The following is a 115,343-nucleotide window of genomic DNA, read 5'->3' as shown; positions in this document are numbered from 1 at the left end:
AAGGCGTTTGACGCAGATCCAGCGCTTTTGAGTCAAAACCATCAGGTGCTTCGCTTTGATGGCGTCGATACCATCTCGGACATCTACCTGAACGGGATGTGGATCGGGTCAACGATGGATATGCACACAGCTTACGAGTTCGATGTGAGAGGTCTGCTCCTAGAGAGCGGAAATGAACTGAAGGTATGTATCAAGTCTCCGACGAGGTGGATTGCACAGAGGGACAAGGAACATCACCTTGGCGGCTCGATCGAAGCAATGAAGGGTTTCTCGTATCTCCGGAAGGCTCACTGCATGTTTGGCTGGGACTGGGGCCCGAGACTGCCTGATGAAGGTATCTGGAAGGATGTCACCCTCCTTGGCTGGAATGATGAGAGAATCACGGATGTGCGCATTCACCAGAATCATCTGCTGGAGGATGGCAGTGCGGCGATGGGCGCTTCGGAGCATGCTGCGCAGGCAAAGGCGGGCAGGGTGCGTGTGCAGCTGACGGTGAAAGCAGAGACATCAGCATCCAGTACTGATGGTGCGGACAGCTGCGCAGCTGCATTACACAGTGTTGGTGCCGCGAGGAGCAGCAAAGCTGTATCACACGGTATTGATAGCGCTGGAAGTGGTGAAGCCGCAGGGCAGACCGGCAGCAATCAGATATGCGGCAGGGACGACGCTAAATCGATCAGAATCGAACTGACAGCCCCGGACGGACAAGTCTTCTGCATGAAAAACGGTGAGCCGTTCGAGGTAGAGCGTCCACAGCTCTGGTGGCCGAACGGGCTCGGAGATCAGCCCCTTTACACAGTGACGGTCAGTCTCCTTGGAAGAGAGGGAGAGGTCATCGAACGGCAGACCAGGAGAATCGGCCTTCGCACGATGACGATGAGAAGGAAGAAGGATCAGTGGGGTGAGACATTTGCCACAGAGGCAAACGGTCAGACATTCTTCGCCATGGGGGCAGATTATATCCCGGAGGACAACATTCTTTCGAGGAGATCGCCGGAGCGGACGAAGCGCATGCTCGGATACTGCAGAGAGTCTCACTTCAATGCGATCCGGGTCTGGGGCGGCGGCTTCTATCCGGATGACTGGTTCTTCGACTACTGTGATGAATACGGCCTGGTTGTGTGGGAAGATCTGATGTTCGCCTGCGCGTTCTATCCGTCCGATGAGGCATTCTATGACGAGATCCGGGAGGAAATCCGACAGAATGTCAGACGGATCCGCCATCATGCGAGCCTGGGACTCTGGTGCTGCAACAACGAGATGGAAGGATTCACCTTTGACGGTGGCTACGAGTGCAATGCCATCACGAAGGCAGATTATCTGATTCAGAATGAATATGTGATTCCGCAGATTCTGAAAGAGGAAGACCCGGACACCTTCTGGTGGCCGTCCTCTCCGTCATCAGGCGGAAAGCTGGACAATCCGAGCGATCCCAGCCGCGGAGACGTCCATTACTGGAATGTCTGGCACGGCGGCGTTCCGTTTACGGAATACCGGAAGTTCCGGTTCCGCTATCTGTCAGAGTTTGGATTTCAGTCTTTCCCGTGTCTGACAACGGTGAAAAGCTTTACGGAGCCTCAGGACCGCAACATTTTCTCTTATGTAATGGAGATGCATCAGAGAAATGCAGGTGCGAACGGGAAGATCATGATGTACCTGTCACAGAATTACCGCTACCCGGAGACTTTTGAAAACCTGCTCTATGCATCACAGCTGCTTCAGGCTGAGGGCATCAAGTATGGTGTTGAGCATTTCAGACGAAACAGAAACGATGACAGATGCATGGGTGCAATTTACTGGCAGCTGAATGACATCTGGCCGGTCGCGTCCTGGGCGTCTTTAGACTACTATTATCGCTGGAAGGCACTCCAGTACTATGCAAAGCGTTTCTTTACGCCGGTCATGCTGAGCTGCGAGGAAAACGGCATGGCATCCCAGGGACTGACCTGCATCAGTGAACCGGAACCGCATACCTATTCAGCGCGGCTTTGCCTGACAAATGAGACCTGGGATGTGCAGAAGAGGACGGTTGTATGGGAACTGCGGGATGAGTCGAGCTGCATTCTCAAAAGCGGACGTATTGAGGCGGAAGTGAAACCATTCTCAAGCGAGTGGTTCGACACCATCGATGTTTCAGATGCTGATATCCGCTCCACGCATCTGCACTATGCACTGTTGAAAGAAGAGGAGACGCAAGGCGCAGCGGACGGAGCCGATCTGGCTGAGGATGATACGGCACAGGGAAGCGTTCTGTTTGTGCCGGCGAAGCATTATCGTTTTGCTGATCCGCACCTGGAGCTTGATGTCAACAGGAAGGACCGCACGGTCACAGTGACAGCTGAAGCGTACGCAAAGTCGGTGGAGATCTATAGTGCAGGCGGTTACGTACGGCTGGACGACAACTTCTTCGACATGGAGAAAGGCAGCCGCACCCTTCAGATTCTTGAGGGAGATATGGACGATCTGAAGGTGAGAAGCGTATTTGATATTTGATGAATCACAGAGAGGACGATTCTGCATGGCATCTGGGATGCTGTGGAATCGTCCTCTTTTTTTATACGGCAGAAGGATGACGATGCAGTCTGACTGGTTCTGCGCAGGTTCCGCCATCATAGTATGACACTGGCAGAACAATATCCTGGCGGGCTGCAGCGGGGTGCTCGATCCGGTTCATAAGCGCCTTCACTGCATACTCCGCGATGCTGTATCCCTTGGTATGGGCAATGCTGGACAGTCTTGGCAGAAAGCGGATATCACTCCCGATGCTATCAAACCCGCAGATGGAGAGATCCTGGGGAATCTGGTATCCTTCTTCCTGGAGTGCCTGCATACAATCGTACGCAACTTCGTCATTGAAGCAGACGAGCGCGGAATAGCTGAGCGGAGTCAGAAGACGGGTGATCCGCCCTTCGTGAAGCGCCTGACAGCTGACGGTGCTCTCAATGATCCGGACACTTTTCTGATCTGAGCTGACAAACTCATCGACGGCACGCAGAAATCCCTTTTGCCTGAGCGGCTGTGAAGTGTTGTTCTGAGGACCTGCCAGATACAGATACTTCTGATGTCCCAGCTGAGCCAGTGTCTTTCCGGCCAGATATCCCCCAGCTTCATCGTCTACCCGGACACAGTCGATATCCTGCTGCTGGATGGCACGGTCTACAATCACAACCGGAATATGGTTTGCCTGAAGGAGCTGAACAGCAGAAGTGTTCCCGTCAGCTGTCCCGACACTATCCTGTGGAAACAGAAGAACGCCTGAGACGGAGTAGGAGACCGCGAGGGCAGCCAGTTCCTTCTCGGTTGTCAGGCTTCTGTTGTTGCACAGGATGATCACGTTGTATCCCCTTGCCTGCAGTTCCAGTTCGATTCTTGCCATCAAATGAGAGTAGTGCGGGTTCTCGATATCCTCAATGATGATGGCGACTACGTGTGATTCGCTTGACCGAAGGCTTGCTGCAAGCCGGTTCGGAATGTATCCGACTTCGTTTGCCGCTTCCCGAATTTTCTGAATCGTAGACTGCGGGAGCCTGGAATCTCCGCGGAGTGCCCGTGAGACCGTATTGACTGAGTAGCCGCAGCGCTGTGCAACTGTGCTGAGCGTCGGCCTTCTGGAAGAACCTGACATGGCGCTCCTCCTATCTGAAAGTTCTGAATTCCTTTATTATTTTTATCAAATATCACAATGATACGCAAGTAGAAATGTGCACAATATCCTAAAATAGGAATAATAACGAAAAGATGATTGACAAATAATTGGAATAACGTTATCCTAAATCCAACACAAGGTTATCGTTAACCCTGACAGCACTGCTGGCAGACAGAGGATGATTAGACGGGAGTTTATCATGGAAGAGAGAAAGCAGGCAAGAATCAGTATTGACCGTGAGGTTGAAGTATCCAGAGTAGATGAGCGGATCTTCAGCTCGTTTATCGAGCATCTGGGAAGGGCGGTATATGAAGGAATCTATCAGCCGGGCAGCAAATTCGCCGATGAGGATGGGTTGAGAACGGATACCATCGACCTGATCAAAGAACTGAAGGTCCCATATGTCCGCTATCCGGGCGGAAACTTTGTCTCCGGGTTCAAGTGGGAGGATTCTGTCGGTCCGGTCAGCCAGAGACCCCACAGGATCGACCCAGCGTGGGGCGTGATTGAGACGAACGAGTTCGGCCTCCATGAGTTCATGAACTGGGCGAAGAAGGCGGATGTGAAGCCGATGTACACGATCAATCTTGGAACCCGCGGCGTGTCTGAAGCAAAGGATGTGATTGAGTACTGCAACATCAAGAGCGGAACCTATCTGAGCGACCTCCGCAGAAAAAACGGGGCCGAGGAGCCTTTTGGCATCAAGCTCTGGTGCCTCGGCAATGAGATGGACGGTCCCTGGCAGATGGGGCATAAGACAGCACGCGAGTATGGAAGAATCGCCCATGAGGCGGGCCGTATGCTGAAGTTTATCGATCCGTCGGTGGAGTGCGTCGCCTGCGGGTCCTCGAACTCCTCCATGCCGACATTTGCAAGCTGGGAGCGGACGGTGCTCGAGGAAAGCTACGACACAACCGATTACATCAGCCTGCACACATATTACGGAAACCGCGACAACAACACACCGGATTTTCTTGCAAGCAGCGTGGACATGGATCAGTTCATCAGCAGCGTTGTCGCGACCTGCGATTATGTCAAGGCGGTGAAGAGATCGAACAAGAAGATTAATCTGAGCTTTGATGAGTGGAATGTCTGGTACCATTCCAACGAGGCGGATACGAAGCTTGAAAAGTGGGTGCAGCATCCGCATCAGCTCGAGGATATCTACAACTTTGAGGACGCGCTGCTGGTCGGAAGTATGCTGATCACACTTCTGCGGCACGCAGACCGTGTCAAGATCGCCTGCCTGGCGCAGCTGGTAAACGTCATCGCACCGATCATGACATCTGATACTGGTGCCTGGAAGCAGACCATCTTCTATCCGTACCTGCATGCCAGCACGATGGGACGCGGCACGGTTCTCAATACCGCCGTCAAGGTCGATACATATGAGAGTAAGCATGGAGATGCACCCTTCGTTGACGCGGTTGTGATTGCGGATGAGGGGCAGGAGACGCTCACGCTCTTTGCCGTCAACAAGGATCTGAAGAGCGATTACAGCGTGACGATGGATGTCAGACAGTTCGAGGGGTATCAGGTTCAAGAGCATATCCTTCTAACGAATGAGGATCTCAAGGCTGTTAACACGGAAGAGAAGCCGGACAATGTGGCGCCGGTATTCTGCCAGAACAGCAAAGTTGAAGACGGAACACTGAAAAGTGTTCTGCCGGCAAGAAGCTGGAACGTGGTCAGGCTGAAAAAGACGGTCTGATCAACATGCAAAGGCCGCTGTCTTCTCTGGGAACCAGAAGAAGGCAGCGGCCTTTTTGAAAGGGGAGAGTCACATGATGTCTGCCAAATATCGCTTCAGCTCCTCATCTGCATCCGCAACAATCTTTTCTTCATCTGCGCCGGCAAGGCGGCCGTGCTCGACCGTCACCTTTCCATTCACAACAGTCCAGTCTACAGCGCCTTTCAGGCCGACCGTAGCAAGGACGGATTTCGGATCATAGCAGGCACCGACCAGCTCGAGCCTGTGCGAGTCGATTAGGAAGAAGTCCGCACACTTCCCGGTTTCGAGGCTGCCAATTTCATGCTCACGGCCCAGAAGGGCAGCACTTCCGATGGTTGCCATCTTCAGCACCTGATAGCCGTCGGGCGCTGCCTTCGATGAGTTCAGACGGTGCAGAAGGAAGCAGACACGCATCTCTTCAAGAAGATTGCTCCCATCGTTGCTGGCACTTCCGTCGACACCGAGTCCGACATGGACACCGGCCTTCAGCATGTCCGGGATGCGGGCAATGCCGGAGGAAAGCTTCATATTCGAGATCGGGCAGTGGCAGACACCGGTGCCAGTGTCTGCCAGAAGCTGAATCTCCTCATCATTCAGGTGGATGCCGTGCGCAAACCAGACATCCGGTCCGAGCCAGTCGAGGCTCTCCATGTACGCGACAGGCCTCAGCCCGAAGTGTTCGAGTGTGAAACGCTCCTCATCCTTTGTCTCGCAGAGGTGCGTATGGAGCCGGACATGACAGCTCCTTGCCAGCTTCGCGCTTTCCCGGAGCAGGTCTGATGAGACAGAAAACGGAGAACAAGGTGCCAGTGCAATGCGGTGCATGGATGTGAAGGAATTGTCCTGATATTTTTCCACCAGGCGAACAGAATCCTTCATGATCTCATCGACGCTCTGTACGACGGAATCCGGCGGCAGCCCTCCGTCCTTTTTGGACAGATCCATGGACCCTCTGGAAAAATGCATCCGTGCGCCAAGCATTTCTGCCGCCTGCCACTGAGCTGCCAGCAGATCGCCGCCATTTTCCGGAAAGACATAATGATGGTCAAAGATGGTCGTACAGCCGTTCTTCATCAGTTCGCCGATTCCGACAAGAGAGGAGAGGCGGATGGTGTCTTCGTTCAGATTCTTCCACACCTCGTACAGAGTGGTGAGCCAGTCGAACAGCTCCATGTTCTGAACCTGCGGCAGGTTCCGCGAGAAGATCTGGTAGAGATGATGGTGCGCGTTCACCAGCCCCGGGTAGCAGAGCATGCCTGTTCCATCGATCACTGTGTCATATTCCGCTTCGGCTGCGTCGCTTTTTGGCATATGGCCGGAAGAGTCGCCTGATGTGCAGCAACTGCCGGAACGAACCGCCGGCGAGTCCTCATGCGGACGAATCGCGCAGATCCTTCCGTCCTCACAGACCAGATCGACATGGTTGTAGACATGATCGTCGTTGTCACAGGAAACAAGCGTATCAATATTCTTTACAAGAAGTCTGCTCATCACAACACTTCCTTTCCAGATTGCAGATCCAGGTCGATTATGAGCCAGTTGTTTTGAATCAGAAAGCTGTCTGCCGCACTTGAGCAGACAAGTTTGGTTCATCAGCCTCATCGTAGCACACATTGCAAATGATTGGAAGACTGCCAGACAAAAATTCAGGATTTCGGGAATGGAACCGGGGTGTAATATCTGGTATATTCAGGCTATATCTGAGGCCGGGACAGCAGCCTGAGACGGGAGGGCATTCATGGACAAAGACCAGAAGAAAGACCAGAAGAAAGACGGACAGACGATTGAGACAGATGGCCTGAAGGAGAATCCGGGAGTGAAGGGAGCAGCCGCTGATGCGGGGAAAGGGACGCCGAAGCAGGAGAAGCACTTCAGGGACCGGATCCCGAATAATCACAGATACAGCGTGATCTCATTTTATGTGGTTTTTACGGTTGTTGTGATCTTCATTCTGGTCCGGATCGGGGACAATCTGGACAAGATCGCGCTGGCACTCGGCGCGGGGTTTCACTGGATGAGAGTGATCTTCGTACCGCTGGCGCTGGGCTTTGCACTGGCGTACCTGTTCGCGCCGATTGTGCGCTTTTTCAGGCGGAGGCTGGAGAAACTTCCTTATTACAGGAAAAGAAATAAAAGTGGGCTGGGAGCAGCGGTCGGAATCACATTTCTGATTGTAGCCGCAGCGCTGGCACTGGGGCTGACATTCCTGATTTCTGCATTTACGCATGAGCTGACGGTTGTCAGCTTTGACAGCATCACCAATTTCATCAACGGAATCTCGAAGTCATTCAACGAGGTATACATTCAGCTGAAAAAGTGGTCCGAGCAGATGAACATCTCCTCGGATGCGCTCGCGACGGTCACAGACACGATTACGTCGTGGGCAGGAAATCTCGCCTCTCAGGCAGGAAGGGCGGTCAGCGATGCTTTGTCTCATCTGACTGGCTATCTTGCAAATGGAGCCTTCGCGGTTATTTTTGCGGTGTATTTTTCACTTGACGCCGATGGATTGAAACGGTACGGGAAACGATTCTTCCGGTCTGTTTTTCCGGAAAAAGCGACAAATGTGATGCGGACAGCAGTGCGCGATGCCGACAGAGTTTTCTCCGGATACATTCGCGGACAGCTGCTCGATGCGCTGTTTATGATGGTGGTTGTGAGCATAGCCCTTCTGCTTCTGAATGTGAAGTTTGCCGTCATCATCGGCGTGCTGACGGGGATCGGGAACCTGGTTCCGTATGTGGGTCCGTTCGTGGCGTACGGATGCACAGGCTTTGTCGGAATTATGAGCCAGGACTGGAAAAAGCTGATCGTCAGCATCATCGTCGTGTTTATCATCCAGACAATCGATGGAAACATTGTGAATCCGAAGCTTCTGAGTCACGCGGTGAAGGTTCATCCGATGTTGGTGATCATTGCCCTGCTTCTGGGAAGCAAAATCGGGGGACTGGGCGGGATGATTCTGGCCGTCCCGGTGGCAGCGCTTCTGAAAGTATGGCTGGATCGATGGGTCGGCATCATGGAAGCGAGAAAGCTGCGGCAGAAGGAATGAGGAGAGAGCCGGGATGGGCCGCGGGCGTGAGATGCAGGCACTATGGACCGGAGCTGAAACTGGGATATGATCGAAAGAATCCGGTCTGGTGGGTGGCCGAAAATGCGTCGGCTGGTTGAGTATGCAGACAGAATCGGGTACAATAGACTCAGATTAAGATATGGAAAGGAAGCAGTTTCAAGATGTCAGAAAAGAAGCGTAAAGTAATTCTGACCGGTGACCGGCCGACAGGCCGTCTTCATATCGGCCATTATGTCGGATCTCTAAGAGAGCGTGTGGTGCTTCAGAACAGTGGTGCGTTTGATGATGTTCTCATCATGATTGCGGACGCGCAGGCGCTGACCGACAACTGGGATAATCCGGAGAAGGTCAGGAGCAATATCATGAATGTCACGCTTGATTACCTGTCAGCAGGCATTGACCCGAAAAAATCGCACATTCTCATTCAGTCTCAGATCCCGGAGCTGCCGGAGCTCACCCAGTACTACATGAACCTGGTCACGGTTCAGAGACTGCAGCGAAATCCTACTGTGAAGGCAGAGATCAAGCTGAGGGGCTTCTCCGAGCGTGAGGAAAGTCAGGGAACGCCGGTCGGCTTCTTCTGCTACCCGATTTCACAGGCGGCGGATATCACAGCGTTCCGTGCAACGGTTGTCCCGGCAGGGGAAGACCAGGAGCCGATGGTCGAGCAGACGAGGGAGATTGTCAGAAAGTTTAACTCCATCTATGGAGAGACGCTGGTGGAGCCGGAGATCCTGCTGCCGAAGAGCGCTGCGTCCCGCAGGCTCCCGGGGACAGACGGCAAGGCGAAGATGAGCAAGTCTCTCGGAAACTGCATCTATCTTTCAGATGATGAGAAGACGGTAAAGACCAAGGTCATGAGCATGTTCACAGACCCGGGACATCTGAAGGTTTCTGATCCGGGAAAGACGGAGGGCAATCCGGTGTTCATCTACCTGGAGGCATTTGCGGGGGAGGATGCGCCGAACGCAAAGCAGCTGTTTGAGGAGTATGCGCCGGATTATCAGAACCTCAGCGAGATGGAGGAGCATTACAGAAGAGGCGGACTCGGAGACGTAAAGGTGAAGAAGTTCCTGAACAACGTGCTGGAGGAAGCGCTGCGTCCGATCCGGGCACGCCGCGCCGAGTACGAGAAAGATCTCCAGTCGGTTATTGAGATCCTGAAGGACGGTACCAAGTACGCAGAAAACATCGCCGCTCAGACACTGAGCGACGTCAAAAAATCCATGCAAATCAACTACTTCAGTGCATAAGTCCAGTCGCTGTGCGGACTCGTACGACGCGCTTGCGTGTCAGGGGGAGTCCACACAAGCGACGACAACAGAGATGAGCGCGTAGCAGCGCGGAAGCGGTGCGGGAGCGCGAATCTCTGGAAGCGGGCCGGAAGCTGCGGAGCAGCGCCGGGCCGCGGGGACTTATGCAGAGAACACGGCGTCCAGTCGCTGTGCGGACTCGCACGACGCGCTTGCGCGTCAGGGGGAGTCCACACAAGCGACGACAACAGAGATGAGCGCGTAGCAGCGCGGAAGCGCGGCACAACAGAGATGAGCGTGGGAGCACAGGAAGGGAGGGAGTTTATGGAGAATAAAGGGAAAGTCCGCAGGCTGCTGTTTTTGACGGCTATCCTGACAATGCTGATGGCGGGCTGCACGTATGCGGCGAGCCTGTCATCGAGGACGTACACACTGTCGCCGCAGGGGTATATCGCCTGGTCCGACTTCAGCGTCCCGTCCAGCGAGACGGTGACGATCAACATCTCTTCTTCCACCGTGAACAAGGCGGGACTGACGCAGAAAACGCTTAGTGCCCTGAAGTATGAAATTCTGAACCTCTCGAATGGAACGGTCGCTGGAACCTATACTCGGTACGGCGCCCAGCGGTATGTTCAGGTCAAGTCCTCCAGGTATCAGGTCTATGACCGGATCAGTGTGACGCTCCCGGCAGGATCTTACCGGTTCCGCGTTACCGATACGGAAGCGGTCCGGCAGCCGCTTCTGGTATCCTATGCTGTGACGGACAACCGAGCGGAAGCGGGGCCATCCTACATCCTCTCTTCGGAGATCACTGTCTCGGCGGGAAAGACGGTTCTGGTTCCGACACGAAACAATCAGGGAGCCCTGGTCAAAGTGTCTTCAGCGAAGTCTTCCAATACAAAGGTTGCGAAGGTGGCAGTATCAGGAACAAATCTTTCTGTGACAGGTGTGTCCGCCGGGACCTGCAGCATTTCGGTGACATACCAGAAGAAGGTCCGGACATTCAAGGTGACTGTTCAGACAAGAAAGCCGGAGTTTCAGGCCTATATCAAAAGCATTTCCAAAAACAGGAAGTATATGTACGTCCGCATTCACAACGCGGGAGACAAAACGATTTCGTTCTACAGCGCATATGCGGCTGAATACACGGTCAACAAGTCGGACAACAATTCAGCGGCGTCTGAAAAGATTGCGAAGCTGAAGATGGCAAGCCAGAAGCGGGTCGATATCCAGCCTGGCAAATGGGCGACTGTGAAGCTGATGCGCAGGAGCGGGCTGTTCCCGAGCCGGAGCCTTTTCTCGAAGGAGATCCGGCTGAGATTCCGCTATGAAGGGATCAAGTATACGGCGGCGATCGAGGACAGCTGGCTGGATGGGCAGTATCATCTCCGGAAGGTGACGGCGCCCTGGTATCCGGCTTATTCCGCCAGAAACAATTTCAGAGCAGCATGAAAGGAAGGTGATTCAGACCTCTTGCATTTCCGGCAGCTTTTTCATACAATGAACCCGGCAATTTAATAATGGGAGAAGAGATTCCAGTCGATAGGAGACAGGCAATGAATAAAAAATCACTTGCTGCTCTGCTGACTGCCTTCGTGCTTGCGGGTTCACTTGGCACTGTCTGCCTTGGAGCTACGACTGAGACGGAGGCTTCCAGGGACGGAGATGTTGCTTCTTCCGGGGACACCGGGATTACGATCGGTCTGCCCCAGGACCTGGATTCGAGTCTTGACCCGTATCAGATAACGGCTGCAGGAACCAGAGAGGTCATGTTCAATGTGTTTGAAGGGCTTGTAAAGCCCGACAAGGACGGTAATTTTATGGACGCTGTCGCGTCGTCGCACGAGATTTCGGACGACGGTCTGACCTACACTTTCACGCTCAGGGACGGGGTGAAGTTCCACAACGGAGAGACAGTGACAGCGGATGACGTTCTCTATTCATTCAAGACCTGCGCCGATACCACGGTTAATTCTTCTGTGGCGTCGGCGCTTTCTGATATTGCGGGTGAGAAGGCGGATGGAAATACTGTCACCATTACGCTGAAGGAGCCGCTGAGTAGTTTTCTGAGCGCTGTTTCAAGCGTATCCATCGTTCCGGCAGATTATACCGATCAGGCGTCTGCACCGGTTGGAACCGGCCCCTACAGGTTTGTTTCCCGCTCGGTGCAGGACAATGCCGCGTTTGAGCGCAATGACGATTATTACGGAAAGCTGCCGCAGATAAAGACAGTGACCTGTAAGATCTTCGAGGACAACAACGCGCTCTTCACCGCCCTGAACGCGGGAGCGTTGGACATGGCGTTTCACCTGACAGTGGACCAGACAAAGAATCTCACGAATGGCTACAAGGTCACGGAAGGGGAAATGAATCTGGTTCAGGCGCTTTATCTGAACAATGCGAAGGCACCATTTGACGACGAGAAGGTTCGTCAGGCGCTTTGCTACGGAATCGATGTGGATTCGATTCTGGAGCTCACAGAGGATGGATATGGCGCAAAACTCGGAAGCTCGATGTACCCGAGCTTTAAAAAGTACTTTGACGACAGCCTCACCGATGCCTATCCGTATGATCCGGAAAAGGCACAGCAGCTTCTTGCCGACGCGGGGGCCCAGGGGTTGAGCTTCACAATCAAGGTACCTGGCAACTATACACAGCATGTAGACACTGCGACGGTCATCGCGGAGCAGCTGTCCCAGATCGGCGTGACGGCAAACATTGAGCAGGTCGACTGGGAGACCTGGCTGAGCGATGTGTATCAGAATCGGGATTTCGATGCGACCGTGATCGGCTTCGATGCGGCGTATCTCAGTCCGGACGCGCTGCTTCAGCGATGGATGTCAGACGATGCGACAAACATGATCGGGTACAGCAATCCGGATTATGATGCTGTCATGAAGAAGGCACAGTCGACAACCGATGACAAGGAGCAGACGGAGCTGTACAGGCAGGCGGAAAAGATTCTGTCTGACACAGCCGCGAATGTCTACATCCAGGACCTGGCGGACTTTGTCGCGCTGAGCCCGAAGTTCACAGGCTACACGCCGTATCCGCTTTACGCGCTGGATTTTTCCACGCTGAAGCTGGCGTAATCTGCAGATTCTTTTGCGAGGAGAGAGCATGAAGGTTTTGCTGAGAAAAATACTGAATCTCATGATCGCATTATTGATTGTCACATTGCTCACTTTCCTCGCGCTGCAGGTCATTCCCGGAGATCCGGTGACAAAGATGCTTGGCGCGGATGCAACAGCGGCGCAGGCGGCACAGCTCCGCACCAGGCTGGGGCTGGATCAGCCAGTTCTGGTCCGGTACGGTCGATGGCTTCTTTCATTTCTGAAAGGAGACCCCGGGATCTCCTACAGCTACAGCATGCCTGTTGCGGAGATGCTGAAGGGAAAGCTGTCTGTGACAGTGATCCTGACCGCGCTGTCATTCGCCATGACGGTGTTCATATCGATACCGCTCGGGATTCTGACTGCAAGGGCAGAAAGCGTGCGGGTGAATCATTTCTTCCTGATCATGGATCAGCTGTTCATGGCACTTCCGCCTTTCTTTATCGGAATCCTCAGTGTCTATCTGTTTGGTATTGTGCTGAAGCTCTTTGTGCCGGGCGCCTATATTCCGCTTTCTGAAAGTGTGACAGGGGGACTGGGGTATCTTCTGCTGCCGGCGCTGGCGATGGCGCTCCCGCGGTCTGCCATGACCGTGAAGATGCTGCGCAGCTCAATCCGCAGCCAGATGGCCGAGGACTATGTGCGGACTGCCCGCTCAAGGGGGCTGACGGACGGCCAGATTTTGCGGCGCCACGCCTTGAGAGGCGCAATGGTGCCGGTTGTGACATTTCTCGCGCAGTCGGCTGCGGAAATCATGACCGGAACCATCATCATCGAGCAGGTTTTTACGATTCCGGGGCTGGGACGGCTGTTTCTGTCCTCGATCGGGAGCAGGGATTTCCCGGTCGTCCAAGCAATCGTGGTCATGATGGCAGTTTTTATCATTCTGGTAAACTTTGCGGCGGATCTCATCAATATGGCAATTGATCCGAGAATCCGGGTATCCTGAGGATATTTCATGAAGATTCGGAAGAATGGATTTCTGAAAACAGGCGGAATCATGTCGCTGGTGCTGGCGGCTGTCATTGTGACAGGATTTTTCTGGACACCGTACGGGACGACCGCGATGAATGCGGCGGAGAAGACTCTGCCGCCTTCCCTGCATCACCTTCTGGGAACGGATAACTTCGGGAGAGATGTGCTTTCGAGGGTGATCAGCGGGGCTGGAACCAGCTTCCTGATTGCACTGGGGGTGGTCGCTGTCGGATGCATCAGCGGTGTGCTGATCGGAAGCCTGTGCGGCTATTTCGGAGGGATTGCAGATGCTGTTTTAATGCGGGTATGTGACGCGATCACGGCATTTCCGGCCATCCTGCTTGCACTGGTGGTGGTCAGCCTCTTCGGCGGAGGGATGGCGAACATTCTGCTCTGCCTCGGCCTTCTCTTTATTCCGAGCTTTGCACGGGTTGTCCGGACAGAGGTTGCCCGCGTGCGGGATACGAACTACATTCAGTCCGCAAGGCTGATGGGTGTTTCCACAGGGCGGATTCTGCTCCGGCATATTTTGCCGAATACGTTTCCGGTTCTTCTTCCGGCGGTGACGATCGGCTTCAATAATGCTGTGCTGGCGGAGGCAAGCATGAGCTTTCTGGGGGTCGGGATCCAGCCGCCGCAGGCAAGCCTGGGGTCCATGCTGAAGGACAGTCAGACCTACCTGAATACAGCACCCTGGTATGCGCTCGGGACGGGCGGCATGATTGTCCTGCTTGTCCTGGCTGTCTCCCTGCTTTCCGAAGGCATACAGCAGGGAACCGGAAGAGGACAGGCATGAAACCGGGACGTCCAGAGGGATCAGGGGCGACGGACAGGCATGGACCAGACAGCCGGGGAACCGGCGGGCGTTCGGTCCATGGACAGGCATGGAGAGAAGGAAGGCACGCGGCAAACGTTCGGGCGAACGTCCTGCGGGGATTCGGGAGATGAGATGACGGACAGACAGAGCCAGAAGAACAGCGGGCAGCAGGCACCAGATCTGCTGAAGGTGAGCGGACTCAGGGTTCACTTTCACAATGCGTCACCGGAGCGGTATGCGGTGAACGGTGTTTCATTTTCCCTGAAGAGGGGAGAGACGCTGGGCATTGTCGGAGAGAGCGGGAGCGGGAAGACGGTGACGGCGATGTGTGTCAGTGGTCTGATGCCGCGCGGGAAGGCGGACGAGGAAGGCAGCATTCTGCTTGATGGACGGGAGATGTTCTCCTGCAGTGAGGAGAACCTGCGCAGGATCCGGGGGCAGGATGTAGGCGTGGTGTTTCAGGACCCGATGACGACCTTTGATCCGCTCTGCAGGATCGGCAGACAGGTGGAGGAGGCTCTGACAGTTCGAGGGATACCGAAAATGGAGCGGAGGAAGCGGGCCGTCGAGGCCATGGGGCTCGCAGGCCTGAGAGATGCGGAGGAGCTGTACAGCCGGTATCCGTACGAGCTTTCGGGCGGCATGCTCCAGCGGGCCTCCATCGCGGCAGCCATGATCACAAAGCCAAAGCTGCTTATCTGCGATGAGGTCACGACGGCGCTGGATGTTCTGATCCAGGAACAGATCCTTGAACTGCTGAGGAACCTGAATGAGGATTACGGAATGACAATTCTGTTTATCAGTCATGATCTGCATGTCGTGAAGAAAATCTGCAAAAGCGTCCTGGTTATGGAACGGGGAAAGATTGTCGAGAGAGGGGAGACAGCGGAGGTGTTCGCCCGTCCGCAGCATGCCTATACGAAGAAATTGATCGCATCCATTCCGACAGGGGCAGAGAGGTGCAGGGCATATGACTGATTCTGTGCTGGAAGTGAGACATGTAAGCAGCTATTATAAAAAAGCACGCAGATTCTCCGGAACACATTCTGGATTCGGTGAGAGGGATATGCAGGTCCTCCGGGATGTGACATTCTCGATTCAAAAAGGCGAGACACTGGGACTCGTCGGAGAGAGCGGGAGCGGAAAAACGACGCTCTGCCGTGCGGTCCTGGGGCTTGGAATGGACTACGAGGGTGAGATCATCCACCATACGGATCATCCGCAGATGGTGTTTCAGGATCCTTACTCGAGCCTGAATCCTGTAAGAACAGTGGGGTGGACGCTGCGGGAAGCCCTGCGTGCAGGGGAGAGGCGCGGCAAACGGGCAGACCGGACTCTTGTTCCGGAGATTCTGGAACAGGTAGGACTTTCAGAGGAGTATATCGATAGATATCCATACGAATTGTCCGGCGGACAGCGGCAGCGTGTCTGTATTGCCGCGGCTATGATTCAGCAGCCGCAGCTGGTCCTGCTGGATGAACCGGTGTCCGCACTGGACGTGACCGTCCAGGCGCAGATTCTGAGGCTGCTGGTCCGGCTGAAGGAGGAATTCAGACTGAGTTATCTGTTTATCAGCCATGATCTGAACGTGATTTACCAGATCTGCGACCGGGTGCTGGTCATGAAACAGGGCGAAATTGTGGAAAGTGGAGATGTCCGGCAGGTATTTGAAGAACCGCAGCACGACTATACAAAAATGCTGCTTGCTGCAGTGGACTGAGCGGAAATGGAGTGACTGAAATGAAACTGACTTGGCTTGGAACTGCCGTTTTTGTGCTTGAGAGCGGGAAAGAGAAGATCCTGTTCGACCCATTCATGGAGCTGCAGGGCGGACATGTCGCGCTGACAGATGATGAACTGCTTCAGTATGATACGGTGTTTATCACACACTGTCATTTTGATCACTTTGCCTTTACCGCGGACAAGATCGATGACAGTGACTTTACGGTTTTCTGCACGAGGCAGTGCGTAAAGACGCTGGAACGGTTTGAGGCGGATCAGGACCGCGTGGTGGAAATTCAACCGGACAGAACGTACCCGATTGGTGATATCAGGATTACACCGCTTCGTGCAAGGCACATTGCGTTCAGATGGCGATACATCCTCGACACACTCTCGCCCTGGCGTATGATCCGGTATGCGGGAAATCTGCCGTTTTTGTTCTGGGCAAACCGGACCTTCAAGGAAGCAGGGGAGATTGTGGCATATGATATCAAGGCGGAAGGACGTGAAATCCTGCTCCTGGGGAGTCTGGCACTTGATCCGGCGGAAACCTACCCGAAGCATGCTGATGTCCTGATCCTTCCATACCAGGGCAACAATGATCTGCCAGCCCGTGCACGCGAGGTCCTGTCTGTCCTTCAGCCGAAAAGCGTCGTCCTGTCGCATTTTGACAATGCCTTTCCGCCAATGTCGCGGGATGTTGATCTCAGACCGCTGAAGAAGCTGATGCAGGAGGAATTTCCGGATATCAAAGTGGTAAAGCCGGAGGCGTTCAGGACAATGACCATCTGAGCCGGTACTTTGTAAAAGCAGGGAGACTCCTGCCGGACAGCCGGAAAAGCACGAAACATATGAAGAAGGCACTGGATCCATCGTGTGATCCGGTGCCTTCTTGATACCTGTGCGCGGGGAAATAATCTGACATTGTGAGGCAGACGCTCCGGCTGCGCGGAGCTGTCTGGTACGGCAATTCAGCGTGTGAGCGGACTCCCCGGCTGCGCGGAGCTGTCTGGTACGGCAATTCAGCGTGTGAGCGGACTCCCCGGCTGCGCGGAGCTGTCTGATGGTATCAGACGGTGAGCGTGCTCTCCACCTTCTTCAGGGCTCCGTCCAGGAAGTCGACATCCATCTCTGCGAACCGACCTTCATCTGCGAGCTGGGCGTAGTCCGGGTTGATCGGGATGTTGCCGCAGACCTCAAGTCCTGTGCTCTTTGAAACCTCGTCGATGTGACTCTCGCCGAAGACCTTGATGATCTTCCCGCAGTCAGGACACTTCAGATAGCTGTAGTTTTCGATCATGCCGAGGACCGGAATCTTCATCATCTGTGCCATGTTCCAGGCCTTCGCGACGATCATGCGAACCAGATCCTGCGGGCTGGTGACGATAAAGATTCCGTCAACCGGCAGTGACTGGAAGACTGTCAGCGGAACATCACCTGTTCCGGGCGGCATGTCGACCAGCAGATAGTCGAGCTGTCCCCAGGCAACGTCGCTCCAGAACTGCTGAATCACCTGTCCGAGGATCGGCCCTCTCCAGATGACAGCCTGTTCCGGGTCCTGGATGATCAGATTCAGACTCATGACCTTGATGCCGTTTGCCGTAGTGACCGGGAGCAGCGTGTGCTCATCCACCGCGCGCGTCTGGTCAGCGGTCAGTCCATACATCTTCGGGATGGACGGACCGGTAATGTCGGCGTCAAGGATTCCGACTCTGTGACCGGCTTTTACAAGTGCATTTGCCAGGGAAGCGGTCACGAAGCTCTTTCCGACACCGCCCTTACCGGACACGACACCGATCACATGTTTGACAAAACTTCCTGGATTCTGCGGAAACTTCTGCGGACCATGTGCTTCTTTTTCATGCTCCGGGCAGCCCTCACAGCTTGAGCGGCTGCAGGAAGAAGCTTCCTGGCAGTCCTGATCTTTCTGTGCCATATGAAAAACCTCCTTCTTGGATGTCTGTTTTGAGAGACTCTGCAGATAGTGTACCATAGAGCTTGCTGCAGATACAAGGATTAATCAGAATACAAAATCAAATTTTGTAAAATCAAATAGTAATTGTCTATGCACGGGTTTCTCCTCTTGTGGTATACTCGGGATGCTTCGAAAGGGCTGTTCCCCCATGCTGCTGAACCTGCACATTGCGAAAGAGGGTGTGATCCATACATTTTTGTATGGGTAGAAGGTGAGAGCGGGGCGGACAAGCGAAGCGGTCTGATGAAAAGGAGACGGGCGGATATGCTGCTTGCAATCGATATCGGGAATACCAATACGGTCCTTGGAGGGTATGAAGGACGGAAAGCCATATTCACGGAACGCATTTCCACGGATACTTCCAAGACATCGCTCGAATATGCGATCTTATTCAAGACAGCCCTGGATCTTCATGGAGTGGATGTGTCCATGATTGACGGGGCAATCATCGGCTCTGTAGTCCCGCCGCTGACATACATCGTGCGGACTGCCCTGAAGAAGGTCTGCGGTGTGCAGGCATACGTGGTCGGACCCGGCTTGAAAACCGGTCTGAATATCCGGATGGATGACCCGACATCGATCGGGGCGGACCTGATTGCCGGAGCGGTCGGAGCGCTGGCGAAGTTTGATCCGCCGCTGATGGTGATTGACATGGGGACCGCAACGACGATGATCGTGATTGATGAAACCCGCAGCTATGTCGGCGGCATGATCATGACCGGACTTCGGCTGTCGCTGGATGCACTGGTGAAGGAAACGTCGATGCTCCAGGGAATCAGTCTGGAGGTGCCGAAGAAGGTCATCGGAAAGAATACGGCGGACGCGATGCGCAGCGGACTGCTCTACGGGAACGCAGCGATGATTGACGGCCTGATTGACCGGGTGGAGGCAGAGACTGGAACTCAGCTCCAGGTCGTTGCGACCGGCGGGCTGGCCGGCACAGTGATCGGAGCCTGCACACATGACATCACCCTGGTCCGGACACTCGTCTTGGACGGGCTGGTAGAAATCTACCATAAGAATACAAAATCCGGGGCGGATGCAAAATCTGCCGGAGCACTGGTCTGATCCGGCTTTGGCGGAAAGTCCAGGACAGATTCATCCTGCATAAACCGGGCGGGATGGAACGTCGTTTTCGCGATCAATGATGAAACAGGAGGAGGAAAGACGATATGACAGTACCGGAGAGACTGACCGCTCTGAGGGCGGAGATGAAAAAGCATGGGATTGATGCCTGGCTGGTGCCGACGGACGATTTCCACAGCTCAGAGTACGTCGGGAATTATTTCAAGTGCAGAGAGTTTATCACCGGCTTCACGGGCTCGGCGGGGACAGCATTGATTCTGAAGGACAGTGCCTACCTCTGGACGGATGGCCGGTATTTCCTGCAGGCAGCAGATCAGCTGAAGGATTCCGGGGTGACACTGATGAGAATGGGCGATGAGGGTGTCCCGACGACAGAGGAATTCATCGCAGCGCACCTTGCGAAGGAACAGGTACTGGGATTTGACGGCCGCTGCATGACGGCCGGAAAGGGCAGCAGGCTGGCCGGGATCGCAAAAAAGAACGGAGCTTCCATATCGTCTGACCTGGATCTGGTCGGGGCGATCTGGGAAGACCGCCCGGCACTGTCCTGCCGTCCGGTCTGGGAACTTGATACAAAGTGGACGGGGAAGTCGAGAGCGGACAAGATTGCGGATCTGAGAGAGGCGATGAAAAGTCATAAGGCAGACTATCATGTGCTGACTTCCCTTGACGATATTGCCTGGCTTCTGAACCTCCGCGGGGACGATGTCGCCTGCAATCCGGTCTTTCTGGCCTATGTTGCCGTGACACCGCAGGAAGTCCTCCTGTTCACGCAGGCAGAGGCGTTTGCGGACGGGGCAGACCCGGCGGCCGTCCATGGTGTCTGCGGGAGCGCACTCGTCAGGGAGCTGGAAAAGGACCATGTCCGTCTGGTTCCTTACAACGACTTGTACAGCTGGATGAAGACGATTCCGGAGAAGAGCACGCTATTGTTTGACACATCGACCGTCAACTATACGGTCTGGTCCTCCGTGCCGAAGGGCGTCCGCGTGGTCGATACGACGAATCCAACCTTGCTTCCGAAGGCGATCCGCACCCCGGTGGAAATGGAGCACACCAGGGAGGCACATCTGAAGGATGGCGTGGCAGTCACGAAGTTTATGTACTGGCTCAAGCAGCAGATGGCACACTACGATCCGGCCCATCCGATCACGGAGCTGTCCGCCTGCGACAGACTGCTGAAGTTCAGGCAGGAACAGGAGCATTTCCTCGGAATCAGCTTCGATACCATCGCGGGCTTTGGTTCCCATGGTGCCATCGTGCACTATGAGCCGACACCGGAGACAGACATTCCGCTCGAGCCCAGAAGCTTCCTGCTGGTGGATTCCGGCGGACAGTATCTGGAGGGAACCACGGATATCACGAGGACCTTTGCCTGCGGGATTCTGACGCAGGAGGAGAAGGAGATGTATACTCGGGTGCTGCGCGGCAATCTGAATCTCGGTGCAGCGAAATTCCACTATGGATGCACCGGGACGGCCATCGACTACCTGGCACGCAGTCCGCTCTGGGAGGCAGGACTTGACTATAACCATGGGACCGGGCATGGTGTCGGATATCTTCTGAATGTCCATGAGGGGCCGAACAGCGTCAACTATACCTGGAGACCGGGACGCCGCACGCCCTGCGTCTTTGAAGAGGGGATGGTGACATCCGATGAACCCGGCATCTATCTGACCGGGAAGTTCGGTGTCCGCTGCGAGAATCTGATGCTGTGCAGAAAGGCGGAAAAGAATGAGTACGGGCAGTTCATGGAATTCGAAGTTCTGACCCTTGTGCCGTGGGATCTGGATGCAGTTGTGCCGGAGATGCTCTCAGAGAGAGAAAAAGAGATTCTGAATCAATATCACAGAAGGGTTTACGCGGAGGTCTCCCCTTACCTGAGTGAAGAAGAGAGAACGTGGCTGAGACACGCAACCAGGGAAATCTGAGGCTTCAGGAGGCTTGCCTGTGACTGCTTTCAGGCAAGCCTGCCGGGTCAGGCTGCGCAGTTTCAGTTCTCATCTTCGCCGGGCTTGACGAGAATGTAATCGCTCAGCTCCATCTGTGTTCCGCCGGTGACCAGGTTCTGAATACCGGGATCACTTCCGTATTTCTGGATGATGCCCTGGACAGTTCCGAAGCCGAGGCCGGTGTGGGCTGCGATTTCACGGATTGTAAAGTTTTTGCGGCGCAGCTTCAGGACGATCAGGATGATCCGCTCGTCCAGCCTGCTCGGAGAAGTGTTTTCCTCTCTGTCAGGTCTGGATGAGCGGTTTTTTCTGCGTTCTTTTCCGATTGCTTTCTCGATCATTGCAACCGTCTCGTTGATCTCCTCCATATGGGCATCGTCCGGTACATTAAAACGCTCGAGCCGCAGGCTGCGGCGTGCATCTTTCTTCAGGTCGTCCATCTGGGCACGCATCATAGCCATCTCAAGGGAGGCAGACTGAACCTGCTTCTTGAGGCTGAAGATCTGCTGATTGAGACGGCTGATCACTTCCCTGCTGTTGTCACGATTCCCGTTTTGATCCTGTTTCATTGGTTTCTCCTGTATTCACACTGGCGTCCTTCTGTCTGTCAGTATATCATAGAAAGAGACTTCTATTGCAGAGGCAAAGGAGAGAAATGGATGGCGAAATCAATCAAGTATCATGAGGCGGCATATCCGGAAGAGGGCGGGGAAGACAACGAAAAAAACAGCTTCCAGAGGATCTATGATGTTGTCCGTCAGATTCCGAGAGGCAAGGTCGCGACCTACGGCCAGGTGGCCAGGCTTGCGGGCAATCCGCACTGGGCACGGGTGGTGGGGTTTGCGCTGCATGTAAACAATGATCCCGAGCATGTCCCGTGTTACCGGGTTGTGACAAAGGACGGTGCTGTCTCCAAAGCATTCGCTTTTGGCGGAGAGAATGAGCAGGTCAGACTGCTGAAGGAGGACGGGGTGGAGTTTCAGGATGGACACGTGGTGATGGAAAAGTACCAGTGGGAGACGCCGTGGTGTCTGTAAATAAAATGCGTCGCTTCACGCTTATTTCCGGTTGTCGTCGCTGTAATGCGTACGCGTATAAGTCCCACGCGCCCTTCCGCTGCTTTCGCAGCTTGCAGGGCGCTAACCGAAAATTCGCGTTCCCGCGCCGCTGACGCGCCGCTTCACGCTCATTTCCGGTTGTCGTCGCATGTGCATAGACCTGCAGACGTGCAAGCACGTCGCAGGTCTGTGCACAGCGACTGGACTTATACGCTGAAACATTATAAAATCTGGGTGCGAGTCTGCTGGATGTTGCGGAGGGGTTGTGCCTAAGCGGAGCAGGCGGATGGAGGTTTTATCATGATGAGAAATAGGACTGCGGCTGTTTGGCTGGCCGGGGTTTTGGCGGTGGAGTGTGCCTTCGGAACGGGGGCTGCACCGGCAGTGATCCTGGGGGAGTCGGAGACAGAGACTGCACGGGAGACGGCTGGCAGCGGGGAAAAGGATGCAATCGCGCTTTCCCAGGGCGCGGCTCAGAAGGGCTCGACTGCGGCGATTTCCGGGGAGAAGGCGGATGAAACAGAAGGAGCGTCTTCAGACGGGAAGTCGGACGGAGCCGGACCTATGAATGCAGAGGCTGAGGGAATTACCGCAGAGGAGGCTGTCAGGCAGGCAAGAGCGCTCTATTCGAAGATGAAGCACTATGCGGAGCTGACGGACAACGAGAATTTTGCTTCCTGCTTTGAAACTGCGATGGACGCCGACACGCTGCAGAATCAGATGAAGTCTGTGAGCCAGGCGGAGGCGGAAACAAAGAATCTCACGGGGCATGAAGATGTCTGCTTCCTGGATCCGACGAAAGACAAGACCCAGTCACCGTACTATTTTGGAGTCGGACTGACCGATTATGAGGTTGAGAAGGATGGTTCGGTACAGTGGTATTCGGTGCTGATGCGCATCGCAAAGTACAAGGACGGCTGGAAGGCGGCGGCACTTCCGGAGGGCAATTACTTTTCCGGGAAGTATCCGGAGGGGTACGAGGCTGCCCTTGGAAGCGGAAGAAATGCGGTTGACCTGTATCCTTATCTGGCTCTTCGATTCTCTGAAAAGGGTGTGTTCGACGGGGCGTTCTACAGTCTTGTGAATATGGCCTGGCAGAACACAGACGGCAGCCTCGGACTGGCTCTGTGGCTTGCTAACGGCCAGGATGGGACGAAGTGGTGCGACAGCATCGATCTGGTGCTGACCGATGGGACAAAGCAGGTGGCATCGGTGAACACGCCTGTTCAGCAGGCAGTCGAGGGCGGACAAAGCATGCTCGTTACAGTGAATATCCCGGCGGCCAATGTGAAGACAGGAACGGACAAGTGGAGCAGCCTGTCTGTTTCTTCCAATCTTCTTTATCAGTGATGTGAGAGCGTCGGAGCGAGGGCGTTCCGGCCCGGGGGACGGGTATGAGAGTTTGCAGAAAGTGCGGGGCTCCGCTCCGGAAAACGGATCATTACTGTAGCCAGTGCGGCGCGAGGGTTCCGGTAAGTCCGGAGGAGAAGAGGGCAGAACGGCTTGAGAAACAGCAGAAGAAAGAACTGAAGAAAGTTCATTTTCGTACGGCACCCCCCGGACGTAGACGGGACCGGGCTCTTGACAGCTTTGAAGAATATGAGAATCGGTCCAAAGCCCTGAAAACAACAGTCAGAGCGCTGATCATCATCATCGTACTGACTGCCGCGGCAGTCCTGGGTTTTGCCTGGAGAGAACAAAAGTGGATGTTTCACCCAGGAACAGAAAAAAGCCGGCAGATTGTGCTCCAGAGTGAGGAGAGCGAGGCAGGCAAGGTGGAAAGTGAACTGAGAAAACAGCTGAATCAGCCAGACAGCTGATAAATTCAGATCTTATTTTTGGCAACCTGCTGTGTCTGGGAGACAGGTCAGCCCCACATCAAAGAGGAGAAGAGCGGATGAGTGTCAGAAGAGTCTATGCTGAGAAGAAGAAGGGGTTTCGCGGCGCGGCGGAGAGCCTGGCTCACGAGGTCAGGAATTATCTCGGGATTCCGGAACTGAAAGAGATTCGGATTCTGATCCGTTATGATGTCGAGAATATCAGCGATGAGGTGTTCCGGGAAGCCGAGAAGTGTGTCTTTTCGGAACCGCCTGTTGACGATCTCACGGAGGAAACCTTCCCTGTGGCAGATGACGAAAGGGTGTTTGCGGTCGAGTATCTGCCCGGACAGTTCGATCAGAGGGCGGATTCCGCCGAGGCCTGCGTGAAGCTTCTCGGAGAGAGAGGCGATGTCCGGATCCGCACAGCGACGGTTTATGTCTGCAGGGGGGGCCTCTCAGATGAGGAGATCGGCCGGATTGAGAGCTACGTGATCAACCCGGTTGATTCCAGACTGGCATCCCTGGAAAAGGCGGATACGCTCAAGCGCCGGTATGAACAGCCTGCAGACGTCAGTGTCTTTGATCATTTCCGCTCTCTTTCTGAGGAGAAACTCAGGTCGCTGTATGAATCCCTGAATCTTGCGATGACCTTCCGTGACTTTCAGTTCATCCAGACCTACTATCTGCAGGAGGCGCACAGAGATCCGACCGTAACGGAGATCCGTGTGCTGGACACCTACTGGTCGGACCACTGCAGACATACGACATTTGCAACGGAGCTCAGAACAATATCCATCGAAGATGGGCGATATAAAAAGCCGATTGAGGACACCCTCCGGCAGTATCTCTCCGATCGAAGGGCGGTTTACGGAGACAGAAAGGACAAATATGTCTGTCTGATGGACCTGGCGACCATGGGTGCCAGAGTCCTGAAGAAGGAGGGCAGACTGACCGACCAGGAGGACACGGACGAAATCAATGCCTGCTCCATCGTGGTTCCGGTCAAAATCGATGGGAAGACCGAGGAGTGGCTTGTGAATTTCAAGAACGAGACGCACAACCACCCGACCGAGATTGAACCCTTCGGCGGCGCGGCAACCTGTCTGGGCGGCGCGATCCGCGATCCGCTTTCCGGCAGAACCTATGTCTATCAGGCAATGCGCATCACAGGTGCGGCGGATCCCCGTCAGCCGATCGGTGAGACGATGAACGGAAAGCTGCCGCAGAAGAAGCTGGTCCGGGAGGCTGCGCATGGCTACAGCTCCTATGGAAACCAGATCGGGCTGGCGACCGGATATGTAAAGGAATTTTATCATCCGAATTATGTCGCAAAGCGGATGGAGCTTGGCGCAGTCATGGCGGCGGCTCCGAGAAAGAATGTCCTCCGCGCGGATTCGAGACCGGGAGACGTAATCATTCTGCTCGGCGGACGGACCGGACGGGATGGAATCGGGGGTGCGACCGGGTCCTCGAAGGCACACAACGCGCAGTCGATCGAGGTGTGCGGGGCCGAGGTTCAGAAGGGAAATGCACCCACAGAGCGAAAGCTTCAGCGAATGTTCAGGAGACCGGAGGTTTCGAAGCTGATCCGCAAGTGCAATGATTTCGGAGCAGGCGGCGTGTCTGTTGCGATCGGGGAGCTGGCAGTCGGGCTTGTCATTGACCTTGACAAGGTTCCGAAGAAATATGCCGGACTTGACGGAACCGAGATTGCGATTTCGGAATCTCAGGAACGGATGGCGGTCGTCATCGATCCGAAGGATGAGCCGGCTTTCATGAAATATGCGGCGGAGGAGAACCTTGAGGCCACGGAGGTGGCGAAGGTTACAGAGGAGCCCAGGCTGGTCATGAACTGGAGAGGGAAGACCATTGTCGACATTGAGCGGGCTTTCCTTGACACGAATGGAGCGCATCAGGAGACAGATGCCAGAATTGAAGAGCCTGATGAGCAGGCCCGGTTCTTTGAAAAAAAGCCGATCGACGAGGCGGAGGTCCGGGACAGGTGGCTCAGAAGTCTCTCTGATCTGAACGGCTGCTCGCAGAAGGGGCTTGTGGAGATGTTCGATTCCTCCATCGGTGCAGGGACGGTCCTCATGCCCTATGGCGGAAAGTATCAGCTGACAGAGACCCAGTCGATGGTTGCAAAGCTTCCGGTCCTGAAGGGAACATGTGACACGGTTACGATGATGGCAGCCGGGTTTGATCCCTGGCTTTCTTCCTGGAGCCCGTACCATGGCGCACAGTACGCTGTCCTGGAGTCTGTCGCGCGTATTGTTGCAGGCGGCGGAGACTGGAAGAAGATTCATTTTACCTTCCAGGAGTATTTCAGAAGGATGAGCACGGACCCGGAGAGATGGAGCCAGCCGCTGGCGGCACTGCTCGGGGCGTACGCCGCACAGCGGGGATTCGGGCTTGCCTCCATCGGCGGGAAGGATTCCATGTCAGGAACATTTGACGACATTGATGTGCCGCCGACACTCGTATCGTTCGCGGTCGATGTCAATGAACTTGGCAATATCATCTCACCGGAGCTGAAGAAGGCGGGATCAAAGCTTGTCCTGATCCAGGTCCCGAGGGATTCATACGATCTCCCGGACTATGAGGCGGCAAAAGAGCAGTATGGCAGGTTCTTTGAGGATGTGAAGGCCGGAAGAGTGATTTCTGCCTATGCGATCGACCGGATGGGGGTCGCGGCTGCCCTGTCAAAGATGGCGTTCGGCAATCATCTCGGCTTCCGGATCGAGCATTCGGTTGCACCTGAGGATCTGTTCTTCCCGGATTTCGGCGCAATTGTGGCAGAAGTACCGGACGGGAAGGTCTCAGAGCTTCAGACAGCCTATACGGTGGTCGGTGTTGTGACGGATGACCGGAAGCTGTCCTACAGGAGCATCACAATTCCGGTAGAGGAGGCGATATCCTCCTGGACTGGTACGCTGGAGCAGGTCTTCCACTCGCACCCGGGCAGGCCGGAGGAAAGCGCAGAGGCACCGGAAAAGCTTCCGATCTGCGAGGTGCCGCAGATTTCAGTCTGCACACATCATTTTGCACAGCCGAATGTCTTTATCCCGGTCTTCCCGGGAACGAACTGTGAGTATGATTCGGCCAAGGCCTTTGATGCTGCGGGAGCCAACACGGATGTGAAGGTTCTGCGGAGCCGGACAGCGGAAGAAATATCGGAATCGATCGATGAGTTTGCGGCATCGATCGACAAAGCCCAGATCCTCATGTTCCCGGGCGGATTTTCCGCAGGAGATGAACCGGATGGCTCTGCGAAGTTTTTTGCAACCGCCTTCCGAAACGAGAAGCTGAAGGAGGCTGTCACAAAGCTCCTGAACGAACGCGATGGTCTCATACTTGGCATCTGCAACGGTTTTCAGGCCCTGATCAAGCTGGGACTTGTGCCGTATGGCGGGATCGTCGGCCAGAAGGAGGATTCTCCGACGCTGACCTTCAATACCATTCACAGGCACATTTCGAGAATGGTATATACAAAGGTTGTTTCAAAGAAGAGCCCCTGGCTCAGCAGGGCAGAGGCAGGCGGTGTGTATGTGAATCCGGCTTCCCACGGTGAAGGCCGGTTCGTGGCGGATGAGGCCTGGGTACGGAAGCTGCTTGAAAATGGACAGGCAGCGACGATGTACTGCACACCGGAAGGAACGGTCACATCTGACAGTGAGTGGAACGTGAACGGCTCGGTCTGCTGTATTGAGGGGATCACGAGCCCGGACGGGCGGATCTTCGGAAAGATGGCACATGTCGAGCGCAGAGGCGAAGGTGTCGCGATCAATATCAGCGGCGAGCAGGACATGAAGGTATTTGAGAGTGGCGTTGACTACTTCAGGGTGTAAATGATTCATGGATAACGAAGAAATCAGGGAGCTTCTGAAGGAGCTTAAGGAAACATCAGACGAGAGTACGGCCGTAAGATCGAGGGTTGTGAAGATTCATTTCGACACGCGCCAGGAAGCGGAACGCCGGGCGCGTGAGAGAGAGAAGGCCCGGGAAGAAGCGGAAAGACAGCGCGAGAAGGAAGAGCAGGAGGAAAAAGAGCGGCAGGAAGCACTCAACCGGAAGGCGGAGGAGCAGACTGAAGCCATTGTCAGTGAGGCTAAAGCTGAGGCATCTGCGGTGTTCTCACCGGATCTTTCCACCGATATGGAGAAGCTGGAGGAGAAAAAGCCGGAGGAAACACAGCCGGAAGAGACAGATCTGAAGCTTCACTGGGGGATTGCGCGTCTTCCGAAGAGAGACGAGACCTCTGTCCGAGAAGCCGCGCAGCGGCGGCAACCGCCGAAGGAAAACGTCAGCTTCGAAGAGACGGCGGAGGAGGACGAAAATCCGGAAGAGGAAAACCCGGAAGAGGAAAACCCGAAAGAGATATCAGAGCAGGATCCCCTCCCCAGGCGTCTGGCCAAGAGAATCCGGGGCGGATTTGGAAGCCTGATCCAGCGCCTTTCCCGTGAAGATGAGAATCAAGATCAGGAAGGCGTACAGGAGGGATCGAAAGAAAAACGGAGATGGAATGACAGCCGTGACGACGATCCGGATGAGGAAGACGCGCTGGATGAGGATGAGTTCGGAGATGAGGAAGAACCGGAGCCATATGCGCCGAAGCCGCAGCCGGAAGGACGATCAGAGGAAGACGATATCGGAAAGCTTCTGTATGGAGTGCCGGCATCTCCGGAGATAGAGATGAGAGAGATTCATGCCCCGCAGCCTGAGGACGCATCCGAGAGGACAGAAACCGGCGCGGGAGCATCAGCGTCTGTCAGAACGGGAACGCAGGGGCAGAAAACATCAGCGTCTGTGCCGGAAGCATCACGAAAAACGGAGCAGCCGACAGACACTGCCGGTATCGAGTCAGACCGGCCTGAGGACGACTGGAAGAGGCGAATGGAGCAGCCTCCGCGTTTCAATCTTCGTCATGTCCGGATTCCGGATCTCCCGGTGAAGCAGTGGGTCCGCCCGGATGACGGGAAGAAGGAAGAGGAGCAGGCGGGTGCATTAAGGCGATCTCAGGAAAAGGATCCGTCCCTGGATGATTTTGAATCGGATGAGGCAGACTTCCGGTCTGAGAGACCGGCCGGGGAACCGGAAGGGGCGAAGAGACGGTTACGGAATGAAGAATCTTCGCTTTCAAAAATGCTTGAACGTGTGTCAGGTCTTTTTGGAACGAAGAGGAAAAGCGCTGCAGCCAGGAATCCAGGGGACAAACAGCCGATTGCGGAGGATGAGTCTGTACAGCCGGCTGATACAGCTGATAAAAATCCGCAGAAGACCACAGAAGCTGAAGAACCACAGCCGGAGATGAAGCCTGTCGTCAGCTGGCAGGACGGAACTCAGCCGGAGATGAAGCCTGCCGTCAGCTGGCAGAACGGAAATCAGACGGACGGCGAGCGTGCTCACCTGGCCGAGGGGGGTGAAGCGTCTGCAGCGGATCAGACACCGGCAGCGATGCCGCGAAGCATCGAAGTTGTCAATCTGAATGAGAATGCCAACCATAAACAGGTTGAGGTTATAGACCTTGATGGCTCAAAGACAGGTCCTCTGCCTGATCTGTCTGCCGCAGACAGCGGAAGCAGGAGAACGCAGGAAGGCGGGCGCCTTTCCCTGAAGGAAGCAGGGAGGAACTCAGGAGGATTCCTGGACGGTTTGAGCGGCAGGCTTTCCAAACTGAGAGCAGGGAAAAGCAGACAGGGAAAGAACCAGGCAAGCGTTTCGGAGATTCTCGGAACAGATCCGCGGGCAGAGCTGGCTTCAGCAAAAGCAGCCGGGATGAGGGAGACGACCCCGCAGGCCAGAAAAAAGAGAGGTCTGATCATGGCAGGCTTCCTGGCAGCAGGAATCCTCCTTGCCGTGCTTCTGATTTTCTGGGCGGCAGGTTCCGGCACGGACGGATCCGCGTCCTCGTCCGGAAGCGGCATCACAGCGGACGAGGGACTGACAGTCCGTATCCGGCGGCAGCCGACATCGTATACAACCTCCGGTGATGTGAACCTTTCGGTCCGTGCCCCGAAGACCATCCAGTCAATCACCGTTAATGGGGATGCAGTCAAGTTTTCCGGAGATAAAAAGACGGATATCACCGTTCGGGCAGCAGCTGGGACGCTGAAACTGATGGTTGTGTCGACAGACAAGGTCCGGAATGCCACGGTAAAGCTGGCATATGTGGATGCAGATCCGCCGGTTGTCACGGTTCATGAATCTGCCGGAAAGGTGACACTGGAGGCGACTGATGACTCATCCGGTGTGGCTGGCATCTACTATGGCGTGACGGGTCCTGCGTCGGATGTGCCGCTCTATCAGGCCTACACGCAGCCCTTTGAAGACGAGAAGAACCAGGTTTACTGGTGGTATGCAGTTGACAAGGCAGGGAATATGACAGCCCCGATGAGCGGAACGTTCACCGAGGCTGAGTCTCTCTCATTCTCAAAGAAGAGCTATTTTGTCACGCCGGGCAGCTCGATGACCATCCATGCGGATGTCAGACCGAAGAATGCGTATGTCAATCATCTTACATATACATCCTCGGATGAGAAGGTATTCCGGATCGATCAGGGGAACATCATTGTTCCGGTTTCTGAAGGGAAGGCAAAGGTGACGGCGTCTGCGGACGGCCTTCCGGATACGACAGCCGAGATTACTGTGTCGGACGCGAAAACGGTAACGATTACAGCAGTCGGAGACTGTACCCTCGGGACGGATCCGTCCCTGGCGGCTGACACCAGTTTCCCGGCTTTCCAGGCTGTCCACGGAGACAGCTACTTTTTCCAGAATGTGCGTGATATCCTCGGCCAGGACGATCTGACCATCGCGAATTTCGAGGGAACCCTGACGACATCCGATCAGAGGGCGAACAAGAAGTTTACATTTAAGGGGGACCCGGCTTATACGGCGATTCTGAAGGACGGGAGCATCGAGGCGGTGACACTTGCCAACAATCACACGATGGATTACGGCGAGCAGGGGCTGAAGGATACTGAGGATGCACTGACCGGCGCAGGGATTGCATGGTGCAGCGGAAATGATATCGCCTATCAGGAACTGAATGGAGTCAAATGTGCATTTATCGGCATCTATGCAGTTGAGAACGGGCTGGAGAGCCTGGACCAGCTGAAAAGTACTGTTAAGCAGGCGAAAGCGGAGAATGCCCAGCTTGTGGTCGTTGACTTCCACTGGAACTCGGAGCTGGTCGAGGAGCCAAATGAGGATATGGTGACGCTGGGACATGCGGCAGTTGATGCCGGCGCGGATCTGGTCGTCGGCTCCCATTCCCACATCGTGTCCGGCATTGAAAAGTACAATGGAAAGTTCATTGTGTATGGACTTGGAAACTTCTGCTTTGGCGGGAATCTGCACCCGAGAGACATGGACGCCATGATGTTCAGACAGACCTTTACGGTCACCGGAGATGGCGCGCAGAAGGATGACAATATCGCTATTATTCCGGTCTGCGTCAGCTCGGACAGCAGTTATAACAATTACCAGCCGACACCGGTTTCCGGAAGCGCGGCGGATCAGATCATGCAGAAGATCAATGCGAGGAGCAAACAGTTCGGTACGACATGGGATTCGTACATGAAAGAGGCCTCTTGAACAGAAAAAAACGAAAAGTCCGGCGGAATCTTCCGCCGGACTTTTGCATTTCAGGAGGATATACCATTTCAGGACACAGAAGACAGCGGCAGTCATACAAGCAGGAACAGTACTCGATTCGGCGACTCCGCCGTCATCTCGTGCTCCGTGCTTGATGATGAGCGGCCGCCAGGAACCTTCACAAAAAAAGGGAAGCCCCTAAAGGCTTCCCGAACGTAGCGGAGAGGAGATTCGAACTCTTGACACTGCGGGTATGAACCGCATGCTCTAGCCAACTGAGCTACTCCGCCATATATGGATTCTGACTTCTGATGGGACCTACAGGGCTCGAACCTGTGACCCCCTGCTTGTAAGGCAGATGCTCTCCCAGCTGAGCTAAGATCCCACAATCTTCAATCAGAATGGCAATCTGTTCTCTCGAACGCGATGACTTTGCTATCATACATGCCGAGAGACAGATTGTCAAGATGTTTTATAAAAATATCGGCAAAAATTCAGCCCTCATCCGCTTCAGTCTCAGATTCACGGTAGTAGGTACCGTTGATGGCAGACTGCGAGGCATCATCTCCGCCCACCGTCACCTTGAGAATGTCTCCCGAAACGGAAAATGTGATTGTGTAGTCATCATCTCCTTTGTACACAGCTGTCTGTCCGGAAACCTGTGCACTGCCATGGATACCGCAGCTGGCGAAAGAAAAGGACAAATCGGTGTCGTTATCAAGGCTGAGTGTGACGGATTCGCTGTCGTCCTCCTTGCTGAAGGAGCCGGTAAACTGATCAACACCCTGCTGTGTATCGCTGGAATCATCATCCGCATCTGCGTCATAGATGGAAGGAGTATCATCCTCAGCACCATTCTGATGCTGCTCATCGTAGGTGACGATGTCCCCTCTGTCGGACGTACCGGAGCCTGCCGATGTCCGACTCTGCGTGGTACTCTGTGTATTCTGGGCAGCCTGGCCTGCTGATGGCTGACCAGCCTGGTCTGTCGTCCCGGTCTGCCCGTCTGCTGATGAAAGAACGAGATCCGGACGAGCATCCGCTGAACCGGACGAGGCTGCTGACTGGGTGGCAGAACCGCCCTGCGCTGCAGGGGTCTGGCTGCCGCTGCTCAGATTGCCGGACTGTGTACTGGTACAGCCGGAGAGAAGCACGCCTGTCAGGCTGAGGACAGCTCCGAGCAAAACGCCATACTTTCCATATCTTTTGATCATTCGAAGTTACCTCCTGTCATCCCTTTATACCATTAATCGGCTGCTTTGTCACAGGTACAGGAGAAACTTAAGAAAAATATGCGGAAGACGGGACATTATCCGACCCGGGCAACAAGAGAGGGAACAGAAGACTCAGCGTCAGCTTGAGCAGGCCGCTCCGGACATCCGGAAGCCGGACTTGCCGGAGGTTGTGACGGAAGACAGGCAAGTGTTGTAAAAATGACCGGAGCTGACAGACAGTCAGGAAAGAAACGGCCTGAGCGTTCGATTTCCCGGTGCCGGCGGACAAGATTTCGCCTCGAGCGCCCGGCGTCGGGAGAAAGGTTTTCATAGACTGTCTCGGCGTTGAGGCCGTTCCAGGAGGGCCGGTTCCGATAGATCTGGATGGAGGACCACCAGTAGTCAAAGGCAGCCCGTACATAGCCCAGATCCCGCGCAACAAGGTGGACATAGATCAGGGCATCCACGATTTCATCCTTGCCGTTCAACAGACAGAGGGTGAGTTTCAGGTTTGAGCCATTCTGAAAGAATCGGCGGTCATCCTGTGTCAGACAGTCAGTTTTCAAATAATGCTGAAGGATGATGAGAACATCCCGGCAGGCCTCTTCTTCTGTATAGGCTCCGAACTTACCAATCACCAGGAAAGCCCGGTCGCTGAAAATGGAGAAGGCATATACTTCGATCCCGAGCCGGCGTTTTTCGTCAAGGACAGAGTCGATGAACTGTTTCTTGCTGGCTTCGTCCCACAGAAGCATGCTGCCGAATTCCATCATGATGTAAACGACTTGATTGCCGGATAAGAGTCGTGGCGCCATGTCATCTCCTTTCACTGCACTCCGGGTCAGACTGATTTATGGATCAGACGATTGTGCAGAATGAAAACAGTTAAACAATAATAGGAACAGATATCATGATAACAGGGAAAAGATGAAAGACAAATGGACAAATTATATGAAAAATTAGAATAATATATAGAAAACGTGCATAAATAATCTTTTTTCAGTCAGAAAAGACGGTTGTCTGACAGGACTGACGCGGAGGATGCGTCTGAAGAGGGTAGATTCAGAGATGGAAGTTCATCGATGATTTTCGATGCCAGAAGGGCACGCTTGATCATATATGCGGTTTCCGGATAACGGATTTCGACATCGGACAGACTGGAACTGTCGTAGGGACGGCCGCTGACGAAGGCATTCACAAGCTTCCAGATTTCCTCCGCTTCCAGATTGTGCTCGGCGTGTGCTTCTGCCTGCTCGATCTGACCCTGGTCCCGCATCAGATGCAGACGGAAATCATGCTCAATCAGCGTCGCGTTCAGGGTTTCAAGCATCATGGAAAAGTGCTCTGTGTCCCAGGCAGAAAGGTACATACACTTGCAGAGCCCCTTGGTGAAGAATGGCTTGTCAAAATAACAATCCAGAAGATCGTAGAAGCGGTGTCTGTGCCCGTCATTCTCAAACAGGTTATGATGTGCCAGATTCAGGATACACTTTTCTGTCCACTTCATGACGACCGCTCCCCCTCGAAGATCCTTCCTTTGATATTGACCACTATAGCGATTTTTAAGCTGACAGACAAGCCCTTGACACGCAGAATCCCCTCGCTCATAATCGGGAATAAATGAAGGCATCGGACGGCTGGAAGATGCATCGGACAGCCGGAATCAAAGTGGAAAAGCTGGAAGCGAGGTGTCAGTATGGGTTGGAGCAATCTGGGACAGAAACTTGCCAGGATCGGACGCGATACAAAGAATGGTGTTCAGAAGATGAGCGACAGCGTCTCCATCAAGGGACGAATCTCTGCAGAGAAGCGTTCTCTTGAAAGACTTTTTGCAGTCATCGGGGAAAGTGTCTACAAGGAGAATCCGGACAGTCCGAGGAATGGACTGGAGGATGAGTATGCGGCTGTAAAGGTTGCATATGCGAATATCGAAAAGTATTCAAAGCAGCTTGACGAGGTCAACGGGATTGTCTACTGTCCGAACTGTGGCAAGCCGGCTGATCCGGGAGACAAGTTCTGTGCGAAGTGCGGGGCAAGACTGTCGCCGGAGGAAGGGGCCGGGGCAAAGGTTGCCCAGGATTTTCGGGAAGTCGGGCAGGAAGTCGGGAAGCTTGCGGGAAGTGCAGCAGACAAAACAGGAGAGTTTTTCGGGAGCGCGGCGGCAAAGACGAAGAACGGGTTCACAAGCCTGAAGGAGCGCAGTGCGAAGTTTGTGAAGGATACGTCCAGAAAGCTGACCCGAAGGATGGAGGATGTCCCACAGGATCCGGAGCTGACCGGAAATCTCCAGGCAGAGCAGACGGAGACGGGCGTAGACACGGAAGCGCAGCCGGCAGATGCAGCACTGGCGCAGCAGGCAGCAGACACCGAGGTACCTGCACATCAGGCGAAAGACACTGAAATACACGCGCAGCAGGCATCAGACATTGAAATGCCCGCGCAGCAGGCAGAGGCAGAAACTGCAGAGACACCTGCCGCAGAACAGGAGAAGGCAGCAGAAGCGTTTGCAAAGGATATGAAACAGGCAGATAAGACTGCGGAGGATGGAAAGGACAGGAAAACAGAGTCATGACGCGTACATACCGGATCTTCATCATCAACCCCGGATCGACATCCACCAAACTGTCGCTATTTGAGAATGATAAAAACATCTATACGACAGACGTCTTCCACGACTCGAAGGTTCTTCTTTCATTTCCAACCATCAATGACCAGCTGGATTACCGCATGAAGGTTATCTACGATTTCCTGAAGGAGGATCACATCGACCTGACCGGCATCGATGCGGTTGTCGGCCGGGGCGGGGGCTGCTATGCGGTGCCCGGAGGCATATACCAGATCGATGAGCGACTGATTGCGGATACAAGAGCGGCCAGGGGCGGGCTGTACCACGCGTCCATGCTGGGCGTCCAGATGGCGAACGAGGTGCATCAGAAATACGGTGGAATCATGATCATGATGGATCCTCCGGTTGTTGACGAGCTCTGCGATGATGCGCGTATCACAGGGCTGAAAGGGGTCTACAGACGGGCGGTCTCTCATGCCCTGAACCTGAAGGCGACAGCCAGAACCCACGCAAAACGGATGGGAAAGCGGTATGAGGACTGCAACTTCATCGTCTGTCATATCGACGGCGGCATATCGGTGACGGCACATGAACATGGAAGGATGATCGATGGAAATGATGCCGGCGGTGGTGAGGGACCATTTACGCCGACCAGAATGGGCAGCCTTGCGGTGACGGACGGAAGGCGGGTTCTGCTTGGCCGCACGGACCGCGAGATCCGGGATCTCTGCTCACAGGCAGGCGGCCTGTCCTCCTGGTTTGGAACATCCAACTCTGACAAGGTGCATCGGATGGTTGAGAATGGCAATGAGACAGCCATCCGGGTCTGGAATGCGATGATTTACCAGATCATCAAGTGGATCGGGATGATGAGCACACCGCTGAAGGGGCAGGTTGACGCCATCCTTCTGACCGGCGGACTGCTCCGGTTCCCGGAGATCGGAAAACGGATCGAAGAAAGCTGCAGTTTCATAGCCCCGGTGTACCAGTATCCGGGGGAGTTTGAGCAGGAGGCGATGGCAGCCGGTGCCATGCGGATTCTGACCGGCGAGGAGCAGGTGAAGACTTATCCGGGCAAACCAGTCTGGAGCGGTTTTGACAGCTGACAAGGCTGACAAAAAAATTTCGGGAGCCCTCCGATTTCCGAAAGAAATGCTTTGACATTCTGCGTGATTGGTGGTATTGTCTTCCATAACGGCGAAGGCGCTGACAGATGGGTTCATCTGTCAGCGCCTTTTTTGCTTCCAGAATCAATACGCAGGTCGTTTTGCAGGCATCGGGAGGGTTCACTATGTGTTCGATCATGTGTTTCACAGATAAGGCACTGAAGCCGGATGAGTTCCGGGAGGCGTTTGACCGCACGATTCCGCGCGGACCGGACAAAAGCGCGATCACAGAGACTGCGTCGGGATATCTGTGTTATCATCGGCTGGCGATCATGGATATGTCAGACAGAGGCATGCAGCCGTTTGTGAAGGATGGCAACATGGCGATCTGCAACGGTGAGATTTACGGATTCCGCATCCTGATGGGGCAGCTGAAGAACCTGGGATACAAGTTTTCCTCCGTTTCAGACTGCGAGGTCCTTCTTCCGATGTATGAACAGTATGGAACCAGGATGTTCCGCAAGCTGGATGCCGAGTACGCTCTCGTGATTTATGACGGGGCGCATGACCGTTATATCGCAGCACGTGACCCGATCGGGATTCGCCCGCTGTTCTACGGTTTTTCGAAGAAAACCGGATCGATCATATTTGCTTCGGAGGCCTGCAACCTTATTGGCCTGTGTGACCGCATCAAGCCATTTCCGCCCGGATACTACTACATCGGAAAGGCTGGGGCAAAAGAGGGTGAGGGCATCTTCACCCGCTATATGGACATCACGACGGTTGAGGACTACAACCAGGACAGCCTTGAAATTGCATGCCGGACGATCCGCGAAAAGCTGATCAAGGGAGTTGACAAGCGGCTTGATGCCGACGCACCGCTGGGCTTTCTGCTCTCAGGCGGACTCGACTCATCGCTTGTCTGCGCCATATCCGCAAAGATCCTCGGGAAGAAGATCCGGACCTTCGCAATCGGGATGGACAAGGATGCCATAGACCTGAAATATGCGAGAGAGGTTGCAGACTTCATCGGCGCCGAGCACACGGAGGTCTATATGACTGCGCAGGAGGTGATTGACTATCTGCCGACGGTCATCAAGACACTTGGAACCTGGGATATCACGACGATCCGCGCAAGCATGGGTATGTATCTGTGCTGCAAGGCGATTCACGAGCAGACAGATGTCCGGGTTCTGCTGACCGGGGAGATTTCCGACGAACTGTTCGGCTACAAGTACACAGACTTTGCACCGACAGCGGAAGCCTTCCAGGCGGAGTCCAAGAAGCGTGTCGATGAGCTGTACATGTATGACGTCCTTCGTGCGGACAGATGCATCGCGGACAACAGTATCGAGGCGCGTGTTCCATTCGGAGATCTGGAATTCGTGCACTATGTCATGAGTATCAACCCGAAGATGAAGATGAACACCTATAACATGGGAAAGTATTTACTCAGACATGCCTTCGAGAAGGACCATATTCTTCCGGAGAACATTCTGTGGAGGCAGAAGGCAGCCTTCTCTGATGCAGTCGGACACTCGATGGTCGATGACCTGAAGGCCTACGCCGAGACAAAGTATACAGATGAGGAGTTTCAGAAACGCGCGGCGAAGTACGGTTACTGCAGGCCGTTTACAAAGGAAAGCCTGCTGTACCGCGAGATTTTCGAGGAATACTACCCGGGACAGGCGGAAATGATCAAGGATTTCTGGATGCCGAATAAAAGCTGGAAGGGCTGCGACGTCAACGATCCGTCCGCCCGTGTTCTCTCCAACTACGGAGACAGCGGTGTCTGAAAAGTGAACAACAGGCAGCGAAGCAGCCCGTCAGGGCTGCTTTTTTTATGATGGCTGCCGTTCATCATCGAGTGCGGAGTACGAGATAACGACGGAGCCTCCGAATCGAGGTCTGTGTATTTCACCTGTTCTTCAAATTGTGCAAAATTAAATTTGCTGCATATTTATTAGCACTCATGTATTGACACTGCTAACAAGCGGTGCTATTGTACTGTATGAGTCCAGCCGCGATGCCTTTTGCCGAAGGCAGTGAAGCAGTGCGGGACTTATACAGTACGGCAGGGCCTGAGTGACAGCAGCAGGTATGAGTTTGGAAACGCCGCGAAAGCAGTGCGGAACTCATACAGCATGAATGGCCCGAATGAAATGAGAGAAGATAAGGGGGAATCGCGAATGATTACAGTACCTGTTTATAACATGATCATACTCCCGAATATTTCGCTGACCTTTAAGAAAGACTTTTTTGACGATGCGTCCACGACAGACATCCATGAGGGGGACGACGTCCTTTTCGTTTTTCAGAAGGAATCCAAGAAAAAGGAAAACCTGACGAAGGATGATTTCTATCCGATCGGAGTCTCAGGCAGAGTTCAGTCGGTTGATTCGGATGGAGATGTGACCATCGAAACACTGGGACGGATGGATCTCGGAGAGGTTGAGATCAGCGGTGAGGAGATTTATGTGCCTTCCGTCCTGCGCGAGGATGTTCAGGATGTTCCGGAAGAGGAGATGAACAAGCGCCTCAACGCCATGAAGGGAAGATTATTTGAATTCCTGAAGAAGTTCCCATGGGGGCTGATGGCACGGCAGTACGTCAACCGGTGGAAGAGCCTTGAGGAGGCTGCTACAGCGCTGTCCTCCTATCTGAGCCTGGATCCGGAGGAACGCTTTCATTTTCTCGAGGTGAACAAGGAATCGGAGCGCCTCGACATGATTGAGAAGGCTATCTACGGGTTTATCGCGGAGTCCGATGTCACCAGCGAGGCGGAGGACGCAGCGAAGAAGACGAACGAGAAGCTCTACAGGGAGGATGCGCTGAAGAAGCAGATTGATTTCCTGCAGAAGCAGCTCGATGAGATGCATCCGGAGAATGTCTCCGATGTGCGCCGCTTCCAGGAAAAGATCGAGAAGTCCGGCATGAACGAGACCGCCCGCAAGGAGGCGGACAAGGTTCTGCAGCGGATGAAGCAGGAGGGGAAGGAAGGCCATGAGTACGGAATGCTTTATGACTACCTGGACTTCGTGACCTCGCTTGACTGGAAGAAAGCAAGATCGAAGAAAATTGACCTGAAAAAGGCGCAGGAGATCCTGGATGAGGATCACTATGGACTGAAGAAGGTCAAGAACCGTGTGATTCAGCAGCTTGCGGTCATGAGCCTGAACAGGAAACAGTCCGGCTCGATTCTTCTGTTCGTAGGAGCGCCTGGAACCGGCAAGACGAGCATCGGACAGAGCATCGCAAAGGCACTTGGAAGAAAGTATGTTCGCATTTCTCTTGGAGGCGTGCGCGATGAGGCGGAAATCAGAGGCCACCGCAGAACCTATATCGGGGCAATGCCCGGACGCATTATGAATGCAATGAAGACAGCCGGTACCTCGAATCCGGTCATCGTGCTGGACGAGGTAGACAAGCTGAGCCGGGACTACAACGGCGATCCGGCGTCTGCTCTCCTCGAGGTGCTCGATCCGGAGCAGAACTTCAGCTTCACGGATCACTACATGAATGTTCCATATGATCTGTCTGATGTACTGTTTGTCTGCACAGCGAACACGACGGACACAATCCCGGAACCGCTGCTGAACCGTATGGAGGTCATCCAGTTCCCGGGATACACAGCGGTTGAGAAATTCCAGATCGCAAGGCGCCATCTGCTTCCGAGAGCGATGAAGGCAGCCGGAATCACCGCTGACCAGCTTGAGGTCACCGATGACGCGATCCGGACTGTCATATCGGGATACACGATGGAGTCCGGTGTCCGCGGGCTGAAGAAGCAGATGGACACGCTCTGCAGATACGCAGCCGTCCGGATTGTGGAGCAGTCCCAGGAGAGCACGGACAAGAAGTCAACCGCCCTGAGCCTGCCGCAGGGTGAGGCAGGCAGCACGAGTGCGGGTAAAAGTGATCGCCAGGAACTCCGGATTGTGGTTGGGAAGGATGACGTGCGGCAGTATCTGGATCAGCATCCGATCCACCACGACTCTATTCTGGAGGAAAAGAAGCCCGGTATTGTGACAGGGCTTGCATGGACCGCAGCCGGCGGAGAGATTCTTTTCATTGAGACACTGTTCACCAAGGGGAACGGGAAAGTGATCATCACCGGACAGCTTGGCGATGTGATGAAGGAATCTGTGCAGATTGCGATTTCCCTTGTCAAGGCGATGTATCCAGAGAAGGAAGAGCTGTTTGAGAAAAATGATCTTCACATCCATGTCCCGGAGGGGGCGATCCCGAAGGACGGACCGTCGGCTGGTATCACGCTGACGACAGCGCTGGCATCCCTCGTCACAGGCAGAGAGGTCAGCCCGGAGTGGGCGATGACCGGAGAGGTCTCACTTCGCGGAGGTGTCATGCCGATCGGAGGCCTTCCGGAGAAGCTGATGGCTGCGCAGCGGGCGGGGATCAAGCGGGTCTTCGTTCCGTATGAGAATGTGGAGGATCTTGACGAGGTCGCAGATGAGGTAAAGGAAGCACTTGAGATCTTCCCGGTCAGGAAGGTTCGGGATGTGCTGGAGAAGCTGAACCTGGAGCCCAGCCAGTCTGACAGCACCGGAAAGGGCGGGACTTCGGGTAAGAAGGGCTCCGCGAAGAAAAAGGCGGAGAAAGCTCCCATACCGGCAGATCCTTTCGGCAATCTGAAGGCATTCTGGGGCGAGAAGGGTGTGACGGAGGTCCCGCTCAGACCGCTTGACACAGGAAGAAACCCGCAGGTACATGAGGAGACCGGACGCTGACGAAGCGTGGATTCAGGCCGCAGGCAGCAATCTGCCTGCGGCTTTTTTGAATCGTTTAAAAGCGACCGCTCATCATCGGGCGCGGAGCACGAGATGACGGCAGCACCGGATGGAGGCGTTCTTGCCCGAGGGGTGTTTCTCTGATAAAATGTTCACCGGTGCCGCAAATCGCGATTCTGTTCCTGCACGAAAGACGCAGGATAGCGGGCCTGACAGGCTGATTGTGAATGAGGGATGGTGCGGCATCAGGGGATGAAAGTGAAGACAGGGGATTATAAATCATGAACAAGAAGGAAATATCAGAGATCAAGAAACAGCTGACCGTGCAGAAGAATACCTTCACCCGCATTGCAGGCTGCTACGTCAGTGCCGAGAAAGAGAAGATTACAACGTTCTCGCAGATGTTCCAGCGTCTGGAGGAAGAGGAGATGTTCAAGTACTTTGAAATCTTCCGCAAAACCCTGTCCGGGACGCTGGGAAAAAATCTGATCAACATGGACTTTCCGATGGAGAGCGAGGAGGAGGACGGGACGCAGGCATTTCTGTACCGCCTGGCGAAAAGCGAGCTGGAGGACGAGGAGCTTCTGGATGCTTTCTATAATAAGGTCATCGAAAGCTATACGACTGGCGAAAACTATTTGATCCTTCTTCTGTACAACAACTATGATGTTCCGGGGAAGACGACGGATGAGATCGAGATGCTGGATGCGTCCAGCTCCGTGTTCAGCTACTTCCAGTGCGCGATCTGCCCGGTCGATCTTTCGAAGCCGGCACTTTCCTATGCCCCGGCAGAGCAGGTGTTCAAAAACCGGGAGCGGGACTGGGTGGTGGCGATGCCGGAGGTTGGTTTCATGTTTCCGGCTTTCAATGACAGAGCGGCGGATATTCACCATACGCTCTACTACTCGAAGGATTCGGAGGATCTCCACTTCGATCTGACGGACAAGCTGCTGGGCTGCCAGGCACCGCTTTCCGCAGGACTTCAGAAGGAAGCATTTCAGACGGTCGTTGAGGAGACGCTCGGCCGGGACTGCAGCTTTGAGACAGTGCGGAACCTGCACGACAGTCTCCAGGAAATTCAGCAGCAGGCGAAGGACGCGGACAGCCCGGACCCGGTTTCACTCGACAAGGTCACGATGCGGAATTTGCTTGAGAAGAGCGGCGCCAGCCCGGAGGACATGCACACATTTGACCAGAGTTTCGAGGAAAATGCAGGCGAGAAGGGAACGCTGATGCTTTCCAATGTCTGCAGCAGCCGGAAATTCGAGGTCCATACGCCGGATGTCACGGTGACGGTCAGCCCGGACCGGACAGACCTGGTCCGCACGCAGATCATCGACGGGCGGGAATGCCTTGTCATCCCGATCTCGGATGATGTGCAGGTCAACGGCATCACAGTGAAGCACCTGACGCCCGGTGCGGACGGACAGAAAGGGGAATAAGCATGAGAGTCGGAACCGGTTATGACGTGCACAGACTTGTCGAGGGAAGAAAACTCATCCTTGGCGGAGTGGAGATTCCGTATGAGAAGGGACTCCTTGGACACTCGGATGCAGATGTGATCCTGCATGCGATCATGGACGCTCTGCTCGGCGCGGCAGCGCTGGGGGACATCGGGCAGCATTTTCCGGACAAGGATCCGGCCTATGAAGGCATATCCAGCCTGAAGCTTCTGGGAAAGGTTGCAGAGCTTCTAGATGAGCACAACTACGTGATCGAGAACATTGACTCGACAATCATTGCGCAGAGACCAAAACTGATGCCCTATCTGCCGCAGATGCGGCAGCATGTTGCGGATACGCTTCATCTGGACCTTTCCCAGGTCAGCATCAAGGCGACAACGGAGGAGGGACTTGGATTCACAGGAAATGGAGATGGCATCGCCGCACAGGCAGTCTGCTGCCTCTCCAGCCTCCGGGATGCAGTCACAGATGACAGAATGCAGCCGGCTGGCGGCTGCGCAGCCTGCCCGCGGACACGCATGGCACAGAACGGCGTCTGAGGACGGCAGGGCTCAGCCTGCAGTCAGGAACAGGAGACGGCACGCAGCATGAAGGTGAATGCCGGGCACCTGAGAATGGCAGGGTTTAACCGGCAGTCAGGCAGGCGGATGCATGGAAGCGGCATGGCGCAGAGCGGCGGCTGAACCTGCCAGATGGGAAGATGAAGCCGGGGCCGGGCAGCAGGGTGACACGCCGGGCGGCTTCGGCGCACAGAAGGCCAGTGAAAAATAGGCGGAAAGGACTGCATGGAATTTCTGAGACTTCCGAGAGAACAGAATATCCTGACGAAACCGCTGTATGAGGAGGTTTTTCCGGAGGATAAAGGGGCGTTCTCGGACTATTATTACCAGGAGGTTGCCCCGGAGAGCGCGATCTATGCGGCCCGACAGGCCCGGGAGGATATCTGCTCAATGGTGCATCTGAATCCGACGAGACTTCTCTGGAACGGTGAACAGATCACGATTCCTTACATTGTTGCGGTGGCAACGAGAAAGGAGCTTCGGCACAGAGGACTGATGCGAAGCCTTCTGGACATGATTTTCCGGGACCTGGAGGCAGAGGGGGTTCCATTTGCCTTCCTGATGCCGATTGACGAAGCCATCTACAAGCCGTTTGGGTTTGAGAGAACCTGGAGCTGGCAGTGGGAGGAACATGTGCTCTGCGGGGAGACAGGAGGAGACAGGAAATATGTGGCAGCCGCCTCGCTGAGTGACGGAGAGCTGGCTTCTTTTGCGGATCGTGTCAACCGCACACTGAGCAGGCGCTTTGAACTGTTCACGGAACGTTCTCTTTCCTATTACAGACGTCTCGAGAAGGAACAGAGGGCTTCCGGCGGGGAGCTGCAGATTCTGCTGGAAGGCGGAAAGCCGGCTGCGGCGGTTCAGACTGCAAGGGAAGCCTATCCGCCGATGATGTGCCGGATCATGAACCGCGAAGCGTATGAGAGACATCTGCGCTCTGCTTCTGACACGCCCTTCAGACACGCATACGTCTGTGAAGTTGTCTGAAAGGCAGGATGAGCAAAAGACGGGCAGATCGGATGACCGTCTTGCCCGCAGCACCTTAGGGACTGTCCGGGAGATGTGACGACTGCCTCTGGCTGATATTGACAAGCGAAAGCGGGACAGATACACTGAAAAGTGCTGAAAAATGCACGTTTATCAAACATTCTGTGAGGAGATTGACCATGCTTCTTTACAACACACTGACAAAAAAACGAGAGGAATTTGTCCCGATCACGCCGGGAAAGGTCTCGATGTATGTCTGCGGACCGACCGTCTACGACTTCATTCACATCGGGAATGCCCGGCCGATGATCGTCTTCGATACACTGAGACGCTATTTTGAACACAAGGGCTACGAGGTCAACTACGTTTCCAATTTTACCGACGTGGATGACAAGATCATCAAGAAGGCGAATCAGGAAGGCGTCACGGCAGCGGAGATTTCCGAGCGCTACATCAAGGAATGCAAGAAGGACATGGAAGGGATGAATGTCCGGCCGGCGACAACCCATCCGCGTGCGACGCAGGAGATCGGCGGCATGATCAGCATGATTGAGGAGCTGATTGAGAAGGGATATGCCTACGAAGAGGACGGAACCGTCTACTTCAGCACGCGCAAGGATCCGGGATACGGGAAGCTTTCCCACAAGAACTTGGACGATCTTCGCTCCGGAGGCCGGGATCTCAAGGTGACGGGCGAGGACGAGAAGCATGACCCGCTTGACTTTGTGCTCTGGAAGCCGAAGAAGGAAGGCGAACCGTTCTGGAATTCACCGTGGGGCGAAGGCAGACCGGGCTGGCACATCGAGTGCTCCGTCATGGCAAAGCATTATCTGGGAGATACGATCGATATCCATGCCGGCGGGGAAGATCTGGTGTTCCCGCACCATGAGAATGAAATTGCACAGTCCGAATGCGCAAATGATGTTCCATTTGCACACTACTGGCTTCACAATGCGTTTCTGAACATTGATAACCGCAAGATGTCCAAGTCGCTCGGAAACTTCTTCACAGTCAGGCAGATCGGGGAGAAGTACGATCTGATGGTCCTTCGTCTGTTCATGCTCAGCGCGCACTATCGTTCCCCGCTGAACTTCTCGAAGGAGCTGATGGATTCCGCAAAGGCAGCATACGAGCGGATCACGAACGCTGTCGACAACCTGGATTATCTTCTGTCTGTTGTAAAGACAGAGGCTGCATCCGACGAGGAGAAGAAGAAAATCGCCGAGGTAAAGGGGTTCACGGAGAAGTTTGACGCGGCGATGGACGATGATGTGAATACAGCGGACGCGCTTTCCGTTGTCTTTGACCTTGTCCGTTTTGCGAATGCCGAGGCATCGGCAGAGAGCTCGAGGGAATTTATCGGGGCGGTCAAAGAGGAGCTTCTGGAACTGTGCGATATTCTTGGCCTGAAGGTCGAGAAGAAGAAGGAGGTTCTTGATTCTGAGATCGAGGAGCTGATTGCACAGCGTCAGGCAGCCAGAAAGGCAAGGGACTTCGCGAAGGCGGACGCGATCCGCGACCAGCTCCAGGGAATGGGGATCACCCTCCTCGATACCCGGGAAGGGGTCAAATGGAAGAAAGCGTGACGGTTCTGGAGACGGCGGAGGAGTCCGCAGCAGCGGACCTGCAGACAATTGTCGATCATTACTGCGGGCTGCCGCAGAAAGACTGGATGCAGTATTCTCCCCTGACGCTTGCCTGGATCGGGGATACTGTGTTTGATCTGATTGTGCGGACTGCGCTCGTGAAGCAGGCCAATATGCAGACAGAGAAGCTTCACAGGCAGGCGGCTGCCCTTGTGAATGCCAGAATGCAGGCGGAGGGAGCGCTTCGAATCCGTGCGTCTTTCAGTGCGGAAGAAGAAGCTGTCTATAGAAGGGGCAGGAATTCAAACCCTCATCACACCGCGAAGAATGCAGACAGGGAGCAATACCTCGAGGCAACCGGCTTCGAGGCACTGCTTGGTTATTTATATCTGAGGAGACGTTACAGCCGGATCATGGAGCTGGTAAAGGCGGCATATCCGGCTCTGTAAGTATGGAAAGCGGCAGAACATGTAGCGGATTGTGTCCAGCCCTGCGGGTGGAGCACAGGATCAGGCCTGAATGCAGATTTACAGGAGAAGCTGCAGATCAGCCACCGGACGAAGATGCATACAAAATAGGATAGATATGGAAAACAGCCAGAATACAGAAGAAGAACAGCTGATCATTGAGGGCAGAAATCCTGTGCGGGAGGCATTTCGCGCAGGACGCACGATCGACAGGTTGTATGTGCAAGACGGACTCAAGGATGGACCCGTTCTCGCGCTTGTCAGCAAGGCAAGAAAATCGGATGTCATTGTGACCTTTGTCTCAAAAGAACGTCTTGACGAGATGTCAGAGACCGGAAAGCATCAGGGCGTGGTCGCTCAGTGCGCTGCCTACGCCTACGCGGAGGTGGAGGATCTGCTTGAGCGGGCGCGGGAGAAGGGAGAGGCGCCGTTTTTCTTTCTGCTCGACGACATTGAAGATCCCCACAACCTCGGCGCGATTATCCGTTCTGCCAATCTGATGGGCGCGCATGGCATCATCATTCCGAAGAGAAGGGCAGTCGGCCTGACGGCAACCGTCGCCAAGGCTTCGGCAGGAGCACTCAACTACACACCCGTTGCACGGGTTGCGAATCTTTCACAGACCATCGAACAGCTGAAGAAGGAAGGCATGTGGTTTGTCTGTGCAGACATGGACGGGGAACTGATGTATGATCTGAATCTGACCGGCCCGATCGGGGTTGTGATCGGCAATGAAGGAAATGGTGTCAGCCGCCTGGTGAAGGAGAAGTGCGATTTTACCGCGCGGATCCCGATGAACGGGGATATCGACTCACTGAATGCGTCAGTTGCAGCCGGCGTGCTTGGCTATGAAATTGTCAGGCAGAGAATGAAGAAGGGCTGAGGCGTTGACGATGAAGAAGAAGTACGTTGTGTTCGGTGTCGACCGGTTTGGAGCAGCGGTAGCCAGAACACTTGAGAAGGGCGGCAGCCAGGTGATTGCCGTGGACATTGATCCGGTGAAAATCCAGCAGATTGCGGAGGATGTCAGCTATGCGATGACGGCAGATGTCCTGGACCCGGAGGCCATCGAGGGACTCGGTCTGAAAAACATCGATGGAGCAGTGATCACGATGGTCGATCATATGGAAGCCTCCATCGTCTCTGCGATGACCTGTGTGGACAGACATTTTCCGTATATCCTTGCAAGAGCAAAGAATGAAGTCCACGGGCGGATCCTGGAGAAAATCGGAGTGGACCGGATTGTCTATCCGGAGCAGGAGATGGGAACGCGTGTCGGGAAGTTCATGGATGACCGGGACTTCATGGACTGGATCGAGCTCTCACCGGAATACAGCCTGGTGGAGGTCCGTGTTCCGGAGGAATGGATCGGGAAGACGCTCACGCAGCTCAATCTCAGGAGAACGTGCTGCTTTAATGTGGTCGGGCTGAAGGATGAGGACGGCATCATTGTCACGCCGGATCCGGATATGCCGCTCACTGCGAATCTGATGATGTACATCATCGGCCACAATGCGGATCTGGAGAAGATCAAGCAGTAAAATTTCTACTGGGCAGCGCAGGGATGCTGTGCTATAATATTTTTCTATCTGGGCATACCAGAATCAAACAATCAGTGAGGAAGCAGGGAGATTGCAATCATGAAAGTCTTTGTTACAATCATTTTTATTCTGATCAGTGTCGCGCTGACCGCGATTATCCTGATGCAGGAAGGCAAGGATGCCGGACTTGGAACCATCGGCGGAATCGGTGAAACCTACTGGGCAAAGAACAAGTCCAGATCGGTAGAGGGCAACATGGTCCGGTTCACAAAGCTGCTGGCTGCAATCTTCCTTGTACTTGCCGTTCTTCTGAATATGATGCCGGACAAGAATACGACGGCAGCAACAACGACAGCGCAGACGGAAGCGGCTGTTTCCTCCACAGAGAGCGAGACTGCAGCGGTATCTTCCACTGAAGCAGAGGCAGGCGCAGAGAAGAGCGGGACAGAAGCGGAGACCGCCGTTCAGAAGGAAACCCTCCTTGCAAACACCGAGCAGGGAACGGAAGCCAACTAAGAAGGCTAACGAAGAAAAGAGTGTCAGCCGAAAAAGTGTTTGACACACATCTGGCTTTATGGTAGATTATAGAAGTTGACGGCAAGTGCCGTCAATCAGCTGCTGTGGCTCAGTCGGTAGAGCGTCACATTGGTAATGTGGAGGTCACCAGTTCGATTCTGGTCAGCAGCTTGACCGCAAACCCTTATAAATCAAGGGTTTGCGGTATTTTTTTGCCCTGAAAAAAGTGGCTTGAAAGTCTCCCCAGGGAGACCTTGCCTAACATTTGCCTAACAATTTTTTCATTTCTTCCGCCGGGACGTGTTCTGAAGCGATGTGAAACGTTCCGATCGAGCCCATTCAGGCATTCTTGCCTTTAAAAATCCACATTCTTCAGATGAAAATATTGGCTGAAATGGTAATCCCAGTATAATCAACAATAAACCCAGTGTCTCTTTGTGCAGGATTACCGCACTGGAGGGGATTAGGAGAAAAAACTTCAAAAAAGTTTATTTGGTGTGCACAGAAACGCTTCTGAAAGTTTGTGAGATATATCCAAATGAAAAGCGCCCCATGATTGGGACGCCAATACTTTTGGTGTGAAGTTGGGAGTGGTATTACATAAATCACACCCGTATCCATCATAGAGCAGGAATCCTTCGGCAGCAACAGGAATGCTCACCTGATTTTGTCCGACTCGATCAGGTATCGACACCTGTTACGGCTTCTCCCTTCGCTTCTTTATTCTTCTTATCTGTTCTCAATTGGGTCAGCAGCTTGTGCTTTTCCTCCAGAGACAGCTGGGATACTTCTTCCATGATCTCATGATCCAAGGCAGTGCTGAGATACTGCTTGTCTGTCAGCCCGACAATCTCATCAAGAGATACATGCATGGGCCTAGCATAGTAAACCATCAGTCGCATGGCCATATTGACGCGCCCGTTCTCTACGTTGCTGATAAAGCCTCTGGTGACATGCAGCGCCTTGGCAACGTCACTCTGTGATAAGTCGAGCAGCATTTCTTCCGAAGCCTGACAGACTATCACGATCATCTGCGAGAATGGATGGAGACATTATTCCCCAGGACGCCAGATGAGAAAACGGACCTGAGATTTGTAGAGGCAGCTCAGAACATCACTCACATCGAGTATATTCTGTACTGCTTTTTTGATGCAGGGATGCAGGAACGGATTGAGATCATGAATGACATGTGGAAGAAGGTGGAGACATTTGAGAGAAAGTATAGCGGACCTTCCCCCGGAGAGTCTAAAGCAGTTTCAGGAGCTGATCAGGAAAAGCGGGGCGACAGGGGCGGAGGGGCAGAAAGCGAAGAAGGGGGAGGGACCGGGATTACCTCAGGAACCTGATACTCCACGATGGTTTCAGGAAGGGAAGATTCTGGAGATCGAGTTCTGTGAGGACTTCCTGCAGAGACACCCAGTCAGGTGCTATCATGGAAAACTTTACGATGTGGACGGCGCGGTCGATGAGGAGAAGCTGAAGAAGGAGATCCTGTTTATCGTGAAAGGATTCGTCGGCGTAAATGTCTCTTCGAAGCTGGATCATATCGTCAGCACACTGAAGATCGTTTCCTATTCAGGCGAGATAAAGCCGCAGCTCGACCGGATCCATGTAGCGAATGGGACACTTTTATTGACGGCAGATTTACGGATCAGAAGAAATTCTGTCTGAACTGGCTTCCGGTACGATACCGGCCTGAAGCTCCAAAGCCGGAAATGTGGTTCAGGTTTCTGAGTGACCTGTTCTACGAGGAGGATGTGGAAGCCCTTCAGGAATTTCTGGGATATACATTTCTGCCGACAAACAAGGGACAGGCGATGCTGATCATCATCGGAAAGGGCGGCGAGGGGAAGAGCCAGATAGGGATCGTTCTTCACGAGATCCTCGGAAACAGCATGAACTTCGGGAGCTTCCAGAAACTGGCAGGCAACCGGTTCTATCCCGCCAGTCAGGAAGGAATGCTCCTTCTTCTGGACGATGATATGGGGACGGATGCCCTGACCGATACCGGCGTCATCAAGTCGATTATCACAGCAGCCGGGGGCTTTGATCGGGAGCGGAAGGGAAAGCAGAGCGTTCAGGGCAGGCTGTATGTCCGCCTGATCGCACTCAGCAACGCGGCCCTGTCCTCCCTCTACGATAAGTCGGTAGCGTTCTACAGAAGACAGCTGGTGATTCTTGTGAAGGACAAACCGAAAGACCGCAGGGATGATCCAAATATCGCCGAGAAGATGTGCCGGGAAAAGGAAGGGATCTTCCTCTGGTGTTTTGCCGGACTTCAACGGCTGATCGGACAGAACTACAAGTTTTCCGTCAGTCCGCGCATGAAGGCGAACTTGGAACAGATCAGAAGGGATGCTGACACGGTCCTGGACTTCTATGAATCGGAAGGCTACATCCGGTTCGAGGAGAACACCCATGCAACTTCGGTTCAGCTTTACCGGGCCTACAGACGATTTTGTGACGACAATGCCATGGCCCCGGTGTCACAGACAACATTCACACGGCGGATGAAGACAGACGCGGAAAAACTCCACATCAGGCACATCAAGATCCATGACCGGCTGGGGGACAACGGCAGAAATGGCTATGAGGGAGTCAATGTCCTGATCAATACGGACAGGGACTGGAAGTAAGGGAATGCTCCAGTCCACCAGTCCGAGTACTTTTGAAGTTCATCCTTATATTTTTCCTGCCCCCTCAGACAGGGGCATTCTTACAGATTTTCCAATCAAGGTGAAAATACATGGACTTGTGGACTATTCCGCATAGATCAAGGAAATCTTTGACATTGACGTGGACTGCGGCCGTCCGTCATGCGGACTATACGGACGGATTTTCAATCGATAAATGGCGAGGATGGCCCATTTTCGACTAGAGCTGACCGGGCAGTGGACGGCTACGGTCCGGATGGAAGCGATATCCGTCCATGTGTATGAAAGGAGAAGGTCAGGTGACGGACATGAAGAGAGATTTCGGAATCACCGAAGCAGAAGATAAGTAGAAAGTGGTTACAGCCTCATCACCGGAGGACGGACGAATCTACATGATGGATGGCGGCACTGTCATTGTTGTGGGAATCCATTACAACCATGAAAGCAATGAGAATGCTGACAGCAAGATCATGGCGTTGATTCTGAACGATATCCTCAGGGAGGATCAGAAAAAGGAGGACGAAGCATGAGGGACAGGGACTTATACACCAGAGGACAGATCCTTCTGATGCGGTATTGCCGGCAGGAGAACATTGAACTCATTGACTTGATAGACAGTGACAAGACACTGATCAGATGCCCAGATGGCGATAGCATGAAGACCACACTGAATATCTACGGGGACATCATGGACTACGAGACAGGGAAGATTATCGACGAAGGAGACAATCCACATACCCTCTGGGAACCCCAGAAATGGCCTATGAAATGGACTAGGACAGATGGGGAGCAACTTTCCGAACCGAAAAAGACATTGTAAGAGTCAAAAGAATAGAGTTATCAGCCGGGAATCTCTTCCCGGCTTTTTTAGGTGATACTGAAAACATGTATAATCATGTTATAACAGGAGTTGATTGTCTGAGCAGGATGTAAAGGGTATAATTGAGTTCAGTTATGGAGGAAAAACGGAGAGGTGCTGGAACGATTACCGGAGCAATAAAAAAGACAAACAATATATTGGAAATCGATAGATCATTCGGTATGTAAGGAGGGCTTCATTATGAATGAAGATACATATGAGCGGACGATTGATGAACTTGAGACACATGCTTGTAAGTGGTGGCCTAAAGAAATTAGAGATGAAGCAGAGAAAGTAAGTATTTTGCAGACCCTTATAAATACACAGGATAAGTTTATTTCTATTTTTACATTGGCGAAACCGGAGAACCCTGATAGTATTTTTAGCTTACTTGATGCTGCTGATATTTCGTATAATATGTTTCTTAAGCATTTAATGGTTCTATTAGATTTTGGCTCAGAGCCGTTGCAACGGATCAATAACAATGCTTCTGAACTATTCCCTGATGGAAACCTTAATTATTCCATCAATGGAAATACATATTCATACACATTTAGTACATTTCCTGTTAAAGGTGTACTAAATAATGCAAAAATGAAAGTAGATACTATTGAGAATCTTACAAGCGGCACTCATGATGCTGACCTTTGTCGTGATATTATTATGCTGCTTGTCTATGGAGCGTCTTCTTCTGACTATAAGACCAGAGCTGTTCTATATAAGGGGATTGGATCAGACTATATCGGCGATTCAAAGAGACTCACTAAGTTTGTGAAAACGAATTATATGAGAGTCAGCAGAATAGTAGCGGGTAAGACATCTAACGATTTAGGCCATGCTGCACAATATTATGTGAGAGACGAACTGGCAAGGATGTTAGGTGATGAATATAACGTAAGAACAGATGGTACCATTCCTGGCGTAACAGAGAATGATGGTGAAACCGACATGACTTTTGATGTCGTTGTCGATAAGAAAAATGATACCAGAAGACACAAGCAGTATGTCGGAATTGAGGTAATGTTTCAAGAGACAACTAATAGTGTGATTGAGAGAAAATCAGGGCAAGCAAGAAATAGATTTGAAAAGGTCTCTGCTAGCAGAAATCATGTGGCCTATATTATTGATGGTGCAGGAAGCTTTCAGCGTCGGTCTGCAACAAGAACGATCTGTGAGAATAGCCATTGTACCGTTGCATTGACTCCAGAGGAACTGGTAGTTTTAAAAAATTTTATTAAGGAAAAAATCGGATGATACGTTTTATTGATTTATTTGCTGGTATAGGTGGAATTAGATTAGGCGCCGTGCAAGCCATGGAAGAACTCGGCTTAGAGTCCACGTGTGTTCTTTCAAGCGAGATTGATAAAAATGCCTGCGAAACTTATAATTTAAATTTTCATGAGTATCCCAGCGGTGATATCCATGAAATTACTGATATTGAGCCTTTTGACCTCCTGTTAGGCGGTTTTCCTTGCCAGCCGTTTTCTTATGCAGGAAAGAAAAAAGGATTTGGAGATACAAGGGGAACTTTATTCTTTGAAATTGAACGAATATTAAAGGCATATAACCCTAAGGCATTCCTTCTTGAAAATGTAAGAGGATTATACACTCATGATCAAGGAAGAACATTTGAAACAATAATCAATAAGCTACATGATCTGGGGTATGGAACGTACGATTTACTCCTAAATAGTTCAGAGTTTGGTGTTCCGCAGAATCGTGTTAGGTTATATATCCTCGGAATAAAAGGAGCTACACCTAATATGACTTTAGCTACGGATTTGGGAGCCGCAGATTCACATAAATTCAAGAAGGATTATGAACAGCTAAGTTTATTTCATACTTCAGAATGTCAACCTAAGGTGGTACGCGATATATTAGAGGAGTCTGTAGATCCAAAATACAATTGCTCTGAGGGATTTGTACAAAAGCTTCGTGATTTTATTGGTGATGATTTAAGTCACTTGAATGGGTATAGATTGATCGATTATAGAGGCGGTGATTCATTACATTCGTGGGAACTGGGATTAAAGGGAAGGTGTACTACTAAAGAAATCAGGTTTATGAATCTCTTGATCCAGAACCGAAGAAAACCCAGATTCGGAACACAACAGGATGGTAAAAAACTTACGTTGGAGCAAATAAAGACATTTTATACAGATGACGACATCTTAGAAGTAATAGAATCCTTGAAGCAGAAGGGTTATTTGAAGGAAGTCGATGGAAGATTTAACCCAGTGTGTGGAAATATGTCTTTTGAGGTATTCAAGTTTTTAGATCCTAATAGTATTTCAATAACTATTACTTCATCCGATTGTAATAGGTTGGGAGTAGTGCAGAATAATCAGCCCAGAAGAATCACACCAAGAGAATGTGCGAGACTGCAAGGTTATCCAGATTCTTATATTGTGAATAGTACGGATTCATTTGCTTATAAGCAGTTTGGTAATTCTGTATCTGTTCCAGTCATCAAAGCCGTTGTAAAGGATTTTGTCTTAAACAATATGGATGTTCTGGGATGGAAATAAGTCACAAACAAAAGAGTATATTAGGAACGAGCAAAGCATAGTGCTTCGTTTGTTTATATGCAAGATCCTATTTTCATAATATTGAGATCGTCTATATGAACAATGAGCTAATTTTCGAGGATAATAATGAACTGAAAGTATACAAGGAAGTATGTTCATTAATTCGTCTTAAACAAGAAGGAGACTATTGGGATTTCAAAAAACAATGGTATGTAAAAAGAAACGACAAGGGTCATGATAAAGATCATGTAATGCATTTATTGATTGATATCATTTGCATGGCTAATAATTTGGTAAATAGAGATACGTATATTATTATCGGTGTAGATGAAGAAAACGACTTCTCAATACATGATATTTCCGAAGACAAGAATAGACTAAATACACAAAAAATAGTGGATATCTTGAAGGATAAGCCATTCGCTGGTGGAAGACGTCCAGTTGTTACTGTTGAGCCTATTTGTATCCATGGGATAACAATTGATGTGATTGTGATTCACAATTCAATGAATACACCATTTTACTTGTCGAAGGACTTCCTTGGCATAAAGGCCGCAAATATCTATACACGAATTCAGAATACTAATACTCCTATAGATAGGACAGCAGATGATCAATATGTAGAATATTTGTGGAAGAAAAGATTTGGGCTATTGCTTTCGCCATTGGAAAAAGTGGAATACTATTTGCAGAGAAAAGATTGTTGGGAACAATCACCAGTTTATGACAATGTGAAATATTATCGATATGCGCCTGAATATACAATTCAATACTCCTATGACGATCCGGAAGAGAGAAATGGATACGAATACTATTTGCTTAATCAAGTGGATGCTAGACCGTCATGGACAGTCATAGAGATAAAATATCATCAAACGGTATTGAAAAATTTTGATGCTGTATTCCTGGATGGTGGAAGACATTTTTCACCAGTACCTGAGATGGATGGAATATCATTTAATGAATATGGATCATGGGATTTTTCATATCGGTATTGGGTACGTGAATCTTTTTCATACATTGTGCATGTATTCTATTTTGACAGAAATAATTATGAAGCTAGGATTGCAGAAGAACGTTTTTTGGAAAATGTCCTTATTTTTGAAAGTGAGGAAGAACATAAATCTTTCAATAAGTATGTAACGTGTCGATGGAAAAAAGACAGTAAAAGAATTGCACCGCAAGTCCGAAAACCTTTTGTGCCAGATATATCTGGCTATAATATGGACGTGTTTAAGAAGGAGATCCAAAATACGGAAATATTACAGTATATGCTAAGCGAATTTCGTACTCTGACTGAAGAAATATAACCGGATGCATTATCATTTTTCTGCAGAACGGTCATCAGAAGCAGAATACGTTTTTATCAGAGAAAATAGGAAATCATGAGACTTCTTATCAAACAGAGGGTATTTGCTCTCACAGATACATATGATGTCTACGACGAAGATGGAAACCCGAAATACTTCGTCAAGAATGAACTGCTTTCTATTCTCCACCGGATTCATGTCAGGGACAAAAATGGGCATGAGATAGGCAGCATTCATCAGAAGTTTACTTTCTTTCTTCCGAGGTTTCAGGTTGAGATCGCCGGCAGAGCGGTCGGAAATGTCCAGGCGGAATTCACGCTCTTCCGGCCGAAGTATACGATTGACTATATGGGCTGGAGATGCGATGGAGATATCTTCGGCTGGGACTATCGGGTCTACAGTGGAAGCACTCTGGTCATGACGATCAGAAAGAGACTGCTCAGCTGGGGTGATACCTACGAACTTACATTTGAAAGACCGGAATATGAGATTCCGGGCTTGATGCTTGTCATCGCAATCGATGCAGCAAACTGCTCTCAGAATAACAGCTGAACCGGATGGGAAGTGATTCATTTGTCAGGATATCTGATAAAGGATACGACGCGTGAGGAGAGGGAGAGAATCATCGCAGATTCCATAGGGAATATCAGCGGTCTCTGTGACGGGTGCAGTGCAGGAATTATCGACATGTACCAGCCATACATTGATGGCAAGAAGGAACTCAGGGATATCAACAGAGATTTTGCGGACAGGAGAAATGTTGATGCCTGAGGAAAACAGATATGCCTACATCAGCAGGAAGATGTCCTATGCGCTTCGGCATAATCCGGAGAAGTATGGTCTTAAGCTTGCTCAGGATGGCTCGGTAGAGATGGAGACATTTCTCAGAGCGATGAATGGGATGCATCACTTTGAACCGCCTCTTACGGAGGCTGTGATCCGGGAAGTTATGGCTCATGCTGAAAAGCGGCGTTTTGCCATTGAAGATGGCAGAATCAGAGCGCTGTATGGGCATTCCTTCCAGATTAAGGTAGACCATCAGGAAGTTGTGCCGCCGGCAGTTCTGTACCATGGAACGGCGCGAAGATTCCTTGACTTCATCATGGAGAAGGGTCTTTTGCCAATGGGACGGCAGTATGTCCATATGTCGGCGGATATCGAGACAGCAGAACAGGTAGGAAGGAGAAGAGACAATCGTCCGGTAATCCTGACCGTTGATGCGAAACAGGCTGCGGAAGACAGTATCCGATTCTACATCGGCAATGATAAGGTATGGCTGGCGGACCAGATTCCGCCGCAGTATCTGGGAAGATATGACCGGATTATCTGATGATGTCGGTGAAGTAGAAGAAAGCGAAAGGCAGAATCTTGAGTGGAACGTCTTCGTTGTGTTGTGGAGAGAATTACATATCAGAATGAGACAAATGGCTATACGGTCATCAAGTGCCGGGCGAAGAATTATCAGGACCTGGTGACTGTGGTCGGCGCCATGCCGGATGTCCATGTCGGTTCGGTGCTTTCGCTGACCGGTCAGTGGAAAGTAGACGCAAAGTATGGCCGCCAGTTTGCCATGGAGACATTCGAAGAAACGCTGCCGGCGACAGTCTATGGCATGGAGAAGTATCTTGGAAGCGGACTGATCAAGGGTATCGGGCCCAAGTATGCCAGGAAGATCGTCGGTCAGTTTGGCGCTGACACGCTGAACGTCATCGAGGATCAGCCGGACCGGCTGCTTGAGATTCCCGGTATCGGAAGAGCCCGTGTGGAGAGCATCAAGAAGAGCTGGCTGGAGCAGGTGGAGATCAAGAATATCATGGTCTTTCTGCAGAGTCATGATGTCAGCACCAGTCATGCGACGAAAATCTACAAGACGTACGGCAATGACAGCATCAAAGTCGTGCAGGAGAATCCGTACCGGCTGGCGGACGATATCTGGGGGATCGGCTTTAAAACCGCGGATACCATCGCTGAGAAGATGGGGTTCGGGAAGGAAAAGTATGCCCGCCTGCGGAGCGGACTGTTCTATACGCTGAATAAGCTGTCCGAGGACGGGCACTGCTATGCGACCCGGAAGATGCTTCTGGAGAAGGGAGCGGAGCTTTTGGGCGTAGAGGATGGCCTCCTTGCCATGACGCTGGATGAAATGATCCGCACCAAGGATGTGATCACGGACAATATTCCTCAGGACAGCGTTCATACTTTATCGTCTGCCCGGAAGACAGACCAGCCCGGACAGACAAAGGATGAGAGTAGTGATGAGATAGACTATACGCTTTACGAACAGTATCTCTCCGGCCTCGATGCTTCCGGCGGTTCATCTGAAACGACAGCGGCTTCCACACAGAAGGATGCAAAACGTTCTGTCACTTTTGACCCGACCGATCCCATGTACAAGGCGGTCTATCTTCCACCGTTTTACTTTTCCGAGACGGGTACTGCCAAGCGCCTGACCTCGATCCTTCACGCCCAGCCGAGCGTTCATGTAGATACTGGGAATCTTGCTCAACGGATTGCTTTCCGGACCGGGATGCAGTACGACGAGATCCAGATGCAGGCCATCCAGGAGGCTGTGACCAGCAAGGTCCTGGTCCTGACCGGCGGCCCGGGGACCGGAAAGACAACAACCACACTGGGTATCATCACAGCATTTGCGGACGCAGGCGCAAAGATCCTGCTTGCCGCTCCGACCGGCCGGGCTGCGAAGCGTCTTTCAGAGGCAACCGGCCGCGAGGCGAAGACCATTCACCGGCTTCTGGAATTCAAGCCGCCGGAAGGCTATCAGAAGAATGAGGAGAAGCCGCTCGAGGGAGATGTCCTGATCGTGGATGAATGTTCCATGATCGATATCATGCTCATGTACAATCTTCTGAAAGCGGTTCCGGATTCCATGACCCTGATTCTTGTCGGGGACATCGACCAGCTTCCTTCGGTCGGTGCCGGAAATGTTCTTCGTGACATTATTGAGTCGGGTTGTGTTCCGGTCGTCCGCCTGAAAAGAATCTTCCGGCAGGCCCAGAAGAGCCGGATCATCATGAATGCGCACCGAATCAATGAGGGACAGATGCCGGATCTGTCAAACGGCCGAACCAGTGATTTCTTTTTCATGGAGGAAGAAGACCCGGAGAAGGCAGTCTCCACGATTACAAAGCTGGTGAAGGAAAACCTGTCCCGCTATTACCATACGCCTGCTTCAGAAATCCAGGTGCTGACGCCGATGCAGCGCGGTGTTGTCGGAGCGTCCAACCTGAACCAGGCACTGCAAGAAGCCCTGAACCCAATAAGCCAACAGGGCACACCGGGGTCATATGGAACATTTGGATACGGCGGAGCGGATTCCGTTCCATTTCTCCGCCATGCCGGCATGCAGTTCCGTCAGCGGGACAAGGTCATGCAGATCCGCAATAATTATGACAAAGAGGTATTCAACGGCGACATTGGAATCATCAGCTTTGTAGACACTCAGAACCGTACCCTCACCGTTGATTTCGATGGCAGAAATGTTTCCTACGATATCTCGGAGCTGGATGAACTGGTCCTGGCCTACGCCACGACCATCCACAAGTCACAGGGATCCGAGTACCCGATCGTTGTGATGCCGGTACTGATGAACCATTATGTCATGCTGCAGCGGAATCTCATTTACACCGGAATTACCCGCGCAAAGAAGATTCTGGTCATCGTCGGAACAAGAAAGGCGCTGTCATACGCCGTCCATCACGTCACCGTGACAAAGCGCAATACCATGCTTGCGGTGCGGATACGGAGAGTCATGGATTCAAAAGGCTGATTAGTGAATAAAAGAAACTGAAATGATGATATGATGTGGAAAACTTCACTTAGGAAACGCGCAAGATTTATAGAGTAAGGAGGACTTAGACATGGCAAGACGTGTGAATAAAGCAGCAATTCAGGCAAAGATCGACAAGCTGGAGGAGCAGATCAGCAAACTGCAGGAGAAGACAGTTGCCCTGCAGGACGAGCAGGATAAGCTCCAGGAAGAACTGAAGGCTGCGGAGAAGGCAGAGAAGGAAGCAGCACAGAAGGCTCAGATGGAAGCAATCATGAAGGCTGTCAAAAAAAGCAGGAAGAGCCCGGAAGAGATTCTGACTTTCCTTTCTGAAAACTGATCAGACTTCGGGAGAAAATCGATGGTTTACCTGAATGCAGACAACCTGGAAGGTAAGACTGATATCTTCGGTAAGGACAAGATGATCCAGAATGTCCTGACGCCGAACATCACAAAAATCGCCACGCAGGCTGGTCTTGATCCTGCGGGATTCAAGCCGGATAAGGATACGATGGAGCAGTTCTACCAGACTCCATTTCGGAGCGTAATGCCAGATGGAAGCACATACACGCCGGCATATGACTATGTAAAGGCAAATGTGCATTTCCGTATCCTGTTCGATGTGCGGATGTCGGATCCGGTCGATTACCGCAATTCTACGCTGGAGCTCCATGCCACGCTGTATGCAAAGAATCTGCTGACCGGGAAATGTTTTTATTTCGTGAAAAATGGCGTCTGGAGGAGCATGCCGGACGGACTGTTTCGATAGAGCCCCCTTGAAGGGGATGGTCATCATAGTCGTCATGTTGGAATGAAAGTGTGACGTTACTGTGAAATCGTCAGGAATTAGCACTCATCACTTGACAGTGCTAACAAAACGAGCTATAACATGGTCAGAACGAAGGAGACGAAGGGAAAAGATGAAGAGCTCACTGAGAGGGCCTTCGGAGGTTCCCTGAAAAGTCTCTTTCGTATCACATAAAGCTGTTGTAGATAGTAACTGGAACCCGGAAACGAAAGCTCACGAGCACAACGGTTACATAGGTTTGATCCGAAAAGGATATTTCAGAGAGGAGAATGACTTATGTTGATGCCGAGTATCTTTAATGACAATCTGTTTGACGACTGGTTTGATGATGATTTCTATATGCCGATGATTCCGGATATGAGCGATGTCGACAAGAAGCTTTACGGCGGCAGGGCAGCTCATGAGATGAAGACCGACGTAAAGGAAACCGAAAAGGGCTACGAGGTCGCGGTTGATCTTCCGGGATTTAAGAAGGATGATGTTACTGTTGAACTGAACAATGGTTATATGACCATCACCGCTCAGAAGAAAGTTGATAGCGACAAGAAGAATAAAGAAGGCAGGTACATCCGCCGCGAGCATTACTCCGGCAGCATGAGTCGCAGCTTCTATGTCGGAGATCAGCTCACTGAGAACGATATCCACGCCCGGATGAATGACGGTATTCTGACCCTGCAGATTCCGAAGAAGGAAGAGACAAAGAGGGTCGAGGACAAGAGACATCTGGTCCAGATCACAGCGGCTTAACCGTTTGATGATGACACATTTTCATATCATGTAGAACATAACAGGCCTGGGGATTTCAGATTGTCCCCGGGCCTATTTTCATGTCATGTAAGATAAAAATGCCGTAAATGATTTCTGTGCATCAGATGACATAGTCTTCCCGTACTATTCCGAATAGTTTCTGATCCGCGTAAGATCCATCCGGATTTCTCATGGCCTGGCGAAGAAGCCCCTCCTTTTTCATCCCTGCATGTACAAGGACTTTGGCGGAAGCTGTATTGTCTGCGTGACACCAGGCATGGACACGGTTGATCTTCTCGTCCATGATCAGATATCGGACAACCTCACCTACAGCTTCCGCTGCGAAGCCCTGGCCCCAATATTTTTGGAAGACGCTGTAGCCAAGTTCAATGCTGGACATCTCCGAATCATATCCGTATGCCCCGATTGTCCCGATGATATTCTCGCCAAACTGGATGATACAAGCGTAGCAGCCCTCCTTTTGATATCCCTGGATGTCGCTTTCAACTTTAGCCCGGGTGGACTCTGAGGTCGCGTATGGGTTCCAGCAGGTGTAGCGAATCATTTCCGGATTGCATCCAAGTTCGCGGTGCAGAATCGCTGCATCTTCAGGCGTGACTTTGCGAAGAAGCAGTCTCTTTGTATGAAGCTGAACGGTTCCGTTCATAGTATCGTTATCTCCCGTATGGCGTCCACTGGTATTCCTGCTTAAGCCTTTCGATGATTTCGTAAGCAATGGGACATACTTGCGCGATTTCCATCGTATTCATCAGGCTGCCCATTCTGTCAGGCTGATTTGTATAGGGGAAGAGTTTGCAGCTCTCAGGTTTATGGTCCTGAAGAATGCACTCATTTCCATTGAGAAAACAACAGGGCAGACCTCTGGAAATCCAATCTCCATTCTGGTTCTGGCCAGAAAAATATCTGGTTTTGAATTCATCTGCTGGCATAGCAAGGAATTCGGCATCGGAGGCAATTTCGTTATCCGGTACGGAAGCATTGTACTCCTTGCAGCAGTTTCGGCATTTGCTGCAGTCATAGGCTGCGAATATTTCTTCGTGCAGACTTTTGAACCGCTGATCAAGTTCATCCGGATCCGCATGACTCTTGAGAAATGCACGGAATCTGCTATTTTCTTTTTCTTTCTTTTTGCCCCAGAAGGCAATTTTTCTTGGTGGAATCATACGTAGCGGGCTCTCCTTCAGCACACAGTGTCCTGACCGGCGATGGTATATCTTAAAAGCAATCATATCACAGATTCAGCAGGAATTTTCAACAGGAACGACAGAGCAAAGAAAAGCCTCTGCCGGAGCAGAGGATTGATCTTGGGAGGGAGTGCCGGCAGGTTTTGCACCTGCCGGCTGAGTATGAAAAGTTGTGTTAATCGCTGTATATGGAACAAGTATCTGCTGATTCCTTCTTCTGAAAAGATTTCATTTCTTTTCTTCAGCTCCTTGACTTGATGGTTACAGGATACTTGTCCCATGTGACGAGTATGTGAACAAGTGATGGCTTCTTAATGAACGATTTGGGCTAGATCAGCCACAGACCCGGTAGTTTACACAGGCTTTCATGGCCTGAGTGGACTGCTTTTCTTCACTGAGGGAGTAGATTTCATTCCCTTTCCGGAAGTTGGAGCCTGTCATCTCGAAGCGGAAGGGTACGTTATTGTCAACGCATTCGAGCATCAGACGGAGAACCCAGGAGAAGTCGCAGATTCGTGCACCGGGGCCTGTTTCTCCACTGCAGGAGACTGCTTCAATCTCTCCCGACTGCAGGTATTTTGATATCCGGACTGGACCGAGCATGGGATCTACAGTGATGGACTTGTGCAGGATGGGAGGCAAGATAAACTTTCTAAGCCGAAGGTCCGCTGTGTACTGGCTTTCGACACAACAGTTGATGTGGATATTCTCGTAAGCGGATCCATCGTTCCAGTCTTCTGGCAGGTGGTCTGCAATCCGATCCGGTCGCTTTGTGTTGATCAGGAAGGTGAGGTCCGGGCGAAACTTCATCATAGACCAGGCTTCATCGCGCCAGCTGTCTGCTTCCGGAAGAAAGAAATCTGATGTGGTGCAGGTATGTACCAGACCATCTCCCGGGTTCAGCCGGTAGTGGTGTGACCGGTCCATCTGCATGGGAAGGTCAAAGGACTTCGTCCTGAAGACAAGCTCCGGATTGCGGCCGTATTTATAATCTTTTTGAAAGACAGGGCAGTACCTGCAACCAGAACTGATCCGGTGGCAGCCGTGCCAGGGGTTCCATACAGATTCTATCGAGGCAGTCATCATGTCACCTCCCGTCTTACGGACTATCGGATGGCTTTCAGCCTTCACCAGTATTCTTTCTTGAATTTTCTGATTTTGTTTGCGAGGAAACCTTCGAGCTTGTCGTAATCTTCCTCCGCAGGCAGGTCATCTTTCCCAACAATCCCTAACACTTTTCCAACGATCCGCACATGGTCATCTTCATGTTTCTCCCCATAGGGAAGATCCCTGTTCAATGAGTACAGTTTATTGCCGATTTTATGCTTGATCACCGCACCGTCTGCAGTGGCGCAGATTACGTCATCGCCGTCTTCAGCGGATTCTGTATATTTCACGAATACGAGATCACCATCATGATACCTGGGCTCCATGCTCCGACCAGAGACCCGGATCAGAGTATCGGCTTTCTGACTCCGTTCGGAGATGCGGATAAACTGGTAGTCAGGTCGAGCATCGACGAATTCACATCCGGTCCCTGCGGCAGCTGGTGTAGCCTGGAGCGGAATAATATCGCAATGGTACTTCAGGTCAAGATCGTGCGCTTCCTGCTCAGATTCATAGACAGACTGTGCGTTATTCTCTATGATCCTTTTCCCGACATCGCTTGACTGCCGGTAGAAGTTGATGACATGTGTTTCATTGGCATCGAGTACCATCTCCGGTTTCAGACCGAAAAGTTCTTCGACAGGAATGCTCAGGACTTCGCATAGATTCTTCAGCTGATCCATGGGAGGATAGTTCATATCCGTTTCCCAATGCCGGATGCTCCCATCTGTGGTTCCGAGCATTGCAGCAAGTTCTTTCGTGCTGAGACCTGCACGCTGCCTATAACTTCTGATGATTGCACCCATCTGCAGCTTCGTAGTAGCAGCTTTTCTGGCAGAGGTCTTTTCTGCTCTGCTGAGAGAAACAACTTTTGACCTATTTGATTTCTGAGGCATAGGAAGCCTCCTTCCTAACCGGCATTAGCGGCAGCCGGGGCCATTCATATTAAGCATTAATGAGCGAACATCTGTTCAAATTATGCGTATAGAGAAATACCGCTGATGACAATATATCATAGAAATTCTAACGATACAAGAGCATTTAATGAAATATACGTTAGAAATAATATTGATTTTCAGCTCAAGACGTCATACAATATGGACACGGCAGCTGCCGCAGTCGAGATCAGCAGACGCTGCACGCGGTGCCGAGGGTCGGAAAGATTCATGTCGTAGAAACCCTGAGATTCATCAATTACGGAGCGGATATTATTCCCTTTGTATCTGCTTCTGATTCTCTGGGCAATGCTGAAAAAGGAGGAAATGCCATATCATGGAAGCAACCAGTCTGAGGTCCGTACTCAGGGACAGATTTTCAATCGATTTCCGAGGACTGGTCCAGAAATACGCAGATACTTATCCGGAAAATCTGGATCAGCCATCGAAAGGAAAGGTCTTCTATCAGGTAAAAGATGTACATCTGAGAAAAACATACACGCCTATGTTTCAGCCAATCTCAGATACCCAGGTTCTGTATTTTGTTGAGGGAAACCTGAAACAGGTGATCTTTGAGCCGGCAAAACCTGCTTCCTCATTTCAGGAGCGGATGCTGACATATCTGTTTCGGATTCAGGGGAGTCTGGATCTCCGGCCCTGTGTGAGCGGCGTCGGAGATGTGTACATGAAGGTGGTAGATAAACTGCCGGAAGAAAATTCGGAAAGAGAAGTCGAAGATATCCAGATGGATGATTACCTTCTCCCAATCCTGTATGAAGATGATTACGATAAGGTCGCTGAGGAGATACTGAAAACCTATTACCCGGAAGGGCATCCGGTAGATGGCAGGAAACTGGCTGAGAGAATGGGACTTTCAATCGTTGAAGGAGGCCTGGTCGACCATGAAGATACATATGGGCTGATCTGCTTTGACTTTAGTGAAGTAAAAGTCCTGTGCAAAGATGGTGTGGTCCGGAGACTGAGGCTGAACCCGGGCAATATATTTTTGAACACAAATAAGCTGAAGAACCAAAGAATGTGCAACAGTACGATCATACATGAGTGCGTGCATATGTATCTTGACCGGCATTATTTCTTCCTGCAGAGGATGAGCGGACTGAAAGCTACTGCGTATGCGGCAAGGAAGGAGAGAAATTACAGCTGGAGAAACACGCCTGTGGACTGGATGGAGCTTCAGGTGGATAAGATGCCGGCACACATCCTTATGGAGAAACATGCTGCGCTGGCTGCTATTGAGAGGCTGTTTTCAGAATATCAGGGAAGCAGGGATCCGCAGACTGTTCGTGCGGTCATCTTCGCTTTGGCTGATGAATTCGAGGTATCTCCCTCAATGGCAAAATACAGGATGGTAGAGCTCGGCTATCCGGAGGCAGAAGGTGTCTTCACCTACCCTGACCATTTGCCGGTGCCGGACCATGGATGCGCGGGTATCTGGAGGAAGGGAATTACATACACCGTCCCAGAGAAGGATATCGCAGCGATCCTGAAAACGACTGCGCTGGGAGACCCTGTCAGGCGGATGAAATACCGATTTGTCGAGAATCATTTCTGCCTGAACAGCTCAAAGTATATCTGGAAGGACGGCCGCGGAAAACTCAGACTGACTGCTTATGCAAGGAACCATATCGACGAGTGCTGCATTGCATTTTCCACGAGAGGAAGATATTCCGGAGCAGAGTATGATGCAAGAATGGCGGCCAGAGGGAAGATGGAGCGCCCTGCTGACAAGTACCTGTGTCATTATCAGATTGACGCAGAACCAGGGACCACGGAGTATGAAGAACAGATCGAATTTTATCTTGATGACCAGGACAGGTGGAACAATCTGATCGACAATCTGCCTCATGACTTTACGCTTGCTTTCACGAAAGCAAGAAAGGAGCTTCAGACTTCAGAGGAGACGCTTGGGTTCCGTATAGGGCGCTCTCAGAAAAAGGTGAGCAAGATCATCACGAGTAAGGATCCTAAGTTAAGAGAAGTGATTGCACTGTGTATTGCGATGCAGATTCCTAAGAAACTGTCCGATAAGCTGATCAAACTCGCCGGCAAGTCCTACGAAGCGGATCCGATGGCATCCTATTTTGAATCCTGGCTGGATATGTGCGGTGACTTTACCGTCGAGCACTGCAATGCGGTCCTTGTGAAATTAGGTCAGGAGCCTCTGATCGACGGAGAGTTCGATTGAGAAAAGGTGCAGACTGCTGGCCTTAAGTGAATAGATAATATGGTATGCCGGGTGTCGGATAAGACGATGCCCGGCTTTTTTCATGTCTGCAAAAATTTTTTTTTCATTCTTACCCGGAAAAGGGTCTGAAATGTCTATCGCAAATTCCCTGTAAATACGCCATTTCCCGATTCCTGAATATTTCCTACGTGCGAAAAATCCCGTAAATACGGCATTCCAGAAAAATTATCTTAGACAGATCCGGTCTTAGAATGATTTTTCTTCTTAGGGTATCCTACGGTCAGCTTCAAACAAACAACATATCATTCTAAGCCGGATGCATACGGCAGTGAACGATTCATACAGGACTTTCAGAATCACTCAGTTGAGGGTGACTGGAAGCCTCAGATGTATGGGTCAGCTGCCTTATGCATTTTTTATGCTTCGGGCTTCGACCCATCTCCAGGCTGAATTGGTCCCAGGGAATCGAAAGATCACTGCCAGGCGTCCGCAGAAAGGACAGAAACATGAAGATGACCATGGCAGGGGATATCAGGGAGATCACGCTTAATGAGCTGATCAGGAGGCTCGGCTGCAAAGAGAGACAAGGGGCGGTGCCGACTGCGAAGAGACTTCGTGAGAGCGAAGAGGCTGTCATTGAGACGGAGGAGTGCACGGTTTATTCGAACGGATACGCCGTCTACAGCAATGGCACCGGCAGAACAGTCATCTTCCTGGGAGACTGCGGCAGCTATACGTATTACTTCACTCCTCTGACGGATTCAGAGAGAAGGGAGCAGAGGCAGAGCGAGACGGTTGACAGCTTTGGTGATATGCCCTGGATCCTGGCAGTGACGGTTCGCGGAGAACATCAGATTGAGCTGAACAGTTTGAATTATGCAGGAAGACATTTCACTCCTGCAGATGAAGATGAGGAAGCTGCCGGGACGTCAGATGGAATATTCCATGGCGCTTATCACTATCCGAATCCGGAAGAGGCATACATCCGGCAGGAGGAACAGACTGAGAGAATGAATAAACTTACGCGCAGGCAGAAACAGATCTATGTCCTGACAGAGCTCTATGGGTTCTCGCAGCGGGAAACAGCAGAAAGATTGCATATCAATGACGCCTGTGTATCCCGTCAGCTGAGACTGGTCAGGAAGAAAATTTCAAAAAAATAAAAAAATTTTTTGCATGATGGTCAATTTTCGGGCCTCCAAGTCTCCTATTAAGTGTAGGGACTTGATTTTCGAATCTCCGGGCTGCAGGGAGGAGCAGTCCGGGGACATCATGCGAAGCAGAGAATCGCAGGGAGATGAAGAACAAAAACAGGAGGAGAGGAAAGATGATGGCAAGGATCGATCACAAGATGTCACATGGAGTTGCATATCAGAAAACACAGACAAGGAAGGACGGTTTTGAGGTGTACCGGAAGCCCACATTTGCGGGAAAGAAGCTGATCTATATCTGCTCGCCCTTCCGGCCGCAGAGCCTGGACCCGCGGGAAGCAGACCTGGAGAAGTTTGAGAATCTGTTCCGGGCACGGAATGCGTGTGAGCTGGTCAAGAATCTTGGAGCGATTCCTGTCTGCCCGCATCTTTATTTCCCGCAGTTTCTGGATGATGAAGATTCGGAGGAAAGAGAGCTGGGGATGCAGCTGGCACTGGCGGCACTGAGAAGATGTCATGCAGTGTATGTATTCTCTGAACACATCACGCCCGGGATGGTGCGGGAAATCGCGGAAACTGCGAAGCGTGATATCCCGGTCAAAATGCTCTGTGAAGAGGACGGTACGCTGGAGGACGTCTATGTGGAAGTCCACGATGCAGAAGAGGAGGACGATGAAGATGAGCAGGAGGATTGAGGCAGAACCGGAGACGCTGGCGGAAGGAATGAAGAGCACTCTGGACGAGGTTATCCGGGTCATCAAAAGGAAGATCCAGGATGATCCGGAAAACAGCGACAGAATCCGGTCGATTCTGAACAACAAGTACCACAGGGAAAAAGTACAGGAACTTTCGGAAGACGGATGTGAATCATTTCTGAAAGAAATCAGGAATCTGTGAGAGGAGAAGAGATGGCGAAAAAGTATAAGGATCCGGCAAAGGTGATGCTGACGAATGTAAGGATCAGCTATGCACATATCTGGGAGCCACGGCCGGTCAACGATTCGGAGGCGAAGTACTCCCTGTCGGCAATCATTCCAAAGGACAATGTGGAGCTGCTTTCAGAGATTCAGAGGGCAATCGGAGCTGCGGCGGAGGCAGGGAAGACACGGAGATGGAACGGAACCATTCCGGATGATCTGGTCATGCCGCTTCATGATGGGGATGAGGAGAGACCCGATGACGAGAACTACGCAGGGGCGATGTACCTGAATGCCCGTTCATCAGAGCCTCCGCAGATTGTCGACCGGTATGTCCGGAGGATCGAAGACCCGATGGATGTGTACTCTGGCTGCTACTGCAATGTGACCGTCACTTTCTTTCCCTACAGCAGCAAGGATGGAAATGGAATCGGCGTCGGGCTGGGTAATGTCCAGAAGATCCGTGACGGGGAGCATATGACAGGGAAGGCGTCTGCAGAAAGCGATTTTGATTCCCTCGAAGACAGGAATGGTGAAGGCGAAGGAGACAATCCATTTGAAAAGCCGGATTTCATCTGAGAGAGCAGGGGGAGGCCAATGGGAGGAGAAGGAAAGCAAAAATCAGAGAAAATCGCGGATAGCACAACGAAGCAGGCAAGGTCCGGTCCGCCGCCTGCGTGTTTTTACCACAGCGACTGTTTTGCCTATCAGAAGGGAAAGTGCAGGGTTCTGTACAGCAATGACTTTGACAGCGGGCAGTGTCCATTTTACAGAAGCAGGTCCGACAACCGGAAAGAGCTGGAAGCATGTATGAGAAGACTTCTGCGTATTGGCAGGCGGGACTTGCTTGACAAGTACATGAGATACCATGCGGAGGCAGGAGCATTCGCAAATGATTATTCGGACGGTGTTGCCGATGAGATACTGGCGTACCGGAACAGAGGGGCCGGTGAAGAGGACTGGCCGGAAAGCGGGGCTTGATATGCAGGGGAAGATGATACATGTAAGCGAGCAGGATGATCCGTACAGAAGACTGGCGGCGGCAATCGTGGAACAGGCGGCGCAGGACTATCAGGAGGCCATGGAATACCTGTATGAAACTCCGCACGGCCGAAAGCGGATGAACAACATCGTGGAAAAACTGGAGGGAGAAGAGTTTTTCAGGAGCGACTGGTACCAGATGCTCTGCGGCATTGATGGAGAACGGATGATCAGTCAGCTGCGGAAGAACGCCCGGGCGACAGTACAGGAGCGGATCAACGTCCAGAGAAGGAAGAGGGTGGAATGACTATCAGCACGGACAGTGAGAAGAAGGAATGGGAAGCCGCAGATCAGAATGAAGATCGGAGTTATGAGGCAGATCTTCCTGAAGGGTTCGAAGAGTGTACAGAACCCATTGGAACGAGCCTGTCGGACATTCTGAGACAGGCAGTAAATGCGGCAGACAGTACGGACAGGGCATCCGGACGGTGCTCCACCCGCAGAAAAAAGAAGATGATCAGTGGAAATGTGATCGAGCGCGAGTTTGTTAAGGCGGTGCGTCTGGCAGGAGGCATCGCCTATAATTTTGCCCTGCCTGAAGCAGATGGAATGCCGGACCGGCTTGTGCTGTTTCCATCCGGTGCCAGCGCCTTTGTCGAAATCATTACACCGGAAAAGGTTCTGAATCCCATACGGACTCTCAGGCGGAGGCAGCTGGAATACCTTGGATATCCGGTCATCTGCATCGACCATCTGGAGCAGATCATACCGGCGATTCGGGCAATCCTGACATGGAATTCCGGAGAGCCATTTCCAGGAATAGCCGGGCTGAAAGCCTCGAGATACAGAGGCATGGAGACAGATGGAACGTCTGATTTTTGCGGTCTCTCTGATTCGGAAGAAAGTGACCGAAACAATCTGAGGCAAGTCATTGTACAGCTTCAGCGTGAAGCTTATCAGCAACTTCAAATCCAGAAGCTGGAAGACCTGCGGATTCGGGAAGAGAAGAGGGAACAGGAGAGAAGGAAAGGCAGAAAGCCGGTCAACACAGAATGTGAATTCTATGACCGGAAGGATAACAGGGATATCTGTCTGATCCATATGGATATGTACTTCTGCTCGAAAGACTGTGCATTTGCAACGACCGGAGCCGGAAGCACTCTCCCATATGGAAGCAAATACATGAAGGGAAGGCTTTGAGGGGAGGTGACCATATCTGAAATTCGAGCCGCATGAATACCAGAGCTACTGCATCAATTATATCGAGACACACCCCATATCCGTGCTTCTGCTGGATATGGGACTCGGCAAGACCGTGATTACGTTGACCGCAATCCGGCACCTGATTTTCGATACGCATGAGATTTCCAAAGTACTTGTCGTAGCGCCGCTCCGTGTAGCGCGTGATACCTGGCCGCAGGAGATTGGAAAATGGGACCACCTGAAGAATCTGACTTTTTCGGTGGTCGTAGGAGACCAGAAGACAAGGATCGCCGCAGCGAATAAGCAGGCCATGGTCTACATCATCAATCGGGAGAACATCAAATGGCTCGTCGATTACTGTCACAGTCAGCAAAAATGGAATTTCGATTTTGACATGATCGTCCTCGATGAGCTGTCTTCCTTCAAGAATTACCGATCGCAGCGTTTCAAATACATGAAGCTGATCCAGCCGTATGCAAAACGGATCGTCGGTCTTACCGGTACGCCGACATCCAACGGTTTGATGGACCTGTGGGCAGAGATTGGGATCCTGGATCAGGGACAACGGCTTGGCAGGTATATCGGAAGATACAGGGAAAAATATTTCATTCCTTTGAAAGAGGACCCGGTCAGGCATATCGTTTACTCCTATGCAATCAGGCCCGGTGCCGAGGAGGAAATCTACAGCCTGATCTCGGACATCACGATCTCCATGAGAGCGAAAGACTACCTGAAAATGCCGGAGTGCGTGAGCACGACCTGCGAGGTGCAGATGGACTTCGATGAGTGGGAGATGTACGAGACTCTGAAAGATGAACTTGTTCTGTCGCTCAGGGATACATCCATCAATGCTTCAAACGCTGCCGCTCTGAGCGGAAAACTGCTTCAGATGGCAAATGGCGCTGCTTACGATTCCGAAGGCGATATTGTGGAATTCCATGACCGGAAACTGGAAGCTTTGGAAGATCTCCTTGAGTCTGCAAATGGCCAGAATGTCATGATCGCCTACTGGTTCCGTCATGATAAGGACCGGATCATAAAGCATCTTACGAAGATCGGATACAAACCAAGGGAGATCAGAACGTCAGTGGATATCAGTGACTGGAATGAAGGAAAGATTCAGGTCGCGCTGATCCATCCGGCATCCGCAGGACATGGCCTGAATCTTCAGCAGGGCGGGCATATCCTGATCTGGTTCGGGCTAACCTGGTCTCTGGAACTTTATCAGCAGACTAATGCGAGACTCTGGAGGCAGGGACAGGAGAACGTCGTTACCATCTGCCATATCGTCTGCAGCAACACCATCGACGAAGATGTCATGGACGCATTGGCCGGCAAGAACGCCACCCAGGAGCGACTGATCTCAGCAGTAAAGGCAAGACTCAGATAAAGACTCAAGCAAAGGCAGGAAATTATAGTGGGAAGGAGGGCTGAAATGGAGGAAGCGGAGGTGAAGATGGCTGACGGGAATTCTGATGACCAGACAACAGATTCCAATCCTGGTTCTGACCCTGGCTCCACAAGGAAGATTGCCTCCTGGCTGGCTGCAAATTTCAGCTCCCTCCTCAAAAGGCAGAAAAGGCTGAAGACACTGAAAGAGTTCGGCCCGATCAGGTATACGGAGGACATGGCAGTAACGGACCTGACCTCCATATCGGTAAACACAGGGTCTGAAAAAGTCCAGACCAGCAGCATCAGCAATATTCCGGAAAGGGTGGCGATGATGCTGATGTCCGGATATGTGGAAAAGATGCAGGAGAAGATGAATCAGGAATACGAGGATCTGTGCAGAGAACTCGAATATGTTTCCTGGCAGCTGGACATCATCGACGCTGCCATGGAAGAACGGATGACGGAAAGGCAGAGAGTCATATTCCGCTGGGTCTATCTGGAGAAAATGTCTCTGCGGTATATCCATGATAACCTGATGCCGGAGTACAGCCGCTTCAAACTCTCGTCAATCTTAGATAAGGCCGTCGAAACGTTGTCAATCGAAGTAGCAGACAGGAGACTAAACATAGACGAAAAGAAATATCTGGACCAATTAACAGTGGAGACGGAAGGAGATGGTAACGAACCTGATGGAAATTCCAGAAACAGGATTACAAACAATAGATTCAGAAGTGCATAGAAAAAGAGGACGTCCAAGGAAGTTGACGTCGAGTTCCAAGGTAGATCCACATATTCTGAAGGAGGCAGTCAAGAAGGTAAAGACAATGTCCAAAGAATACGCTAATGGAGACCTGCAGTCAGATGTCTGGTATTATCAGACACATAGGCCAAGACTGTTAAGAAATGCGGAAATCGCTGAGGACGCAGAAGACGGGAGAATTACATACAATGTGCAAAGAGTTGCGGGGATGACAGCAGATGATCAAAGAGCAATACATCGTTATAAAACCTCCAAAGAGGAGATATTTTTTCTGCGAAAGGCAGTTATGGAAATTCAGGATAAAGACTTAAGAGAAACTGCCGTTGACATGATATTGCATGGAATCGGTTGTGCGCAGCTTACACAAAAATATGGTATCTCCGAGAGGGCACTTTATAAGAGAAAAAGAAAAATTGTTGAGCATCTCGCTTCTAGCATGACATACTTGTTTGAATAAAAAACGAAGCCATAGTCCCTAAAGCATTATCAAAGGCGTATAATAGATTCAGATTTTGTGTATTGATGATTGGAATGCACAAAATCAATCAGTATTCAGGAGGGATGTTGTCATGAAAAGGAGACTAAGTAGAGTTGCCTGCAGTTTAGTAGCTTCTGGATTGATTATCGCTTCTCCAGTTTATGCTTCCGATGAAACGGAAGCTCTGTCTGCAGAAACAAAAAGCCAGACGGAGGTAGGGGAACAGACAGAAGAGGTAGATCTAAAACAACAGTTTTTAACAGATATTGCAGCTGGGCTTAATAAGAGATGGGAAGATAATGATAAACTTTCGGCTGACGAATCAACGGATGAAGGCAAGAAAAAGTCCTATGAGATTTATGTAGATGACGAACTTCAATATGTCGACAAGTACCGTGATACGGAATTTGACGACGCTCAGTTTGATAAGTTAGTTGCGATGTATATTAACGGAGTTGATCTTCAAAAGAAAGCGCTGGAATATTTCGATGACTATAAGTTAGTCTATAATGAACTTTGGGGCGCTGGGTATTGTGCCAGAGCGACTGCTACAGTAGATTTGGTCGATTACTATAAATTGGATCTTCCGGTCGATGATGTCCGAGAGTTCCGTGATAGTTTAGCTAACGATGCACTCGTATATAATCTATCGAGTGAAGACCTTACAGTACAGTCCGATACGCAGTCAACAAGCCAGGAAGCATCAGCACCGCTTTCAATCGTATCTGAGGAAGTTAAGGATGCTTCCTACGGAACCCTTATTATTACATGCGGCATAACAAATGATACCGATAAGACGATATCTAATATCAATCTGACGATGGCAGGGTATGACGATACTAACACTGTCATTGCCCAGGGATATGGTTATCTGAGTACGCCACTTGAAGCAGGGCAGACAGCAAATATCGATGTTTCGTTTACTGCTGATGACAGTATTGATACCGCTAAGCTGACCAATTATGATCTTACATATTCGGAATCAGGAGAGTATAAACAGGGAACCTTCTCTGACAGCGGTCTGTCTGTAAAAGATGGATTAAAGCAGAAAGAGAATAGTTCTGAATCGATTGTTGTGTATGATCAGGATGGCTATAAGATTTCCATAGATGCAATCAATCCTAATGATACCAATTATGGTGGATGCACAGTAAAAGTTACTTTCCAGAATCTCACTCATAAAAATGCATGCCTGCAGGATAATTTTGAGAGCCCTTCATATATAAATGGATCAGACGTAAATCTGTCTGGCTCTATAAATGCTACATCCGGCAAGAAGGGGACAGATGTATTTACTGCATACGATGAAAATCTCAAGAATGCTGGTATTGATAAGATTACTGACATTACTTTGTATTTCTCAATAATAGATACAACTTCTTATGAGACATTGGCAAATGTAGGACCGTTTACGTTTACTGTAAATGACGATGGCACTTTCTCGTCAAAGCAGGTGTATACGGATTCTGAGACGATTCAAGAAGTCCAGTCACTTCTTAATGCAGCTGGTTATGATGTGGGCGCAGCAGACGGTGTTCCTGGAAAGAAAACAAACAGTATGATTCTTCAGTATGAACAGGATCACGGATTGAAGGAAGATACGGCTATAACCGATGAACTACTGAACTCGTTACGCGGACAGTAATGGCGGTATTTTTGGTTCAGTTTTACTGGTCAAAATCAGCCACTTTGATGTGGTATTTTTATAATGCGCGAAAGCTGAAGGTACTGAGTGCGATGCCGCCGGACTGAGGATGCGGGATGCGCAGTAGGGAAAAGCATGAAGCGGCGGATCGCTTCAGCACCTGGCTTTCATACATAGGACAGAGTCGATGATGACCCTGTCCTTTTTTATGCAAGGCTACGAGCCGCATGACGTCGACCGTGCTTGCACGGGGAGACGTCAATGTGGCGACAGCGTACATCGAGCATGCAGAGCATGCGAGATGGAAGCGGCGTAGCCGACGCGAGTAGGGAGATAAAATCGCCCCTACTCGCGTCCATGAACCATCGGGCGGAGCATTATGAACTGCAATCACAGAAAGGAGTGGCTGGATTTGGGAGAGATGTGCTTTGAACTTTACGGGTGCCGATATGTCCAGAACCGGACCAACTGTCGGTATCCGATCCGCATGGTGATCCGGTCGCCGGCGGACTTGTGCCGGGCGGCAGGACATGATCTTGTCTGTGCCAGGTATAAGGACAACTACCGCATGAACGACAATTTTGAGTCATCGGATGCTGCGTTCTGGGATGTGGACAACAGCGGAACAGGGGATCCGGAGAACTGGACTACGCCGGACAGAATCGTGGAGATATTTCATGATGTTGCGTTTGCCATCACGCCGAGCCGTCACAACATGGTCCCCAAAGGAAATGAGACCGCAAGGCCTCGTTTTCATGTGTTTGCTCCGATTAGAGCAGAGACTTCTTTTCAGAAGTACGGGGAGCTGAAGGCAAAAGTACAGAGATGCTTCCCTTTCTTCGATCCGAATGCTGTTGATGCCGCAAGGTTTGTTTTCGGATGTGAGGTAAAGCCGGACGAAGTGATCTGGCATGAAGGAAAGCTTACGATCGACCGGTTTATCGAAGCGTGGGAGAAGAAGCATGAGACAGCAGCGCTTATCGACACAGCGCCTGTAAATGAAAATGCTGGGAATGAGATTCTTACGTTCTCAATATCTGTATCCACCACACCGCAGGAGCAGAAGGATCCATCGGGCGGATTGTTTGTAATCCCGGAAGGTTCCAGGAATGCTACCCTCAGCCGGTATGCGGCAAGAGCTATCCTTCGATTTGGAGAAGGAGAGCGGGCTCGTCAGCTTTTCCTGAAGGAAGCAGCAAGGTGCAGGCCGCCTCTCCCGGACAGGGAGCTTGAATCAATCTGGAAATCTGCGTGCAGGTTCAGGGAAAGGGTTTCGTCAGAAGAGGGCTATGTCAATCCTGAGGGCTATGGAAAAGATGACTTTGAGAGTGTGGAAGATAGCGCAGAAGGTAAAGAGGAACAGCGTGACAGAAATACAGGAAAAGGACCGCCGGGCCACGGAAATAACCAGGGCAGCACGGCCGACAGACCTTCCGCAGGTTCCCTGAAGCCGGAGGATTATACGGATCTGGGTCAGGCAAGGGTCCTGGCCAGAGAGTATGGGGAAGAGTTGCGTTACAGCCCTGCCTTCGACTACATGCGCTACGACGGGACGCAGTGGCGGGAGTCCGGCGAACTGGCAGTAGGTGCGGAGGTGGAGCTCACAGACCTTCAGCTTGCAGATGCAGACCTTCTGATGTCGAAGACGAGGAGAGCGCTCCTGGATTCGGGAGCGACGATGGAGGAAGCTGCGGAGGCGGTCCGGAAGAGGAAGAAGGGGATGAAGACCGGTCTTTCGGAAAGGCAGATGAAACTCTATGAGGATTATCTGGACGCGAAGACCTATCAGTCCTTTGTCCTCGACCGTCGGAACTGGAAATATCTGAAGGCGGCACTTGATACCTGCAGACCGCTGGTTCAGATTGATGTACACGATTTTGACAGAAATGAATTCCTGCTGAACACCCCATCGGCAACCTATGACCTGAGAAAGGGACTTGCGGGGAAAAGGGAACACCGGCCAGGGGATTTCATCACGAAGTCCACAGCCGTTGACCCAGGAGAGCAGGGAAAAGAATTGTGGCTGGATGCTCTGGACAAGATTTTTCTCGGAGACCAGGAGCTGATCGATTACGTTCAGAGAGTCGTGGGGCTTGCGGCAGTCGGAAAAGTCTATGTGGAAGCACTGATTATTTCCTATGGAGCAGGAAGAAATGGCAAGTCGACTTTCTGGAATACGATCCTGCATGTGCTGGGATCCTATTCGGGGAGACTGTCCGCAGATACACTGACAGTCGGCTGCAGGCGGAACATCAAGCCGGAATTAGCTGAAGTATTCGGAAAGAGACTGGTCATCGCGGCGGAGCTGGAGGAAGGACAACGGCTGAACACTTCCATCATCAAACAGCTCTGTTCGACGGACGACCTCTTCGTTGAAAAGAAATACAAAGCGCCATTTTCATTTACGCCCACCCATACCGTGATCCTGTACACAAACCATTTGCCGAGGGTGGGAGCTACGGACGATGGAATCTGGAGAAGACTTATCGTGATTCCCTTCCGGGCGAAGTTTGAAGGAAAGTCGGACACCAAGAATTATGGAGATCAGCTTCAGCTGAAAGCAGGTCCTGCTGTCCTTTCCTGGATTATAGAAGGAGCAAAGAAGGTAATCGACAGCGGTTTCAGAATCAGCGAGCCGGAGACCGTCAGGGACTCCATCAGCGAATACCGGGAGCAGAATGACTGGCTCACGCAGTTCCTTACAGAGTGCTGCGATATAACGGATGATCCCCTGGACGAGGCGCCGTCCGGACAACTTTATCAGACTTACCGGGAAAATTCCCTGAAGATGGGCGAGTATACGAGGAGCACGGCGGACTTTTATGCAGCGCTGGAAAACAAGGGGTTTGTAAAGCACAGAACGGGAAATGGACGCTTCATCAGGGGGCTGCAGATCAGGCAGGATGACAGCTCGAACCCGTTTCTGAGCAGCTGAATGACGGTCATGACAGTCTGATATTAAAGTTTCCTATAGGAAAAAATTTTTCTCTATAAGGAAAGTTATAAAAAGAGTGTCATGAGTGTCACAAGACAAATAAACAGATATTCGAGGAGGAGAAAAGGAATGCAGTTTGGACGAAGAATTACATCGGTTGTTCTCTCCACGGCGATGCTTGCGGGAAACCTGATAAGTCCGCTGACCGCATATGCGGGTGAATATCAGGCGGGCGGAGGAACAGAGATGCAGGCGGATGCAGCGGAAAGTCCGGGAATACCGGAGCCGGCATCCGTGGATACAGCATCCAGTCAGGAAGAGATGAGTTCTGCCGCGGATGCCCCGGAGCAGCTGAGTACGGAAGCTCCGAACTTCAAGATTACATTAATGAATGAAGATGCGTTTGGTCTTATGTATGACCAGACGCATTTTTTGTCAGAAGATGTCGAGAAGAAGGAGACGGTTCTCTCATACAAAGAGGGGGAAGAAGTCAACCTCGACGTGATCATAGATCCTGCATATCAGCTCGACCAGCTGAAATTGCAGGGTGAGGATATCTCGATTCAGGACTATGAGAAAAAGAAAGGAATCGAGTATCCCTACACCTGGAAGGATGAGGACACGATCACATTTACAATGCCGGACACCGACCTGTGGATGAAGACGGAATGGCATCAGGTGCAGGCGGAGACAACGGCGGCTGTGGAGAGTTCAAATCAGGTGATGAATACCGCTGGAATGACAGAACGGACCGTTTCAGAAGATGGAAATGTTACATCGGACGTAAATGAAACATCCAATCAGTCTGGACAGTCTGCGGAAGTGGCCGATGATCAGGGGGACGCTATAGTCCAGGGAGAAACCAGTGAGAAGGATGCAGAAGCTCCCGGAAAGGAGGAAACCAGTCAGCAGGATGCGGGATCTGAAGATAGTTCTTCCAATCTCGATGTGGATGGATTCCCTTCCCAGGGAGCAGTTATCATGCTTCCTGAGTTGCAGATCGGAATCGATGTCACGGAGATTTCGGCGGAGTCAAAGTTTGATGATGTGACCTATCCGCAGGATACCTGCACCAGCAGCCTGATCGACAACGAAGTGGAGTATGGAACCCCTGGGCTGTACCATGTTGTCTACAGGGTGGATGAGGCAAATACCGGGAAAAGTTGGTATACGGTCCGCCCGGTCCGGGTCACCGAGGTAAGAGAGTCCGGGACACAGACCGAATCTTCCGGTGAGCAGGAATCAGGGACAGAGCAGCAGACTGAGGAAAAGGACCAGGACGACGATGCTGATCCAGACCCTGCGGTGCTTTCTGAAACGGAACAGGAGATTCTGACTGAGACTGAGACTGAAGCTATTTCAGAATCGGGCCTGTCTGCGGAGAGTGAAATATCTGAAGAGCCTGAAACGGAGGCGGATACCGAAGCAGAAACGGAATCAGATACAGAGGCTGAGGAATACCCGCTGGTTGTTCCGGACAGTTCCAGTTATTCCATTTCGGTAGAAGGAGACAAGACCGAGTACAAGCCTGGCGAAGAAGTTGTCGCTACGGTTGTTCCGCAGGGAGATTTTGCTATCAGTACCGCAAGTGCAATGGCGGTGGACGCTGACGCGGATGCTTCGGAGCAGGAGATCCTCTCCGAGGAGAATAAGAGCGGAGATGGTCAGGGTGTCTATCTTGACTATGATGACAGCGCATCGACGGAAGAAACTCCGGATGGTTCCGGCGAAGAACTTGCCGGCGTGCCTGTCACGGTCTCATTTGCAATGCCGAAGGCACCAGTCGTCCTACGTGCCGCTGCCGCAAAGAAGACGACCGTACGGTACAGAGGATACATTTCCGCAAATGCACAGGGGCCTCACGATAAGTTCCAGGGAGCCAATATCACTCTTACCAATGGGAAAGGTGCCTGGAGAGGAAGAACGATCCATGCAAGCAGATGTACTTCCGGCCACGCCTACATGAATCCGCAGGTCGGTCAGTATGGAACGGCTGTCATCACCTATTCTGTAGAGCTTACTTCCGCAGGAAAGGCAAAGTACAGCTACTCCTTCAACTGGCATAACGACAACGCGGCATCCTGGCAGAACCTTGCAGGAGGCGGTTCCTTCACCAGGAAAGTACCCAGCAAGGGAGTTTATTTCCTGAAGGTCGACAGCTCTACCGGTGTGTGGATGGCAGGAATGTCCGGCGTTGCGTACAGAGTTTATTCCAAGAAGGCTTCTGCGCAGGCAGCGAATGAGATCTATGCGGCTGGGGAACCGACTACCAAAAAGCAGAAGGCGGCCGTAAAAGATGATCTTGTCGAGCGTGTTGTACTGACGAAAGCGAGTCAGAAACTCAAGGAAGATTATGCGGATAAGACATCCTATTACGTAATTGAGGAGCTTCCGCCTGCTGGATGGCTCAGGGATAATACCATCACCAAGTTCACCTTCAGCATTGAGGATACCGAGGAGGTCGAGCTTGTCGATCATCCGAGCGGATTCCCGGCATACCTTACACTGAAGAAGTCGATCGTGCTGGATGGGCAGAAATATTACACGAACATCAGCGACCATATCCGCATCGACGGAGCGCTCTTTAATGTTTATCGCGATCCGGGCTGTACTCAGATAGCGACGAATGAATCCGGTGTACCGGCTCAGCTGATCACCGATGCGAACGGCAATGCCAATCTTGCGGAAGTATTCCTGTCCGGTCCGGCGACTGTTTATGTAAAAGAGGTCGCTTCTCCGACAGGAACGGAGATCAACCCGAATGTATTTCCGGTTGCGCTGACTCAGGCTAATACCGCGGCGGCGCCGGCAACACCTGGCCAGGATGTGGAGGACCAGATTATCCCGGTCCCTGTGAAGATAAAGAAAAGTTCCGCAAATACGGTGGTCACAAAAGACAACCGCATGTACAGTCTGGCGAATGCAGAATTCACTCTGACCTACACCGGAGTCGCAGGAGATCCGCTGAACGGTAAGTCCTATAAACTTCATGTCGATGGGAACGGAGACAGTGAGACGGTCGAAGTTGCTCCGGGCAGCTATCAGGTTTCTGAGACGACTGCACCGAATGGATATAAGGCGGTCGAACCTTTCAGCTGGGGCATTTTCCCGTCCACCAATGGCGTACAGGAGATCCCGGTGGCGGATGAACCGATTTACGGTACCCTGAACAGCCTGGTCAATAAGATCGTTGACCCGATGTATCGGACCAGCCGACCGACCGAAGGAGCAGAGCTCACGGTGAACTACTATGACAGCCCCGAGCCGGAGGAAAACGCGAAGCAGACCTGGGTGATCAAAACGATCAGGGACGCGAACGGGAAATACACAGCGGCTCTGGACAAGGCACATCTGGTCTCGGGTTCTCTGACTTATGGGGAAAATGTAGTTCCGCTTGGTTGCGTTACCGTGCAGGAGACGAAGGAGCCGGAAGGATTCGAGCTCAACAGCATCGTATGGAAACTGCAGATCCAGCAGAGCGGCAATGGTGTCATGTACAGCAGCACCACTCAGCCGGAATTTCAGAGTGCCCCCGTGGATCCGGAAGATCTGAAGGAGATCCCGACCTTCGGCGACCTGAAGCTTGGAAAAATCTCCGCAGAGCAGGGAACGACTCCGGACGGTGACGCAACTTTCAAAGGGGCAGAGTTTGAGGTCATCAACGCAAATGACTTTGATGTCGTCCTTCATACCGCTCCGGATAAGGCGATCCACCCGGGTGAGGTGGCAACGACGATTACCACAGGGGATGACGGGACCGGCCAGACGACCGGCAATCTTCTTCAAACCGGAAAATATACCGTTCGTGAGAATACAGCGCCGGAAGGATACACTCTCTCGGATAAGACTCTGCCAGTGACGATCACTAAGAAGACTCTTGCAGATTATTCGAAAACGGACCCGCATGCGAACATTCCTCAGAGAGCAGGATTCAAGTACCGGAAGAAGGACCTCGAGCTTGCTGAGAAGCTCTGCACCCTGACAGATAAAACAGGGGCGGAGTTCCGTGCTGACAAGACCACTCCAAACGGAAATCCCATTCAGGGTGAGGCTTCCCTTCAGGGAGCAGAGTTCGATCTGATCAACCGTTCCGCTCATCCGGTCGTTGTGGATGGCAAGGTCTATCAGCCGGGAGATAAGATCCGTTCCTTCACTACGGATGAAAATGGAGAATTCAGTTCTCCGGCAAGCAAGGATGTGAACGGAGATCCTTTGTCTCCGGAACAGTACCTTCCGTATGGAACCTATGAGCTGAAAGAGACCAAAGCACCGGAAGGATACAACCTCAGAGGAAAGTTCATTCCTACAATGTTCTCTGTCCGAAAAGAGAACGAAGGGACCATGATGGACCTGAGCTCCATTTCCGCGGAGGACGATGTGATCCGCTTCGATGTGGACATTCACAAGGTCCAGGCGGAGCTGAATGAGGAAGACCCGCACGATAAACTCAAGCCCATGGAAGGCATCCGGTTTGACATTTATCTGGATGCGGACATGGACGGCGATAATCCGAAAGAAGGCGCAAAGCCATATGTCTCGATCAAGACGAATTCGGAAGGATACGCGACAACGAAGGACGATGCATATCCGCATGGAAGGTTGCCTTACGGCCATTACACAATCATCGAAGATAAAGATACAGTCCCGAAGGGATTCGGGACGATCCGCAATCTTCACGTGAACGGCACGAAGGACGCCGGCATCATCGACGGGCAGCTGATCCAGACCGGGATTTATCAGGACCAGCATGGCGAATGGATCCAGCTGGCCAAGATCGACAAGGATTCCGGAAAACTGGTTCTCAGGGCCGGTGCAAAGATCCAGGTCCTGAAGGATGACCAGAAGACGGTTGTTGAGTTCAAGGACAGCACCAACCATAAGAAAGTCTCCACTTTCGTCACCAACGAGGAGGGCATGGCTTATCTGCCTCAGAGACTGGAGGTCGGGACCTACTACCTGAAGGAACTGGAGGCTCCTTACGGATATGTTCTGAACACGGAATTCACGAAGTTCGAGGTTGACCAGGCCAACACCTGGGACCAGCTGATCACCTGGCAGGAGAAAGACCAGGAGGTCAAGGGCGTCCTGAAGATTACCAAGACCGATGCGGAGACAAAGGAGAGGATCGCCGGAGCAAAGTTCGGTGTCTACGCGGATGAGAAGATCATTTCCGGAGACGGGACCGTTCAGGCGGAGAAAGGCGACCAGGTCGACACCGTGGTCATCGGAACAGATGGTGTTGGACAGTCAAAGGAACTTTATCTCGGCAAGTACCATACCGCTGAGATCGAGGCGCCGGAAGGCTACACCCTGGATCCGACGGAGCATCCGTTCGAACTCGTCTACAAAGACCAGTACACTCCGGTCGTTACGGTTGAGATCGAAGCCGAAAACAAGCCTACAACGGTCAAGCTGACCAAGTATGAATGGGCAGCTGACAAAAACGGCGAGTGGACAGATGACAACCCGACCAGGACGCTGGGCGGAGTTACATTTGACATCACCCGGATCGGCGGAGCGGACGCAGACAGGACCCGAGCAGGAGACGTTTACGCAGGTGGCAGGGAAGTGACGAAGGATGATGGAACGGTCGTGGTCAAGTATGTCGAGACCGGAATCTATTCCATCACCGAGAAGGCGACACTTCCGGGCTACGTCCTGGACAACACACCTTCCTACTTCACCGTTGATGAGGACGGCTACGTCTTCATGTCCGATGAGAAGGGCAATCCACTTGACGGACAGACCAAGTCCGATAAGGCGGAAACGATGCGCAGGAACCAGTACACCAGATGGGATTTCTCCAAAGTCGATATGAATGGGGAAGAGCTGAAAGGTGCGAAGATGCAGGTCCTGGATGCAGAGGGAAATGTTGCTGTGTATCAGGACAACAAGGGGAAGGAGCAGAAAGCGGAGTGGACTTCCGACGGAACACCCCACCGCATCAGCAGGCTTCCGCTTGGAAACTACACGCTGCATGAGGAGCAGTCCATCAGAGGCTACACGCTTGCGACGGATATCCCGTTCGAGGTGACGAACACGGGAGTACTTTGCAAGGTCGTTATGACTAACAAGAAACTCATCGTGCAGAAACTGGATGTTCTCGGAAATGGCGTGAAGAAGGCAGGTCTTGAAATCTACGAGGTTCATTCCCATGAGGACGGGACGAAGTACCTGTCCGAGCAGCCGGTTGAAGCCTGGAAGTCGGACGGAAAGCAGTACGACACCTCCAATCTGAAGGTTGGACATACCTACCGGCTGGTGGAATCGAAGGTGCCGAAGGGATATGTGGAGGCGGAGCCGATCGACTTCACCATCAGCGATGATCTGGCCGACCAGACCGTCACTATGATGGACAAGAAGGTTCTGGTCAGCAAGGTCAACACGAAGATCACCATGATCGCCGGCGCAAAGCTGGAGGTCAGGGACAGCGAGGGACAGGCCGTGGATGCCTGGACTTCCGACGGAAGTGCTTATCCGGTATCCGGGTTGAAGGCAGGGCAGACGTACACCCTGGTCGAGACTGAGGCTCCGGAAGGCTATGTCCTGGCGGACCCGATCGAATTCACGGTCACAAAGAACTGGTTCGCCGACGATTCCTTTGAACTGACCAACACGCAGGTCTTCATGACCAAGACAGATGTGACCGGGGAGAAGGAAGTACCGGGAGCTACTCTGACGGTCACCGACAAGGAGACGGGCAAGGAAGTCGACAAATGGGTATCCGGCGGGGAGCCGCATGCCATTTCCGGGCTCCATGTCGGAGGCAGTTACACCCTCCATGAGGAGATCGCTGCCGAAGGTTATGTCAGGGCTTCTGACGTCGACTTTACGGTTGACGACGGATTCACCGTCAAGACGGTAAAGATGGTCGACAAGCAGGTCACCATGACCAAGACCGATGTGACGGGTGAGAAGGAAGTGCCTGGCGCACAGATGACGGTAACCGATCAGGAGACCGGGAAGGCAGTCGATACCTGGACTTCCGGAAGTGAAGCCCATCCGATCTCCGGACTGGAAGTCGGAAAGACCTATACACTGACCGAAGTGACCGCTCCGGAAGGCTATGCGGTCGCAGAATCTATTGAGTTCACTGTCCCGGACAACGGACAGAATCAGACGCTATCCATGAAGGATAAGCGGGTCACCATTGACAAGCTTGATGTACTGGGCAATCCGGTCGTCGGAGCAAAACTGGCAGTCTACGAACTGACAGAGGATATAAAAAAGGCTGAGGAAGGCCAGGGCGAGACAGAGCAGACAGAGGAAACTCCTGCTCAGACAGAAGAAAACCAGACTGAAGAAAATCAGTCGGCCACCGAAACTGAAGCCGAGGCTGTGGTAAATTCAACCGAGGATACTGCAGATAAGGCCGATACATTTGTGGAAGGCACTGATGTTCCGGAAGAGAGCAGCACTGCCGGTGAAACAACTGCCACAGATACAGATTCAGCAGAGACTAAACTGGGCCTTGGAAAACTGATTGATTCCTGGACTTCTGATGGCAAGGCTCACGCGGTAAGCGGTCTGATCGTCGGACATACCTACCGTCTGGTTGAGGAGAGTGCTCCGGAAGGATTTGCGATTGCTCAGCCGAGAGACTTCACGGTCACGAAGGAGGACGCAGATCAGAAGATCGCTTTTGTCGACCGTCAGATTCTGGTCAGCAAGGTGGATACCGAAATTACCATGATTGCTGGCGCCCATCTGCAGGTCGTGGACCAGAACGGAAAGATCGTCGACAACTGGGTGTCCGATGGAACTGCTCATGCAGTCAGCGGCCTTGTTGTCGGCCAGACCTACAAGCTGATCGAGACCGAAGCGCCGGAAGGCTATGTCCTTGCCTCTCCGATTGAGTTCACGGTATCTGATCAGGCGGATGCCAATGATCAGCTGAACCTGGTTAATAAGCAGGTGAAGATCACCAAGACGGACCTGACTGGTGAGAAAGAAGTTGAGGGTGCGCATCTTTCTGTTGTCGAGAAGGAGACCGGAAAGACCGCTGATACCTGGACCTCTGGAAAGGAAGCTCATCCGGTATCCGGACTGGAAGCCGGAAAGACTTATATCCTGACCGAGACCAGACCGGCTGACGGATATGTGACGGCTGAGAGCATCGAGTTCACGGTTGAGGATGACTTCAAGAGCGAGCTTCACCAGATGAAGGACGACATCACGAAACTGAAGATCTCCAAGGAGGATATCACCAACAGTAAGGAACTGCCCGGAGCGCAGCTGGTCATCAAGGATTCTGAGGGCAACGAGGTGGAGAAATGGACTTCCGCGGAGGAACCGCACTACATCGAGATGCTTCCAATCGGAACCTATACCCTGACCGAGATTGCACCTCCGGCTCTCTACATGAAGGCTGATGATGTGCAGTTCGAGGTGAAGGATACCGGAGAGATTCAGACGGTTACCATGCTCGATAAGCCGACTACTGTTGTCATTCATAAGAAAGACATCGTGGACGGCGAGAACGGAGAAGAGCTTCCGGGAGCAAAACTGGAAGTCCGTGATTCTACCGGCAAGGTCATTGATTCCTGGACATCCGGAACGACTCCGCATGAGATCGCATACCTGACTCCGGGTACTTATACGCTTACCGAGGTAACGGCTCCGTCCGGATACGATGTGGCTGAGAATGTTTCCTTCTCAGTCGCTGATAACGGAGATGTTCAGCATGTGACCATGTATGATGCTCCGAAGGAGGAGAAGATCGATCTGACCGGAAAGAAGAAGACGACCACCGAATCAACTCCTTCAGGAGGCGGCGGATCTTATCCGACCGGCGGCACAACTACGACGGCCCCGGTCAGGACCGGTGATAACTCACCGATTCTGCCGTATGTGGGAATCCTCGGAGCTGCGGCAACTGGAATCGTCCTTCTTCTCATCCTGAAAAAGAAGAGGGAGAACGATTCGGAAGAGTGATCTTCTCGAACTTGGCAGCCTGATGCAACAAGTAACTGAAGACAACATAAAGATAATAGCAAACGCTTCGGGGAACAATTCTCCGGAGCGTTTGCTCTATTCATAAAACAGGTGAGATGTGTGCACCTACAGATAAGACTTGTGAGTCACACATCCACTTTGAGAGAGGAGAGCCTACATGAATCTGATTCAGAAGAAAGCAAACATGAAATTCAACCGGGAAGCCATGGTGACAGCGCTTGCCACCATGGCACTGCTCCTGATGACTCCTATGAATGCGTTTGCGGCAGCGCAGGTGCAGGGCAAAATCAACAATCTGTATTCCATCGTCACGACGATCATCACGGCTGCCGGTGCGATCGTCCTGGCTTGGGGCGTGTTCGAATTCGCTTCCGCTTACCAGTCCAGGGACACCGCCCAGCAGACCGACTCCCTGAAGAAGGTTGTTGCCGGCATTTTGATGTGCTTGGCCCCGACGATCATCAATCTGCTGAAGTGACAGCATATGTCGATACAGTTATGATGCTTGTCTGCTATACTTGAGAAAAGAATTACGGAAGGCAGGAGGATGAAAGCAGATGACGGAAAATATTGAAGTCTTTACCCAGAGCAGTATTCGGATTACAGACGGAAACCGCCGGATCTATATTGATCCGTTCCAGATGAGGGAGACACCGAAGGATGCCGACTTTATTCTCATTACGCATGACCATTATGATCATTTTTCACCGGAGGATATTGAGAAGGTCAGCAATGAGAAATCTGTTCTGGTTGTTCCGGCGAAGATGCTGCCGCAGGCTGAGAAGGTGTCATCGACCGTTGGGGAGATCCATTCTGTGATGTCCGGTGAACATTACGGAATAGGTGGCCTGGAATTTGATACGGTCGCTGCTTACAACAACCTGAAGCCATTTCATCCGAAGAGTGCCGGCTGGGTCGGCTACATTCTGCAGATTGACGGTCAGCGGATCTACATCGCCGGCGATACCGACATGAACAGGGACAACCGCGATGTGAAATGTGACATCGCACTCGTTCCAATCGGCGGGACTTATACGATGGATGCAAAGAAGGCCGCAGAGTTCATCAATACGATCTGTCCGTCTGTCGCAATTCCGACCCATTACGGAAGCATCGTTGGAAAGAAAGAGGACGCGGATGTTTTTGCCGCGGGAGTGAAGGCTCCGGTCAGGACAGAGATCAAGATGCTGTACTGATTCCCGGAAGCTGCATCAAAGAACAATAACAAAGTAATGGTGCATCGGTCGTGCAGAATGCGGACCGGTGCTTTCTTTTACCCTGAGGAGAAGGGAGGTGAATGAAACGATGTGGCAGCTATTAACGATACAGCCAATGCTCCTGGCAATAAAGCTCCCGGGCTGGATGACCAGCATCGGAAGCTGGGTCGGTGACAAGCTTGGGCAGGCCGCGAATGCGATGTATGAAACGGTTCTGTCGCCGATGCTGACATGGCTGGGCGGCATCATGTTCGCGCAGGGAAGAGCCCTTCTGAACTGTGGATTTTCTATCTGGAAGAGCTGCACGCAGGTTGCCCTGAACTTTGTGCAGAAGAACTCGGAAGGACAGTTCGGAGCATGGTCTATCGTATCGGGATCAGCGGTATACGGTGTGTTTCTCGCCATTGCCGGGTCACTTACGATTTTTTATTTCGTGGCCGGGTGGCTGAAAGACAGCATCGATATCCGGTCCACATTTACCCTGGAATCCATGTTCAAGATGTTCATCCGGTTTGCCATCACCATATCACTGGTGACGAATTCCCTGTCGCTGGTTAGGGGTATCAACAATGCCTCGCTTGCACTGGCGCGCACGATCCAGATTACGGAATCGGATGAGAAGAAGCAGACAGTAGACCAGGTCTTCGACAGCATGGAAGAATCACTGAAAGATACGGGAGAGAGCGAAGGGAGTTCCTGGTTCTCTGCCGGGCTGATTGCACTGATCGGGGGTTTGGTGGGGATGTTTACCATTCTTGTGTCCGGGGTCGAGGTTGCGGTCGCAGTGATCAAGCGATTGTTCAAGGTTTATATGTGTATCCCCTTTGCCCCGGTAGCGCTCGCGGGCTTTGCCGGCGGGCGCGAATTCTCACAGACCGGGATCGCATGGCTGAAGACCTTTACGGCCTACTGTCTGGAAGCCTTCGTGATTGCCCTGGCAATCAAGCTGAGCTTTGGTCTGTTTGCCTCGGCGGCGCTGAACTTCACGATAGACAGCGCGGATATCACTGTGCAGATGATGCTGGCGATTTTCAATCTCTGTATGCCGATGGTGGCCACGGCGGCTTGTGTGAAGGGGGCAGACGGAGTGGTGAGGTCCTGCCTGGGACTTGGATGATGGAAAGGAGAAGTGAGAAAGATGATGGTTCCGGTTAATCCGAATCTGGATGCTTATAAGGACGATTTTTTCAAAGGCCTGACAATGAAACAGACACTGTATGCTGTCTCTGCAGTTACAGTAAGCGGACTGATGATGTCCTTTTTTCTGCTGTATCTGAAGATGAACGCATCACTCGCGATGTATCTGACCCTTCCGGTGGCGTTTCCAATCATCGCTGCCGGTTTTATCAGAATTCATGGGATCAGTTTTGGTGAATATCTTCGGAGGAGACAGAAAGTAGAAGAACAGCCAGTCTTCTATTTTCAGCCGGAAATGTTGCTCTGGCTGAACACCGGGACACCTCCGTCAGATACAGAATTAGAGGTAAAGAAAGATATTCCGAAGAAGCTGTATCTCGAAACAGAAATGACGATATGTGAATTGGAAAGCAGACAGAAAACAGAAGACAGAAGGAAAGTGAGGTGACGGCAAGTGAGACCAATGAAAGATTACAAGGATCTGACCAGACCGCTGTATCACCCACCTAAAACGGTACAGCAGCTGATCCATGTGTACCGGATCGCAGAGGACGGAATCTTTCAGCTGGAGGATGGCCCAAGAGGAGCAGAGTTTCAGTTTGATAAAGCCTATCTGTTCCAGGACACGAATTTTGCGACGATGGATGATCTTGAGAAGGATGATTTTCTGAGACGGTACTGCATGCTGCTGAACAGCCTGAATGTTAACTTCAAGATCCTGATGATCAATAACAATCAGAATCTTGAGCAGATCAGGAAAGATGTTTTCATCAGGGAAAGAAATGGACAGTTCTCTGAAATGATCGACTCGTTCAACAAGTATATTTCCGGGCGTGTTACAGAAGGGCACGCAGGTCTGACTCAGACCAGAATTTTCGTGGTTAGAGTAAAAAAGAAGACGGTTGAATCGGCCAGAGAATATTTCAGGTCAATTGAAGCGAACATCACGATGAATTTTAACAAGATGGAAAGCGCACTGATTCCAATGAATGCTGCAGACCGGCTCCGATATCTGTATGCGTTCTGGCATATGGGAGAAGACAGACAGCTGAATGTGACATGGGACGAGATTACAAAGGGAAAACTGGACTGGAAAGATCTGGTCGCGCCTCAGTGCGTGGGGTATCCATCCGACGACGGGTCTCCTGATAAGACAACTCTTCAGTTTGATAATCGTTATTCCAGAGTCCTTTTTCTTCCGACTTTGCCGAGTGGGATCAACCCGAATATCATGGCAAAACTGCTTTCAGGAAACTTTCAGTGTTCAGTGACCATCGATGTTGCGGCGATTCCGATGGAAGTCTCGAGAAAACGGCTTACTGACCTGTACATGGATGTAGGAAGGACGATCGAGAAACAGCAGGAGACCCGAAACAGAGCAGGAGCATGGTCAAGTGATATCTCCTATGATGTCCGAAGGCAAAAAGGTGAAGTGGAGGAAATGCTGGATGTCCTTAATGACAATAACGAGAAGCTGTTCTATGTGGCGCTTTATGCTGTGGTCAACGGTGCTACCAGACAGGAGCTTGAAAGCAATGTGATTGCTTTCTGCTCAGCGGCTGAGGGAGAAGGACTTCACTTTGATACCATTTACGGAAACCAGATCGAAGCGTTCAATACCGCATCGCCTATCGGAACCAGGGAAACCGATAATATGTATACGCTTTTGACACAGCCGCTGGCCGCATTTACACCCTTCATCGTGCATGAGTTGTATCAGCCGGGTGGAATCGCCTACGGGGTCAACCAGATCAGCCGCAACATCCTGATCGGGGATCGGAAGACGCTGCTGAATGGAAATGGCTTTATCCTGGGCCTTTCCGGTTCAGGCAAGGGCATGGAGACCAAGAAAGAGATCACGGAGATATTTCTGACGACGGATGACGACATCATCGTCATCGACCCGATGAATGAGTACGAAGCAATCTGTGATTACTTCCGCGGTCAGTTCATCGATTTCTCCTCGACGTCGAAACACTACATCAATCCGTTGGACACGGACACCCTGCAGTACATGGATTCCAGGTCGACGTTCTTGAAGGACAAGACCAACCTGATGCTCTCCATCTTTTCACAGATCAAGGAGAACAGCATGGAGCCGGAGGACAATTCCATCATCGGCCGTGTGGTTCAGCAGATCTATAGGGGCGTCGGGGAGAAGAACTTCAGGACGCCGACTCTGGTGGAGTTCTACGAGATTCTGAAAGAGCAGCCGGAGGTACGGGCGCAGGCGCTGGCTCTTTCTATGGAACTGTTTGTTACCGGTGCCATGAACATGTTTTCCAAGCCGACAAATGTGAATACGAAGAATCGTTTCACTGCATACGGGATGGCGGACATCGACCGTTCCCAATCCGGCATGGGAATCATCATCATGCTGGAGTCCGTGAGATCAAGAATCGCGGAAAACGCAAAGAAAGGGAGATGCACATGGGTATTCATAGATGAGTTCCATAATCTCTCCCACAATCAGTACTCCGCGGCCTACCTGGAGAAGATCTGGAGAGAGGTACGAAAGATGGGCGGTCTCTGCACAGCGATCACGCAGAATGTGGCGGACCTTCTGACAACGACGGCGGTCGAGTCGATGCTCTGCAACAGCGAGTTTCTGATGCTCCTGAACCTGAAGGAGAACGAGAGACACCTGCTTGAAACAGAGCTCGGGATCTCACCGAACCTGATGCAGTATATCAGCAATCCGGACTGCGGATGCGGGTTGCTCAAGTTTGGAAACAGGGTCATTCCCTGTGACGGAAGACTTCCAAAGGATTCCGCCATGTACCAGCTCTTCAACACCAACTTCCATGAACTGGCGAAGATCCGGAAAAACCGGGTGAAGGGAGAAGTGAAAAAGCCGGAGTTCCTGTATGGGCAGCTGGATAATCATACCTGATTCAGAAACTCTGTGACACTAATGATTCGAGGATCTTTTACAGAAGATTCCAGAAAATCTTTGTCACCTGTAAGAAACAGGTCTGCATGGGCATTGAGTGCTGCTCTGAGAATAGGGCGGTCCTTAGGGTCACGAATGGAAGCTTCCTGTTCCACCTTGATATCAGGAGTTTCTACAACAGTGATGAATGAAAGAGCATTGTATAAAAAAGCTTCCAGTTCAGTCATCCGGTCGGGAAACTTTTCCCTGAATTTCCGGCGGAGTTCATCAACCACGTAATCACAGACCACTGGCTCAAAAGGAGGGTTCAGAGCTTTCAGAAGTGCTTTTGCCACCGTACCACGAGGGAAAAGTGCAGCTGATATCAGGATGTTGGTATCAAGCATGATCTTCATTCAGCGTTCTCCTCCCTGCGGGATCGTGTGATCCAGTCTGCGACATCCTCCTCTGAGAACAATCCGGCTTTTTCTGCCTCACCAGCCATTTGGCTCTGGAATTTCTTCAGGGCATAGACAGCGGAATTCATAATCGTGATTGTGCCGTTTTCAACAAGAAATGTAACGCGGTCACCAGTTGTGACACCGAGAGCTTCCCGGATGTTCTTCGGGATGGTGATCTGTCCTTTGGACATGACCTTTGCATCATTAACCAATACCGTGCTGTTCATATGAAATACCTCCAGAAAAAGTAGGGAAGTAGGGAACCCCTACTTTTATTTTATCCGAGTTTCATGATGATGCAAGAACAAATTGAAAGAAGGTGAGAATCATGCGCCAGATGAAGACGGCGATGGATGTTCGGATCCGTCAGCAGAAGGGACCGTCCTTTCAGAATCCGGATCAGCAGCTGCGGCAGATTTCTTCCATGAAGATCAGAGGCTCCTTTGCTCTCCGAGAGGAGGTGATCGCAGAGCTTCCGGAGAAGTATCGGAAGGTACTGTTTTCCATGCCTCAAAGACAGCGGGAACAGGTTCTGTCTGAGATAGAGAAGAAGGTTGACCGGAAGATCCAGAGTGGAGCTATGGCAAAGACCGCGGTAAGGCTGGATGCAAAGGATCAGAACGGGATCAGGCGGATGGCGGCGTCCGGGCAGAGGATATCGTCTGGACCTCGGGCGGAAAGAAAACAGACGTCTGCCTTGAAATACCGTCTGCAGGAAAAAACGAAGAGGACTACTGAGGGAAGAGAAACTCTTAAAAGCCAGGGAATATTTTCAACCACGCTTCGCAGGGATAAAGAAAACGATGCGTCGATTGAGTCTGTTTTTCCGGGCAGCAAAGATAAGAGTGAATCAAGTGGACTTATTCAGAAAGTGGCAGCAAAGAAGGAGGAAGCAAGGAGAGAATCGGCCAGGCCAAGGGCAGGCCCAAAAGCGGGCTCCCAAACAGGCCTCAGAGCGGGTTCCGATCCGAGCCTAATATCAGGTGCAAGGACAAGTTCAGGCGTCAGAAATAACGTATCGATAAATACCGAATCAGGAAATAATAAAATATCGATAAATGGCGATGCGTTGAAGAACAAGACTTTGCAAGGCCATCCGGGAGCTATTTCTTACCAGCAGCGCCTTCTTGCTGGTGCAAGAACAAAGAAAGAGAAAGCTGATATTCAGAAGGCCATTCGAGCGGTGAGTGCCGGCAGGGTGGACAGAGCAAACAGCAGGGCCCTGCAGAGCGCTTCCCTTCGAACCGCTTACCTGGAGAGAGGGTTTTCCGGAGCTTACAGTCAGATCCTGAAGGATGCAGGATTTTCCTCAGACGGTCAGAAGGCTGCCGCCCAGCTTGCCTATGAAAAACAGGTACGAAAAGCAGTCAAAGGAGAGTACCGGAAGCAGCTGACAGGCAAACTTTCCAAGGCGGATGTAAGTTCCCTGGCAAAGAGATTCCAGATGCAGAAGTTCCGGAATGAGCAGATGCAAGAGGATGAACAGAGCCGGGCAATGACACAGCAGGCAGGTCAATCCTTCGGTCTTATGGCGAAGGGAGCCAAAGCTCTGAGGAAGATGGCGGAAGACGCACTCAAGGCGATCCGGGCACTGGTCAGAAAGAAACTTGTCATCCTGATCATCCCGCTTCTGATGGTACTGATCCTGCCATTTCTGATGATGTTCATTCCAATCATGGGAACAGTTACCGCCACCTCTTATGAGGACAATGAAGTCTATGCCTACACGGACGCGACGGAACTGATCGAGTATGCCAAGCAGTGGATCGGAAAAATCCCTTATGTATGGGGTGGCGGCCATGGAGGCAGCCCGACCGCATGGCAGAGCGGATGCGACTGCTCCGGTTTTGTGCACGGGGTATTCAACCATTTCGGATACGAGATCGGCGGAGATACCGGAGCTATGGAGTCTCAGGCGGGAACGCATATCGCCTATGATTCTCTCGCCCAGGCAAAACCGGGAGATGTCCTGATCTACTACCGCACAGGCGCTCATGTAAAAGGTCAGCCGAATGGAAATGGATCCACGCATGTTTCCATTTACATCGGGAACAATCAGATCATTCACCAGTCCGGCGGTGTCCACATCTCGAATGAGTATCATCAGTATTTCGAGGTGAGGAGAGTACTGACCGCTGACGTAGCCGGGCGGGGAAACATTTCCGGAGGGCTTGGAGGCATGGGGACGTACGGTCACAGGACGGATGCTACCAACTATTCTCAGTCGGATCTGGAACTGATTTGGGCGATCGTCGCGCAGGAAGACAACGGTTCCTACAAAGGAGCTCTGGCGGTCATTTCATCCGCCATGAACCGGGTCGAATCACCTACCTGGAGCTACGAGGGCAGCAACGCTCTGGCACAGCTTACCGCACCAGGACAGTATTGTTACAGCAACGATACCTACTGGCAGGCAAGACTGGGAGGAAATGTCCCGGATTATGTGAAGCAGGCGGTAAATGACTGCCTGAAGAAAGGGAAGCGCAACCACAGCTACACGAGCTTCCGGAGCACGAAAGGCAAGACGACCGGAGCGGATGCAGTACAGATCGGCGGCAACTGGTTCTTTGGCCATTAACACGGAAAGGAGCGTGTAGAGAAACATCATGAAATTCAAAAGAATAACAGCGTTGCTTTCAGGAGCAGCCGTTCTTATGACTACGGTCACGGGCGGCTGCTTTTCTGTGCCAGCGGCTGAGACGGAAGCGGAGCGGCTGGTGATTGCTGCGGAGAGGATACCTTCAACAGAAACGCTGCCGGTACCGCTCACAGAAAGCCCTGTGGAAACGCAGTCAGCCGGACAGACAGAAAACAACGCAGAAAAGGAAGCGGAAAGTGATGAGACAGCAGCCACGGAAACAGCTCCGGCCTTACCTGAGGAAACAGATCCGTCTACGGAGAAGGCAGCGGAGAAGGAACAGATGCCTGAGACAGAAACAAAACCGTCGGAGAATCAGGGAGAAGGAACGGAGAGTCCTCCGGAGACTGAATCCGGAAAGGAAAGTGAGAAAGGAACAGAATCGCCGTCGGGAGTATCTGAGTCAGAGAGATCCAGCGAAAGGGTGTCGGAAACAGAACAGGAAAGTGAACTTCAGACAGAAACAGGCACAGAGATCTCCGACAAAGAGGAGACAGAGACAGAACCGGAAACAGAATCTGAGACGGAGATCTTACTCGATGAAATACCGGAGGAGGAATCAGAATCCGAGACGGAAGAAGACTATTCCGATGGCAGCTATTACTACAACGGCAGCTACTGGGACCCGAGCTGGTACTTCAGGAGAGATTTCCGTTTCTCTCAGGTAAAAAAGCAGTATGCAATCGCTCAGGGAGAAAGAAGCAACCGGATCTACGAACAGCCGGATCAGAAGTCAGCCATTGTCGGTGAGATCCCATTCTTCGGACTGGTCTGTGTGCTGAAGTCCATCGGCGACTGGTCCTATGTGGAGTCCGGCGATGTCAGAGGCTTTATTCCTTCTTCCAAGCTGGAGTCGGGAAGCGATACGACTGAGATGGTGGACCTGATCGGGGAGAAGGGGTTTGAGACTGCGACGTCTGATATTGAGATCGCTGACAACAGAGCCTTCACCTACACGCAGACGACTACGAAGGATGTTCTGGCTGATAAGGATTCCGCCCTTGTCCTGACAAAGGCAAAGGTATTGGAGTACCCGAAAGAGAATGCAAGAGCAGTCGGTGAGGTCCAGTCAGGAAGTCTTGTCTACATCCTGGCGGAACCTCAAGACGAAAAAGACTGGTACTTTGTCGAGTCAGGCGATGTCCGTGGATTTATCCGTAGGTCGGATCTTTTCAGCGGAGGCAGTGTTGCGAGCATCCTACAGGATTCGGGAAATGAGAATCTCGCAACGGAACTGATCAATCCGGAGGACAACCGTTCCCTTTACTTTTCGCTGAGCTCGGTCAAGCCTGCGGCATCATCGATGGGAGAGGAGATTGCAGAGTACGCGACGACCTTTGTCGGGAAAATCCCTTATGTCTGGGGCGGAACGAGTCTCAGCTATGGTGCGGACTGCTCAGGCTTTGTGCAGAGTATCTTCAGTTCTTTCGGGATCAATCTCCCGAGGATCGCACAGGACCAGGGGGCAAATGGAGAGATCGTTCCGGATGTGTCGGACGCTCAGCCAGGAGACGTCGTCTACTGGGGAAGCAATCCGCATGTGGGCATTTATCTGGGAGACGGCAAGGTCGTTCACTGTAGCGGCCATTCCTACAACACAGCGGAGAATCCGGGAACCGGCCCCATGATCAGCAACGTGGACTTCATGCCCATTACTTCAATCAGGCGTTACATCATCCTTCAGGATGAAAACGAAGGAATCGCTGAGACAGGCTTCCGGACGGATGGGACAGAGTATTCGCAGAAGCAGATGGAGCTTATCTGGGCAATCGTCGCTCAGGAAGACAACGGATCCTATCAGGGTGCACTGGCAGTCATTTCCTCAGCCATGAACCGGACCGAATCCGGCAAGTGGGGATATGAAGGCGGTAACGCACTGAGTCAGCTGACCGCTCCGGGCCAGTACTGCTATTCGATGGACAGATACTGGAAATCCAGATTGAACGGCAATGTTCCGGACTATGTGAAGCAGGCGGTCGATGACTGTCTGAGACGCGGAATCCGCAACCACAGCTTCACGAGTTTCCGGAGCAGGAAAGGAAAGACAACAGGGGCGAATGCAGTCCAGATCGGCGGCAACTGGTTCTTCGGAGCATGAAAGGAGAAAGCGCATGGATAAAAAGAAACTGCGAAGTTACATTCTGATCTTCTGCATTGCCGTTCTGATCTCGGTCTACCTGCCATACCTGATCGATCTTGGATCGAGCAAATTGGTGGATGGTCTTGATACGGAGACGGAGCAGACGGAGGCTGCGACAGAAAGCGGGCCGGGATATGCAGAAACATTAGGCGGGAGAGATGTTTCTGAAACAGAAAACGATGATGGTGATGTACGGCCGAAGGAAGACAAAGCCAGGGAAGAGGCGAAGCAGAATCCTTCTGCATCTTCTGGCTCTGACAGACTTCCGGTCACTGATGAGGAGGTTCAGAAACAGAAGGAAGAGCAGGACGAGGGCCTTCAGAGGTTCCGCCAGTCCTTTCACCCCGAAATCACTGAAGCCTACTCCGGTGTGCAGGAGGCTTTTATCGGAGATCGTGCGGTCGAGTTTGACCATGCCATCTCGGACCATTTCTATCAGGCTTACGGCGACCTCTATACGGTGACAAAAGTGGAGCTGAAGGAAATGCTCGACGAGACGGACGATGAGATCCGCTGCATGGTGAGGGTCTTCACAAAGTCAGGAGAGAAGACCTACTCGCAGGACTACATCGTCGTGTACAGCAAGGCATACGACTTCTACAGTGTCTATGCCTACAACAGATGAGGAGGAGACGGACATGTATCCGAACAGACGAAACAACAAACCGCTTTTGATCACAGGGGTCGTGATGGCGGCGGCCATTGCCGGGCTTGTCACACTGAATTTTATCGTCCGGAAGCCGAAGACACCGGTCGAGACAGAAGCGGCAAAGCACAGCGTTCTGATCTACAAGAGCGCGGACGGCAGCATCGAATATGACAAGAAACTCTTTTCAAAGGAGGATGACGAGAAGCTGATGCTCTCCGTCACTCCGCAGGAAATGGTTGCCCTGGTGGTCCACCCGGTCGAGGGTAAGTATTTCGACGACGTATCGATCAACGCCACCAATGACATTTCTACCAGCTATTCCTACCTGGTGAATGATGCGGATGGCAGCAACAAGAGGATCAACTTTGTCATGCCGGATGAGGATGTCCTGGTGAACCTGAAGTTCTCAGACGAGGAAAAACGGCCGGAGGAGCAGAAAGCTCCGGAGGCATCGACAGAACCGGAGACGATGATGGAGACGCCGGAGACCAATCCCTACAATCTGACGATCCACGGACTGACGGCTTCCATTCTTCAGTCCTACAGCGGACAGTTTGATGATCAGGTATTTCTTCAGCAGCTGGGGGACCAGCTTCACATCAGCTCGGCAATGTCCGAGTATCAGGGAGTGACCGATGTAACATTTTCAGAAGAAGAGTACAAGGGTGAGAAGGATGAGGGTCAGGTTTACCACTATATCTATTTCAACAATGATCCGAGGTGGGAAGCACTTGCTGTGTATTACTCGAAGGAGAAGAAATATCTCTTTACTGAAGTGGAACGGGAAAGTGAGACTTCCCAGAGCGAGACTGCATCCTCATCTTCGGACAATTCGCAGGCAGGAACCGGAACCTCGTCCGGAGGTTCATCGGGAAACTATGGAGGAGGCGGCTACTCAGGCGGATCATCCGGAACTTCCCACGAGGTGACCACTTCCTTTGATATCCTTCAGGTTTCAACGAACCTGATCAAGTTTGCGGGAGGAGAGGATCGATTCTACAGCGCCGCATTTGACTATGTGCTGAAGAGCGGCAAGACCGGGGAACTGGTCGGGACCCTGAGCAGCTACGAGATCCAGCCGAAGCAGAACCGGGCGCTGTTCACGATCGAACTGAATACCGGAGAGACAATCGAAGGAACCTACGACAAGGCTGCTGACTCATTCAAGTTCAGCGGCCTTTAACTTGTAAGGTGACGAGCCGTTAAGCACCGCCCATGCTTGCATGGGAAGGTGCTTATGCGGCGACCGCGGACATCGAGTGTGCATCGCACACGAGATGGAAGCGGCGTAGCCGCAGCGAGTAGTGGAGACGAAGCCGAGCCCACTCGATTAAGGGAGGAACGACCGTATGGACAATAATAAGAGAAATGAAGCTCCGGAGGATTTTTCTCAGGAGCCGGAATACGAAACACATGGCAGAGCGACGGATAAAAGATGGTCAAAGCACTTGTGGCGCAGGAGAGGCTTGAAAGCTGATGAAGCGGGCAGCGGGGAAGAGGACAGCTTCCCGGATGACCAGCGCAAAGTTATCCGGTCCAGGAAGATGGCGACACTTGGCGCTTCCGTCCTCTTTATCCTGGGACTTGCAGTTACGGGAGAACTGGCGAATATGCCGGAGCCGGAAACCAATAATCAGGAAGCTGCTCAGGTGATGAGTGAGCTGAATGCAGCTGAGAACACCAGAACCTATGGCTTGACGGAACCGATTGAGACCGAAGCGGCTGATGCGCAGGCAGTGATTTTCGAAGAAGAGAAGGCGGAACTGATCGGTCAAGGCGAGGATTCCATGAAGGAACAGATCTTCGGAAATGAAGAAGATCAGGGAATCAGTCCTTATCTCACAATCACCGGGATGACCGAAAAGGAGAAGCGGGATTCCGGATTTGTGGAGACAGACTTCCTTCGGGCAGCCGGACTTTTTCTGAAGGATCGCGGGATCAGCACAAAACGGATCATCGTGGAGAGAGAGGTCGAATGCTCACTTCCGAAGGGAATGGCCTTCCAGGGAAGACTGGAGAAAGTAGGTGGTAAAAGCTTCCGCTTCATTCTCTTCCCGGAACTTCCGGGCGAATACATCTTCATGATCGAAGACGAACAGCCGGAAGTACAGGCAGAGACTCTGACGACGGAGTACAGTGCAGATACATCCGGAGGCGGAAGTCAGACGGGAGGTATTCAGGGCCAGACACCTTCTCAGGGTCAGATGCAGAATCAGACGCAGAACCAGCCTCAGAGTCAGGAACGGCCGGAACAGGAAGACGGCTATGACGCAAGGAATATTTCAATCAGCTCCGTCCCGGAGGAACTGCTCAACTACATGGACAACCGTTATGTCTTCCAGTACAGCCTTTATGACTATCTTTTCAGTCATGGCAGAAAGAATGTCACAAGCGCCGAGGTGACGGATTACTCAATCGATGCCGGGACAAGGCAGGCGACCATCCAGCTGAAACTTTCCGACGGATCGAATCTTACCGCAGTCTACAGCAAGAGCAGCGGCAGTTACACATTTTCATAAATCGATGGATTGGATTGAAGTTCAGTAAGGATATCCCTTTGGCGGACATGAAAAACGGGAGGTCTCATGGAAGCGGTGGTAATTCTGACTTGTGACGGATTTAGCGAGATCCTCACTTCGAATCCCGTTTCCGAGTTGAGGAGGCTGAAGATCCTGAGAGCTGTTTTCAAAAGCACGAAGGAATTGGGAGGTGAGCAGGTCTATGCGCTGAAGATGAAAAATGGAGATGCAAGGGACCGGAAGTCACTGAAGATGAAAAGGCGGGCAATGAAAAACTGTAAGGTCCTCGGTCTTAGCGCCGGATGGATCTTTTTTATTGCCCCTTCCCAAAGCCTGATGCAGCTTCTCTCAATCCGGAACCTTCCTCTCCATGAAATGACAGAAACGGAGCTTTGCAGTCTTCTAGGGGGGAAGAGGAGGTGATTTTTCATGAATTTTTTTATTTTTCTGAGGGGCCAGGGGAAATTCCCCTGATCTTCCGGATGTCTGCCAAAGGCGTATCTTGCTCACCTACTCATTATTTTTCTGGAATTTTCTGCGGAAAAATCAAAAAAATACGGAGGAAAAAATCATGACAATATTCGGAATTTATTATCCGGAGCCTGAGGGCTGCCGGACCAACAGGATCACTTTGAGGCTCACGGACAAAGAACAGGAGATGTTGAAGGACGCCGCCTGGAAGTCAAAAATGAGCCAGGCCGCATTTATCCGAAGCAAGGTCTTCGGGTCGAAAGTGCCGGAGCTTCCGGCAGAGGTCAAAGACAGTCTTCATCGCCTCGACTACAGCATCACGAAGATCGGGACGAACATCAATCAGATCGCTCATGTAGCGAACGCGTCCGGATATGTCAGCGGCTATGAAATGCGAAATCTCCGGGAGAGACAGGAGGAGCTGGAGGAGACCTGCAGCAGGATCTTCCGGGAAATTATGAGGGCATACGAGAATGGCGGTCACGAAACTGCTCCGTATTAAGGAGAGAAAGTCGGGGGATCCATCCGGAGGGCTGAAGGCAGCACTGCGCTATATCTGCAATCCGGATAAGGCGACCCTGGTCGGGGGAAATGCGGGGAGCAGTCCGGATCATGCCTATGCGGTCATGAAACGCAACAAGGACTACTGGAACAAAACCGGAGGGAGCGCGGGATTTCACTACGTGATCTCATTTCCGCCAGACTGCAAGGTTGACGCCAGAACGGCTGGATTGGTTGCGGAGGACTTCACACAGGAGCTTCTGGGAGGAAGGTATTACTTCACTTATGCGGTCCACACGGACAAGGATCACATGCATGTGCACATTGTCTTTGATTCGGTCGCGGTCGATGACGGGGTCAAGTACCATTCGCCGAAAGGAGACTGGGAGAAACGGATCCAGCCAATCTCGGATCGGGTCTGCCAGAAGTACGGACTACCTCCTCTTGAATATGGCGAGGCGAGAACGTCTGTTAACCATGGCGAATGGATCCGGAGAAAGGAAAGACGGAAGGAGAAGCATGGCGGTCCGGATACCAGAGATAACTGGGAGACGAAAAAACAGCAGTCGGAGCATCCTTACATCCACAGCTGGTTCGACCTTATGAGGGACGATATCGATGAGGCAATCATGCGAAGTCCATCGTATGGGTCGTTTCTGAGATACATGGAGTCGCTGGGATATACCGTCCGTGACGGAAAGTATCTGTCCTTGAAGCCGGAGGGAAGGGAGCGTGCGGTCCGGACACTTCGGCTGGGCAGAGGTTATTCGAAAGAAGAAATCCAGGAACGGATCGAATTTGTGCGGAGCCATCCGGTCGACCCGGAGGACTTCAGAAGGTATGGAGAGATGGAGACGGTCCGCCGTCTTCTTTTTCTTAAAAAGAGAAAATCCGGCAAGTGGAGGATGACGCCATTCCAGAGAAGCTTTTACCGGAGTTGGAGAAATACCTGTCTGATCCGGAGACCGGGGCCAATGGCGCGGAGGGGTAGCAGATCTGCAGTGCTGCAGCTGGAAGAACTGTCCGATAATCTGCAGTTTCTCATCCGGGAGGATATCCGCTCGGAAGAGGATCTGCGGCAGAAATGGAAAGCGGCTGGAATTGAGCGGAAAGCCGTCCAGTCGGAACTTTCCTCTGTCAGGACCAGGATCTACAGAAGTGGCATCAGCAGAAATGTCCGAAGGTGGAAGGAACTGAAGGAAAAGGCCAGCCGTAGTCCGGAAGAAGAGTCCGAGCTTCTGCAGCTGGGGAAGAAGATTGAAAGGGCAATGCCAATCGAGCGGGCAATTGCTTATGAAGCGGATCTTGAAGCGCAGCAGTCAAGATGCCTGGACCAGATCCGGACACTCAAAAGCAGGGAACGGCTTCTTGCCGGGATAGACCGCCAGCTGATGGAGATGCAACAGGAGAACATTTCTGATCCGGAGACTGGAAGAACCATGGAAAGCAGAAAACCGGGCTCCAGGGAGCAGACCCCGAAGATGGATGCTCAGGCAAGGCAAGAGGAGAACATGAAGAAAGAGGAAGAGGAGGTTATCAGATGAACGAGAAAGAAGTTGAAGGAATTAATTTTGAAGCGGATGAAAATGGACAGGCTGCAGATTCGGTAAAACCAGAGACAGCGACTTCTGATGAGGAAAGGAAGCAGGAGGAACAGATTGCCGGTCCAGTCAAAAGAGGGAGGGGCCGTCCGCCAAAGAACCAGAAATCGGAACAGGCGGAAGCAGCGAATTCAGAAGCCTTTGCCGAAGCTGCTGAGACAATGCAGGGGATACATGTATCAGATTCGAGCGAAGCAGAACAGGAGGATTCTCCTGATCCGCAAAGAACCGATGTCGCATATCAGGAGAAACCACCGGTTCAGGACTTCATCTTGGCCAGCCGGGGCCTGCAGCTTCTGACAGAACTGGTGAGATCGCAGAACCAGTCTCAGGAGAAACTCATCCGGTCACAGACGGAGTTTTCAAGTTCGGTGATGGACCGCATGGATCAGTATCGGATGCAAATCTCAAAGCTGGAGAGTGAAGCAGCGGAAAAGGAAAAGAACAGGCTGCGGGACAGTTATCTGGAAGCTCAGCAGAAAGCGGATGAGCGCATGGAAGAGATCCACCAGCTCAGATCTCAGCTTGATCTTTCAGGGAGAAAGGTACTCAAGCTGAATGTCCGGGTCGAAAAACTGACTGAGGAAAATGAATCCCTCAGACAGCAGATCCAGGCGATGAAGGAGAAAGCAGCTGAAAGAAGCAGAGTCGCTGCTGGAGGCAGAGCAACGGGTAGTGCTACTGGAGAGACAGCTGAAGTAGGAATATCCGAGATGGAAGACTTTGATAATGTTTCGGCTACAGTCTCCGGAGCAGGAGCATTGAATCAGAATATGTCCAGCGCATCCGAAGCAGGAGCACCGGATCAGAATACGTCCAGTGCATCCGGAGCAGAAACATTGGATAAGAATCCGGCTCACCCATCCGGATCTGGGAAAGGGGAAGCATCTTCAGGATTCTGCGGATGGGGCCAGAGGCGAAGAAAGAAATTTCTGGAAAAGGTTTACTGTGACCGCCGCTACAGTGATGAGCAGATTGCGTTGATCCAGGAAGCTGACAAGGCAGGTATCTCTCTTTCCGGTCTGAAAGAACTCTGTGATCCGAAGATCTCACTTGGGAACATGCAGGTGATGCTTTCTTATATGAAGAGGTGAGCGATGGACAAGGAGAAGAAAAACGGAAAGATGCAGACCGCCGCCAGTCATTTCTGCTTAGAGGAAAATCCCGATGTTGTCCCTATCCCCTGCGTGGATTCATTTTTTATCACAGAACTCGTCAGGGCGATGCCAGACGGTGTGATGATGGAGGTGTATTTCGATGGGCGAGACAAACAGAGGACTTGACCTTGTCCGCATCCGTATGATCCCGGACCGGAAACTGGTCTCTCAGACACCCGTCTCTACACCGGAAGAAGCCGTTGACCTGATCACAAGAGAATTCAGCGACCTTGACCGGGAAGTATTCATGATCCTGAACATGACCTGTCATCTTCAGGTTATCAACCTGGATGTCTGCAGCGTCGGGACGCTGAACTATACCGTTGTCCATCCGCGGGATGTCTTCAAGTCCTCTATCCTGTCGAATGCGTCATCAGTTTTGCTGATCCATAACCATCCAAGCGGAGAACTGGAACCATCCAGGGAGGACATCGACCTGACAGAGCGGATGGTAAGCGCCGGAAAAATCCTTGGGATTGAAGTGCTGGATCACCTGATCATTGGGACGAGGGAGAGGGCATATACAAGCCTCAGAGACAGAGGCGTCATGGAATTTCCTGACAGAGACTGGCGGGAACTGGAGCGGGTTGCGGACCGGCAGCCGGAAAATACTTTATGAGGAAGCCGCGGCTATGACGCCGGGGCTTTTACTTTGCCCTGACGTGCGAAGCAGACTGCAGGGAGCAGTATTTCGCACGTGGGGAACATTTACAAGGAGGATTATCTGATGATGAATTTTGAAGACTTTTGCCAGGCGGTTGAGAAGAATGTGGTCCACTATTTGCCGCCTCAGTTTCAGGAAGCGAAGCTGCGCCTTCAGACCAACCGGAAGGTGAATCTTGGAGATATGGTCGGTCTGACCCTTACGATGCCGGGATCCAATATCGGCCCGGTCATCTACCTGAATGAGTATTACCGAATGGTGTCTGACGGGGCGCTGACGATGGGAAGCGCAATGGAGCGCATAGCCGGGCAGGGCACTGAAGCTCTTGAAAATCTCCAGCGCAATCCAATTGGGACATCTGACTTTCAGGATCTGGGCAGCTGGGAAGCTGTGAAGGATAAGGTTCACCTCAGCGCGATCGGCCTTACCAGAAATGAAAAGCTTCTGGAGACTGTTCCGCACAGGGAGATGGGCGATATCGCCTGCACTTACCGGATCTACCTTGCCGGCCCAGGCGGGGCGGACGGCAGCATCCTGATCACGAACAGCATGATGGAGACGTTCGGTGTAAGTGAAAAGCAGCTTTTTGATACGGCTGTGGAGAACACGCTCAAAAATGACAAACCGACCCTCAACAGAATGTCCGATGTATTCGGAAGCTTCACGACGACAGGACGTCCGAGACCGGAGCAGAAGGAGAAACTTGAACGTACAAACCTGCTCAATGATCCTGCTTCACCTTCACGAGAATCTTCCGAAGGCCGGAATTCAGTAGACAGGAAGGAAGAGGAACGGAACTGGTGGGAGGAAGATTCCGAGCCGGATCGTCAGGAAGACTATGAAGAAGACCGTGACGATTTCGATGAGGACTATGACGAGGACTATGAAGAAGAGTACGAGGAAGGCAGGTCACTCTCGGATGAGATCCCGCTTCTTGTCCTTACGACTCAGTCCATGGTTCATGGCGCGGCGGCTGTCTTCATTCCCGAGGTCATGGAACAGATCTCGAAGAAGATGCCGGAAGGATTCTTCATTCTGCCATCTTCCATCCATGAAGTGATGGTTCTTCCCAAGACTCTGGGGGCATCGATCGAAGCACTGGATGAGATGGTCAGTTCGATTAATGAGATGCAGGTCGACCCGGAAGACCAGCTTTCGGATTTTGCCCATGTCTATGATCCGGACCGGAAGATCCTTCTCTGCCCTGGAGCTCCGGAACTGAATAAGGAGAAAACTCCTGAGAAGCAGCAGGAACTCGACACGAATGTTATCCGCTGAGAGAGCAGAGGCCAGGTCGCCACGAACTATACCAATAAACGTCAATGCCATCAGATCCATGAAGTGACCTGGTGGCATTTTACATGAAACAGGAGGAGAAAGGGAATGAACGGACTTACGGAGAAGCAGGCAAGAAGCTGCAGAAAGAGACTGATGACCTATTCCAGAGAGGTATTCATCACCAGCATGATGAATCTTATCTGGGGCTGGTGAGGGGATGCCCGCATGGATGAAGAACTGAAGCGGATTGAGGAAGAGATTCGGAAAGCCAAGGAAAGGCGGCAGGCACTTGAGGACAGAAAAAACAGACGGATGAAGCAGATCCGGGCGAAGCAGGAAAGAGACCGGGCTTTTTGGTTGAAGAAGATGAGCGCGGTTCTCGACAGGACACTTTCAGAGATGAAGGGAAAGACATACTTCTATGAAGTTACTCAGGAGCAGATCGCATATGCGCTGAAGAAGGGTGGGATTCCGGAAACGGTTCCCGGAGATACGCAGAAGAAAGCAGCAAACGAAGCAGCAAAGGCAGGCTCCGGAACCGGAGCTGAAAAGAAGGAGGCAGGCAGATGAATATCAGGGCAGATATGAAACCGATTTTTTCAGATAAGATTCTTGCATCCGGGGACGTATATCTGGATGAGAAGATCGTGATCCACAACGTGAAGGTTATCCAGGCAGACAAGGACGGCAAGACTTATTCCTTTGTTTCATTTCCGGAAAAGCTGAAGGGAGACAAATGGGAGCCGGTCGTCATGATCAAGGACAAGGATCTTCGCAAAGCAATCACGGATACGGTCAATAAGAGTGTGGTTGCGCAGATGAAGGTCGAGAAGGAACCGCTCGACCTGACAGTTGAAGTAAGACTTTACGAAAAGGATGAGACCAGGGGCTACGCCACGGTGAATTACGGCGGTCTTGTGAAGATCGACGGAGTCCGCATTTTTGAGCGGGACGGGGAACTCAGGGTTTCCTATCCATATGAAAAGAATGGTGACCGCTACCAGAACATTGCCGGTCCGGTATCTCCGGGAATCCGGAAGGCAATGACGGAGATGATCGTCAAAGCTTATCAGGACAAGAAGCTGGAGCAGGAAAAGGATATCGGAGATGTTTCAGAGGAGGCTCCGGTCCCGGATGGCAGAAGCCTGTAAGAAATGGAGCTGCAGCTCCTGGAAAGGAGGAATATAGATGAGTGAAGTCGCGGACGCTACCCAGATCGTGGTCGTGGCAGGCAAGGCAATTTACCTTCTCGGGAAGATCAGTCTGAAAGCGGCGATTCAGTTTGCAAAGCTGATCAATACGATCCGTCTTTCGAAATGGAAGGGGAAGGCACGTCTTGGCAGGCTGCGGGCGATCAAGGGCGACGACATGATGTATGTGAACGTTGGGAGTGAGGACAAAAAGGAACTGAAGAAGATCCAGAAGGAAATGAAGCAGCATGGGATCCTGTTTGCGAAGATGCCGGATCTTTGCGGAGGGGACGGCCGTACCCAATACGCCATTGCTGTTTCGGATGCTCCCAAGGTGAGAGCTCTTCTGATCGACCATGCGATGGGGCCTTATAAGGACACTTATCTGGGGATGCTCAGTGAGAGGGATTATCTCTCGACAGCCTTTAACAGAAACGGGGAACTGACACCTGAAGCGCAGGACCTGTCAAAGTCAGTGTCGGACCCATTTACCGAAAAGAAGGAGAGGACTTCGGAGAAAACAGTACAGTATTCCAGAGATATGGGTACTCCCGAGCAGCAGGTGGCAGACCTGAAGGAAGCATTCGGAGATGTGAGAGTCCGTCTCCGTGATCTAGACTGCCAGGGGCTTCAGCAGCAGTACCAGTGGATCAGCGGGCCGCCAATCGAGATAAGGGAGAACTTCGCCGAGTACCGGATCGACCAGAACCGGACGGTGTTCATTCCTGTTAAGGATGCGGTGCTGCCGGGCAAGGGACTCAGTGAAAAGAGTCTTGGCGCGGCCCTTTTCCGCGACAGGGCTTATGCAGTCACAGACTTTCGGACAGCCACTTTCCAGACACTGGCAGGGCCGGTTGTAATCGGGCTGGTAAAAGAAGCTGCCTTGAATCGGAATTCCGGGCAGGCAACGGTCGGGTCCAGGGAGATGACCCGCGAGCAGACTCGTGATCAGAATCACGATCAGACACTAGGAGAGGGTCATGGAGGTCTTGAAGGACCGACCAGTGCGCTGGAGAATCTGAGCAGTCTGCTGAACAGTGGCGCGAAGCAGGAGCCATCGCCCTTTGAGAAGAAGCTGTGAGGAGGGAGGGTGAAAGAACATGCAGAATCCCAAACGGAAACTGAACGTGATTTTCTTTCTCTGCTTTCTTCCCGCAGCGGTCTACCTCGGTTACTGCATCGGGCTCATGTACGGAAATGAGGTTACGCTGGATAATCTGAAACCGCTTTTGTTTCACTATCTGCTTCACTCATTTCCGCTGCGGGTCACTCCATGGACTTGGAAAGCCATCCTGATCTGCGGGATTATATGGTTTGTCATTTTCCTAAGAGTAACTTCAATGGATCGGGATGTGAAGCCGGGAACAGAGTACGGGACAGCCAGCTTCGGCACCTGCAAGGAGGTAAATAAAAAACTGGCTGATCCGGATCCTGCCAACAACAAAATACTGTCCCAGAACCTGCGAATCAGTCTGGATACGCATAGAACCGGACTCAACAATAATGTCATCATTATCGGCGGTTCCGGCGCAGGCAAGAGCTTCCGACTGATTATGCCCAATATCCTGGCCGGGGCTCGAAGTTCCCTGGTGATCACAGACCCGAAATCTGAACTCAGGAGAGCACTTGCCAACAGTCTTGAGATGGAAGGTTACCGTATCGTTTCCTTCAACCTGGTCGATATGGACGATTCGGATGGGTACAATCCCTTCGCCTATATCCGCTCGGACAATGACATCATCAAGCTGGTCACCAACATGATGAATAACACCAGACCCAAGGACGCAAAGGGCGGGGACCCATTCTGGGACTCCGCCCTTTCCCTATACCTGCAGGCCATCATGTCCTATGTCTGGTACGAATGTCCAAAGCATGGGAAGCCGGCGACGATCCGCGAGATGATGGATCTGCTGAACAAAGCGAAGGTGGCGGAGAAAGCAGGAGACCTGTCGGAACTGGATCAGATGATGGAAGTCCTTCCCGATGACCATCCGGCAAGGGTGGCATACCTGAAGGTACGGAGCGGAGCCAAGGACACGATCCGGTCCATCATCATTTCCGCCCATGCGAGACTTGCCTATCTGCAGAACCCAAAGATACTGAAGATCCTGGACCATGATGATATTGATATCCGCGCAATCGGAGAAGGAGTCTATGAGAACCCGGACCGAAAGACGGCTCTGTTCTGCATCATTCCGGACAATGACAAGTCCTACAGCTTCTTGATTGGCCTCCTCTACACCCAGATCTTTCAGGAACTGTACTATATCGCAGACTTCAAATATGGCGGATCGCTGCCAATCCATGTGGCATTCTGGATGGACGAATTCGCGAATACGCCGCTTCCGGACGGCTTCACGGAGATCATTTCCACCATGCGAAGCAGGAACATGTCCGCCAACATCATCCTTCAGAACCGCGCGCAGCTGCAGGCCCTGTTCAAGGACACCTGGCAAGCCATCATCGGCAACTGTGATACCATGATCTACCTTGGCGGAAATGAACCTGAGACTCATAAGTACATGACGGAGATGCTGGGCAAGTATACACTTGGCAAACGTTCGTCCAGTGAGTCTTTGGGGAGCAAGGGGTCGGCCAGCAGCAACTTTGATGTGGTCGGCCGCGAGCTGATGACGCCGGATGAGGTCCGAAGGATGGACAACGAGAAGGAGCTGGTTTTCATCCGCGGCTGCAATCCGATCATGGACGACAAGTTTCATACGCTTGAGCTGCCGGAGTTCATTGCATCGTCGGCGCTGGGATCATATGTGAGCGAGAGGAAACGGAAGTCACAGGAAGAGAAGGACGAGATTCATTTCTATATCGATGCGGAAGGGGAAGATGCCGACTGCGAGTCCTATTTCTACCAGATCGAGCAGTACATGGGAGTATTCCGGGAGTCCAGGATATTCGATAAGCTTGAGAACCTTGAAGGAAGATATCTGGCAGGGACTCAGATGCTGGGCTCTTTCCTTCACAAGTATTCAAATGGTCAGGTGGAAGCATATCCTGTTTTCTCGCTTGAGAATCCAGATCGTGTGTATGCAGGCGGCCAGCAGCTGATCCGCTATCCGATCTGTGGCTTTCTGGAGGATGGGAAGATCACGCTTGGAAAAGAAGAGGAATGGGGGGAACTGTTTCAGAAGGGGAATGAAGTGATGAATGTAACAGAACCGGACCTTTAACCTCAGGTATGAAAAGGCTGCAGGTAACAAGTTGTTATATGGGAACCGGATCACTTAAGGTGCATCCAGGAAGCTCAGATAAGCGCAGGAGGAATCAAGATGAGAGGAAGAAAGAAAAAGAATATTATCGACCGCAGCAGTATGAAAGACTTCAACACGATCAGAGAGACGGCATTTATCACTGGCTTGTCAGAAAAGTACCTGCGAAGGCTGCAGAAGGAGGATAAGCTTCCAGGGGTATACAGTGGCACCCGCTTTCTGGTGAATTACGCCGCACTGATAAAGAGCCTGAACCCACCTGAACCCGAAAAGGTGGAGGAACTTAGTGTTGGCAGATAATGGCAGCCTCCGGAGTTCATCCTCCGGAGGCCCCTATCGTAAGAATAGGAGGAGGGACAGTCGTGAATAATCTTCAGTATCTTACAGAGAAGGACTTCGAATATTTCAGAAACAAGCAGAAAGACGGAGACCCAGTGCGGATCATTTATCTTGATCCGGAAACTCTGGACAAGATCAGCTTTGATGATATCGACAGGATGGAGAAAGAGGCAAGGGACAAGAACGGAGAACAGCCAACGGCGGAGGAGATGGAACAGTGGCTGAAAGATCGTGGAGCCGTCATGGATGCGAAAAAAGCGGAGGAGAAAGCAAAAGCGGAAAAGCAGGCTGCACAGAAGGTTGAACAGGAGAAAGCAGCCGGGAAAAAGACTGACAAGCAGAAGGGTACCGGGACTACCGCGGACGCATCGAAACGCATTCTGGATATCATCAAAGAAGGAAAGCTGAGCGCAGGCCAGATCAACATTATCGTCCAGGCAATCAAGGACGGTTTTACCGCAGACGAGCTGGAATACCTCTATTCTCTGACGATGGACAGTGAACAGATGACCCGGGAATATGAACGGATCAGGAAGGAGAAGACAGATGGCAAAGGATAAGGATATCCGGGAAGAGCTTGCAGAAAAGTACGGCATCACCGACGAAGGGGATATCGTACAGCTGACCGATCTGGAGATGCGGGAGGAAGTCCTTCCGGGGAAGCGGACTGAGAAGTCTGAATGATGAAATGTTTCATTGAGAGCCGATAGCACAGGTGATATATTGGGTTCGAAGATTGTTCTTGTTACGGAGGAATATACATGCCGGCAAATTGGGAAGAGATAAAGGACGATTACAAAAAAGCACGGGATTGCTTATGGGGGCCGAAACATGGTAACTGGGGGCGTGACGAACGAAACGGTTATTACTATATGTGGAAAGCATACCATGAAGCGTATGAAGCAGAGGAAAAACACCCTCTTTGGTATGGGAGAATACTTGCCATGATGGCATCTGAGAACCGTTATAAGGAAAACCCATATTTTATCCTTCACAGATATGTTGAACCGGCATTAGAGCAGTTCAGGCTTTGCAATGATGAAACCAGGCAACCTTCTCAGAAAGAAGTCGGCATTATCCAGGACATGTATGATGATCTGACTTATAGTTTCAGCTGGAGGGAATCCGATAATTATCAATACGAGAAGATGGTTGGCTTTATTGAAAACAATCAGGCCTTGGGAGATTTTTATTTTCATGATAGCAAAGTGATTTCTTTCAGACATGATATGAACAGTGCAGAGCTTGTTCTTTCTCTGGATGGAACTACCGTGACATTTGGCTTTTATGGTGTTTCTTCTGTGTCCGTTGAAGGTGTAGATCCCGAGATAACCTATCTGTCTGACTTCTACTGCTACCCAGTGAGATTAAACAGCAGTATGCTGTATTTCGATGTCGAGTTTTACAAGATTTATTGCAGGACAATAAAAGTGTTATCAGTCGTTCAGAGCATGTGAAAGGGATTCAGTAGGGTTAACGATTATGGATGCAGTCGAGTGTATCAAGACAAGAAGGAGTGTTCGGAAGTATCTGGACCGGGAGATTGACAGGGAGACGATGAATCAGATCCTGGATTCAGTGAGATATGCGCCGTCCTGGAAAAATACTCAGGTTGTCCGTTACAGTATGGTAACTGACAAAGAGCGAATCAATGCAATCGCTGATGCGGTACTTGGATACACATATAACACCAAGACTATACAGCGCGCACAGGTTTTGGCTGTCCAGTCGGTAGTAAAAGGAGTCAGCGGATATGAGCAGGATGGTTCATTTTCGACCGATAAGGGATCCGGCTGGCAGATGTATGACGCGGGAATCTCTGCCCAAACATTCTGTCTGGCTGCACATAGCTTCGGAATCGGAACTGTAATCATGGGTGTCGTAGACGATGTGAAGATCCATGAGATCTTGGATCTTCCGGACGATGAGATGGTAACGTCGGTTATTGCCATGGGGTATCCGGTAGAGGACAAGCCTGCTCCAAAGCGCAAGGAAGTAGAAGAGATTGCACGGTTTATCTGAACTTTTGCTGAATATTTCCTGAGGTAATGACTAAAGATGGGAAACCAGGCTGACTGCATCACAACACATTCCGGGATCCATATGAATCCGCTGGATCCGAAACCGGAAGATTTCCGGATCGAGGACATTGCGCATGCCCTGCCACTGATCTGCCGCGGAAATGGTCATGTGAAGACTTTTTTCTCCGTGGGCCAGCATTGCATCAACTGTGCGCGGGAGGCGGATGCCCTGTCTCTCCCGGACCGGATGATCCTGGCCTGCCTGCTTCACGATGCTTCCGAATGCTATATGTCGGATGTTCCGAGACCTTTCAAGAGAAACCTTCCGGAATATCGGGTGGCGGAGGACCACTTGCTTTCAGTTTTGTATACAAAATTCCTTGGATCGGATCTGACAGAGGAAGAGTACCGGAAGATGAAGCACATTGATAACGCTATGCTCTGGTACGACATGCATGAACTCCTGAATGAGGACATCGGACCGAAGCCGGAGATACATATCGAAATCTCCTACGAATGGAGACCATTTCAGGAAGTAGAGAAGGAGTATCTGGAGATCTATCGTTCAAGGGAAATTTGATATGGGTAGAGCAACTCATTGGTGAAAGGTGGGAAAGATTGTCATGAAACCGATAGTAAGAAGGCTGATTACACTGGTGTGCGGTTTTGGGATAGCTTTGTTATTCATGGCGGCAGCCATATATTTCGGATATTCGAATGCTTATCGCCGGGGTACGGAAACTTCAGAAGTATATATGTTTGGCCTGAATATCTATCATTTGGTTCTATCAGGAGAAAAATATATAGGGACTTCAAATGGGCCTGCCATGGGTGGAGTCTCTGCTATCGTCATGGCTGTCGTATTTGCAGTTGAAGAAATTATTTTCAAACTCCGAAAACACTAATACGCTCCAGCTATCTCAAAGTGAAGGACATTAAAACTGAATAGTTGCGCAGCGCCTCTGGGAGATTGATTACCTGGAGGCTTTTTCATGCCCAGAAGGGAGGAAGAGAATGCCGGGTGCATTTGAAATTGTGATGGATGAACGGAAAGCCCTGGTGGACAAGATCATTGGGATGATGAAACAGGGCTATTTCTTCAATAAAGAGGAATGGGACAGGGCGTCACTCCGGCCGCAGAATCCGCTGTCGAAGGTGCAGTACAAGGGCGGCAACCGGCTGCGGCTGATGGCGATGGTCGTCGAGCATGGCTATAAGGACCCGCGGTGGGCGACCGCCAGACAGTACTCGGAGAAGGGTTATTTCATCAAGAAAGGGGAGCATGGCGTTCTCTGTGAGAAATGGATCTTCGAAAAACAGAAGAAAGTGAAGGATCAGAACGGAAATGTGACATTTGAGACCGTGCAGCTGGACAGGCCGCAGGTCTCTTTTTTTCGGGTATTCAACGCCGAACAGGTGCAGGATTTCCCGGGTTTCGGCCGAAATGAGTGTCCGGAACCGGAAATCGATACGGTCGTAGACCGGATCATCGATACAAGCGAGTGCCCGATTCACGAGATTGCGCAGGACAGGTCCTTCTATAGCCCATCCTTGGATGAAATCTATCTGCCGCTCCGAAGCCAGTTCAAGGATCAGACCAGCTTCGCAAAGACACTTCTGCATGAACTCGCTCATATGACCGGGGCGGCATCGAGACTGAATCGAAAGTTCGGAGGACCATTTGGATCCGAAGGCTATGCGAAGGAGGAACTCCGGGCGGAGATCGGAGCACTCTTCACGGAAACAGATCTGGGGATTCCGCTGTCTGGAGAACATTACGAAGACCATTCAGATTATCTGCGTTCCTGGATCAGTGTCATCCAGAACGACTACAACGAATTCTTCCGGGCCTGCGCCGATGCGGAAAAGATATCGGACCGACTGGTGAGCAACTACGCGAAGAAATATGAACTGCCATTTGCAGAACTGACAGAAGTGCCTGTCAGGGAGCATGCAGAGGAGAAACAGGAACCAGTAAGAACAGAGGAACAGATCAGATAATACAGGGAGGGCATGAGATATGAGGACAAACAAAAAGAAGAACACATTCGACAGAAGCTCCATGAAGGATTTCAACACAATCAGGGAAACGGCGATCATTACCGGCCTGTCGGAGAAGTATCTGCGGA

General features: G+C 51.7%; 101 protein-coding genes and 3 tRNA genes (1 of these 104 running past the window's edge). 88 read left to right on the top strand and 16 right to left on the bottom strand.

The features are described 5' to 3' along the window. Positions 1 to 2,493, top strand: the 3' portion of a protein-coding gene (locus tag FYJ35_RS02640) for a beta-mannosidase (RefSeq protein WP_154522734.1). The gene continues 183 nt to the left of window position 1, outside the view; the window shows 2,493 of its 2,676 coding nt (coding positions 184–2,676); the start codon falls outside the window, past its left edge; its stop codon occupies positions 2,491 to 2,493. A 61-nt stretch (positions 2,494 to 2,554) separates the two neighbouring features. Here the strand turns inward: FYJ35_RS02640 and FYJ35_RS02635 are convergent, their stop codons facing one another. Next, positions 2,555 to 3,625 carry a LacI family DNA-binding transcriptional regulator gene (locus FYJ35_RS02635; RefSeq protein WP_154522731.1) on the bottom strand — a complete coding sequence of 357 codons (1,071 nt, stop codon included), beginning with the start codon at positions 3,623 to 3,625 and terminating at the stop codon, positions 2,555 to 2,557. Between the two features lie 220 nt (positions 3,626 to 3,845). On the opposite strand from FYJ35_RS02635, the gene arfA reads away from it, so the two are divergent. Beyond that, positions 3,846 to 5,357, top strand: coding sequence for an arabinosylfuranosidase ArfA (gene arfA / locus FYJ35_RS02630; RefSeq protein WP_154522728.1), 1,512 nt, complete (start codon positions 3,846 to 3,848; stop codon positions 5,355 to 5,357). Positions 5,358 to 5,426: 69 nt separating this feature from the next. Here the strand turns inward: arfA and FYJ35_RS02625 are convergent, their stop codons facing one another. Next, positions 5,427 to 6,869 (bottom strand): 8-oxoguanine deaminase, encoded by a 1,443-nt coding sequence (locus FYJ35_RS02625; protein WP_154522725.1) that lies wholly within the window; start codon positions 6,867 to 6,869, stop codon positions 5,427 to 5,429. Between the two features lie 247 nt (positions 6,870 to 7,116). Here FYJ35_RS02625 and FYJ35_RS02620 point away from each other — a divergent pair, with 247 nt between their 5' ends. The 9 genes from FYJ35_RS02620 (at position 7,117) to FYJ35_RS02580 (ending at position 17,123) form a co-directional block, all read left to right on the top strand. Next, entirely contained in the window at positions 7,117 to 8,430 is a 1,314-nt protein-coding gene (locus tag FYJ35_RS02620) for an AI-2E family transporter (protein ID WP_154522722.1), read from the top strand. A 182-nt stretch (positions 8,431 to 8,612) separates the two neighbouring features. After that, entirely contained in the window at positions 8,613 to 9,704 is a 1,092-nt protein-coding gene (gene trpS, locus FYJ35_RS02615; protein ID WP_154522719.1) for a tryptophan--tRNA ligase, read from the top strand. 324 nt (positions 9,705 to 10,028) lie between these two features. After that, positions 10,029 to 11,156 (top strand): hypothetical protein, encoded by a 1,128-nt coding sequence (locus FYJ35_RS02610; protein ID WP_154522717.1) that lies wholly within the window; start codon positions 10,029 to 10,031, stop codon positions 11,154 to 11,156. 104 nt (positions 11,157 to 11,260) lie between these two features. Further along, positions 11,261 to 12,796 carry an ABC transporter substrate-binding protein gene (locus tag FYJ35_RS02605; RefSeq protein ID WP_235906326.1) on the top strand — a complete coding sequence of 512 codons (1,536 nt, stop codon included), beginning with the start codon at positions 11,261 to 11,263 and terminating at the stop codon, positions 12,794 to 12,796. A gap of 28 nt (positions 12,797 to 12,824) precedes the next feature. Next, positions 12,825 to 13,766, top strand: coding sequence for an ABC transporter permease (locus tag FYJ35_RS02600; RefSeq protein ID WP_154522711.1), 942 nt, complete (start codon positions 12,825 to 12,827; stop codon positions 13,764 to 13,766). A gap of 9 nt (positions 13,767 to 13,775) precedes the next feature. Beyond that, positions 13,776 to 14,588, top strand: coding sequence for an ABC transporter permease (locus tag FYJ35_RS02595; RefSeq protein WP_154522708.1), 813 nt, complete (start codon positions 13,776 to 13,778; stop codon positions 14,586 to 14,588). A gap of 39 nt (positions 14,589 to 14,627) precedes the next feature. Then, positions 14,628 to 15,587 carry an ABC transporter ATP-binding protein gene (locus FYJ35_RS02590; protein ID WP_235906325.1) on the top strand — a complete coding sequence of 320 codons (960 nt, stop codon included), beginning with the start codon at positions 14,628 to 14,630 and terminating at the stop codon, positions 15,585 to 15,587. Continuing rightward, positions 15,580 to 16,329, top strand: coding sequence for an ABC transporter ATP-binding protein (locus FYJ35_RS02585; RefSeq protein ID WP_154522706.1), 750 nt, complete (start codon positions 15,580 to 15,582; stop codon positions 16,327 to 16,329). The genes FYJ35_RS02590 and FYJ35_RS02585 overlap by 8 nt, the downstream gene beginning before the upstream one ends. A gap of 20 nt (positions 16,330 to 16,349) precedes the next feature. After that, positions 16,350 to 17,123, top strand: a complete 774-nt coding sequence (locus tag FYJ35_RS02580; protein WP_154522704.1) for an MBL fold metallo-hydrolase — start codon at positions 16,350 to 16,352, stop codon at positions 17,121 to 17,123. Positions 17,124 to 17,400: 277 nt separating this feature from the next. Here FYJ35_RS02580 and FYJ35_RS02575 read toward each other — a convergent pair whose 3' ends face one another. Next, positions 17,401 to 18,267, bottom strand: coding sequence for an Mrp/NBP35 family ATP-binding protein (locus tag FYJ35_RS02575; RefSeq protein WP_154522702.1), 867 nt, complete (start codon positions 18,265 to 18,267; stop codon positions 17,401 to 17,403). Between the two features lie 303 nt (positions 18,268 to 18,570). On the opposite strand from FYJ35_RS02575, the gene FYJ35_RS02570 reads away from it, so the two are divergent. After that, the gene (locus tag FYJ35_RS02570; RefSeq protein ID WP_154522699.1) at positions 18,571 to 19,374 is read left to right on the top strand and encodes a type III pantothenate kinase; all 804 of its coding nucleotides are present in this window, start codon (positions 18,571 to 18,573) and stop codon (positions 19,372 to 19,374) included. A 104-nt stretch (positions 19,375 to 19,478) separates the two neighbouring features. Further along, entirely contained in the window at positions 19,479 to 21,323 is a 1,845-nt protein-coding gene (locus tag FYJ35_RS02565; protein ID WP_154522696.1) for an aminopeptidase P family protein, read from the top strand. Positions 21,324 to 21,385: 62 nt separating this feature from the next. On the opposite strand, the gene FYJ35_RS02560 is transcribed toward FYJ35_RS02565, so the two are convergent. Next, entirely contained in the window at positions 21,386 to 21,913 is a 528-nt protein-coding gene (locus FYJ35_RS02560) for a hypothetical protein (RefSeq protein WP_154522693.1), read from the bottom strand. A 90-nt stretch (positions 21,914 to 22,003) separates the two neighbouring features. On the opposite strand from FYJ35_RS02560, the gene FYJ35_RS02555 reads away from it, so the two are divergent. The 5 genes from FYJ35_RS02555 to FYJ35_RS02535 all read left to right on the top strand — a co-directional run bounded on the left by FYJ35_RS02555 (position 22,004) and on the right by FYJ35_RS02535 (position 31,818). Further along, entirely contained in the window at positions 22,004 to 22,381 is a 378-nt protein-coding gene (locus FYJ35_RS02555; protein ID WP_154522690.1) for an MGMT family protein, read from the top strand. Between the two features lie 321 nt (positions 22,382 to 22,702). Beyond that, on the top strand, positions 22,703 to 23,752 hold the full coding sequence (locus tag FYJ35_RS02550; RefSeq protein ID WP_154522687.1) for a hypothetical protein: 1,050 nt from the start codon (positions 22,703 to 22,705) through the stop codon (positions 23,750 to 23,752). Positions 23,753 to 23,796: 44 nt separating this feature from the next. Beyond that, a complete protein-coding gene (locus tag FYJ35_RS02545) occupies positions 23,797 to 24,222 on the top strand; it encodes a zinc ribbon domain-containing protein (protein ID WP_154522684.1) in 426 nt (141 codons plus the stop codon). 77 nt (positions 24,223 to 24,299) lie between these two features. Beyond that, positions 24,300 to 28,070 carry a phosphoribosylformylglycinamidine synthase gene (locus tag FYJ35_RS02540; RefSeq protein ID WP_154522681.1) on the top strand — a complete coding sequence of 1,257 codons (3,771 nt, stop codon included), beginning with the start codon at positions 24,300 to 24,302 and terminating at the stop codon, positions 28,068 to 28,070. A 7-nt stretch (positions 28,071 to 28,077) separates the two neighbouring features. Beyond that, the gene (locus FYJ35_RS02535; RefSeq protein WP_154522678.1) at positions 28,078 to 31,818 is read left to right on the top strand and encodes a CapA family protein; all 3,741 of its coding nucleotides are present in this window, start codon (positions 28,078 to 28,080) and stop codon (positions 31,816 to 31,818) included. A gap of 216 nt (positions 31,819 to 32,034) precedes the next feature. Here FYJ35_RS02535 and FYJ35_RS02530 read toward each other — a convergent pair. From FYJ35_RS02530 to FYJ35_RS02510, 5 genes are all read right to left on the bottom strand, one after another. Next, positions 32,035 to 32,108: transfer RNA gene (locus tag FYJ35_RS02530), tRNA-Met, on the bottom strand. A 22-nt stretch (positions 32,109 to 32,130) separates the two neighbouring features. Next, positions 32,131 to 32,203 (bottom strand) — tRNA-Val (locus FYJ35_RS02525). A gap of 109 nt (positions 32,204 to 32,312) precedes the next feature. Then, a complete protein-coding gene (locus FYJ35_RS02520; protein ID WP_154522675.1) occupies positions 32,313 to 33,032 on the bottom strand; it encodes a hypothetical protein in 720 nt (239 codons plus the stop codon). Positions 33,033 to 33,127: 95 nt separating this feature from the next. Next, the gene (locus FYJ35_RS02515) at positions 33,128 to 33,847 is read right to left on the bottom strand and encodes a hypothetical protein (protein WP_154522672.1); all 720 of its coding nucleotides are present in this window, start codon (positions 33,845 to 33,847) and stop codon (positions 33,128 to 33,130) included. Positions 33,848 to 34,035: 188 nt separating this feature from the next. Further along, complete coding sequence (locus FYJ35_RS02510; RefSeq protein ID WP_154522669.1) at positions 34,036 to 34,539, bottom strand: hypothetical protein; 504 nt, start codon at positions 34,537 to 34,539, stop codon at positions 34,036 to 34,038. Positions 34,540 to 34,728: 189 nt separating this feature from the next. On the opposite strand from FYJ35_RS02510, the gene FYJ35_RS02505 reads away from it, so the two are divergent. The 13 genes from FYJ35_RS02505 to FYJ35_RS02445 all read left to right on the top strand — a co-directional run bounded on the left by FYJ35_RS02505 (position 34,729) and on the right by FYJ35_RS02445 (position 48,743). After that, entirely contained in the window at positions 34,729 to 35,604 is an 876-nt protein-coding gene (locus tag FYJ35_RS02505) for a zinc ribbon domain-containing protein (RefSeq protein ID WP_154522666.1), read from the top strand. Further along, a complete protein-coding gene (gene buk / locus FYJ35_RS02500; RefSeq protein WP_154522663.1) occupies positions 35,601 to 36,704 on the top strand; it encodes a butyrate kinase in 1,104 nt (367 codons plus the stop codon). The genes FYJ35_RS02505 and buk overlap by 4 nt, the downstream gene beginning before the upstream one ends. 185 nt (positions 36,705 to 36,889) lie before the next feature. Beyond that, entirely contained in the window at positions 36,890 to 38,500 is a 1,611-nt protein-coding gene (gene asnB, locus FYJ35_RS02495) for an asparagine synthase B (protein ID WP_154522660.1), read from the top strand. Between the two features lie 393 nt (positions 38,501 to 38,893). Further along, entirely contained in the window at positions 38,894 to 41,452 is a 2,559-nt protein-coding gene (gene lon, locus FYJ35_RS02490; protein WP_154522657.1) for an endopeptidase La, read from the top strand. Positions 41,453 to 41,733: 281 nt separating this feature from the next. Next, the gene (locus tag FYJ35_RS02485; protein ID WP_154522654.1) at positions 41,734 to 42,894 is read left to right on the top strand and encodes a DUF4317 domain-containing protein; all 1,161 of its coding nucleotides are present in this window, start codon (positions 41,734 to 41,736) and stop codon (positions 42,892 to 42,894) included. A 2-nt stretch (positions 42,895 to 42,896) separates the two neighbouring features. Continuing rightward, positions 42,897 to 43,454, top strand: coding sequence for a 2-C-methyl-D-erythritol 2,4-cyclodiphosphate synthase (ispF, locus tag FYJ35_RS02480; protein WP_154522651.1), 558 nt, complete (start codon positions 42,897 to 42,899; stop codon positions 43,452 to 43,454). 246 nt (positions 43,455 to 43,700) lie between these two features. After that, positions 43,701 to 44,462, top strand: coding sequence for a GNAT family N-acetyltransferase (locus FYJ35_RS02475; protein ID WP_154522648.1), 762 nt, complete (start codon positions 43,701 to 43,703; stop codon positions 44,460 to 44,462). A gap of 179 nt (positions 44,463 to 44,641) precedes the next feature. Then, entirely contained in the window at positions 44,642 to 46,048 is a 1,407-nt protein-coding gene (gene cysS / locus FYJ35_RS02470) for a cysteine--tRNA ligase (RefSeq protein WP_154522645.1), read from the top strand. Further along, complete coding sequence (locus FYJ35_RS02465) at positions 46,033 to 46,497, top strand: Mini-ribonuclease 3 (RefSeq protein WP_154522642.1); 465 nt, start codon at positions 46,033 to 46,035, stop codon at positions 46,495 to 46,497. Before cysS ends, FYJ35_RS02465 begins: the two co-directional genes overlap by 16 nt. A gap of 136 nt (positions 46,498 to 46,633) precedes the next feature. After that, positions 46,634 to 47,398: a 23S rRNA (guanosine(2251)-2'-O)-methyltransferase RlmB gene (rlmB, locus tag FYJ35_RS02460; protein WP_154522639.1), complete on the top strand. Its 765-nt coding sequence runs from the start codon at positions 46,634 to 46,636 to the stop codon at positions 47,396 to 47,398. A 10-nt stretch (positions 47,399 to 47,408) separates the two neighbouring features. Continuing rightward, positions 47,409 to 48,056 (top strand): potassium channel family protein, encoded by a 648-nt coding sequence (locus FYJ35_RS02455; protein ID WP_154522636.1) that lies wholly within the window; start codon positions 47,409 to 47,411, stop codon positions 48,054 to 48,056. A gap of 99 nt (positions 48,057 to 48,155) precedes the next feature. Next, the gene (secG, locus tag FYJ35_RS14925) at positions 48,156 to 48,572 is read left to right on the top strand and encodes a preprotein translocase subunit SecG (RefSeq protein WP_154522633.1); all 417 of its coding nucleotides are present in this window, start codon (positions 48,156 to 48,158) and stop codon (positions 48,570 to 48,572) included. Positions 48,573 to 48,670: 98 nt separating this feature from the next. Further along, positions 48,671 to 48,743: transfer RNA gene (locus FYJ35_RS02445), tRNA-Thr, on the top strand. 509 nt (positions 48,744 to 49,252) lie between these two features. On the opposite strand, the gene FYJ35_RS02440 is transcribed toward FYJ35_RS02445, so the two are convergent. Next, on the bottom strand, positions 49,253 to 49,597 hold the full coding sequence (locus tag FYJ35_RS02440; protein ID WP_328597024.1) for a helix-turn-helix transcriptional regulator: 345 nt from the start codon (positions 49,595 to 49,597) through the stop codon (positions 49,253 to 49,255). A 184-nt stretch (positions 49,598 to 49,781) separates the two neighbouring features. On the opposite strand from FYJ35_RS02440, the gene FYJ35_RS02435 reads away from it, so the two are divergent. The 14 genes from FYJ35_RS02435 (at position 49,782) to FYJ35_RS02370 (ending at position 61,265) form a co-directional block, all read left to right on the top strand. Then, complete coding sequence (locus tag FYJ35_RS02435; protein WP_154522627.1) at positions 49,782 to 50,243, top strand: hypothetical protein; 462 nt, start codon at positions 49,782 to 49,784, stop codon at positions 50,241 to 50,243. A 44-nt stretch (positions 50,244 to 50,287) separates the two neighbouring features. Beyond that, entirely contained in the window at positions 50,288 to 51,208 is a 921-nt protein-coding gene (locus FYJ35_RS02430) for a DNA primase family protein (RefSeq protein ID WP_235906324.1), read from the top strand. Between the two features lie 371 nt (positions 51,209 to 51,579). After that, on the top strand, positions 51,580 to 51,756 hold the full coding sequence (locus FYJ35_RS02425) for a hypothetical protein (protein ID WP_154522621.1): 177 nt from the start codon (positions 51,580 to 51,582) through the stop codon (positions 51,754 to 51,756). Continuing rightward, a complete protein-coding gene (locus tag FYJ35_RS02420) occupies positions 51,753 to 52,046 on the top strand; it encodes a hypothetical protein (RefSeq protein WP_154522618.1) in 294 nt (97 codons plus the stop codon). The genes FYJ35_RS02425 and FYJ35_RS02420 overlap by 4 nt, the downstream gene beginning before the upstream one ends. Before the next feature lie 240 nt (positions 52,047 to 52,286). Further along, a complete protein-coding gene (locus tag FYJ35_RS02415) occupies positions 52,287 to 53,339 on the top strand; it encodes a restriction endonuclease (RefSeq protein ID WP_154522616.1) in 1,053 nt (350 codons plus the stop codon). After that, positions 53,336 to 54,613 (top strand): DNA (cytosine-5-)-methyltransferase, encoded by a 1,278-nt coding sequence (gene dcm, locus FYJ35_RS02410; protein ID WP_154522614.1) that lies wholly within the window; start codon positions 53,336 to 53,338, stop codon positions 54,611 to 54,613. The genes FYJ35_RS02415 and dcm overlap by 4 nt, the downstream gene beginning before the upstream one ends. 95 nt (positions 54,614 to 54,708) lie before the next feature. Beyond that, the gene (locus FYJ35_RS02405; RefSeq protein WP_154522612.1) at positions 54,709 to 55,923 is read left to right on the top strand and encodes an ATP-binding protein; all 1,215 of its coding nucleotides are present in this window, start codon (positions 54,709 to 54,711) and stop codon (positions 55,921 to 55,923) included. 75 nt (positions 55,924 to 55,998) lie between these two features. After that, positions 55,999 to 56,475, top strand: a complete 477-nt coding sequence (locus tag FYJ35_RS02400) for an LURP-one-related/scramblase family protein (protein WP_154522610.1) — start codon at positions 55,999 to 56,001, stop codon at positions 56,473 to 56,475. A gap of 21 nt (positions 56,476 to 56,496) precedes the next feature. After that, positions 56,497 to 56,694: a purine biosynthesis protein PurH gene (locus tag FYJ35_RS02395; protein ID WP_154522608.1), complete on the top strand. Its 198-nt coding sequence runs from the start codon at positions 56,497 to 56,499 to the stop codon at positions 56,692 to 56,694. Beyond that, positions 56,687 to 57,253 carry an RNA 2'-phosphotransferase gene (locus FYJ35_RS02390; protein ID WP_154522607.1) on the top strand — a complete coding sequence of 189 codons (567 nt, stop codon included), beginning with the start codon at positions 56,687 to 56,689 and terminating at the stop codon, positions 57,251 to 57,253. The genes FYJ35_RS02395 and FYJ35_RS02390 overlap by 8 nt, the downstream gene beginning before the upstream one ends. Positions 57,254 to 57,295: 42 nt before the next feature. Continuing rightward, complete coding sequence (recD2, locus tag FYJ35_RS02385) at positions 57,296 to 59,710, top strand: SF1B family DNA helicase RecD2 (RefSeq protein WP_328597023.1); 2,415 nt, start codon at positions 57,296 to 57,298, stop codon at positions 59,708 to 59,710. Between the two features lie 91 nt (positions 59,711 to 59,801). After that, positions 59,802 to 60,050: a hypothetical protein gene (locus tag FYJ35_RS02380; RefSeq protein WP_154522605.1), complete on the top strand. Its 249-nt coding sequence runs from the start codon at positions 59,802 to 59,804 to the stop codon at positions 60,048 to 60,050. Between the two features lie 21 nt (positions 60,051 to 60,071). Beyond that, positions 60,072 to 60,479: a hypothetical protein gene (locus FYJ35_RS02375; RefSeq protein WP_154522603.1), complete on the top strand. Its 408-nt coding sequence runs from the start codon at positions 60,072 to 60,074 to the stop codon at positions 60,477 to 60,479. A 315-nt stretch (positions 60,480 to 60,794) separates the two neighbouring features. Continuing rightward, positions 60,795 to 61,265 (top strand): Hsp20/alpha crystallin family protein, encoded by a 471-nt coding sequence (locus tag FYJ35_RS02370; protein WP_154522601.1) that lies wholly within the window; start codon positions 60,795 to 60,797, stop codon positions 61,263 to 61,265. Positions 61,266 to 61,386: 121 nt separating this feature from the next. Here FYJ35_RS02370 and FYJ35_RS02365 read toward each other — a convergent pair whose 3' ends face one another. The 4 genes from FYJ35_RS02365 to FYJ35_RS02350 form a co-directional block, all read right to left on the bottom strand. Beyond that, a complete protein-coding gene (locus FYJ35_RS02365) occupies positions 61,387 to 61,932 on the bottom strand; it encodes a GNAT family N-acetyltransferase (protein ID WP_154522599.1) in 546 nt (181 codons plus the stop codon). Positions 61,933 to 61,939: 7 nt separating this feature from the next. Further along, entirely contained in the window at positions 61,940 to 62,473 is a 534-nt protein-coding gene (locus tag FYJ35_RS02360; RefSeq protein WP_205839670.1) for a YkgJ family cysteine cluster protein, read from the bottom strand. Between the two features lie 330 nt (positions 62,474 to 62,803). After that, positions 62,804 to 63,556 carry a DUF5131 family protein gene (locus tag FYJ35_RS02355; protein WP_235906323.1) on the bottom strand — a complete coding sequence of 251 codons (753 nt, stop codon included), beginning with the start codon at positions 63,554 to 63,556 and terminating at the stop codon, positions 62,804 to 62,806. 41 nt (positions 63,557 to 63,597) lie between these two features. Beyond that, the gene (locus FYJ35_RS02350) at positions 63,598 to 64,473 is read right to left on the bottom strand and encodes an XRE family transcriptional regulator (RefSeq protein WP_154522595.1); all 876 of its coding nucleotides are present in this window, start codon (positions 64,471 to 64,473) and stop codon (positions 63,598 to 63,600) included. 376 nt (positions 64,474 to 64,849) lie between these two features. Here FYJ35_RS02350 and FYJ35_RS02345 point away from each other — a divergent pair, with 376 nt between their 5' ends. The 19 genes from FYJ35_RS02345 to FYJ35_RS02255 all read left to right on the top strand — a co-directional run bounded on the left by FYJ35_RS02345 (position 64,850) and on the right by FYJ35_RS02255 (position 92,382). After that, entirely contained in the window at positions 64,850 to 66,718 is a 1,869-nt protein-coding gene (locus FYJ35_RS02345) for an ImmA/IrrE family metallo-endopeptidase (RefSeq protein WP_154522593.1), read from the top strand. Between the two features lie 506 nt (positions 66,719 to 67,224). Beyond that, a complete protein-coding gene (locus tag FYJ35_RS02340) occupies positions 67,225 to 67,881 on the top strand; it encodes a sigma-70 family RNA polymerase sigma factor (RefSeq protein ID WP_205839669.1) in 657 nt (218 codons plus the stop codon). 164 nt (positions 67,882 to 68,045) lie between these two features. Beyond that, positions 68,046 to 68,564, top strand: a complete 519-nt coding sequence (locus FYJ35_RS02335) for a DUF7768 domain-containing protein (RefSeq protein ID WP_154522590.1) — start codon at positions 68,046 to 68,048, stop codon at positions 68,562 to 68,564. After that, positions 68,548 to 68,766 carry a hypothetical protein gene (locus tag FYJ35_RS02330; RefSeq protein ID WP_154522588.1) on the top strand — a complete coding sequence of 73 codons (219 nt, stop codon included), beginning with the start codon at positions 68,548 to 68,550 and terminating at the stop codon, positions 68,764 to 68,766. The genes FYJ35_RS02335 and FYJ35_RS02330 overlap by 17 nt, the downstream gene beginning before the upstream one ends. An 11-nt stretch (positions 68,767 to 68,777) precedes the next feature. Further along, a complete protein-coding gene (locus FYJ35_RS02325; RefSeq protein ID WP_235906321.1) occupies positions 68,778 to 69,365 on the top strand; it encodes a DUF2815 family protein in 588 nt (195 codons plus the stop codon). 18 nt (positions 69,366 to 69,383) lie between these two features. Next, positions 69,384 to 69,767, top strand: a complete 384-nt coding sequence (locus tag FYJ35_RS02320) for a hypothetical protein (protein WP_154522586.1) — start codon at positions 69,384 to 69,386, stop codon at positions 69,765 to 69,767. 13 nt (positions 69,768 to 69,780) lie between these two features. After that, positions 69,781 to 70,074 (top strand): hypothetical protein, encoded by a 294-nt coding sequence (locus FYJ35_RS02315; RefSeq protein ID WP_154522584.1) that lies wholly within the window; start codon positions 69,781 to 69,783, stop codon positions 70,072 to 70,074. Continuing rightward, the gene (locus tag FYJ35_RS14365) at positions 70,071 to 70,967 is read left to right on the top strand and encodes a hypothetical protein (RefSeq protein ID WP_205839668.1); all 897 of its coding nucleotides are present in this window, start codon (positions 70,071 to 70,073) and stop codon (positions 70,965 to 70,967) included. Before FYJ35_RS02315 ends, FYJ35_RS14365 begins: the two co-directional genes overlap by 4 nt. A 16-nt stretch (positions 70,968 to 70,983) precedes the next feature. Beyond that, complete coding sequence (locus FYJ35_RS02305) at positions 70,984 to 72,360, top strand: DEAD/DEAH box helicase (protein ID WP_154522582.1); 1,377 nt, start codon at positions 70,984 to 70,986, stop codon at positions 72,358 to 72,360. A gap of 45 nt (positions 72,361 to 72,405) precedes the next feature. Further along, complete coding sequence (locus FYJ35_RS02300; RefSeq protein WP_154522580.1) at positions 72,406 to 73,101, top strand: hypothetical protein; 696 nt, start codon at positions 72,406 to 72,408, stop codon at positions 73,099 to 73,101. Then, positions 73,052 to 73,579, top strand: coding sequence for a helix-turn-helix domain-containing protein (locus tag FYJ35_RS02295; protein ID WP_205839667.1), 528 nt, complete (start codon positions 73,052 to 73,054; stop codon positions 73,577 to 73,579). Before FYJ35_RS02300 ends, FYJ35_RS02295 begins: the two co-directional genes overlap by 50 nt. A 112-nt stretch (positions 73,580 to 73,691) precedes the next feature. Continuing rightward, the gene (locus tag FYJ35_RS02290; RefSeq protein ID WP_154522576.1) at positions 73,692 to 75,245 is read left to right on the top strand and encodes a peptidoglycan-binding protein; all 1,554 of its coding nucleotides are present in this window, start codon (positions 73,692 to 73,694) and stop codon (positions 75,243 to 75,245) included. 379 nt (positions 75,246 to 75,624) lie between these two features. Continuing rightward, positions 75,625 to 78,180, top strand: a complete 2,556-nt coding sequence (locus FYJ35_RS02285) for a phage/plasmid primase, P4 family (RefSeq protein ID WP_235906320.1) — start codon at positions 75,625 to 75,627, stop codon at positions 78,178 to 78,180. Between the two features lie 129 nt (positions 78,181 to 78,309). Then, a complete protein-coding gene (locus FYJ35_RS02280; RefSeq protein WP_154522574.1) occupies positions 78,310 to 87,114 on the top strand; it encodes a SpaA isopeptide-forming pilin-related protein in 8,805 nt (2,934 codons plus the stop codon). Between the two features lie 178 nt (positions 87,115 to 87,292). Next, on the top strand, positions 87,293 to 87,613 hold the full coding sequence (locus FYJ35_RS02275; protein ID WP_154522572.1) for a hypothetical protein: 321 nt from the start codon (positions 87,293 to 87,295) through the stop codon (positions 87,611 to 87,613). 79 nt (positions 87,614 to 87,692) lie between these two features. Beyond that, entirely contained in the window at positions 87,693 to 88,331 is a 639-nt protein-coding gene (locus FYJ35_RS02270) for an MBL fold metallo-hydrolase (protein ID WP_154522570.1), read from the top strand. Between the two features lie 97 nt (positions 88,332 to 88,428). Beyond that, a complete protein-coding gene (locus FYJ35_RS14920) occupies positions 88,429 to 89,469 on the top strand; it encodes a type IV secretion system protein (protein WP_154522568.1) in 1,041 nt (346 codons plus the stop codon). 21 nt (positions 89,470 to 89,490) lie between these two features. After that, positions 89,491 to 89,937 carry a PrgI family protein gene (locus FYJ35_RS02260; RefSeq protein WP_154522566.1) on the top strand — a complete coding sequence of 149 codons (447 nt, stop codon included), beginning with the start codon at positions 89,491 to 89,493 and terminating at the stop codon, positions 89,935 to 89,937. Between the two features lie 15 nt (positions 89,938 to 89,952). Continuing rightward, a complete protein-coding gene (locus FYJ35_RS02255; protein ID WP_235906334.1) occupies positions 89,953 to 92,382 on the top strand; it encodes a VirB4-like conjugal transfer ATPase, CD1110 family in 2,430 nt (809 codons plus the stop codon). On the opposite strand, the gene FYJ35_RS02250 is transcribed toward FYJ35_RS02255, so the two are convergent. Next, positions 92,373 to 92,777 carry a putative toxin-antitoxin system toxin component, PIN family gene (locus FYJ35_RS02250; RefSeq protein WP_154522562.1) on the bottom strand — a complete coding sequence of 135 codons (405 nt, stop codon included), beginning with the start codon at positions 92,775 to 92,777 and terminating at the stop codon, positions 92,373 to 92,375. The genes FYJ35_RS02255 and FYJ35_RS02250 overlap by 10 nt on opposite strands. After that, positions 92,774 to 93,049, bottom strand: a complete 276-nt coding sequence (locus FYJ35_RS02245) for an AbrB/MazE/SpoVT family DNA-binding domain-containing protein (RefSeq protein WP_154522560.1) — start codon at positions 93,047 to 93,049, stop codon at positions 92,774 to 92,776. Before FYJ35_RS02245 ends, FYJ35_RS02250 begins: the two co-directional genes overlap by 4 nt. Before the next feature lie 101 nt (positions 93,050 to 93,150). Between FYJ35_RS02245 and FYJ35_RS02240 the strand changes: the two genes are divergently transcribed. From FYJ35_RS02240 to FYJ35_RS02125, 24 genes are all read left to right on the top strand, one after another. Then, positions 93,151 to 95,400 (top strand): C40 family peptidase, encoded by a 2,250-nt coding sequence (locus tag FYJ35_RS02240; protein ID WP_154522558.1) that lies wholly within the window; start codon positions 93,151 to 93,153, stop codon positions 95,398 to 95,400. 76 nt (positions 95,401 to 95,476) lie between these two features. Further along, complete coding sequence (locus FYJ35_RS02235; RefSeq protein WP_205839666.1) at positions 95,477 to 97,558, top strand: NlpC/P60 family protein; 2,082 nt, start codon at positions 95,477 to 95,479, stop codon at positions 97,556 to 97,558. Between the two features lie 13 nt (positions 97,559 to 97,571). Continuing rightward, a complete protein-coding gene (locus FYJ35_RS02230) occupies positions 97,572 to 98,225 on the top strand; it encodes a hypothetical protein (RefSeq protein WP_154522554.1) in 654 nt (217 codons plus the stop codon). Positions 98,226 to 98,238: 13 nt separating this feature from the next. Beyond that, positions 98,239 to 99,432, top strand: coding sequence for a hypothetical protein (locus tag FYJ35_RS02225; RefSeq protein ID WP_154522552.1), 1,194 nt, complete (start codon positions 98,239 to 98,241; stop codon positions 99,430 to 99,432). Between the two features lie 166 nt (positions 99,433 to 99,598). Next, positions 99,599 to 100,768 (top strand): hypothetical protein, encoded by a 1,170-nt coding sequence (locus tag FYJ35_RS02220; protein WP_154522549.1) that lies wholly within the window; start codon positions 99,599 to 99,601, stop codon positions 100,766 to 100,768. Positions 100,769 to 100,834: 66 nt separating this feature from the next. Beyond that, positions 100,835 to 101,191 carry a hypothetical protein gene (locus FYJ35_RS02215; RefSeq protein ID WP_154522546.1) on the top strand — a complete coding sequence of 119 codons (357 nt, stop codon included), beginning with the start codon at positions 100,835 to 100,837 and terminating at the stop codon, positions 101,189 to 101,191. A 148-nt stretch (positions 101,192 to 101,339) separates the two neighbouring features. After that, the gene (mobC, locus tag FYJ35_RS02210; protein ID WP_154522543.1) at positions 101,340 to 101,741 is read left to right on the top strand and encodes a plasmid mobilization relaxosome protein MobC; all 402 of its coding nucleotides are present in this window, start codon (positions 101,340 to 101,342) and stop codon (positions 101,739 to 101,741) included. Further along, a complete protein-coding gene (locus FYJ35_RS02205) occupies positions 101,713 to 103,284 on the top strand; it encodes a relaxase/mobilization nuclease domain-containing protein (protein WP_154522540.1) in 1,572 nt (523 codons plus the stop codon). Before mobC ends, FYJ35_RS02205 begins: the two co-directional genes overlap by 29 nt. After that, complete coding sequence (locus FYJ35_RS02200) at positions 103,281 to 104,435, top strand: hypothetical protein (protein ID WP_154522537.1); 1,155 nt, start codon at positions 103,281 to 103,283, stop codon at positions 104,433 to 104,435. The genes FYJ35_RS02205 and FYJ35_RS02200 overlap by 4 nt, the downstream gene beginning before the upstream one ends. Positions 104,436 to 104,438: 3 nt before the next feature. Beyond that, positions 104,439 to 104,624, top strand: a complete 186-nt coding sequence (locus FYJ35_RS02195) for a hypothetical protein (RefSeq protein ID WP_154522534.1) — start codon at positions 104,439 to 104,441, stop codon at positions 104,622 to 104,624. Continuing rightward, positions 104,599 to 105,117, top strand: a complete 519-nt coding sequence (locus FYJ35_RS02190) for a JAB domain-containing protein (protein ID WP_154522531.1) — start codon at positions 104,599 to 104,601, stop codon at positions 105,115 to 105,117. The genes FYJ35_RS02195 and FYJ35_RS02190 overlap by 26 nt, the downstream gene beginning before the upstream one ends. Positions 105,118 to 105,225: 108 nt before the next feature. Next, positions 105,226 to 106,440, top strand: coding sequence for a DUF5688 family protein (locus FYJ35_RS02185; RefSeq protein WP_154522528.1), 1,215 nt, complete (start codon positions 105,226 to 105,228; stop codon positions 106,438 to 106,440). A 225-nt stretch (positions 106,441 to 106,665) separates the two neighbouring features. Then, positions 106,666 to 107,010, top strand: coding sequence for a hypothetical protein (locus FYJ35_RS02180; protein ID WP_154522525.1), 345 nt, complete (start codon positions 106,666 to 106,668; stop codon positions 107,008 to 107,010). Next, entirely contained in the window at positions 107,007 to 107,591 is a 585-nt protein-coding gene (locus FYJ35_RS02175; protein WP_154522522.1) for a septation protein SpoVG family protein, read from the top strand. The genes FYJ35_RS02180 and FYJ35_RS02175 overlap by 4 nt, the downstream gene beginning before the upstream one ends. Positions 107,592 to 107,628: 37 nt before the next feature. Beyond that, positions 107,629 to 108,711: a DUF3801 domain-containing protein gene (locus FYJ35_RS02170; RefSeq protein ID WP_154522519.1), complete on the top strand. Its 1,083-nt coding sequence runs from the start codon at positions 107,629 to 107,631 to the stop codon at positions 108,709 to 108,711. A gap of 19 nt (positions 108,712 to 108,730) precedes the next feature. Beyond that, positions 108,731 to 110,815, top strand: coding sequence for a VirD4-like conjugal transfer protein, CD1115 family (locus tag FYJ35_RS02165; protein WP_154522516.1), 2,085 nt, complete (start codon positions 108,731 to 108,733; stop codon positions 110,813 to 110,815). Between the two features lie 99 nt (positions 110,816 to 110,914). After that, a complete protein-coding gene (locus tag FYJ35_RS02160) occupies positions 110,915 to 111,154 on the top strand; it encodes a hypothetical protein (protein WP_154522513.1) in 240 nt (79 codons plus the stop codon). 62 nt (positions 111,155 to 111,216) lie between these two features. Further along, a complete protein-coding gene (locus FYJ35_RS02155; protein WP_154522510.1) occupies positions 111,217 to 111,753 on the top strand; it encodes a hypothetical protein in 537 nt (178 codons plus the stop codon). Next, positions 111,740 to 111,877 (top strand): hypothetical protein, encoded by a 138-nt coding sequence (locus FYJ35_RS02150; RefSeq protein ID WP_154522507.1) that lies wholly within the window; start codon positions 111,740 to 111,742, stop codon positions 111,875 to 111,877. Before FYJ35_RS02155 ends, FYJ35_RS02150 begins: the two co-directional genes overlap by 14 nt. A 77-nt stretch (positions 111,878 to 111,954) precedes the next feature. Then, a complete protein-coding gene (locus FYJ35_RS02145) occupies positions 111,955 to 112,650 on the top strand; it encodes a hypothetical protein (RefSeq protein WP_154522504.1) in 696 nt (231 codons plus the stop codon). 25 nt (positions 112,651 to 112,675) lie between these two features. Beyond that, on the top strand, positions 112,676 to 113,215 hold the full coding sequence (locus tag FYJ35_RS02140; RefSeq protein ID WP_154522501.1) for a nitroreductase family protein: 540 nt from the start codon (positions 112,676 to 112,678) through the stop codon (positions 113,213 to 113,215). Positions 113,216 to 113,251: 36 nt separating this feature from the next. Then, a complete protein-coding gene (locus tag FYJ35_RS02135; RefSeq protein ID WP_154522498.1) occupies positions 113,252 to 113,794 on the top strand; it encodes an HD domain-containing protein in 543 nt (180 codons plus the stop codon). Positions 113,795 to 113,837: 43 nt separating this feature from the next. Continuing rightward, the gene (locus tag FYJ35_RS02130) at positions 113,838 to 114,119 is read left to right on the top strand and encodes an LlsX family protein (RefSeq protein WP_154522495.1); all 282 of its coding nucleotides are present in this window, start codon (positions 113,838 to 113,840) and stop codon (positions 114,117 to 114,119) included. A gap of 109 nt (positions 114,120 to 114,228) precedes the next feature. Continuing rightward, positions 114,229 to 115,215: an ArdC family protein gene (locus tag FYJ35_RS02125; RefSeq protein WP_154522493.1), complete on the top strand. Its 987-nt coding sequence runs from the start codon at positions 114,229 to 114,231 to the stop codon at positions 115,213 to 115,215. The last annotated feature ends 128 nt before the right edge of the window (positions 115,216 to 115,343 follow it).

Source organism: Porcincola intestinalis, from assembly GCF_009696445.1.
Lineage (GTDB): Bacteria > Bacillota > Clostridia > Lachnospirales > Lachnospiraceae > Porcincola > Porcincola intestinalis.
The sequence above is the reverse complement of the archived record's forward strand: the minus strand, read 5'-3'. Positions and strand labels throughout refer to the sequence as shown.

Coding starts and splice junctions, on each gene's coding strand:
- FYJ35_RS02635 (WP_154522731.1), bottom strand. CDS start 3,625: ATGTCAGGTTCTTCCAGAAGGCCGACGCTCAGCACAGTTGCACAGCGC.
- arfA (WP_154522728.1), top strand. CDS start 3,846: ATGGAAGAGAGAAAGCAGGCAAGAATCAGTATTGACCGTGAGGTTGAA.
- FYJ35_RS02625 (WP_154522725.1), bottom strand. CDS start 6,869: ATGAGCAGACTTCTTGTAAAGAATATTGATACGCTTGTTTCCTGTGAC.
- FYJ35_RS02620 (WP_154522722.1), top strand. CDS start 7,117: ATGGACAAAGACCAGAAGAAAGACCAGAAGAAAGACGGACAGACGATT.
- trpS (WP_154522719.1), top strand. CDS start 8,613: ATGTCAGAAAAGAAGCGTAAAGTAATTCTGACCGGTGACCGGCCGACA.
- FYJ35_RS02610 (WP_154522717.1), top strand. CDS start 10,029: ATGGAGAATAAAGGGAAAGTCCGCAGGCTGCTGTTTTTGACGGCTATC.
- FYJ35_RS02605 (WP_235906326.1), top strand. CDS start 11,261: ATGAATAAAAAATCACTTGCTGCTCTGCTGACTGCCTTCGTGCTTGCG.
- FYJ35_RS02600 (WP_154522711.1), top strand. CDS start 12,825: ATGAAGGTTTTGCTGAGAAAAATACTGAATCTCATGATCGCATTATTG.
- FYJ35_RS02595 (WP_154522708.1), top strand. CDS start 13,776: ATGAAGATTCGGAAGAATGGATTTCTGAAAACAGGCGGAATCATGTCG.
- FYJ35_RS02590 (WP_235906325.1), top strand. CDS start 14,628: ATGGACCAGACAGCCGGGGAACCGGCGGGCGTTCGGTCCATGGACAGG.
- FYJ35_RS02585 (WP_154522706.1), top strand. CDS start 15,580: ATGACTGATTCTGTGCTGGAAGTGAGACATGTAAGCAGCTATTATAAA.
- FYJ35_RS02580 (WP_154522704.1), top strand. CDS start 16,350: ATGAAACTGACTTGGCTTGGAACTGCCGTTTTTGTGCTTGAGAGCGGG.
- FYJ35_RS02575 (WP_154522702.1), bottom strand. CDS start 18,267: ATGGCACAGAAAGATCAGGACTGCCAGGAAGCTTCTTCCTGCAGCCGC.
- FYJ35_RS02570 (WP_154522699.1), top strand. CDS start 18,571: ATGCTGCTTGCAATCGATATCGGGAATACCAATACGGTCCTTGGAGGG.
- FYJ35_RS02565 (WP_154522696.1), top strand. CDS start 19,479: ATGACAGTACCGGAGAGACTGACCGCTCTGAGGGCGGAGATGAAAAAG.
- FYJ35_RS02560 (WP_154522693.1), bottom strand. CDS start 21,913: ATGAAACAGGATCAAAACGGGAATCGTGACAACAGCAGGGAAGTGATC.
- FYJ35_RS02555 (WP_154522690.1), top strand. CDS start 22,004: ATGGCGAAATCAATCAAGTATCATGAGGCGGCATATCCGGAAGAGGGC.
- FYJ35_RS02550 (WP_154522687.1), top strand. CDS start 22,703: ATGATGAGAAATAGGACTGCGGCTGTTTGGCTGGCCGGGGTTTTGGCG.
- FYJ35_RS02545 (WP_154522684.1), top strand. CDS start 23,797: ATGAGAGTTTGCAGAAAGTGCGGGGCTCCGCTCCGGAAAACGGATCAT.
- FYJ35_RS02540 (WP_154522681.1), top strand. CDS start 24,300: ATGAGTGTCAGAAGAGTCTATGCTGAGAAGAAGAAGGGGTTTCGCGGC.
- FYJ35_RS02535 (WP_154522678.1), top strand. CDS start 28,078: ATGGATAACGAAGAAATCAGGGAGCTTCTGAAGGAGCTTAAGGAAACA.
- FYJ35_RS02520 (WP_154522675.1), bottom strand. CDS start 33,032: ATGATCAAAAGATATGGAAAGTATGGCGTTTTGCTCGGAGCTGTCCTC.
- FYJ35_RS02515 (WP_154522672.1), bottom strand. CDS start 33,847: ATGGCGCCACGACTCTTATCCGGCAATCAAGTCGTTTACATCATGATG.
- FYJ35_RS02510 (WP_154522669.1), bottom strand. CDS start 34,539: ATGAAGTGGACAGAAAAGTGTATCCTGAATCTGGCACATCATAACCTG.
- FYJ35_RS02505 (WP_154522666.1), top strand. CDS start 34,729: ATGGGTTGGAGCAATCTGGGACAGAAACTTGCCAGGATCGGACGCGAT.
- buk (WP_154522663.1), top strand. CDS start 35,601: ATGACGCGTACATACCGGATCTTCATCATCAACCCCGGATCGACATCC.
- asnB (WP_154522660.1), top strand. CDS start 36,890: ATGTGTTCGATCATGTGTTTCACAGATAAGGCACTGAAGCCGGATGAG.
- lon (WP_154522657.1), top strand. CDS start 38,894: ATGATTACAGTACCTGTTTATAACATGATCATACTCCCGAATATTTCG.
- FYJ35_RS02485 (WP_154522654.1), top strand. CDS start 41,734: ATGAACAAGAAGGAAATATCAGAGATCAAGAAACAGCTGACCGTGCAG.
- ispF (WP_154522651.1), top strand. CDS start 42,897: ATGAGAGTCGGAACCGGTTATGACGTGCACAGACTTGTCGAGGGAAGA.
- FYJ35_RS02475 (WP_154522648.1), top strand. CDS start 43,701: ATGGAATTTCTGAGACTTCCGAGAGAACAGAATATCCTGACGAAACCG.
- cysS (WP_154522645.1), top strand. CDS start 44,642: ATGCTTCTTTACAACACACTGACAAAAAAACGAGAGGAATTTGTCCCG.
- FYJ35_RS02465 (WP_154522642.1), top strand. CDS start 46,033: ATGGAAGAAAGCGTGACGGTTCTGGAGACGGCGGAGGAGTCCGCAGCA.
- rlmB (WP_154522639.1), top strand. CDS start 46,634: ATGGAAAACAGCCAGAATACAGAAGAAGAACAGCTGATCATTGAGGGC.
- FYJ35_RS02455 (WP_154522636.1), top strand. CDS start 47,409: ATGAAGAAGAAGTACGTTGTGTTCGGTGTCGACCGGTTTGGAGCAGCG.
- secG (WP_154522633.1), top strand. CDS start 48,156: ATGAAAGTCTTTGTTACAATCATTTTTATTCTGATCAGTGTCGCGCTG.
- FYJ35_RS02430 (WP_235906324.1), top strand. CDS start 50,288: ATGTGGTTCAGGTTTCTGAGTGACCTGTTCTACGAGGAGGATGTGGAA.
- FYJ35_RS02420 (WP_154522618.1), top strand. CDS start 51,753: ATGAGGGACAGGGACTTATACACCAGAGGACAGATCCTTCTGATGCGG.
- FYJ35_RS02415 (WP_154522616.1), top strand. CDS start 52,287: ATGAATGAAGATACATATGAGCGGACGATTGATGAACTTGAGACACAT.
- dcm (WP_154522614.1), top strand. CDS start 53,336: ATGATACGTTTTATTGATTTATTTGCTGGTATAGGTGGAATTAGATTA.
- FYJ35_RS02405 (WP_154522612.1), top strand. CDS start 54,709: ATGAACAATGAGCTAATTTTCGAGGATAATAATGAACTGAAAGTATAC.
- FYJ35_RS02400 (WP_154522610.1), top strand. CDS start 55,999: ATGAGACTTCTTATCAAACAGAGGGTATTTGCTCTCACAGATACATAT.
- FYJ35_RS02390 (WP_154522607.1), top strand. CDS start 56,687: ATGCCTGAGGAAAACAGATATGCCTACATCAGCAGGAAGATGTCCTAT.
- FYJ35_RS02380 (WP_154522605.1), top strand. CDS start 59,802: ATGGCAAGACGTGTGAATAAAGCAGCAATTCAGGCAAAGATCGACAAG.
- FYJ35_RS02375 (WP_154522603.1), top strand. CDS start 60,072: ATGGTTTACCTGAATGCAGACAACCTGGAAGGTAAGACTGATATCTTC.
- FYJ35_RS02370 (WP_154522601.1), top strand. CDS start 60,795: ATGTTGATGCCGAGTATCTTTAATGACAATCTGTTTGACGACTGGTTT.
- FYJ35_RS02365 (WP_154522599.1), bottom strand. CDS start 61,932: ATGAACGGAACCGTTCAGCTTCATACAAAGAGACTGCTTCTTCGCAAA.
- FYJ35_RS02355 (WP_235906323.1), bottom strand. CDS start 63,556: ATGATGACTGCCTCGATAGAATCTGTATGGAACCCCTGGCACGGCTGC.
- FYJ35_RS02350 (WP_154522595.1), bottom strand. CDS start 64,473: ATGCCTCAGAAATCAAATAGGTCAAAAGTTGTTTCTCTCAGCAGAGCA.
- FYJ35_RS02345 (WP_154522593.1), top strand. CDS start 64,850: ATGGAAGCAACCAGTCTGAGGTCCGTACTCAGGGACAGATTTTCAATC.
- FYJ35_RS02340 (WP_205839669.1), top strand. CDS start 67,225: ATGAAGATGACCATGGCAGGGGATATCAGGGAGATCACGCTTAATGAG.
- FYJ35_RS02335 (WP_154522590.1), top strand. CDS start 68,046: ATGATGGCAAGGATCGATCACAAGATGTCACATGGAGTTGCATATCAG.
- FYJ35_RS02330 (WP_154522588.1), top strand. CDS start 68,548: ATGAGCAGGAGGATTGAGGCAGAACCGGAGACGCTGGCGGAAGGAATG.
- FYJ35_RS02325 (WP_235906321.1), top strand. CDS start 68,778: ATGGCGAAAAAGTATAAGGATCCGGCAAAGGTGATGCTGACGAATGTA.
- FYJ35_RS02320 (WP_154522586.1), top strand. CDS start 69,384: ATGGGAGGAGAAGGAAAGCAAAAATCAGAGAAAATCGCGGATAGCACA.
- FYJ35_RS02315 (WP_154522584.1), top strand. CDS start 69,781: ATGATACATGTAAGCGAGCAGGATGATCCGTACAGAAGACTGGCGGCG.
- FYJ35_RS14365 (WP_205839668.1), top strand. CDS start 70,071: ATGACTATCAGCACGGACAGTGAGAAGAAGGAATGGGAAGCCGCAGAT.
- FYJ35_RS02300 (WP_154522580.1), top strand. CDS start 72,406: ATGGAGGAAGCGGAGGTGAAGATGGCTGACGGGAATTCTGATGACCAG.
- FYJ35_RS02295 (WP_205839667.1), top strand. CDS start 73,052: ATGGAAATTCCAGAAACAGGATTACAAACAATAGATTCAGAAGTGCAT.
- FYJ35_RS02290 (WP_154522576.1), top strand. CDS start 73,692: ATGAAAAGGAGACTAAGTAGAGTTGCCTGCAGTTTAGTAGCTTCTGGA.
- FYJ35_RS02285 (WP_235906320.1), top strand. CDS start 75,625: ATGAACTGCAATCACAGAAAGGAGTGGCTGGATTTGGGAGAGATGTGC.
- FYJ35_RS02280 (WP_154522574.1), top strand. CDS start 78,310: ATGCAGTTTGGACGAAGAATTACATCGGTTGTTCTCTCCACGGCGATG.
- FYJ35_RS02275 (WP_154522572.1), top strand. CDS start 87,293: ATGAATCTGATTCAGAAGAAAGCAAACATGAAATTCAACCGGGAAGCC.
- FYJ35_RS02270 (WP_154522570.1), top strand. CDS start 87,693: ATGACGGAAAATATTGAAGTCTTTACCCAGAGCAGTATTCGGATTACA.
- FYJ35_RS02260 (WP_154522566.1), top strand. CDS start 89,491: ATGATGGTTCCGGTTAATCCGAATCTGGATGCTTATAAGGACGATTTT.
- FYJ35_RS02255 (WP_235906334.1), top strand. CDS start 89,953: ATGAAAGATTACAAGGATCTGACCAGACCGCTGTATCACCCACCTAAA.
- FYJ35_RS02250 (WP_154522562.1), bottom strand. CDS start 92,777: ATGAAGATCATGCTTGATACCAACATCCTGATATCAGCTGCACTTTTC.
- FYJ35_RS02245 (WP_154522560.1), bottom strand. CDS start 93,049: ATGAACAGCACGGTATTGGTTAATGATGCAAAGGTCATGTCCAAAGGA.
- FYJ35_RS02240 (WP_154522558.1), top strand. CDS start 93,151: ATGCGCCAGATGAAGACGGCGATGGATGTTCGGATCCGTCAGCAGAAG.
- FYJ35_RS02235 (WP_205839666.1), top strand. CDS start 95,477: ATGACTACGGTCACGGGCGGCTGCTTTTCTGTGCCAGCGGCTGAGACG.
- FYJ35_RS02230 (WP_154522554.1), top strand. CDS start 97,572: ATGGATAAAAAGAAACTGCGAAGTTACATTCTGATCTTCTGCATTGCC.
- FYJ35_RS02225 (WP_154522552.1), top strand. CDS start 98,239: ATGTATCCGAACAGACGAAACAACAAACCGCTTTTGATCACAGGGGTC.
- FYJ35_RS02220 (WP_154522549.1), top strand. CDS start 99,599: ATGGACAATAATAAGAGAAATGAAGCTCCGGAGGATTTTTCTCAGGAG.
- FYJ35_RS02215 (WP_154522546.1), top strand. CDS start 100,835: ATGGAAGCGGTGGTAATTCTGACTTGTGACGGATTTAGCGAGATCCTC.
- mobC (WP_154522543.1), top strand. CDS start 101,340: ATGACAATATTCGGAATTTATTATCCGGAGCCTGAGGGCTGCCGGACC.
- FYJ35_RS02205 (WP_154522540.1), top strand. CDS start 101,713: ATGGCGGTCACGAAACTGCTCCGTATTAAGGAGAGAAAGTCGGGGGAT.
- FYJ35_RS02200 (WP_154522537.1), top strand. CDS start 103,281: ATGAACGAGAAAGAAGTTGAAGGAATTAATTTTGAAGCGGATGAAAAT.
- FYJ35_RS02195 (WP_154522534.1), top strand. CDS start 104,439: ATGGACAAGGAGAAGAAAAACGGAAAGATGCAGACCGCCGCCAGTCAT.
- FYJ35_RS02190 (WP_154522531.1), top strand. CDS start 104,599: ATGGGCGAGACAAACAGAGGACTTGACCTTGTCCGCATCCGTATGATC.
- FYJ35_RS02185 (WP_154522528.1), top strand. CDS start 105,226: ATGATGAATTTTGAAGACTTTTGCCAGGCGGTTGAGAAGAATGTGGTC.
- FYJ35_RS02180 (WP_154522525.1), top strand. CDS start 106,666: ATGGATGAAGAACTGAAGCGGATTGAGGAAGAGATTCGGAAAGCCAAG.
- FYJ35_RS02175 (WP_154522522.1), top strand. CDS start 107,007: ATGAATATCAGGGCAGATATGAAACCGATTTTTTCAGATAAGATTCTT.
- FYJ35_RS02170 (WP_154522519.1), top strand. CDS start 107,629: ATGAGTGAAGTCGCGGACGCTACCCAGATCGTGGTCGTGGCAGGCAAG.
- FYJ35_RS02165 (WP_154522516.1), top strand. CDS start 108,731: ATGCAGAATCCCAAACGGAAACTGAACGTGATTTTCTTTCTCTGCTTT.
- FYJ35_RS02160 (WP_154522513.1), top strand. CDS start 110,915: ATGAGAGGAAGAAAGAAAAAGAATATTATCGACCGCAGCAGTATGAAA.
- FYJ35_RS02150 (WP_154522507.1), top strand. CDS start 111,740: ATGGCAAAGGATAAGGATATCCGGGAAGAGCTTGCAGAAAAGTACGGC.
- FYJ35_RS02145 (WP_154522504.1), top strand. CDS start 111,955: ATGCCGGCAAATTGGGAAGAGATAAAGGACGATTACAAAAAAGCACGG.
- FYJ35_RS02140 (WP_154522501.1), top strand. CDS start 112,676: ATGGATGCAGTCGAGTGTATCAAGACAAGAAGGAGTGTTCGGAAGTAT.
- FYJ35_RS02135 (WP_154522498.1), top strand. CDS start 113,252: ATGGGAAACCAGGCTGACTGCATCACAACACATTCCGGGATCCATATG.
- FYJ35_RS02130 (WP_154522495.1), top strand. CDS start 113,838: ATGAAACCGATAGTAAGAAGGCTGATTACACTGGTGTGCGGTTTTGGG.
- FYJ35_RS02125 (WP_154522493.1), top strand. CDS start 114,229: ATGCCGGGTGCATTTGAAATTGTGATGGATGAACGGAAAGCCCTGGTG.